Origin of the sequence: Clostridium oryzae (assembly GCF_002029235.1) — a bacterium.
Classification (GTDB): Bacteria; Bacillota; Clostridia; order Clostridiales; family Clostridiaceae; genus Clostridium_AE; species Clostridium_AE oryzae.
Genome location: NZ_MZGV01000015.1, coordinates 1 through 97,914 on the forward strand (window position 1 = coordinate 1; position 97,914 = coordinate 97,914).

The window sequence follows — 97,914 nt, forward strand, 5'->3', positions numbered from 1 at the left end:
TGGAATATAGAACAGCTTACTAGAATTTTGGGAGAAGTCGACGGTATAACCGTTGCCTATGCACTTAAGGCTATTGCTCCTAAACTTAAATTTAACAAGAAAAAAGTACGTTTCTACTAAAAAACAAGCACCATAGTCATTTTCACTGTGGTGCTTGTTTTTTTCCTGCAAACTGTAGTTTTTCTTGGCAAAGTGACTGTAATTTGACTTGGCGAATAACAATAATAGTGTATAATTATCTTGTTTTTTCAATAGTCAGTATCCTCCTTAAAAGTTTGTCCAAACATTACTTTACTAAGGATACTGACTTTTTTAAATGCTAAAATTTTGGATCCGCTACTAAAGTTTTCTATTTATCTTGTCAATATGATTTCATTTCCATTCTCTGAACACTAGTGAGGAATTTATGATTTTTTCCAATTGTGGATAACTTTTAATTAATATCAAGATACACCACTAAATAGGAGAAGAGGTGGTTATTAAATGAAAAAACGATACAACGTGTTTACGAAGAAGTTAACAAGAAACGGTAATATATTTTGAAATTAGAGAATTAAGATAAGAAGGCAACAGAAGCAGTATAATAAAAGCATCTTGTTAATATTAAGAGTTAGGGCATTAAAAATGGTTACATCCGACGGAGGCATTTGGAGTGAGTTTAGCAATTATCCGTGTCTTTTAGGCAAATTTCCGTTAAGATGGCGAATTGTTTGAGGCGCAGCCGAGTTATGAGCCATTAGGAAATTTGCCTAAAAGATGCGGTAAAATTGCTACTGGGTTATCTAAACATGCTCATTATCATTCGCAGATAACCCGTTAAAGGCCATTTAGGCCTTAAACCAAGCGGAACTAGCCGACATAGGGTGCAACCATTTTTTATATTCTAATTAATTCATAATCTTTTTTACCGAGGCCAAGTTTAACTGCATGATCGATGGCTACTGTCCAATCAGTCTCAGGGCTTACATCCATAAAATGATCCTTGTGGCTGTGCCCGTTCTTTTCAAGAAGACTTCCAGAAATAGCTGGCTGTCTATTAACTGCATCTGCACAAGCAACATCAAGTGCTACTGGGTCAAATGATGCAAACATACCTATATCTGAAACGATAGGAATGTCATTTTCAGCATGACAGTCACAAAATGGTGAAACATCAATAACTAAACTTATATGAAAATGAGGGCGTCCATTTAAAACTGCATAAGCATATTCAGCCATTTTCTTATTAAGTATATCGTTGGATTCATCCGAAGCTGGCATAACTGCATCCATTGGACAGACACCTATGCAGCGCCCACAACCTGCACATAAATTATGATTGATTGAAGCCTTTTTATCAGTTATTGTTATTGCGCTTTGACCGCAAACTTTAGCACAGGAACCGCAGCCAACGCAGCTTTGCTGATTTACGCTCGGCTTTCCATTGCTGTGCATCTCCATTTTTCCTGCACGAGAACCGCAGCCCATTCCAATGTTTTTAAGTGCACCTCCGAAACCAACTAGCTCATGTCCTTTAAAGTGACTGAGAGATATTACTATATCCGCATCCATTATTGCACGTCCTATTTTAGCTTCTTTTACATATTCTCCGCCTTGAACTGGCACTAATTGTTCATCTGTGCCTTTAAGCCCGTCAGCTATTATAACATGGCATCCAGTTGAAAAAGGTGAATATCCATTTACATATGCAGTATCAATATGGTCTAAGGCATTCTTCCTTCCACCGACGTATAAAGTGTTACAATCGGTAAGAAAAGGTTTACCACCCAGCGATTTTATAACATCGGCAACAGTTTTTGAATAATTTGGACGTAAATAAGCCAAGTTGCCAAGTTCTCCAAAATGAATTTTGATAGCCGCAAACTTTCTCTCAAAATCGATTTGATCTATTCCGGCAGTCTTGATTAATCTAGTTAGCTTTTGCTGCAAATTTTCACGTGAAGTCACATGCATGTCTGTAAAATAAACTTTTGATTTTTCCATATTCTATAACCTCTTTTTCATTTTTATGTTTAAGTGTAATTAAATACGATTTCAGTATAACTGTTAGAGTATGGTGTAAGTCAAGGAAAATTTTAAAAAACGAAATAAATCTAATCTCAGCTCATAAACCTGCGAAACAGAAGAAACTGATTTATTCAATTAAACTAGAAGGATATTCTATATAAATCGAAAGTAATACTTGACATATATCGAAACTAATAATATTCTATATATTATAGAGCTCTTGAATTTAATCATATGATGCGGTGAGGAGGTAACAGTATGGATAATATTTTTAATAATGTATATGTAGAGACCTCAATGGTTTACGAATTAATTACAGCAATGTTTAGAGTTCAAAATTATGAGCAGCTGATGCCAAAAGAGACAAAGCTAAAAGATAAAGTATCAGAAAAACATGGCAGTTGGATTCATTACGTTAGAAGCAGCATGTCAGAGGAAATGAAAAAGGAACTTGATATATTTTTCAATATTGACAGCTTCTTTGGATTGAGCTTAAATTCGTCCATCTGGAAATACAGGATGCATAAAGATGTTCATGAATTTATAGATTTCTTTTCAAAAGAAGTGACTGCTAAAGAAATGGTTATGAAATTTATGGAAACTGGATATCATGATGAAGAAATTGATACTAAATTTATTGAGAATATTCAAAGCCTGGATGAGGCTATGGAAATTATAAAAAAAGGCAGTCTTCAGGAACAGGAGAAATGGAAGCTGTTTTATTTGTACAGCGATGCTGAAAATACTAAGAAAAGATTTCTAAAATTAATATCAGCATTTTATGAACAGTTTTTTGTAAAAAAAATGGAGGACATCAGAAAATTCCAGCAAGATAGCCTTAGGAATATTAAACAAAGCCTAGAGAACGACGATTTTCAGAAAATTGAAAAGATACTATCAATAAAATATGACTATGTTAAAGATATAAAAGAAATCATACTGGTGCCTTCATATTTCTATAGTACAACTACTAGTATATCTTGTTCAGATGATAATATTCTTCTTGCAATCTTTGGCATGGATTTACTTGATTCTGATTTGCAGCAGGAGGAGAAAGCTGAAATTATCGAAGCACTGAAATGTATTTCTGATGAAAAGCGTATTAAAATAATTCAGCTCTTGAATCAAAATGATTACTATGGTTATGAAATTGCTCAAAAATTAAACCTTGCAAATTCTACTACATCTCATCACCTTAGTCTTCTAATGAAATATAGGATTATAAATTCTATTCGTGAAGATAATAAGATATATTATGAAGTAGACAACAATAGGATTAATGAGATATTAACTAGATTTGAGAAACTATTAACTAAATAGTATAATTTTATACTATTTTTTTGGAAGGATGTTCGATTTATATCGAAATGCATATACGATCATGATGGAGGAAGATAAATGAAAAATGCAAATTTATTTAGTAACCGTAACTTTATTTTACTTTGGATAGGACAAGTGATATCTCAATTAGGGAATAGTTTATATGAACTAGCAATAATGTGGTATATACTTCAAAAAACAGGATCTTCAATGGCTATGGGAGTTAGCGTTGTGTGTTATACTATACCAACAATTCTATTTGGACTTGTTGCAGGAGTATTTGCAGATAGATATGATAAGAAAAAGATTATTATGTTTAGCGACCTGATTAATGGCATCATAATGCTGCTTACGTGCTTCTTTATTGCTAAAGATATGATTTCAATTTATGGATTATATCTTATAATGATTTTGACATCTTCTGTGGCTGCTATGTTTTCGCCTGCTATTAGCTCTATCTGGCCCCTTATAGTTAAAGAAGAGGATCTGACAAAAAGAAATTCGCTATCGCAAATTACGAATAGAGCTTGTACAATTTTAGGTCCAGTGCTATCGGGTATATTACTAGCTGCTTTTCATATTTGGATTTTATTTTTAATTAATGGGATTTCATTTTTGATTGCTGTACTAATGGAAAGTTTTATAACTGTACCAGCTGTTAATAAACGAAAAGCTGTAAATGAAAAATTCTTTTTTCAGATGAAAGAAGGAATTTTGTATATCACCAAAACCAGATCACTGCTTCATTTAGTATTTGTGGGTGGCTTAATTATAAATTTCTTTTTAGCACCTCTTACGATTTATTCTGCAGTTATCAGTAAAAATCTGCAAAGAGGTTCAGTAGGGCTAGGTATGCTTGAATCGTCAGTAGGTATAGGTGCACTTGCAGGAGGATTTATTATTTTTTTAGGTGTTATGAAAAATAAATATAAAATTGCTATAGCTGGATTAGCATTGGAAGGTATTGGACTTATGGGGTATGGCATGTTTAGTAACTCGTTTTATGTTATTTTAGTTTTTGCTAGTGTAATAGGTATAGGAGTTTCAATGGCTAGTGTAGGAATATCAACTCTTTTTCAGACACTTGTTGATAAAGATAAGATGGGTAGAGTGATGAGTGCCTTAGGAATCTTGTGTACAATTTCCGTGCCCATAGGTACAATGTGCTGTTCTGCAGTAATTAATTATTGTCCAGTTGGAATAGTTCTTCTCATTTCAGGAATAATAGTCACTATTTCAGCTATATCGTTAATTCCTATTTTTAAAGATCGCATTACCAATAAGATTGATGAAGAAAAAACTTCAGTTATAAATTATTAATATTATATAGAGATGGAGCCTGGAATATAAATGTTCCGGGCTCTTATTATGTTTTAGAAAAAAAATTTTAACAATAAGTTGACCACATGGTCATTTGGGAATATAATAAAATTATTAAATGACCATGTGGTCAATGGAGTTGATTAGTATGGAGTTATTTTATAGTGAGTCAGGAAATAAATCAGAAAAACCTATAGTTTTTATTCATGGAGCAGGAGTTGCAAGCTGGATGTGGAACAAACAAGTTGAATTTTTTCAAGATCAATTTTACTGTTTGACTGTTGATCTGCCTGGTCATGGAAAAAGCATTTCTGAAGAGTATGTATCAACCAGAGCTTGTTCGGAAAAAATCATTGATATTATTGAAGAAAGAGTTAACGGAAAAAAAGTCATACTGGTTGGTTTTTCACTTGGAGGGCAGATAGTTGTAGATATTCTAAGTATAAGACCGGATTTAGTGGAATCTGCTTTGATAAACAGCTGTGTTATTAAACCTTTAAAGTTCTTAAATTTTATTATTCCATTAATGACAAAGTGGTCAATGCCTCTTGCAAAAAACAGAAAATTTGCAAGGCTCCAAGCTAAATATATGTATATTGGTGATGAGGATTTTGAAAAATATTATGAGGACTCAAAGCACATCACAGCAAAAACATTTTCAACTTTAATGATTGGGTATTTTAATTATAAATTAGTAGATAGTTTTAAACAAATGACGGTGCCTTCATTAGTTCTTGTTGGTTCTAAAGAACCAGGAATGATAAAAAAATCTTTAATTGCTCTTGTGAAATCAAATCCAAACTGTAAAGGATATATCGTGCCTCGTGTAAGCCATGGCATTTCACTTGCGAGACCAGAACTGTTTAATGATATACTGGCAGCATGGATTAATAAACAGCCCTTGCCCCAAGAAATTTATGAATATATAGCAGGCTGCTGGTAAATAAACATAGGCGGTGAAAAAAGTAAATGAACAATAATTTTGAAAAGCTTTCAGAAGAGAAGAAGAAAAAAATAATCGATGCCTGCATTAATGAATTCAGCAAAAATGGCTACATCAATGCGTCTACTAATAATATAGTTTTAAATGCAGGTATTTCAAAAGGAACTCTGTTTAACTACTTTGAGAACAAAAGAAATCTTTATCTATATATATTAGATTACGCAATTGATTTTTATGTTAATTTGATGCTAGAGCGGATGAAGGATAATAATCCTGATATTCTTAATCGAATTTTAGATTGGGCTAAATTAAGGCTTTCTATTGCAGCGGAAGAACCAATAGCTTACCAGTTCTTTGCAAGTGCATTTGTAAATATTCATGATGAAATAAAAGCTGATATTATGGTCAGGTATAACAAACTTTATTCTCAAGGCTATAAGTTAATTGTGGAAAATATCAATTATACACTCTTTAGAGAAGACATCGATAAGCAAAAAGCTGTAGAATTAATAATCGCATCTTTAACTGGTATTGCTGAGAAATATATTTCCTTATATAAATCCATGGAGGATAACGGATACGAGCATATCGCTAAGGCCTTTGGTCAATTAAATGAGTATGTTTCAATTCTTCGAAAAGTATATTATAAGGAAAGTTAGAAATTGTGAATGAGGAATGAAGGAAGAAATTCAGCATAGCTGAATTTTAACCATAATTACTCATTCTTTATTCTTAATTCATTATTAATATATTTTCAGAAATATTTTTAGTATGAGTAAATAGTATGCTAAAAAGAGTTGTGGTGTCAGCAAACTATTTTATTTTCTTGGCTGCAGCACAGAAACCCACTTAATTTTTAAGATCAGTATTGTAATTATAACTGCTGACATATAATTAGAAAATAAATTTCCCCAAAATACTGAATAGAATGTGAGCCATTTTTCTGTTGCCAATATAAATACATATCGCAAAAGCCATATCCTCAAAATGCTTATAACAAGCGGTATCCTTGTACGGCCAAGACCTATGAAGGCCCCTTGCTCTACCATGCATACACCGAAGCCGACAACTGAATAAGTATATATGTGCAGTGAACTATTTGCGATAGCAAGTACATCTTTTTCATGAGTAAAAAGTATTGTTATATGTGAAGATAGAGGAACGACTATTGCTATCAAGATAACCGCAGTTATCGCACTGATAACACAACCGATGCAGCAGGAGCTTTTTGCTTTTTTGCCCTGTCCTGCACCTACATTCATACTGACCATTGTAGTAATAGCCGAGCCGAAAGAGGAAGGTAATATAAAGCATATAGAAGTTATGTTACCTGCAATGCCTTGTCCATTTAATACTATTGGTCCGTATTTCTCTACTTCATTGTTGATAAGGAAAAATCCCAGGTTAAGCATTACGCTAGATAGCATAGATGGGATTCCAAGTCTTAAAAGCCTTTTTATTATGCTTTTATCAAATTTAAAACCATTAATTTGCAGTTTATCATCACTTTTTTTTATGAACAATTCATAATACATCCAGATACAGATCAATATATTTGCTGCTAACGAAGATACGACAGCCCCTGTTATTCCCATTGGTATAAGCAGTATGAAAATTATATTGAACAGTATTTTTAAGATAAGCATTATAACCATTCTTATAAACGTTGCTTCTGGTTTTCCAGCCGCATTTTTCACAGCATTATAAATGGATTCCAAAAACGAAAAAGGCAGTACTAATGCATTTAAAGAAAGATATAAAAATACATCTGATGATATCTGTCTATTAACTTTCCAGGATATTGGAAAAGATACCAAAAACAATATAGGGGCAGCTAAACATCCTAAAGAAAAAGCAAATACAAAAATTTGAGCAGAAACTTTTTTTGCTTCTTTATATCTTCCTCTGCCATTAAGTTGTCCGATTATAGCCATACCAGCTACACTTAAGCCTTGAGCTAATGCTGCCAGCATGTTTATTATCGGTGTACAGTAGGTTATAGAACTAGCAGCCACAGTTCCAAGAATATTGTTAATAAAAAGACCATCCATCACTGGCATAATCGATTGAACCACTCCCATCATGAGGGTTGGTACTGATAACATGAAAATTGTAGACGTAATAGAGCCGTTAAGAATCATGTCACGTCTTTTTTCCGTGTTTTGCTTTAGTAAATTGAGATGCATTTATGTCCACCAGCTTTCAATATTCAATTAAGTATTTTTCCATAAAAATCCGTTGCATACTCACAATAAAGCAGTATACTTTATAAAAGTAAGTAGGTCAAATTCCAAAATTGCCATATTTCATCATTTAGTGAAATTATCATATTTTAAAATTTATTATTGATGTTTTTTTAGAATTGTGATAAATTAAATGTAATGGTTAAAAAAGCTATGAAGAGAAGAGTAAATATAATGTTTATTTCAAGAGAGCTCCGTAAGCTGAAAAGGAGTAATAAATATTATACTGAAGAAGGTCTCCAAGCTTCACACTGAGCCTCAGCTTTGAGGGGTAGGATGTGCCGGGAGCTCCCGTTACAGAGCTAGAGTATAAGTAGTAATTATTTGCCGTACTTAAAAAGGTCATTATGGTGACATAATGATAAACTGGGGTGGTACCACGAAGCATATTCTCTCGTCCCCAAGACATTAGGTCTTGGAGGTGAGGGTTTTTTTATTTTATCCCGGAACATCAATTTAAGATGTAACCAGTTATAAATTAGAATTTGTTTTTTTGTACTGTCATATACTAAATAACAGCGTATTATAATATTGAAATATTTAGTTCTAGACACCAGTCAGAACAATATGATCTAGGAGGTAAATTAATGAAATTAAACGGAGTTTGGCTTCCAATAGTAACGCCATTTGTAAATGATAAGGTAGATTTTGAATCATATAGGAGTCTTATAGATTATTATATACCTACAGGTATATCAGGTTTGATGCCATTAGGAACTACAGGTGAAACACCAACATTAGAAGAAGATGAATATGAAGAATTAATTGAGAAAACTATGGAGTACGTAAATGGTAGAGTACCAGTAATAGTTGGAATGGGCGGAAACAGCACTCATAAGGTTGTTAAGATGCTAAAAATCGCTGAACGAAATAAGGTACAGGGAATTCTATCGGTATCACCTTATTACAATAGACCAGATCAAAGAGGAATATATGAACACTTTTTAAGAATATCAGAAGCTACTGATTTGAATATAGTTCTTTATAATATACCTTATAGAACCGGAAGGAATATAGAAAATTCTACAATAAGAAAACTAGCTGAACTTAAAAATATTATCGGAATAAAAGATGCCTGCGGAGATATAAAGCAAACCACCGATTTATTGATGAATAGACCTGATAATCTATCCATAATGACTGGAGAAGACATATTCCTTTATAATACACTTTTAATGGGTGGTGATGGAGGAGTACTTGCATCAGCTCATATAAACACTGAGAAATTTGTGAAGATGTATGAGTACACTCAGCAAAATGATGCTAGAGCTGCGTTAGATATATGGAAAGACTTGTATAAAATAATACCATTACTATTTGAAGAACCGAATCCTTCTCCTATCAAATATTATCTATATAAAAAGGGACTAATAAAATCTGAAGAAGTGAGATTACCACTTGTAAATATTAGTGAAAATCTTCGAGCTAAAATTGACAGAATATAAAAAATATGATGCATAATATGCTTGATTATCAATTTATACGTAAGTTAACCATTTTTATTGACTTTTATCCTTGTTAAGTGTAAGTTATTCCTATGCTTAATCTTTGCTAGAAGGGAAAATATCCATGTTTGAGAATTTGAGTTTAGGAAAAACTGCTCTGCTTGTTTCTATGGCGGTGGAAGAAGATGAAAAGTTTATTAGAGAAACTGCTGAAGCCAATGGTTATAAAGTAATCAAAGGTAAAGTTGGAGCTATGGATTCCTCTAAAATTTTTGCGGCAATTGAAACCGCAGCAAAAAAAGAGCACATTATTGAATCTATATACAGACAGGAACATGCTTTATATCATTCCGTACTTGAAGCCTATGAAGGTATATGCAGAGGACAGGTCGGATTAGGAAATGTACTTAGGACTGCTGGGCTTGTTTTCAGTGTAGTTAAAGGCTCTAGACTACCCAATGATGGTTCAGATGGCGAATGGTTGGCCGTGGTACTTTATGGGAATATGGGAGCGCCGATAAAGGGATTTGAACATGAAGTCATTGGACTTGGAATAAATCCAGTATAATAGAATAGTTTAAGCCCATAGTTATTAGTTTATTAGGGGGCAAAACTCATTAGTTAGTGAGTTTTGCCCTTTTTTTGTTTGCATAAATGAAAAATATACATAAGTTAGGAGAATACTATAAATGAATAATATTATTATTAATGGCGAAAGCTTAACTTTAGAAGAACTTGCTGCAGTAGCAAGAAAAAGATATACTGTGAAAATCGATGAGCAGGCTAAAGACAAAATATTGCAATCAAGAAAAATTGTTGATAAAATTGTTAAAGAAAATAAAGTTGTTTATGGTATAACTACTGGTTTCGGAAAATTTGCCAATGTTAAAATTTCAGAAGGCGATTGTTCAAAGCTTCAGAGGAATCTTATAATGTCGCATGCATGTGGAGCAGGAGATAATCTGCCAACAGAAGTCGTTAGAGCTATAATGCTACTAAGAGCCAATGCACTTTCAAAAGGATTTTCAGGAATAAGGCTCTCAACGCTGCAAACACTTATAGATATGCTTAATAAAGGAGTTCACCCATTAATACCTGAAAAAGGTTCCTTAGGAGCATCAGGAGATTTAGCTCCGCTCGCACATATGGTGCTTCCAATGATTGGAGAAGGTGAAGCTGAGTATAAAGGGGAAAGAATGTCTGGAGCACAGGCTATGAAGCTGGCAGGTATATCTACGGTACAGCTAGCGGCTAAGGAAGGACTTGCACTCATAAATGGTACTCAGGTAATGACAGCTGTAGGTGCTCTTAACGTATATGACAGCATAAATCTTTCAAGAATTAGTGATATAGCAGCAGCACTGACGCTGGAAGCATTAAGAGGAATAAAGGATGCTTTTGATTTAAGAACTCATATGATAAGGCGTCATGACGGTCAGATAGTAACAGCAAAGAGAATTCTAGAGCTAACCGAGGGCAGTACCTTTATTACAAATCAAGGAGAGCTTAGGGTTCAGGATGCGTATTCATTACGTTGCATACCTCAAGTACATGGTGCTAGCAAAGATGCTATAAACTATGTAAAAGAAAAGGTTGTTATTGAAATGAATTCGGTAACAGATAATCCCATAATATTGGAAAATGGTGATGTTATTTCGGGTGGTAATTTTCATGGACAGCCAATGGCTTTAGGTTTTGATTTTTTAGGCATAGCACTTTCAGAGCTTGGAAACATATCAGAAAGAAGATTGGAAAGACTTGTTAACAGTCAGTTAAACGATCTTCCTGCTTTTTTAACTAAAAATGGTGGATTGAATTCGGGCTTTATGATAACTCAATATGCAGCAGCCGCTTTAGTGTCTGAAAATAAAGTACTTGCGCATCCCGCATCAGTAGATTCCATACCTTCTTCCGCAAATCAGGAAGATCATGTTAGTATGGGAACTATAGCTGCAAGAAAGAGCAGAAGCATTTTGGAAAATGTTAAGCGGGTTATTGCTACAGAGCTTATGGCTGCTTGTCAAGCAATTGATTTCAGAGAAGGATATAAACTTGGAAAAGGTACTCAAGCAGCATACGATACTGTTAGAGCAGCTGTAGATTTTATTGACAAAGATAAAATAATGTATACTGAACTTAAAAAGGTTACAGATTTAATAACCGACGAAAAATTCTAATTATCATAATTCAAAACACCTTTAACTCTAAGGTTTCATTATTGAAATTTAATTTGCGCATGAACAAATTAATAGCTGAGTTTGAAACCTATCATATGAAAGAAAGGTGATAACATGTATAAAGATTATTCAATAAACAAATTTATAGAAGAGTTATCTTCTGATCTGCCTGCACCTGGAGGTGGAGGAGCTGCAGCTTTAGCTGGGGCTATAGGAGCAGCATTAGGAGCAATGGTTTTTAGCCTTACTGTCAATAAAAAAATATATCAATCCTATGATGAAGCAACCAAGAAGATTGTTGATGACAATCTTCAGAAGCTGATTAATGCTAAAAATGAATTTCTTGATATGATTGATAAGGATGCCCAGGCTTTTACGAGTCTTATGGACACATTTAAGCTTCCTAAAACTACAGAAGAGGAGCAAAAACTAAGAAAAGCTAAACTTCAGGAAGGATATGAAGCTTCTATGGAGGCACCTCTTAATGTTGCGAAAAAAGCTTATGAAATATTTGATTATATCCTAAGTACCTGTGAATACGGTAATAAAGGTGTAATATCCGACGCCGGTGTGGCAGCTATTATGCTTCAGGCAGCGATTGAGGCTTCAGTGCTTAATGTCAGAGTTAATCTAGCGTATATAGAAAATGAAAATCACATTTTTGATATTAATACTATATGTGATGATCTTATCAGGGAAGGTTTGGAAAAGAGAACTGAGATTTTAGCTAAAGTGTACGGTGAAATTGAAAAATAATGAAGGTGGAGAACTCCATTGAATTAAAGGTCTAAATGAGGTCTAATGGGCTATCTGTGAATGATTAAGTTCAGATAGCCCTGAAGGCTTCACCGTTATATCAATTCAACTTTGTAAGAGCAGTTCCTTGCTATAGCTGTTTCATATACTTATAAATCTTTATTCGTTACTTTCTGCTTTTTTTCTTCTCCTAAATTTTCTTACTTTCATTAAGTTTGCACAATTATTGTCACACCATATTTTTGTACGGCTCTTTGTTTCATCATGGAAAAACCAGTTACAATCTGGATTCTTACATTTTTTTAATCTGCTTATATCGTGGTAAATCAGTAAGTTGGCAAAAGAAGCTGCTATTTCCGCGATAATGTAATTTAAATCTTTTTTTATAGAAAAAAAACTAAGCTCTATATTAAAATCTCTTGAATTGATATGTTTACAGCTAGTCTCTATCTTTCTGATTCCTGAACTCAATGATATTCAACTAGTTCATCTCGCTTTTCTAGGCCTTCCATATAGGACAAGACTAGATAATGTTAAAGAATATGATGATATATTTAAGACTGAGGATATTGAAGCAATGATAAACAATAAACCCTTTAGCGAGTTATCGGATCATCTTAAGGAAACTCTAGAAAAATTATCATTAGCAGAATATTATTTTGATGGTAAGGTATTAGGACGTAATTTAAGAGCACTGATAAATAGAAAATAAATTTAGAAATGTATGTTTTGTAACTAAAATATTCGAAGTAATATGAAAGTGACTTTGAAGAAAATACTATTTAGCATATAAACAAGAAAAATAATTTGGATGAAGTGAAGTAGAAACCCTTATAATACTTTGTAAATGCATAGAGTTAGCATAGGGGAGGAAGTGGTTGGAGAAGGCATTTTTCAGCCGACGGAAACCACTTCCTCCCACTTTTATTGTTCTCCTGGTATTCCGAAGTTTGGAGTACCATCCTCATTCCACTCTAATTTCTTCACTCTTGTATGTCGATTATGATCATACAGTGGATTTCCTACTATTTCTTTGTAAGGTCTTGCATGATATACTAAAATATCATCTTCGCCATCATCTGAAACTGTAAAACAGTTATGGCCTGGACCATATTCGCCAGTAGCTTCACTAGTCTGGAAGACTGGTGTAGGAGACTTATGCCAAGATTTTGGATCCAATAAATTACTATGGATATCTGCGCTGAGTAGTCCCATGCAGTAATTATAATCTGTAGCGCTAGCTGAATATGAAATAAAAATTTTACCATTCTTTTTGATTACAGCAGGGCCTTCATTTACTTTAAAGCCATTGCATTCCCAATCGTATTCTGGTACTGTCAGTCTAACCTGGTTACCTTTAAGCTTACATGGATTCTCCATTTCAGCGATATATAAATTCGAATTATTATCCATTTTTCTATCTTTTTGAGCCCAAACAAGGTACTGAGTTCCATTGTGCATAAACGTGGTTGCATCTAATGTGAAGGAATCCCAATTGGTCTCAAGTCTTCCTTTTTCTACCCAGGTATCTTCCATTGGATCGGCAGATTCATTTTCTAATACGTAGGTCCTTATATGCCATTTATCATCTGAGACACCAGCAGCAAAGTATATATACCATCTACCGTTGATATAATGTATTTCAGGGGCCCAAATGTGTGCACCCATAACTCCTATTTCATGCTTTCTCCATATAGCTTTTTCTTTTGCATTTCTTAGTCCGTTAATAGTATTAGATTTTCTTAAAATAATTCTATCATATTCCGGGTATGAACCTGTGAAATAGTAGAAACCATCATCATGTTTATATATCCATGGATCAGCTCTTTGCTCTATTAACGGGTTTTTAAATTTAGTATTAGATTTTAGAACGATATTTTCCATTAAGTACTACCTCCGTTTAGTTTAAATAACCTTAAATCAATTTAATTATATCACAAAAATAATGGGTTTTATATTATTAAAATCTAAAAAATTTAATTAAAATATAAAACATAAATGCTATTTAAGCTAAAATATAGTCATTTACTTAGACTTGCTATTTTGTATCAGCCAGTCTTAACATGAATAGCTAAAGCAGTTTAATTATAAGTTAAGCTAAAATTAAACTAAAAGGTGGATATGAACTGAAATATATGTAATTTGAAATTAATGAAGAAACATTATAGAATAAATTTGTATGAGTTTATTGAACCTGTAGGAACAATTTGTGGTATTATTAACATTACTGATAATACACCTTTGATAAATAACTGAATTATTAAAGAGAGGAAAATGTGTTTGGATACTGAAAAGAAAATAGATAAAGCAATGAAACTAATAAATGAGAGCATCCAACTACTTCGCTGTCCAGTTTGTGGAAAGCAGATTTTAGAAGTCGATAATAAAACATTGCATTGCTTCAAAGGACATTGTTTTGATGTTTCGAAGAAGGGCTATATAAATTTACTTAATTCAACAGTTAAGAAAGAGTATAGTAAAGAACTTTTTGAGGCTAGAAATTATATTTGTTCGATAGGTTTTTATAGAAAATTGCAGGAGGAGCTTGTTAGTTTAATACTTCACTACATAGAAAAAACTGATAGTCAGAATATAAAGATAATGGATGTTGGCTGCGGCGAAGGGTCACACTTAAAATATATTATCGACAAATTAAGGTTGACCGATACAAAAAAAGTTACTGGTATCGGTATAGATATTTCTAAAGCTGGAATAAGTGTGGCCTCAAGAGAATATAAAGATATATTGTGGTGTGTGGCTGACCTTGCAAAGGGACCGTTTAATAAAAAAAGTCTGGCCGTAATTTTAAATATATTATCACCCGCTAATTATAAAGAGTTCAAAAGGTTGCTCATAGATGATGGTATAGTAATAAAAGTTGTTCCCGCTGAAAATTATTTAAAGGAATTAAGAGAGAACTTTTATTCTGACACTAAAAAAGCGGAATACTCAAATTATAAGATTGTTGAGCGTTTAAAAGAAAATTTGGAAATATTATATCATGAAAATTTGACATATTCAGTAGAGATGTCAAAACAAGATTTGGAAAAGCTTATTTCTATGACACCGCTTAGCTGGACAGCTGATAATGAGAAAATAATAAAATTCTTACAAAAGGATATAAAAGCAATAACAGTAGATCTACTCATAATAGTTGGAAAAATGAAACGTTAACTATGTATTATGTGTATTTTACTTACATTATTGTATTGAAAAAAAATAATATTATATATATAATAGAAAAGTTACTATGTTTTAATAATTAGTAGGAGGAATAATCTTGAATAGAACTGAAGAACTTGAAAAATCAAATGTTATAAAGCTTCTTATAAAATTTTCTATACCTGGAATAATTGGAATGCTGGTTACAGTTATGTACAGTTTGGTAGATAGAATATTTGTAGGAAAATATGTTGGTGAAATGCAGCTTTCAGGTGTAGGAATAACATTTCCTATTACAAACATCATTATGGCTTTTGGAATGCTTGCCGGTATTGGTGCTGCTGCTGTCATTTCCATCAAGCTTGGGCAACACAAAAAAGATGATGCAGAAAAGGTTATGGGAAATAGCTTTATACTCCTGATAATATTTTCTCTGCTCATAACAATTTTTGGACTCATATTTTTGGAACCTATACTTATAGCTTTTGGAGCAGGTCCAAACACTCTTCCCTATGCAAAAGAGTTTGGTACAATAATACTTTTAGGGGTAATCGTTCAAAATATCGGTTTCGGGCTTAATAATATTATTAGAGCTGAGGGAAATCCGAGAACTGCTATGCTTACAATGTTAATAGGAGCATTGATTAATTTTATAGCAAATCCGACACTGATATTTATATTTAAATTAGGTGTCAGAGGCTCTGCTTTATCTACAGTGATATCTCAGACTGTCACTACAGTTTGGACACTATCATATTTTGTTGGCAGCAAAAGTTTATTAAAACTTAGAAAGAAATATTTTAAACTTGATATGAAAGTAATAAAGGAAATCCTAGCAATAGGAATGTCTCCTTTTGCAATGCAGCTTGCTGCAAGCCTTGTTACAGTTGCATATAATAAAAGTCTTGCGGTGTATGGAGGAGAATTAGCTATTGGAGCGATGACAATAGTAAATATGATATCAATGGTATTTTTAATGCCTATCTTTGGAATTAATCAAGGGGCACAGCCAATCATTGGATATAATTACGGAGCGCAAAATATAGATAGAGTAAAAAAAGCACTTAAATATGCGGCAATTGGAGCTACAGTTATTACAACACTAGGTTGGATTTTTGTGGAACTTTTTCCTACACAGATGTTTGCAATTTTTAACAATGATGTGAAGCTCATTAATATGGGATCAAGAGGACTTAAAATATTCCTGGCGGTATTTCCTATATTGGGCTTTTCAATAGTATTTACAAACTATTTTCAAGCTGTGGCAAAAGCCAAATTATCAATGATATTGAGTCTATTGAGACAGGTAATAGTTTTACTGCCACTAATATTGATTCTCCCGAGGTATTTTAGCTTAGATGGAGTGTGGATGGCTCAACCTATTTCTGATCTTATAAGTACAATAATCACTGTAATTTTTATGGCTGTCGAACTAAAAAAACTTAAGGAAATACAAAATGTTAAAACTTCAAATAATGAAGAAGAGAGAGTTTGTTAGTATTAAAACAGCGATTTACTAGTCGCTGTTTTAATTTTTGTAAAATTTCATAAAAAATATTTGGATAACCTATTTGAAAAAGTTGTTATAAAGTATAAAATATTGCTATAAGGTATTTTAATTTTTTATGTTTAATCAAAGGAGGACTTATCAATGGAAACAAATATATTATTAGAGTCGGGTACAGGCGAATTAGAAATATTGGAATTTTTAATTAATTCAGAAACATATGCTATAAATGTAATAAAAGTAAAAGAAGTTCTGGAGATAAAAGCAGAGAATATTACAAAATTACCACAGACACACCCAGCTATTGCAGGAGTTACGGTAAGCAGAGGCAAAATTCTCACTTTAATAGATTTAAAGTATGTTCTTGACAAAACAAGAAATACTAATGATTTAAAAAAGGTTATAGTGTGTGAATTTAATAAACTTGAAATTGCATTCATAATAGATAGTGTTACAAAAATTCAAAGAATAAAATGGGAAGAAATAGTAAAGCCTGATGATTTAACTGTTAATTCATTAGTAATAGGGAATATCATATTCAAGGATAAAATTGTTTCCATGCTTGATTATGAAAAGATAGTTACAGATATTAGTCCTAATAGTGGTATAAACCAAGATAGAATAGCAAATGTTAATTATAAGGACAGAGCAGATGTAAAGATAGCTGTTGCAGATGATTCACAGCTTATTAGAAAATTATTGTTCGATACCCTTACAAAAGCTGGATTTAAAAACATAAGAACCTTTGATGATGGTAAGCAGGTACTTGATTATTTAAATAATTTAGTAAACGAAAAAGCAGATAAGTTCGATGAAGATATTCAATTACTTATAACTGATATAGAAATGCCTCAAATGGATGGCCATACGCTTACAAGAAGGATAAAGGAAAACCCTATTTTAAATAAACTACCAGTTATAATTTTTTCATCACTTATTACAGGAGACCTTAAGCATAAAGGTGAATCAGTCGGAGCTGACGCACAGCTTAGCAAACCAGAAGTTGAAGATTTAGTTGATGTTATAACTAAATTATTAAATAAAGAAAATATATAATAGATAACGAATTATTATTTTGTATTTAAAAAAGGGAGTGTTGCATAGTGTCACAGGGCAAAATACCAAAGCGTTCAGAAATAGCAGATAAATTTAAATGGAAACTTGAAGATATATATGCTGATAATGAACTTTGGGAAAAAGATTTTTCCAAAGTAAAGGAAGCAGCTAAAACGCTTGAGACATATAAAGGTTCTTTAGGAAGTTCAGGCTCAAAACTGTTAGAAGTACTAGATTTATACTTTGGTATGAGAAGACTTTTTGAAAAGGTATATGTATATGCTCATATGAGAAGTCATGAAGATACTACGAATTCGCTTTATCAAGGATTTGCTGATAGAGCAGATGCTTTATCAACTGAAATATCAAGTGCTAGTTCTTATATTACTCCAGAGATATTAGATGTACCAGAAGAAAAGCTAAACAAGTTTATATCAGAAAATTCAGGGTTAGAGCTATATAGAACATTTTTAAATGAAATATTAAGAAATAAACCTCATGTGCTTTCAGCAGAGCAGGAACAGATACTTGCAATGACAGGTGAGGTATTGCAATCTGCAAGCTCTATTTATAACATGATAAACAACGCAGACATTAAATTTCCTACAATAAAAGATGAAAATAATGAGGAAAAAGAAATAACAAAAGGAAGATATATTCCTTTTATGGAATGTTCAGATAGAAGAGTTAGAAAAGATGCCTTCGAGGGGCTTTACAGCACATATATGGCTCAAAAGAATACTTTTGCTGCTACATTGAGTTCAAATGCAAAAGCAGACATGTTCAGATCTAAAGCTAGAAAATTCAGCTCGGCTAGAGAAGCATATCTTTTCGAGGATAATGTTTCAACCGATGTATATGATAATCTAATTAGTACAATTCATAGTAATATGAATCTTATGTATAGATATGTTAAGCTTAGAAAAAAGATGTTAAAACTAGATGAGCTTCATATGTACGATCTATATACGCCAATAGTTCAGAACGTATCGATGAAAATTCCGTATGATGAAGCAGTTGAGACTGTAAAAAAAGCATTAGCAATTTTAGGACCTCAATATATTAAGGATTTAACAGATGGTTTTAATTCTGGATGGATAGATATATATGAAAATGAAGGTAAAAGGAGTGGAGCTTATTCCTGGGGCTGTTATGATTCACATCCATATGTACTTTTAAATCATACAGATACATTGGATAACATGTTCACAATAGCTCATGAGATGGGGCATTCTATGCATACCTTCTACTCAAATAAAAAACAGCCTTACCAATATGCAGAATATAAAATATTTGTAGCTGAGGTTGCGTCTACATTTAACGAATCTATATTGATGAACTACATGTTAAAGAATACAACAGATAAGACTCAGAAAATGTACCTTTTAAATCATTATATGGAAAGTTTTAGAGGTACAGTATATAGACAGACCATGTTTGCTGAATTTGAAAAGATAGTTCATGAAATGATAGAGAGTGGTAAAGCTGCAACTGCGGAAAGCCTATGTAGGATTTATCATGATCTTAATGTTAAATATTTCGGGAATGACATAGTAGTAGATGACTATATTGATATAGAATGGGCAAGAATTCCCCATTTCTATAGCAGCTTCTATGTATATAAATACGCAACAGGTTTTTCAGCTGCTACATCATTATCAACCCAAGTGTTAAATAACGGGGAACCTGCATTAAAAAAATACTTAAACTTCCTTACAAGAGGTGGATCTGATTATCCGCTTAACCTATTAAAGGATGCAGGAGTTGACATGAGTACTCCAAAACCTATAGAAGATGCTCTTAAGGTGTTTGAAAGTGTACTTGATCAATTTGAAAGCTTAATATAATAAAAATATGGATCATTTGAGTATAGTAACAATTACGGCAAAATCATCAATATAACTATTGAATACAATAAGCAGTAATTGGTTACTATACTATATATAAAGAATTAGAGAAGGGAGAATGCGTATGCGTGGAAGATTTGTAAGAGTAAAATATAATGCGCCTGTAATTTTAACATTTACCTTTCTCGCACTGCTTAGCTACGCTTTAGGTGTTTTAACCAACGGGCTGACGACAAGATTAATTTTCTCAAATTATAGAACTTCTTTTTCTGACCCTTTAGAGTATGTACGTTTATTTTCATATATACTAGGACATGCAAATTGGGAACACTTATCAGGAAATTTTATAATTATACTTATGGTGGGACCAATGCTGGAAGAAAAGTATGGCTCAAAGGTACTTGTAAGATTAATTCTTATAACGGCATTTATATCTGGAGTTATTCACATGTTTCTTTTCAATGACATGCTGTTGGGAGCCAGTGGTATAGTTTATATGTTTATTATATTAAGTTCCTTTGTAAATGCTAGAGAAGGAGAAATTCCTCTTACACTTATAATTGTTTTCTGTATTTTTGTTGGTAAAGAAATTTATGAAGGCGTTGTAAGTCCAGATAATATATCTCAGATGACACACATAATAGGTGGTATCTGTGGAGCGTTTTTTGCATTTAATAAAAAAATTATTGATAGACTATAAAAGAAACTCCATGATTAAAAGAAAAGTTAAATCATGGAGTTTCTTTTACTATATGTACTTCCATTAATAAATCATGAACCCTTTCAAAGAGTAAACCCGCCAAAAACCAAACGGGAATAAAAGTTAGAGTAATTAATCCGTTTATTGAATAATAATTTCCACTATAGTCCCAAGGACATTTACCAATAACAATTCTAAGAAGCAGACCAGTAGAATATTCTATAAAAAATATCAATATTGTATATATTCCCCCTCTCAATATAACTGGTAACTTTCTTATTCTATTATGTACTGGTTCCAGAAGTACTCCGAGTCCGTAGATAAAAAACATCCATACGTAGGTTCTTCCTTCCATTGTAATGTTCTGGCTTATTAAAGAAGCTAAGCCGGTCCAGAATACTTCTAAGCATATACCAAGCAATCCATAAATAATATACCTTATCTTCATATAGTTATTTTTCCTATATATGCAATAAATATACCCTTAGATTATAAATTAGGAATAAATAATTGATTTAAAGGACAAATAGCTTTTTAGAATTATTTTTTATTATATATACTTATATAATTCGCAATACATAAACTTATGAATATACTATATAATAGGTATTAATTTTCTGTGGGGGAGATTATCATTTTAAATAATGATATGAAAAAGAATGTTACGGAAATAGATATAACACCACTGACATATTCAGAGCAAATTATAGCAGTTAAACGTGCTATGAGCAAGATAAAGATTAATACAATATTAAAAATCAGAGCATCTGCACCTAATTTCTATTATGATGTAGTTAGCTGGTGTAAGGTGACACATAATAAACTTGTTAGTATTAACACAATAGATCATGCTGCTGAAGTTGAAATCGAAAAAACATCAAACAATGTTGAACTAAATAAGGAAAACTCTATTAAGCAGAAGACATTGTTAATTTTTAGTGATGACCTGGATAGGGCAGCTGCAGCTTTTATAATTGCTAATGGTGCTATTGCTACGGGTAATAGGGTTACAATGTTTTTCATGTTTTGGGGTATTAATATCATTCGAAAAGGAGAAAAAATACAAAAGAGAAGAACCACGACTGACATTGTTACGGATAGATTTATGCCTAGAGACAGCAGGCATTTGAAGCTTTCTAGAATGAAGGTTTTAGGTATAGGCTCAAGAAATATGAGAAGACTTATGAAAGATAGAAACATAGGTTCACTTGAAAAGCTTATAGTAACTGCAATAAAAGGCGGCGTAAACATGATAGCCTGCGGTATGTCTATGGAACTATTGAACATAAAGAAAGAAGAACTAATTGATGGAGTTACTATAGGCGGAGTTGAGGACTTTATTGAATCTGGGGATATATCTCAGTTTAGCTTATTTATATAAGGCAATAATAGTAAAAGTCTCTAACTTGTGTAGAGACTTTTAAGTTATTATATAAATAAGTGTAATAAAAACTTCTCCTTTTGAAAGAATATAACTAAGTATTACTTTTGAAAGGATGATTGATTGTATGGATAGGGAAAGACTTACATACTATAAAGATAAACTTATCAAAGAGAAAAAGAGAGTCAATGAAGCTATTGAACAGCTAAATGATAATGACATGACTAAATATAATGTTGATATTGCTAGTGAATTATCATTTTACGATAATCACCCTTCTGACATAGCTACAGAAACCTTTCAGGTGGAGATGGGTAGATCACTTGAAGCAAATGAAACATCAATGCTAGACAAGATAAATGACGCTTTAAAAGCTATAGATGAAGGAAGTTACGGCAAATGCAAAAAATGTGGAAAGGATATAGAGGAAGAAAGATTAGAAGCTTTACCTTATGCAGAAAATTGTATTCGGTGTCAACAGACTATCAGTGCGGAAAGAACCTATAATTCTACGCGTAGAGTGCCAGAAGAAAGTGTACTAAGGCCACTTGGATTTGGGTTTACCCACTATAATGAAGGTGAAATAGGGGTTGATGCAGAAGATACCTACCAAATGGTACAAATGTTTGATAGAAATAAGGATATAACCGGATATCATAATGAAGATGATGATTATGTTGAAGAGGTTGAAAGAATAAGTAATCAGGAATACAAGAATCAATTACCTGATTGATTAATAAAAGAAAATGCTGCTTTACATAAACTTGAAAGCAGCAATATGTAAAATGATATTTTAAAATTTGCAGAGTCAGCATAGGAGATGAAGTGATATAAGAAGGCATTTTATAGCCTGCGAAAGTCACTTCACTCCTTTTTTAAAAAATACCATCTCTCCGAACGGTGCGTTCGCATCTGTTCCTACACATTCACATTTTATTTTAAGCAAAAAGAAGATTTTATCTAAAAGAGTTTTTTCTTCACTTAACGATTCATAGTTTGCCTGTCCTTTTGAGATTATTACTGGTGCATTATACATAATATCCTTAAATTCATTTGAAATTTTTGTTAGCGGAGTACCAAGATAGCTGCTTCCGCTTTCAACAACCTGAGCTATTTCATCCATTCCAGTATAATGAGCATCATACATAGTAGAATCATTTAATACAGCCCCAGACTTAACCGAATAGATAACTTTCTTATTTAGCGCCTTGAGTTCCTTTACTAATATCTTATCAAAGACGATTTCACCGGCGTTATCGCCAAGAATCAATACTGAATCGGACTTTTTTATTAGATTATAGAATTTATCGAAATCATCTACAGCAAATCCTTTTTTTAGGCTTTGTTCAAGTGCAGCATCTATATCAAAGTTTCTATTTATACCAAGATCTATAACATTTCCAGCTACAGCTATTTTTAAGGCATCATAAAGACGATTATTAGATTTTGAGATGATTTTTTCTAGCTTTTCGTAAAGTGAAAGTGCCATATCATTTGATTCCTTTTTAACTGATTCATATGGATCACGTATTCCTATTTTTTCATAAGCTTTAAAAATTATTTCTGATGAATTATCGCATGGAGTTCCGTTTCTGTCCAAATTTTTTACGTCATCCATAAGCGAATAAAGAATTTCATGCTGTTTATCTGCATCAATATTTGCCATAGTCATGCAGGATACTGCTTGTTTTAGATAACAATGTACACAATCTATTACTACTTTCATTTATTAACCACCTTATTTAGAAATATATTTATTGACGTTTTTTAAATGCTCTGAATAAGTTTTGCTAAATATATGACCGCTTGGTCCTTTTACATAATATAAATAACTGTTCTTTTCAGGATTTAATGCTGCTTCGATAGAAGCTTTTCCGGGAGAAGCTATAGGGCCTGGAGGCAAACCTTCGTATTTATATGTGTTATATTTTGAATTAACTTTTAAATCTTTATACAAAACTCGTTGAATTTTATATTTTCCAAAAGTTTTAGCATAAATCACAGTAGCGTCTATCTGAAGCGGCATGTCTTTTTTTAATCTGTTATAAATTACACCAGCAATTCTCCTTCTCTCACTGTCGTTAGCAGCCTCTTTTTCTATCAGTGAAGCCACTGTTATAATTTGATTTGTGTTAAATCCCATCTTTTTTGCTTTTGATAGGTTTTCTTGGTTCATTACTCTGGAAAAGTTTTGATACATTAAATTGATTATATCTTTTTCAGAATAAGAAACAGGAATATAATAAGTATCTGGAAATAAATATCCTTCCAAATCATATTTTACGTCATTGTTTATTGCTAATAATCTATTATAATCGAAATCTTTATATTTTGCATTAAGAAACTTATTATTAACTATAAATCTGTTTTGCTCGAGTATTTTTTCTATTGAAAATAAGGATAGTCCTTCAGGAATCGTTATTTTAGCAAAATCTGATTTGCCGGTACGTAACTTATTTAACAGATCTTTCATAGGGGTATGCGCTTTAATTATTAGGTTAGATGCATTAAAAGGCCCCTTTATTTTGTAATATGCAGCGCTTTTAACAAATTTATTAGCTGAAGAAATTATTTCTCTATCTTTTAGCTTCTGGGCTGTATCATTAATAGATGTTTTTTCTTGAAGCATAAAATAAACGGCACCATTATTCAATGTTGCTGTATTCATTTTTCGACTGTACATATATAGTCCTAAAAACGATAACAAAACTAGCATTACTATAAAACCAAGTGTAAAAATAAAAAATTTTCTTTTCATAGTATCAGCTCCTAAGTATAATATAAATATGAATCACATTATAGATTATATTATAAAAAATGATTTTGTGGAATAGTTTTACAAGCATCGTAGGATATCATATAACATAGTGTAACTAATTAATATAAAATGGAGGATGGGAATAAATGATGAAGAAAAGGATTATAGGTTCAGCTCTTATAATAGTTATGTTGTTCAGCTTTATTCAGTTTGACAACGCTTATGTTACAGCAAAAACTCTGAACAGCTCATCACACTACAAGCTTTCGAAAACTGGTACCTATCAGTTAACAACTAACATAGTATTGAGCTCATATTACAATACCAAATTCAAAATGACGTACAATATTGGCAAATTGAGTAAATCTCCTTACCAGAAGGAAATTAGCTTGAAGGTATACGGAAGTGGAGCAAAACTTAAGAAATATTCAGATGGAAGACGACAGTTAGTAATAAGTTCTACCACAAAAAATGGACGAGCTAAGTATAAGATTGTAAGGGTGTATAAAAACAGTGCAATTACATATAATAAGACACTTCTATCAAAAGCATCCAGCAGCTATAAAGGATTTAAGGATTATAAGAAATATACTTCAGCTGAGAGTAAAATTGAAAGCAATAACAGCAAAATAAAAAGTAAAGCTAAAGGTTTATTTAAAGGTATAAAGAGTCCGTATAAAAAAGCTCAGAAGGCTTTTGCTTTTGTAAATAGTTATATGACCTACGGATATACTTATCAGAATAAAGGTGCATTGTCTGCTTTAGTACATAAATCAGGAGTATGTGAAGACTATGCTGAACTATTTATAGCACTTTTAAGAGCAGCAGGAGTTCCTGCTAGGATAGTGACAGGATATAGAATAAATCCACAGTATTTTTCAAATAAAACCGTCAAAAACGCAGAATATTATTCACATGCATGGCCGGAATTCTATCTTCCTAAATATGGATGGATCGTTGTAGAACCTACGTTTACCTATTTGTATAATGGTAAAAAAACAGTAGACTATAATTTCTTCGCAAAACTATCATCACCTAATCATTTTATATCAGGCTATAGCGCTGCAGGTAATGATATGGTATCTTTAATGAGGTATTCTGCTCAATACAGTATGAATCATAGCATTACTACCTCTATTACAAAAAAATAATGGATTATTTTATAATTTGTTAATAAAAGTTAGATAAATTGTTAATTGTGATGTATAATCAGTAATGTAGCAATATGAAAATTAAATAAAGTTATGTCTGCGGTAGAATAAGGAGCCATGACAGCTTCTATACCGATAGGGAAGATGCTATAGATGAATTTTGGAGTAAAAGCGGGGTATTAGGTTCGAATATGAAACCTCCCGCTTTATTTGTGGTTGGTGGGCTTAGAAATATAAAAATAGCTAAAACCTTCAGAAGGAGATATAATAATTAATGGTATTAATACAAAAGATACTACATATGGATTTTGCAGCCGCATGTTACTCAGCTGTGCAAAAAGCTAGGCTATGACAGAACTTTCCTTACTGTAGAGGAATTTCTTAAATTTAAAAACGCATAAATGGAACGGAGATATAAATATGGAGAACGAAGATTTTGAAGCACTTATAAAAGATGAAAAAATACTAAAAGCTATCGATAAATTAGGTTATTCTAGGCCTTCTAAAGTTCAAAGCAAGGTTATGCCGCTTATGCACGCACATAAGGATATTATTGTACAGTCTCAGACGGGAAGCGGTAAAACTGCAGCCTTTGGAATACCTCTATGCGAAACTATAGACGTGGAAATGCGAACACCTCAAGTGCTAATATTAGCGCCTACAAGAGAACTTGCTGTTCAGATAAAGCAAGATATCGAAAATATTGGACTCTATAAGAGCATACATTGTGTTGCTGTATTTGGTAAACAGCCAATAAGCTTTCAAACAAAAGAGCTTAAACAGCGAGTCCATATTGTAGCAGGTACGCCTGGAAGGACATTAGACCATATCAAAAAAGGAAGTTTGTATGTTGAAGATATAAAATATCTTGTCATAGATGAAGCTGATGAAATGCTTAATATGGGTTTCATAGATGAGGTCAGCGATATTATAAGAAGACTGCCTAAAAATAGAATTACAACACTATTTTCAGCTACTATGCCGGAGGAAATAGAAAAGCTTTGTGCTTCTTATATGGTTAAACCTGAAAGAATAAGCATAACACCGGATAAAGTAACTGTAGAAAATATTGAACAAAAATGTGTTGCTACTGATGTCAGCAGCAAATTATTAACGCTAGAGACTGTTTTGTATTTAGAGAACCCTGACAATTGTATTATTTTTTGTAACACAAAGGCTACTGTAGATAAAATTTACGATAGATTTAATTCACTCAAATGGCCTGCAATAAAACTGCATGGTGATATGCTTCAGAATGATAGACTAAAAACAATAAATAATTTTAAAGCTGGTAAAGCTAGATTTTTAATAGCGACAGATATTGCAGCCAGGGGACTTGATATCGAAAGTTTAAGCTGCATCATTAATTATGATATGCCTGTGGAAAAGGAACGCTATGTTCATAGGATTGGAAGAACTGGAAGAGCTGGTAAAAAGGGTACTGCAATTACATTTGTAACATCCTATGATGAAAGGATGCTTTCAGAAATTGAAGAATATATAGATTACAAGTTTGAGCCGACATCAATAGAATTAGAAAATATATCTGAAGAATATAAAGCAAGATTTGCAGCAAAGAATGTTGTTAAAGCGAAAAATACTACAAGTTCTAAAATAGGTAAGGATGTGATGAAAATTCATCTGAACCTAGGAAAAGATAAGAAAATAAGGCCTGGAGATATAGCTGGAGCTATATCAAATATCGATGGTGTAAATGGTGAAGATATAGGTATCATTGAGATATGGGATAGGTTTTCTAATGTTACTATACTTAACGGTAAAGGCAGTATAGTTCTTAATAATTTGAAAAAACTAAAGGGGAAAAATGTAAAAGCAGCTGTAGCTGACAAGTAACATAATTAACAATTAAGAAGGGGATGTGTATGAAAAAAAATAATATAATCGTGAACTTTATTGTTATGCATAAAGTTTCTTATGCTGTTGGATTTGTCTTTCTATTTCTCTCATCCTATGTTACAGCTCAATTCCCAAGAGTGCTTGGAAATGCCATAGATATACTTAAAGTAAATAAATTTGATGTAATGAAAGTCAAATTAAACATATTGTACATGTTAATAATAGCTGCAACTATATTTGTAGCTACATATTTTTGGAGAAACCTAGTTATCGGAAATGGAAGAAAGCTTGAAAATTATATAAGGGAACTTTTATTTCAGCATTTACAGCAGTTGAGTCCAGAATTTTATAATAGAAAAAAGACAGGTGATTTAATAGCTTACGCTATAAATGATATAAATGCAGTGAGAATGACCTTTGGTCCAGCCACTGCAATGACGGTAAACGGTATAGTCATAAGTGTAACTTCTATATACTCAATGTTTACAGTTGTAAATTGGCGCTTGACACTAATTAGTCTAGTACCGATACCTTTTATAGTAATATTTATGGTAAAAGCCGGTATTACCATAAGACAGCGTTTTAGAAAGGTTCAGGAATGCTTTTCTTTAATATCAGACAGAGTGCAGGAGAACATAAACGGAATCAGAGTAATCAAAGCTTATGTTCAGGAAGAGCAGGAAGTAGAAAGATTTGAAAAGCTAAATGAACAGATGAAAGAAGCAAATATAAGGATGGTGCAGATATCTTCGATACTTAGACCTACCATAGAAATATGCTTTTCTGTAAGTTTTGTGTTAAATCTAATACTTGGCGGTAACATGGTTTTAAATTCAACAATAAGTCTTGGAGAGTTTATTGCTTTTAACACATATTTGACAATAATTATGGCTCCAATTATATCTATAGGCCGTATTATTAATATATTTCAACGTGGTATGGCCTCCTATAAAAGGCTTACAGATATTATAGACGAGGAACCTGATGTTACAGATGGAGCAGCCTTAGCAAATAATGAAATCAGCGGAAACATAGAAATAAAAGATTTATCCTTCAGATATCCAGGCGCGGTACGCAATTCATTAAATAATATCAATTTAACTATTCCTAAGGGACATACTGTTGGTATAATTGGTCGAACAGGCAGCGGTAAAAGCAGTATAGCTAACGTACTGCTTAAGCTTTTTAATGTTCGTAACGGCAAAATCTTATTAGATGGGATTGACATCAACGATTATAAGCTGAAAACATTAAGAAAAGGCTTTTCTCTTGTGCCACAGGATAATTTTCTTTTTTCAGCAACTATAAAGGAGAATATAGCTTTCTTTATGGATAGCTATTCGAAGCAGAACATAGAAAATGCAGCAAAGCTCAGCTGCATATATAATAGCATAATGAAGTTTGAACATGGATTTGATACTGTGATAGGCGAAAGAGGAGTAAATTTATCTGGAGGACAAAAACAGCGAATATCTATTGCAAGAGCTATTATAAGGGATCCATCGGTACTTATCTTGGATGATGCATTATCTGCTGTGGATACAATAACCGAGGCAGAGATTTTAGCTAATTTGAAAACATTAAGAGAAAATAGGACAACCATTGTTATTGCTCATAAAATAAGCTCTGTTGCTGAAGCAGATGAAATTATCGTAATGGATAATGGAGCAATAGTGGAAAGAGGTTCTCATGAAGAACTCCTTAAATTTAAGGGGGTGTACTATGATATTTATAAAGAACAAGAAAAAGACAGCAAACGAAACATCTTATAGTAATTCACAAAAAGATCACGGGTTTTTTAGACTTCTCATGCTAACAAAACCACATATTAAGAAAGTAATTATAGCTGCTATATGTGTAATATTGGTTAACATTGCGGAATTAGTAAAACCTTATATTTTAAAATTGGTAATTGATGACTTTCTTATAAAGAGAGTAAAAACTTATGGATTCTATTCGATTAATCTTATGGCATTTTTGTATTTGACAGTTGTGGTTGGAAGCTCTGTATTTTCGGTTATGCAGGCTAATATTATAAATGCTGCTGCACAGGATATAATGAAAGATCTTCGTAAAAAGGTTTTTAAAACAATACAGCTGCTTCCTTTATGGTATCTGGATAAGGTATCCTCTGGAAGGCTAATAACCAGAGCCACAAATGATGTTGAGGCTCTTAGTGAAATGTATACGGATGTAATAATAAATCTATTTAAAGATGTATTTTTTATTATAGGCATTGTTTATGCAATGGTGTCATTGAATATTGAGCTTGCGATGATATCTTTTATTCTTCTTCCAATCATGGCTTTTATTGTCGTAAATCTAAAAAATAAGATTAAAAATAATTTTACGAAAATGAAAGCACTAATAGGAAGAATTAATGGATTTATGTCTGAGAATATCTCTGGTATGAAGATTATTCAGATATTTATAGGAGAAAAAGAAAAATATCAAGAATTTAAAAAGCTTAATGACGAATACTTCGTAACTACAAAATATCAGGTTTGGATAAACAGCTTTTTAAAACCAGCATCTGAGATCTTTAAAAATATATCAATTGCCATACTAGTATGGTATGGTATGAATAAAATTGGTAATCATACTCTTCAGATAGGTGTTTTATATGCATTTACTACATACATACAGCAATTTTTTAATCCTATTTCTGATCTTGCCGATAATTACACAACTATACAATCAGCACTTGTATCTGCTTCAAGAATATTTGAGCTATTAGATACGGAGGAATCATTGGAGAAACTGGATAATGGAGAAATCGTTCCTAGTTTCCAAGGAACTGTTGAATTTAAAAATGTATGGTTTGCCTATAATGATGAAAACTGGGTGCTTAGGGATGTAAGTTTTAAGATTGAAAGAGGAGAAACTGCAGCTTTTGTTGGAGAAACTGGTGCAGGAAAAACAACTATTATTAGTTTAATCAGCGGTTTTTATAATATACAGAAAGGTCAAATATTGATTGATGGTAAAGATATCACTCATATAGCCTTAAAATCGTTAAGAAGAAATGTGGCTGTTGTACTTCAGGATGTATTTCTATTTTCAGGAGATATAGCTGAAAATATTAAACTTAATGATAATATAACTGATGAAGTTGTAAAAGAAGCTGTAAAGCTATCCTGTGCTTCTGATTTTGTTAACAATATGGAAAATGGAATTAATGAGAAAGTTATGGAAAGAGGAAGTACTTTTTCAGCCGGTCAAAGACAGCTTATCTCATTTGCAAGAGCAATAGCTCATGATCCCTCTATTTTAGTACTGGATGAAGCTACAGCAAATATAGATACTTTTACAGAAAAATTAATTCAAGAAGCTATAGAAAATATATCACAAAATAGGACAACTTTAGTTATAGCACATAGACTTTCTACAATACGAAATGCAGATAAAATAATTGTAATGCATGATGGAAAAATTAGTGAAATGGGGAATCATCACAGTTTAATGCAGAAAAAAGGATACTATTACGATCTTATTGTTAACGGAGAATCCTAATAAATAATTACCTTACTTACCAATAATATCAATACATATTAAATAATCCTTCTGGCTACTATATAAATGACTATACGGATATAATAATAAAACATTTATATATAAAGAAGGTTATTAAATATGAAAAGAAGGATATTATTGTTTTTTTTATTTTTTGTGGTACTTGTCTCCGTAGAACAAAATACGGTATTTGCTTTAGTCAATGAGGATGATGACAGTGGATATAAGAGAATCAAGCAGGATCTTTTATGCATGTATATGGGCTATCATGATTACATTGAAGGTTTTGAAAAATCAGGAGATAAAATTTTTATTAAGTTTCGTTCCGGCAACAAAGTTATCTACGATGATAAGATTGAAAAAGGATTCCAACAGATGTTAGTAAATGCAGACGTAGAAGATTCACTGAAGCAGCTTTATCCTCTACAGCCTGTTACAAAATTATCAGAACAAGATTTTGATCCCGGCCGTATGCGGCCGTATGCTTTTTTAAGCGAGATATATGGCAGAAATAGAAGTGAATTAAGCAAGAATATAGTCAATGTAGCAACTAGATATAAAAATTATAGTTTTAATAGAAACAATGGTGCTGCTGATGCACTTAAAAATACTATGAATGAACTTACATCGTTTTCTAACGGAAGTTTTAACAGATTCCTTTTCCCAGGCTGTGGCACATATAACTACAGAGTTATAAGCGGCACAGGCAGGTTAAGCCCTCACGCTTTTGGAATAGCAATCGATATTAACAGTGATAGAAGAGATTATTGGAAATGGTGTACTCGTGAACAAGGAGAAAAGAGGATTCTTGAATATCCTAAAGATATGGTCAATATATTTGAAAAAAATTATTTTATATGGGGAGGAAAATGGGGCCATTTTGATACACTTCATTTTGAATATAGACCCGAAATAATTATTAAAGCGAGATATTTTACGAATACCCACAATAGTGAAAAATGGTATGGCAAATTAGATGTTAAGAATCCTGTAGTTGAAAAGGGAATTTCTTTGATTAACGCAGCGTTTGAATAAATATATCTAAGCATAGGAGGTGTTTACTTGAAATATTATACTGATAAATTCAAATATGTTATAAAAATAGTATTAATCATTGCTATGCTTATTAGCAATATACGATGTATAAAAGTATATAGTATTGAAGAGCAAGCAGAAGATACCAGCGAAATAGCTGAAGCTGTAAAAGATATATTTAAGAATAGAAACGACGCAATAATAACAAAAGATCTGGAATTGATTAAGTCTATATATGATTTAAAAACAAAATATGGTACTTGGGCTTTCGAATACGAAAGAAAAAAGCTTCAATATATAATTAACTGGGAACAGAGACAGGGTGTGAAGTTTATTGAGATTAAACCTAATTTAGTAATAAGAAGAATAAGAAAAAGAAGTGATAATAAATATTCAATAAATCTGTTAAACAGTACTGAATACAAATATATATATGAAGATAGACCAGAAGAAATCAATACCTTTAGGATAGGAACTCATCATACATTACAGCTTATGAATGAGGGCGGTTTTTTAGTAATTACAAAGGAGTGGTATAAAGATCCTTTCGCAGATTCATTAGATGCAGATAATTCTAAAAAAGAAGCAGTAAAACAATACATTTTAAGTCAAGAACGTCGAGATTTTTCTGCTATTCCTGCGAGAAGAATGAATGCGATGGAATATGCATATAAGTATTGTGGTGCAGCTTCAGAGGAGAAGGACGGATATAAATATAATAGGAAGTATAGAAACTATAACTATATGGGCGGAGATTGTGCTAATTTTGCATCACAGATTCTTTTCGAAGGCGGAAAATTCAGAAAAAATTCTGCTTGGAATTATGACAAATCAGGTGCTACTGGTGCTTGGGTAAATGCAGATAGATTTAAGAATTATATGCTCAACAGCGGAAGAGCTTCGTTAATAGCATATGGAAGCTACGACAGAGTATATAAAGCTTCTTATAAACTGCTTCCTGGTGACTTTGTAGCTTATGAAAAAAAAGGAGATGTAACACATATTTCCACGGTCAGTAGTGCTGATTCAAGAGGTTATTCATTAGTAACCTGCCATAATACAGATAGAAAGGATGTACCATGGGATCTAGGATGGAGCAATAGAAAGATACGTTTTTGGCTGGTGCATGTACATTACTAAATGTCAGTAAGTTAAAAGTAAGAGTTTATGCTTATGATATAATATAAATAAAAGACGAACCAGAAAGTGAATTAAATGAAGATAATATTTAGTAGTTAGTGTATGCTTTAAATAGGTAAGAGAAAAGAGTAAAGAGTAGAGAGAAAAGTGAAGGAAGAAATTCTGCTGGGCAGAATTTCTGAGAATTTAAATCTGATTATCGGCGATAACTTTTTAAAAAATAAGACTATACCTAGTATTACAAAAGGATTATCTAAATAATTAAGAGTCTCTATACAATCAAAATTCAGCATGGCTGAATTTTAACCTTCACTTTTCTCTTTTCTCTTTACTCTTAACTCTCATACCTATTTAATGCACTTTCCCTAGACTATTCCGTCTAGAGCATTTGGTTCGTAATTTATTTATAAGAGGTGATAAATAAGTGAAAAAATATACTGCATGGATTGTTTATAACGGAAATTTAAATATAGATAAGTTCACTAGTCAGGTTCAGCATTTTAAAGATGTAGCAGAAAAAGAAGGTATTGAAGCTGAAATGGTAAAGAATAACGAATTATTGACAGCGGTTAAGAATGGAGAAGCAGTAATAGAGGGCAAGTATAAAAATGCGCATCCTGATTTCGTTATTTTCTGGGATAAGGATATAGCTCTTGCAAGGCATCTTGAAAAGACAGGCATGAGATTGTATAACAATTCAAAAGCTATTGAAATATGTGATGATAAAGGGTTAACCTACGAAGTCCTTTCGAACAACCACATAAAAATGCCGGATACAATAATAGCACCGAAAGTATATATAAAGGTTGAAGACTTTTCAACCTATGACTATATTATCAGTTTTCTTGGTTTTCCAATGATTATTAAGGAGTGCTTTGGTTCATTTGGTGCCCAAGTTTATATGATTAATAACCGCACCGAGTTAATAAACAAAATTCAAGAATTAGGGAATAAACCTTATGTTTTTCAGAAATTTATAAATTCAAGCTACGGAAAAGACATACGTCTAAATGTTGTTGGTGGACAAGTAGTTGCAGCTATGCTGCGTACATCAGAAGATGATTTTAGAGCAAATATAAGTGCGGGAGGCAGAATGCAGCATTATGATCCCACAGAAGCTGAAAAAGCTCTAGCAATAAAATGCTGTGAGCTTACAGGCTCTGCTTTTGCTGGAGTTGACTTACTTTTTGGTCCTAATGGAGAACCTATTGTCTGTGAAATTAATTCTAATGCACATATGAAAAATATATATGACTGTACTGGTGTGGATGTAGCAGAGCATATACTTAAGTACATAATTAATGACATGGAGGTTGAGAAATGAATAAGACAGGCTGGTTAATATATACTAAAAGTGAAGCTATAAGAAATGAGGGTTTTATTAAAATAATGCTTTCAGATGCAGAAAAGCTAGACATGGACTTACAGTTGAGATATAGAGAGGACTTTGCTTTTGGAATTAAAGATAATGTTCATTTTGTAGCCTATAAGGGATGTATTGAAAAGATGCGTGATTTTGTTATCATGAGAGATATGGCTCCTATGTTTACAGAGCAAATAGAAAAAATGGGAGTTAAAGTATTCAATAACTCTTTTACTTCCCGTATATGCAATAATAAAGCTCTGCTTCATCAGTATATGGCTAGTTTCCATATTCCAATGATGGATACCTATTTCTTTTCAAAAGGAGATTATATAACTGGCAATATGAAATTTGACTTTCCAGTAGTAGTTAAAGCTGTATCAGGAAGGGGAGGCAAACAGGTTTTTAAGGCCGATGATATGAAGCAGCTAATGGAAATAACTGATTCTATTGAGGATGATATTATTGTCCAGAAAATGGGCGAAGTCCCAGGAAGGGACGTAAGAGTTTTCGTTATTGGAAGACAAATAATAGCTGCTATATTAAGAAGTTCAGATGATGATTTCAGAGCCAATTTTTCATTAGGAGGCAGCGCTAGACTATATGAACTTAATGAAAAGCAAAAAGAATTAATACATAAAATAATAGAAAAATTTGAATTTGGAATGGTTGGCATAGATTTTATCTTTGACATACAGGGTAATTTTATTTTAAATGAAATTGAAGATGTAGTAGGCAGCAGAACTTTATATAAAAATTCAAATATTGATATTGCTAAAATGTATTTGGAGTATATTAAAAATTGTTAGTTAAAGGCAAATGATCAGCGATCATTTGCCTTTAATGGTTCTTGTAGTCAGCAGCACAACAATAATAATGATAAAGGGTTTATTAGTTAAAATTTTTTTTGCATTCATGTTTTTTTTCTTTGTTTTTCATGATTATAGTTTTGATAGTTCTAGGGCAAACTGTGCACCTAATTTAGCATTATTATAAACTAGATGTATATTAGATTCTAAGCTTTCTCCTCCAGTAAGTTCTTTTACCTTAGCAAGAAGAAATGGAGTGGTTTCCTTTCCTTTAATTCCTTTTGTCTTAGCTTCCGATAAAGCTTTTTCTATTGCTAAATTTATAGTCGTAAGATCCATGGAAAATTCCTCTGGAATAGGGTTAGCTATGACAGCACCGCCTTGAAGTCCTAGCTCCCATTTTGCTTTAAGAGCTTCAGCAAGTTCCAAAGGGCTGTTAACTCTATAATCAACCTTAAATCCGCTTTCTCTTGTATAAAAAGCTGGAAGTTCTTCAGTTTTATAGCCAATAACAGGTACTCCTTTAGTTTCAAGATATTCAAGAGTCAATCCCAAATCAAGTATTGATTTAGCACCAGCGCATACAACAGCTACATTTGTTTTAGCAAGTTCTTCTAGATCCGCAGAAATATCAAATGTTTGTTGTGCTTCTCTATGTACACCGCCTATACCGCCAGTTGCGAATACTTTAATTCCTGCCATTGCAGCAATTATCATAGTTGATGCTACAGTAGTAGCTCCATTTGCCTTTCTAGCAACTATAAATGGTATATCTCTTCTGCTTGTTTTTATTACACCCTCAGCTTTTCCAAGGTACTCTATTTCATCAGCAGTAAGGCCAACCTTCAGCTTACCATTTAAAATAGCTATAGTTGCAGGTATGGCACCATTTTCTCTGATTATTTTTTCAACATTCAATGCAGTTTCCACATTTTTAGGGTAAGGCATACCATGGGATATAATTGTTGATTCAAGTGCCACAACAGGTTTGCCGCTTTCTATAGCTTCCTTTACTGCATCATTAATTACAAGATATTTTTCTAACATAAGTTCAGCTCCTTAATTATTTTATTTATATTTTCTACTGACATACTGGGATTTATTGTGTCCTCATGAGAAAGTGCTAATACTGATGCAGCCATTGCCATTACAGCGGTTTTATCAATATCATAGTCATTGCAATAGCAATAAGATAAAGCTGCTACAAAAGCATCCCCAGCACCAGTAGTATTGATTACATTTACTTTGAAATTTGATATGTGTTTTTGCGTTATACCATCATTATAGAACAAACCCTCATCACCTAATGATATAAATACTCTTTTAACACCTTGACCCAAAAAGTATTTTGATGCTTTCCAAGCGTCATTCAAAGATGATATTTTAATTCCAGACAGCATCTCAGCTTCTATTTTATTAGGTTTAATAGTATGAAATTTACCAATTATATCTTTTACTTTTAAAGCCTTAGCAGAAGATACCGTGTCCAAAAAATATTTTGTGTTAGTAAAATTAGTAACTATATATTCTATAACCTGTTTAGGTAGATTTGTATCTATTACACACAATTTAGAATTGTTTATTATGTTTTTTTTCTTTTTTATAAAAGGGATATCCATTTTTTCAAATATATCCATCTGATTTACGGCTGTAATCATGTCGCCTTTTTCATCAAGCATTGATAAATAAGTAGAGGTAGGGAACCCTTCTAAAATCATGCATTGACTTACATCCAAATCTATCAGTTTTGCATCCTCAATTATCTTGCTGCCATAAATGTCGCTGCCGATTACAGATATCAATTTCGTGTCTATACCTAAACGAACGATATTTTCCGCAATATTCCTTCCTACACCGCCTAATGAAATTTTAACTTTTCCAGGATTCGAATCCTTAAAAATCATCTTATTATTAGGGAATCCCTGTATATCAATATTTGAACCTCCTATTACAGTGATGTATGGGGATTCAGTTACAATATAGCCTTTTCCTTTGATATATCCCTTTTTCAGAAGGTTAGTTATATGTACTGCTACGGAAGAACGAGTAATACCGAGTATATCTGCAAGCTGTTGCTGAGAAATTAAAGGGTCATCCTTAATTAATTTTAATATCTCCTTTTCTCTGTTTGTCATAATCACACCTCTTAACATTTGCTTATGTAATAAACTATAGTTTATATTATATCAAATCTTAATATTTTGCAAGATGTTAAATAAAAAATGGTAGGAAGTGATTTCCGTCGGCTGGAAAATACATTCATCAAGCACTTATATCTATATCGACTCTATGTATTTGCAAAACTTACATTCACTTTTTTCTTTGCACTTTTCTAACTTTACGTAAAATAATATTTATACTATAATAATATAAATAGACTAAGCGATGTTGCGTTTAAAAAGGGTGGTGCACAATTATGATAAAAAATGATATATTAACTGAAAAACTTAAAGAGTTATCTCGTGTATTGACAACTATTTTAGATTACACTAATAAAGATGAAATCATAAAAAGCTGGGATACTTTAAATAAAGCTTACCGAAAGCTTATGGGCATAAATTCTAGTATGGCGATAAATCTGTCATACAGCGATCTAATGAAATTTATAGGAGCTTATGAATCTCCTGAAACTGTGAATTTAGTTGTCACAGGAAAATTACTTAAAGTTCATGCATACCTATGCAGCATCCAAGGTGATGAAGTTAGTGCATTAAGTCAGAGTGTTAAAAGTGCAGAAATTCTAATTAATGCGTTACTTTCAGATTTTGAAACAGCTATTGATTTATGTTTGGATGATATAGATGAAATTATTAATGTTATTTCTGAATATGAAATACCTTTAGATTGTAAATATCTAATCTTTAAATATTATGAGGCTATTACAAGATTTGATAAGGCAGAAGATTATCTTTTCGAGATGAGAGAACAAAATAAAGAATCAGACTTTATTAAAGAAGAAGGAGAGAAGTTTTACGAAAAACTTCTTACCCTACCTGAAACTGTCCTAGAAAAAGGAAACCTTCCAATAGACGAAGTGAAAGATTCCTTGGAAAGCTTTAGAAAAATTTAAATAGAAAACTCTATACCATTTTTACAAAGAATAGGAAATTATGATTTTTGCCAATTGTGAATAATTTTCAACTGTGTATGAATAAATTGTATGTATTGTTAAAAGGATGTGACTATATATATACGAAGTAATATGAAGATAGCTCTTAAGAAAATACTAATAAACAAATAAACAAGAAAAATAATTTGGGAGAAGTAATATAGAAAATAATGCTTTGTAAATGCATAGAGTAGGCATAGGGTAGGAAGTGGTTGGAGGAGGCATTTTCCAGCCGACGGAAATCACTTCCTACTCTTTTTTATCTACTCTTTATCTTGTAGTGCATCCCAGCCTTCTTCACCGGTTCTTACTCTTATTACATTAGTAACATCGTAAACAAATATTTTTCCGTCTCCGATTTGTCCTGTCTTTAGGACCTTCTTTGCGGTTTCAACGACGGTTTCTACTGGTATTTCACACACAACAACTTCAACTTTAACTTTAGGAATTAAATTTATTTCAAGTTCGTTGCCACGGTAGAACTCTTTGTAGCCTTTTTGCATACCACAACCCTGCACGTTTGAAACTGTCATTCCAGTTACGCCTATTTTATTCAACGCTTCTTTTAATTCTTGAAATTTACTTGGACGGGCAATAATTTCAATTTTACTTATCTTTTTATCCATGACAATCACACTCCTAAATATATTTATAAAACGTTATTATTTTGATAATATAATACTATAAATATTATAAAATATCAACGAAAAAGGTTTTACAAATATTAATTTATATATTATATTATTAAATATGCAGAATATTATGATACTCATAATATCTATTTTTGCCGACAGGGATAATTTTACCTTACATATACCACTTGTTTTAACCACCATACCACTATAAAGCAAAAAAATAAAAATAGTGGGTATTATGTTAATGGTTAATATCCATTAGAATAGTATTAAAGATATTAATTATAAAATTTGGAGGTTTATATGAGAATAGGTGTTATAGATGGAGGAATTTCTTCTGAAAAAGAAATATCGATATTGAGCGGAAGAGAGATAATAGCGAATATCGACAAAAATAAATATGAAGTTAAAGAAATTTTAATAGAAAAAGAAGAAGATGTTTTTGAAAAAATAAAGGATATAGATTTTGCGTTTATTGCACTTCACGGTAAGTTTGGTGAAGACGGAAAAATACAAGCCGTATTAGAGACAAAGGGTATTCCCTATAATGGCTGCGGTGTTCTTACTAGTGCATTATGCATGGACAAAAATTTAAGCAAAAAGATATTTTTATCTGAAGGTGTGAAGACAGCTGACTGGGTTATGGTAACACCAGAGGATGAACTACCAATGGATAAGTTAAAGAAATTTGGGTATCCCCTTGTTGTAAAACCTAATAACGGTGGATCAAGTATAGGTATTTTCCTTGTAAAGGATGAGAAGGAATTAAAAGCAGCGCTAGAAGAAAGCTTTAAATATGACAAAAATGTTTTGATTGAAGAATATATAAAAGGACAAGAAATAACTTGTTCTATGTTAGATGGAGAAATTCTTCCTACAATATTCATCAATCCCAGTGAAGAATTCTTTGATTACCAGTCAAAATATTATGATAATGGCACTAAAGAGGTAGTAGGCGAGCTTCCTAAGCATTTGGATGATAAGCTGAAGGTAATCGCTAAAAAGTGTTGGAAATTATTTAACCTTGAAGTTTATAGTAGAATAGATTTTCTTATAAAAGATGATGAATTTTATGCTCTAGAAGTAAATACTCTACCAGGTATGACAGCTAACAGTCTTGTACCCAAAAGTGCAAAAGCTGTAGGTATTGATTTCCCAAAACTTCTAGATAAAGTTATTGATTGCTCATTAAGAAAATAGTTTATATCATATTTTGATCAAATGGTTGGGAGAGATTTATGTTTTTTCATATAAATACCGATTCGGAAAAACCAATATATATACAAATATTTGATGCTATAAAAGAGATGATCGAGACTAATATGCTTCCAGCTCATAGCAAGTTGCCTTCCACTCGAGAGATGGGAAGGCTTCTTGGCGTTTCAAGATCCACTGTAATAACTGCCTTTGAATGCCTTGAAAGCAGTGGCTTTATTTATACATTGAATGGAAAGGGAACATTTGTATCACCTAAGAAGATCAAATTAAATAATGAGTGGAATATAGATTGGAAAGAAAAATTCAATCAGTATGCTTATGATACTGAAGATCTTGACTTGATGAAAAATGGAATGCCTTATAAAAAAGGAATGATATCATTTAAATCCATTGCTCCTGACGAAAACCTTTTTGATATAGATGAAATTAAACGTTCCTTTATGGATCTTATGGGGGTGGAAGGTAACAAAATTCTAAATTACGGATATGCAAAAGGGTATCGGCCATTAATTAATTTTATAATGGAATATATGAAAAAGATTGGCGCTGCTTTAGAAAATAAATCTGTAATTATCACTAATGGTTTTACTGAAGGGTTTGATCTAGTTTTAGATTCTCTTACTAGTGCTGGAGATAAGGTATTATGTGAAAATCCTACTCATAATACAGCTATAAAGCAAATGCGCCTTCATGGACTGGATATTCACGGTGTAAATATGGATGAAAACGGTATGGATGTTTCAGCACTGGAAAGTGAATTGCTCAAATGCCAGTTCAAATTAGCGTATCTAATTCCATCTTATCATAATCCCACAGGTATAAGTATAAGCTATGATAGAAGAAAAGAACTGTATGATGTATTTAAACAGCATAATGTTCCAATAGTTGAGGATGGTTTTAGTGAGGAATTGCAGCATCATTCTTCTCATATAGCGCCAATGGTGGCTGTAAGTGGTAAGGAAAACTCTGTAATATATATCGGCAGTTTTTCAAAGATTTTATTTCCAGGTATGAGAATAGGGTGGATATTTGGAGATGAAGTGTTAATAGATATGCTGCAAAGCGTAAAAAGAGCTAAAAACATTCATACATCATTTTTAGATCAAGGTATTCTTTATCATTATATGCAGAGTGGCAGCTATGAAAAATATATTAAGAAAATAAGAAATATATATGGTGATAAATGTCAATATACGATAAAACTTATTAAAAAGTATCTTCCATGGGAATATATTAGTGGGGAAGGCGGTTTATATGTATTTATAAAGCTTAAAAATATTGATTCCCATAAGCTTTTGGAAAATTGCTATAAGCGAGGTGTACTTTTTATGCCGGGGGATGTATTTTATGTGGAGAATCCAGCTAAAAATGCATTGAGATTAAGTTTTTCAAGAAATTCCTATGAGGAGCTTGAAAAGGGGATAAAGATAATAGGAGAAGAATGCATGAAATTTTAAAAATGGTTACACCCTATGTCGGCTAGTTCCACTTGGTTAAAGGCCTAAATAATCTTTAAGGTGTAACCATTTTTAATTATCTTTACTCTTTATACATTCTCTGCAATATAATATATTAAGTTTTCAGTATCTTCCCATCCTAGGCAAGGATCTGTTATCGACTTACCATATATATTATTATCTGAAATATCCTGCCTGCCTTCTACAAGATAGCTTTCTATCATCAATCCCTTTATAAACTTTTTAAGATTTGAGTCCCACTTTCTGCTGTTAATAATCTCTTTAGCTATTCTAGGCTGTTCAGCAAACTTTTTCATTGAATTTGAGTGATTAGTATCTATAATAACAGCTGGATTTTCTAGATCTCTTTTGGCATATGATTGAGCTAATAGCTGCAAATCTTCATAATGGTAGTTAGGAATGTTTCTGCCATAAGAATCTACTGCACCTCTGAGAATTGTATGTGCCAAAGGATTTCCAGAAGTTCTGACCTCATATCCAGCATATACGAAATCGTGTCCCATTTGTGCTGCGACTACTGAGTTGAGCATAACAGAAAGATTACCAGATGTAGGATTTTTCATACCTGCAGGTACATTCATGCCGCTTACTATCATTCTATGTTGCTGATCTTCTACGGATCGAGCCCCAATTGCTACATAACCCAAAAGATCAGACAAATATGTGTAGTTTTCAGGATATAACATTTCATCTGCAGTTACAAGATGAGTTTCGCTAAGAACTTTTAAATGCAGTTTCCTTATAGCTTTTATTCCTTCAGCTACATTCGGTGCTTTGTTAGGATCTGGCTGATGCATCATGCCTTTATAACCTTCACCTGTTGTGCGTGGCTTATTAGTATATACTCTAGGAATTATTAATATTTTATCCTTGACTTTTTCCTGCAGCTTTGCAAGTTTTTCTACATATTCACACACAGGATCTTCATGATCTGCTGAGCAAGGACCTATGACAAGAATGAATCTGTCATCGTTATTTGTAAATACGTTTCTTATTTCTAAATCTCTTTTTTCCTTCACATCTTTGAGATTTTCCGGAACAGGTATTTCCTCTCTTATCTGCTTAGCAGATGGAAGTTTTCTAATGAATTTCATATTCAATTAATATCAAGCCCCCTAAATAATGTGCTTAATAATTGGCTAAAAAAGCAATTATTAAGCTAAAAACAGAATACCATCAACTGAATAATTTTTCAACATAAAAAGACAAAGGTATGTATCATACGCCAATACTAGGTTAAATATATAGTTAAATATATAGTTATATATAAGTTTGATTAATAAAATGTGCTTAGACAGATTACATAAAATATGCTATACTTGTTTCAAGAGTATTAGGGGGTTAAAAGGATGGAATTGAGATCTGGAAGGGAGTCAATATGGTTAATATAAATAACGAAATTTACTATAAATACAAGCATTTTTCAATGCTATTATTGTATGGAATAACCGGTATGCTTTTTGGTCTATGCGAAAAGCACATTAAATATACTAAACTTGTTTATTCAAGTCTGGATTCCTATATACCGTTTGTAAAAGAAGCGGTTGTACCTTACATAACATGGTACATCTATATAGCTGTAGCGATATTGTTTTTAGGCCTATATTCAGTTGTTGACTACTATAAGCTCGTTACTTTTCTTACGTTAGGAATGCTTGTAGGAATTACAGCGTTTATATTGTATCCGACTAGGCAGAATTTGAGACCTGTCATAGCTAGTAATGATATTTTTTCAAGCATGATTAAAACCATATATAGCCTTGATACACCAACTAATGTGACTCCCAGTCTTCATGTCATGTTAAGCATTGGAGTATTCTGCTCATTAGAAAATTGCCAGTTACTCAAGAGCAAAAAGGTAATACGTGTTATATCGCTTATAACAATGCTTTTAATTTGTGCTTCTACGGTTTTAATAAAACAACATTCAATAATAGATGTATTTTGGGGAGTTATAGCAGGTATAGGCTTGTATATTTTAATTTACAAAGCTAAACCTGATATATGGAGCGTTTTAGTGACTAATGGGACCGATGCTAAAGATAAGATTACGATGCATGAAAATGATTTATAATAAAATTTAGAAAGACATATTGTCAAGGGTGATTCTGTTGAAATTAACAAAGAAAAATAAACCGAAAGTAAAAAGACATAGACTTTTTGTTGTATATTTTGCACTTACCTTAATATACATTGCGTTATTTGGTAAAATAACGTATATAATTCTGTTTAATGGTAAGCAATATAAAAGTTTAGCAGACAATCAATGGTTTAAAACGGTATCATTACCGGCTAAAAGGGGAGATATCTTTGATAGCAGCGGAAGGGTACTAGCAGTCAGCAGCGATGTATATAGAGTTGATGCAGATATAAAAACATTAAATGGCAGTCTCAGCAGAAATAAAATCGGTTTAAGCGATTTTAATGATGAATTTTCTAGAATTCTTGACGTAAAAAAAGGAGCTATGTTAAAACTGCTGACTAAAAGGAACTCTAAAAATGAGTTGGTTAGTTTTACAGGAATAAAAAGAAAAGTTGATAAAGATACTATAGACAAGATAAAAGCTTTAGTAAAAGATAATGGTGTGCTTGGCATTATAATTTCTCAAGATTCAGAGAGATATTATCCCAACAATTCATTTTTATCTTCAGTTTTAGGAAGCACTAATCAGCAGGGAAACGGTATAAGCGGAGTTGAACTCACTTATAATAATATTTTATCAGGTAAAGATGGAGTAGAAGTTATTGAATCGGATAGGCATAAAAATAATTTACCCTATACAAGCAATCAAGAAGTACCGGCCATAAATGGAAAAAATATAACACTGACAATAGATAACAGAATACAATATATTGTTGAAACAGTAGCAAAAGAAACTTTAAGAAAAACAGGAGCAAAAAATGTAAACATTATAGTTGCAAACCCTAAAAACGGTGAGATTCTAGCTATGACAAGTAAACCTGATTATAACCTTAATGATCCTTCTGGTAACGGTAAAACTATTTCGCAGCTTCAGAACATTTGGAAGACAAAATCAGTTTCAGATGTGTTTGAACCAGGTTCAATTTTCAAAGCTATAACAGCTGCAGCTGCACTTGAAAGCAATCTTGATACAAGCAAATTAAGATTTGTTTGTAATGGAACAATAAAAGTCGGTGGAGAAGTACTTCATTGTGATGATAATAAAGCCCATGGAATTGAAACATTCTCAGATATTATAAAGAATTCTTGTAATGTAGGATTTGTAGAGTTGTCTAAAAAACTTGGAAAAAATCAGATATTTTCTTTTGCGAAAAACGCAGGCTTTGGTAAAAAGACAGGGATAGATTTACCTGGTGAAAGTTCAGGAATAATAAAAGATCAGGATAGTGCGAGACAAATTGATACTGCAACAATGTCATACGGACAAGGTATTGCTGTTACACAGGTTCAATACATAGCAGCTTTTAATGCTATAGCTAACGGTGGTACATGGATAACTCCTCACGTTATGAAAAACATAGGACATTATAACAATAATGAAAAAAATGTCATAGATAAGTCATATGATAATTATGATCGTAAAACAATAATGAGTCCAGAAAATACTAAAAAGCTGAGAAAGTACCTTCGCAGAGTCGTAAAAGAAGGTACAGCAAAAGCTACAATAATAAAAGGTATACCTGTAGCTGGCAAGACAGGAACAGCACGTAAGGTAGATGCTAAAACAGGAGGCTATAAGAATCATACATATATATCGTCCTTTGCAGGAATGGCACCGTACAACGACCCTAAAATAACGCTGATAGTGTCAGTTGATGAGCCTAATCCCAAAACCTACTATGCAAGTCAGACAGCAGTTCCTGCAGCTAAGAAACTTTTTATTCAGATCTCGAAGTATATAAATTTAAAGTAAATTTTGATATAATTCAACACTTTTATGGATTATTTTACATTTAAATGGTATAATTAATATATCGAAATGTTCGTTATATAACAAAGGGGTGAGATTTTGGATAATTATTTTAATAGCACTGGTGTTAATGCCAGTATGTTGAACAGTTTATTAAATAATTCGTACTCATATGGAAATACTGGAATAGCTTCAAGTCTAAATTCTGCTGGAAGTTCTTCAGTTAATGCTTCAAATGCTCAAAATGCACTTAATACACTTATATTTGAAAATGTATTACAAACTATGCTAAATAGTATGTCTACCAGCAGCAGTAGTGATAGCAGCGGTTACGGTGGTTATAGTAGTCTTCTTTCTTCGTTAGTTTCAAATCAAGGTTATAATAATTATTCTAATCTATTATATTCTAATAGTAATTATGATTTAAATAGATTATTATATAGTACACTTAATGCAAATTCTACTTCTCCTAGTAGTAGTGTAACTTCAGATGAATTAGGAGCGTTGTCTGCAAAATATGAATCTAACGGTAATCCTGGTACTATTGCCAATAACTCTGGCGATAGCGGCGGAAAATCTTATGGTGCTTGGCAATTTTCAGCTAATAAGGGTTCCCTTAATTCTTTTATAAGTTGGCTTAAAAATAATAATGAACCTTATTATAATTTTTTAACCTCTGCAAAGGCTAATGATGGCAATACCTTTGGGTCAAATTTTGATTCTGCTTGGAGATATCTCGCTGATAAGGATAGAGCAGGTTTCCTTGATTTACAACGTAGATATGTTAAAAATACTTATTATGATGCAGCGGTTGATAAGATAAAGGATCAGTATGGTATTGATATTAATTCTAGATCTAAAGCACTTCAGAGTGTGGTTTGGTCTACAGCAGTACAATTTGGAGTAGGTGGAGTCTCTAAGATTTTCTCAAGAATTAATACATCCGGTTCAGATGCGGATTTAATTAATGGCATATATAATGAAAAAGAAAAAGTTAATGAATATTTTAGAAGCAGTTCATCATCCATTAGAAACAGTGTTTATAACAGAGCACTAAATGAGAAAGCAGATGCACTCGCTATGCTTTATTCTGATAACACAGAGAGGGGATAAAACTTTTGTATATTAATGACACATTCATTAGAGTACGATATGCTGAAACTGACCAGATGGGAATAGTTCATCATTCTAATTATTATGTTTGGTTTGAACTTGCTAGAGATGAGTTTGTTGAAAGTTTAGACCTTAGCTATAAACAACTGGAAAGCGATGGTTTGTTTATGCCGTTAGTAGAAACAAATTGTAAATACATATCTCCTGCTTTATACAGTGAAAGATTGAGAATAAGTACTTATATTAAAGAACTTACGCCTGTTAAAATAATCTTTGGATATGATGTATTCAAAGAAGGTGCTAAGAGACCAATAGCTAAAGGAACTACTATACAAGCGTTTGTAGACAGTAACTTCCATATAATCAATCTAAAGAAAAAGTATCCTGAATTATTTGAAAAGTTTAACCCGATGTTAGATGTAAAATGATTTTTAATTATTAATACAAGAATATAAATGAATTAATAAATAAAAAGATGGCTTATTATATGCCATCTTTTTATTTATAATATTCTTTCTTTTATTTCATCAATTATTTTACCAAAGCTCTTTGAAGAAACTTTAGGGAAGGCTAATATTATTCTTCTGAATTTGAAATTAGATCTACTCATAAGCTTATCATAACTTTCTTTTAAGTATTTTATTTTTCCTTCCAAAATAGATGCTTTAGCAGTATCTACAAGCTTATTTTTCATAGTTTCTATATTACACTTTAATTCGGATGATAGCTCATAAAGCTCATTAAATATTTTTCTAAATTGAATAAGATTATTAATCGTAGCCGTTATATCAACTACAAATACAATAAGTAGAACATTATAGGATATCTCTAAAAAACTATGTGGCAAAAGATGTACAAATCTATCTACAGGAGGATAGATAAATTTTATGAAAATAACCGTAATAATAGCCCAGAAAATTGAAAACTTCAAACATACATATCCCATAATATTAAATTTATTATCTGTGTAATCCCACCATCTTGCTTTAAAAAAATGTTCTAGGACAAAGCCTGTAATAAATTCAAGCAAAGATGAAAGTATTAAGCCGCCCCCAAATAATAATATATAATTGTTGCTAAACGGTGATAGCACAATAATAACTATAACTGCAGCAACTCCATATATTGGACATACTGGTCCATATAAGAAACCCCTGTTTACTAAACGTCTATTCACTGAATAGCAGTATATAACTTCCAATACCCATCCAGCAAAAGAATATATTATAAAATAAAGAAACAGGTAATAGTAAGTTGTATTCGAAATATATGGCAATAATTTCACCTCATTTGTAGCTTACTCTTATCTATAAGAACTAATTTTCATTAAATACATATCCTGGTAGATATATATTTGCATATTTTATCATTCCATTTTTTATACAATTCAGGACTATTTTCATGAAGTACATTCAAAAATATGTCTAATGCACCTAAATTATAGAGACCTTTACATAGATGCTGGGGATAATTTCTGCTTTTCGAAAAACATTTTTTAGGGTCTATAACCATCAAAGTGTTATCTGGTGTTACCATTATATCCTTACATCTTATATCATACTTTTTAAACTTAAGTTTTTTAAATTCTTTTAAGAGACCAATCACTTTTACTGCAGTACCTTTATCAAGTCCGTTCTTTTTAATATAATCTTTTAATGTTATTCCATCAACAAAATCTCTAATCATATAGTTACCTGACATACCATAGACTCGTGGAAAATATTTATTATTATTTATCCGTTTTAAAATATAGTATTCGTTTCGACAACTCTTTTCAGAAAAACATATCTTAATCACTTTTTTTTCAGGAAGCATATATACTATACCATTATGTCCTTTGCCAAGACTTTTACAGGTAAGCAGATTAACCTGAAAATCGATTATATATTTTTTGTATAAATCGTCCTTCATTTTAGACCTCTTAATAAATAGTATTATTAATATAGTATGAGAAGGCCTAAATCAAAGTTACACAATTCCTACAAAATAAAAAAGACTGAAAAAAAGTGACAAACACTGCCAGCGATTACGAAAAGGTGCCAGACTGGATGATTATATGGTATTTTATTTAATGAGTAAAGAAGAGCGCCCACAGTGTAAGCTACGCCTCCGATTACCAGCATATAAAAAGATATATGCGGAATATGTAACCATAAGATCTTAATAGATATAATTATCATCCATCCCATTATCACATACACGATTGTAGAAATCTTATCATATTTTCCTACCCATTTACACTTTATTATTATACCTATAACCGCCATAGTCCAAATTACACCGAAAATAGACCATCCTAAAGGACCTCGTAATACAGTTAAAGTAAATGGAGTATAGGTGCCAGCAATCAAAATGTATATTGAAGAGTGGTCGAATATTCTAAATACTCTTTTGGCCTTTCTATTTGTTATGCTATGATATAAAGTCGATTCAGTGTAAAGAATAACTAGAGAAGCACCAAAGATACTATAGCTTACTACATGCCAAGCAGTGCCGTGTTGAACAGCATTTACTATAAGCAATACAAGAGCAGCTATTGCGAGCAGGCTGCCTATCCCATGAGTTATTGCATTAGCTATTTCTTCACCTGTCGTATAAAACTTTTTATCATCCATATTGATATCGCACCTCCTTTATAAATATTACCATACAAATCAAATTTAGTATAGTCAAATAGATCATGGAAGAGAGCTACTATTGAAAAAAAACCGCTTCGATAAAATTTACCAAAGCGGTTTTTTTAAATCCTTAACTATTCAACTTCAAATATCCAGCCTTCTGGAGCCTTAACATCTCCGAACTGAATTCCTATTAATGTATCATATAATTTCTTAGTGATTGGTCCAACCTCTTTTTCACTATAGAACACATGAAGCTTATCTTCATATTCAATACCGCCTATAGGACTGATAACAGCTGCTGTACCACAAGCACCAGCCTCTTTAAACTCGTCAATTTTATCTATATAAACGTCTCTTTGCTCTACAGGCATATGTAAATAATGTTCTGCTAAGTAAAGAAGAGAATATTTAGTGATACTAGGTAAAATAGAAGGAGATACAGGAGTTACAAATTTATCATCCTTTGTAATACCAAAGAAGTTAGCTGAACCCACTTCCTCTATTTTCTTATGAGTAGCTGGATCTAGATATATGCAATCTGCAAAACCTCTCTTAGCAGCTTCTGCATGAGGAAGAAGACTTCCTGCATAGTTTCCACCAACCTTTACTCCGCCAGTTCCTTTAGGAGCTGCTCTATCGTAATCAGATACACAGAAATTAACTGGTGTCATTCCACCTTTAAAGTAAGGACCTACAGGCATGCAGAATATAGAAAATATGTATTCTGTAGCAGGTTTTACACCTATATTATCTCCAACACCTATAACGAAAGGTCTTAAATATAAAGTAGCACCAGTGCCATATGGAGGTACATATTCTTCATTAGCCTTGACCACCTTTTTTGCAGCATCCAAAAACATATCTATAGGAACTGTAGGCATAAGCAATCTATCACAAGTAGCCATCATTCTTTTAGCATTAGCATCTGCTCTAAATAGTTGTATCTTACCTTCCTTTGTTCTATAAGCCTTCAATCCTTCAAAACACTGCTGACCATAATGCAGGGCAGGTGATGCTTCACTAATTGTAAGCATATTGTCTTTAACTAGTTTTCCTTCACTCCATTTTCCATCTTTCCAATAGGAGATATAACGGTAATCGGTTTTTATGTAGTTGAATCCTAATTCCTTCCAGTCGATATTCAACATTTTGAAATTCATCTCACTTTCATAAATTTGTTCGTATACAGATTAAGTTGCAAAATAGTACTCAAACCATATACCGTATATTATGACATTATGCGTGTAATTATCTTCATAGTTTAAAAGTTAATTACACGCATAATTAATATGTGTACGTTACTATTATTATAGCATAAATTCATGGCTTGGATTAATAAATCTATATTTTTTTGTATTTTTATGCTATATATTTCATATAAACAATGTTAATAGCACTGAAAACTCTCTATGCGGCGCAAATCCATTCCAAAGTATACCCATCTTCTTCCGTTCCATCTAAATCCAGAAACCGATCTTCTTCCAACAAAAGTTAAATATGCCCAGAATCCACGGCCTCTTTCTGGCCAAATAAATATGAATCTAAATGTACATGGTCGTATGCTTCCAGGATCTACTGCCTTTACGCTTGCCTGACCGCCTTTTTGTGGTGTAGTTGAAGGTGGTGGTGTAGTTGGCGGTTTAGCAGCAGGAAATCCAGGCATAGGTGGCATGAACTGCCTATATGGACATTCTGGCGGAAGATCACTGGTTTCTAATTCATATACCTCGCTTACATCATTTAGTCCTTCAAAATCATCATCTTCTTCAGATCTATAACCATCATATTCAGGATAATTGTAAAATAGCATAGACACTCTCCTAATTTTTAATTACAATATATGATATGATTATATTTAAATTTTGTGATATATTTTAATAAAAAAGGAGCTAAAATGTTTAGGATAAATGGAAGAATAATTAAAAACAATAAAATAGTTAAAGACTTAGTAGTAGAGGACAATTTAGAAGGAAGTTATCAGGATAAGCTTAAACGTTGTATCGACAAAATATGTAAAGAAATAGATATAGCAAGACCCTATTGGCTTCCCGTGAATGTTCATGAATATAATAAACGCCGTAAAGTAATTTTTGATTATAATAATTTTATTGATGATATTGATTTTGATAAATTTGTGATTGAAGAGCTTAAGGAAGAAGAGTAAAATACGTTTTATAGAAAGGCCGTTGATTTAGATGGAAAATAAGAACAAAAAGATAGTAGTTGGTATGTCTGGAGGTGTAGATTCATCTGTTGCAGCACTTTTACTTAAACAGCAAGGATATGACGTAGTTGGAGTATTTATGAAAAACTGGGATGAAACAGATGAAAATGGTGTTTGTACAGCTGTAGATGATTATGATGATGTTAGAAGAGTCTGCGATAAAATAGATATTCCTTACTATTCTGTAAACTTTGTAAAGGAGTATTGGGATAGAGTATTTTCATATTTCCTTGAAGAATATAAAAAAGGACGTACACCTAATCCTGATGTAATGTGTAATAAAGAGATTAAATTTAAAGCTTTTCTTGACTATTCTATGGAAATAGGTGCAGAATATATGGCCACGGGCCATTACACAAGAGTTGATTTCAAAGATGGAGAATATAGACTTCTTAGAGGAATAGATCAAGGAAAGGATCAAAGTTATTTTCTATGCATGCTAGGGCAAGATGCTTTATCAAAATCTATGTTTCCGGTAGGAAATTTAGAGAAAAAAGAGGTTAGAGAACTTGCAAATAAATATGATTTAAGTACAGCTAACAAAAAAGACAGTACTGGAGTTTGCTTCATAGGCGAAAGAAATTTTAAGAAGTTTTTAAGCAACTATCTTCCGGCAAAAAAGGGTGATATAAAAACACCGGCAGGGGAGACGGTTGGAAGGCATGATGGCCTTATGTATTATACGATAGGTCAAAGAAAAGGACTTGGGATTGGTGGAAAAGGAACCGGCGAACCTTGGTTTGTAGTGGAGAAGGATTTAAAGAACAACGTATTATATGTTGTTCAAGGCGAAAACAATCCTGCCGCTTTTTCCTATGGGCTTGAGGCTTCTGAACTAAATTGGATAAGCAATAAACCAATGCCTAGTGAATTTAAGTGTACAGCTAAGTTTAGATATAGACAACCTGATCAGGGAGTTACAGTACATTTAAAAGACAATGCCTGCTGTACAGTGATTTTTGATAAACCTCAAAGAGGCATAGCTAAGGGTCAAGTAGTTGTATTCTATGATGGCGAGGTATGTCTTGGCGGGGGAATTATTGACGAAGCAATAACAAGATAAAAGAGTAAAGAGAAGAGAGTAGAGTGATGGAAAAAACTCAGCTAAGGCTGAGTTTTTTATAGCATAGGTATTTATACTTGATATTAATCAAGAGTTCTGTTGTTAACCTCACCTATAATTCTCTCGATAAAGCTGTCAACACTAACTGAACCCTCGTCGCCATTCTTTCTGCTTCTAACAGCAACTTCATTGTTAGCAGCTTCTTTCTCTCCGAGTATAAGAAGATAAGGTACTCTTTGCATTCTTCCTTCTCTTATCTTATAGCCAATCTTTTCAGCTCTGTAATCTGCTTCAACTCTTAGGCCGCTGTCCTTAAGTTTTCTAACTACAGCTTCAGTATAGTCATGATATTTTTCTGATATAGGAAGTACCTTTACCTGAACAGGAGCAAGCCAAGTAGGGAAGGCACCTGCATATTTTTCTATAAGCATAGCTAGTGTTCTTTCATAACAACCTAATGAAGTTCTATGAATTATGAATGGTCTTTTCTTCTCACCATCTTTGTCTACATAGGACATACCAAATCTTTCAGCAAGCATAAAGTCGATTTGAACAGTAATAATAGTATCTTCTTTTCCATAAACATTTCTAGACTGAATATCAAGCTTAGGACCATAGAAGGCTGCTTCACCTACAGCTTCAGTGTAGTCAATCTCCAAGTGATCAAGAATATTTTTCATAGTAACTTCAGTTTTAACCCAAGCTTCTGGATTGTCTATATATTTATCTTTATTATTTGGATCCCACTTAGAGAATCTATAAGTAACATCGTCTTGAATACCAAGGGTTTTCATCATAAACTTTATAAGATCAACAACACCTTTAAATTCATCTTCAAGCTGTTCTGGTGTACATACAAGATGTCCTTCAGAAATAGTAAATTGTCTTACTCTTATAAGTCCGTGCATTTCTCCGGAAGCTTCGTTTCTAAATAGAGTAGAAGTTTCACCATATCTTATCGGAAGATCTCTATAGCTTTTCTGTGACGCATTGTAAACAGTAAATTGGAATGGACAAGTCATTGGTCTAAGAGCCATAACCTCATCTTCATTTTCAGGGTCACCAAGCAAGAACATGCCATCTCTGTAATGATCCCAATGGCCTGAAACTTTATAAAGATCACTCTTTGCCATAAAAGGAGTCTTTGTAAGTACATAGCCTCGTCTTTCTTCCTCGTCCTCAACGAATCTTTGAAGAATCTGAACAACTTTAGCACCCTTAGGCATTAATAATGGAAGACCTTGACCTATAAGATCAGAAGTTGTAAAAAGCTCAAGTTCTCTTCCAAGCTTGTTATGGTCTCTCTTTTTTGCTTCTTCAACTTTAGCAAGATACTCATCTAATTCTGATTTCTTTGGGAAAGAAGTTCCATATATTCTGGTAAGCATTTTATTCTTTTCGCTTCCTCTCCAATATGCACCAGCAACTTGTGTGAGCTTGAAAGCTTTGATATATTTTGTGCTCATAAGATGAGGACCTGCACATAAATCTACAAAATCACCCTGTTTGTAGAAGGAGATTACTGAATCCTCAGGAAGATCCTTAATAAGCTCAACTTTATAAGGTTCACCTTTTTCTTCCATTAACGCAATAGCTTCTTTTCTTGGTAAAACAAATCTTTCAATAGAAAGATCTTCCTTAACGATCTTTTTCATCTCTTCTTCAATCTTTGCAAGTTCCTCTACAGAAAATGAATCTTCCTTATCAAAATCGTAATAGAATCCGTTGTCGATGGCAGGTCCAATAGCAAGATGCACATTAGGGTATAATCTTTTTACAGCCTGAGATAGAATATGAGAAGTAGTATGTCTGAAAGCTTTCTGTCCTTCTTCATCCTTAAAAGTAACTACATTAAATTCGCAATCTTCAGATACTATGTCTCTAAGATCTGCAACTTTACCATTTATAAGTCCAGCACAAGCAGCTCTTGCTAGTCCCTCACTAATATCTTTTGCAATATCTAATACGGATAATGGAGATGAATATTCTTTTATTGATCCATCTTTCAATGTTAATTTCATATAATTCATCCTTTCATTGTATATTAATTAAATGATTTGGTTTCACCAAAAGGTGATTACCAAATAAAAAAACTCGTCTCTTTTCATAATAATGAAAAGGGACGAGAGTACATTCCCGTGGTTCCACCCAAATTTACTTATTTACATAATAGCAAATAAACCTTTTGGTCCAAATAATATTTGAACATAAAAATCCTAACGGTATTTTACCGGACTGTATTAGAGTCACTCAGAGGTAGTCTTCAAATGTAACCAGTTAAAGAATATTTACAGCCGCGATACTCTCTCTCTTGTAACCAGAAACAATCTACTCTTCTCTTCATAGTGTTAACAATGTTAGATTATAGAAATATTATAGCATAAAAAGTGTAAATGTAAATAGGAACTATTAGCTTTCGATAAAGTGACCATATATAGCTTGTATAGCTTTCTCGAAATCATCTGTCTCTATACCTACAATAATATTTATTTCAGAAGATCCTTGATTTATCATTCTTATGTTTATTTTCTGTTCTGCTAATGCAGCAAATACTTTAGCCGCAATACCTTTCGCTCTTGACATACCACGTCCAACTGTTGCAATAAGTGCCATGTTTGGATAAACTTCAAGAGAGTCAGGTTTACACTGTCTATTTATTTCGTCAAGTACATCTTCAAGTTTATCATTTATTTTCTTATCTTCAATGACAAGAGAAACGCTGTCTATACCTGAAGGCATACATTCAAATGGGATGCCATTGCTTTCAAGGATAGAAAGGAGTTTTCTGCAAAATCCTAATTCAGCATTCATAAGATTTTTTTCTACTGCAATTACTGTAAAATCCTTTTTCCCAGCTATACCTGTAATAGCAGAAGCTTTAACAACATATTTGTGCTCATCAACAATTAATGTTCCCTTATCTTCAGGTGCGTTTGTATTCTTTATATTTATTGGTATTCCAGCTTCTCTTACTGGAAAAACAGAATCTTCATGGAGTACAGTAGCACCCATATATGATAATTCTCTAAGTTCTCTGTACGTAATTACATCTATAGGCTTCACGTTATTAACTATTCTCGGATCGGCCATCATAAAACCAGATACATCTGTCCAGTTTTCATACATCACAGAGCCTGTACTTCTTGCGATTATAGCTCCAGTTACATCAGAACCGCCTCGTGAAAAAGTTTTTATATTTCCATTTGGAAGAGCTCCATAGAATCCCGGTATCACAGCTTTTTCAACATCGTTTAGCTTGTCCTTAATAGCTTTATCAGTACCTTCAGAATCAAAGCTTCCGTATTTAGTGAAATGAATAAGTTCTTTAGCATCCACAAATTCATAACCTAATAATTTTGATAATATTATTCCATTCAGATATTCACCTCTGCTAGCTGTAAAATCTGCTGAAGTACCTGCCTCAATATTCTTTTTCACTTCAGATAAATGAAAATCTATGTCTAAATCATGCATATAAGGAAATTTAAGTGAAAGACTTGCAACTATCTCCTTATATCGCGCAGATATTATATCAAAAACGTCATTAAAAGGAATCCCTTGCTCTACATGAGCATTACAAAGATAGAGCAGATCCGTTATCTTATAATCCGATGCAAATCTTTTACCAGGAGCTGAAGGTATTATATATCTTCTATTACTATCAGCTTCTACAATATTTTTTACTTTTTCAAACTGACCCGCATCGGCAAGAGAACTTCCTCCAAACTTAGCAGTTACAGCAGCTTCAAACATTATTAATAGCCCCCTTAAAATAATATATATAAATTTATAATTCCTTTTTATATTTTTTTATAGTAAAACAGTTTTATTTGTCGATTTATACTTGTCAAAAGATTGCTGCAGCACTCGATTTTTTGACAAGTATAAGTTAAATTCCTGTAATGTTTACCTATATATAATATCAATTTATGTATAACTATACAAGCATAATAATTACCAATTAGGAATTATAAATTAGGAATGAAGGAAAAAATTCAGTTGTACTGAATTTTTATCGTATATCTATAGTATTATGATAATCTTCATTCCTTATTTTCAATTGTTAATTAAAAACAATGAACCCTCCCCAGTAGGAAAAGGTTCATCCAAATCAGATACTATCAAAAATTACTCTCTAGCTGTAAGATATCCTTCAGCTTTAAGAAGTTCAGCAGTAAGTACAGCTCCGCCAGCTGCTCCTCTTAATGTATTATGAGACAGACATACAAATTTATAGTCATACACAGGATCTTCTCTTAATCTTCCTATGCTAATACCCATTCCATTTTCATAATCTCTATCAAGACCAGTTTGAGGCCTGTTTTCTTCTTCCATATACCTTAAAAATTGCTTTGGAGCACTAGGAAGCTTTAACTCTTGAGGTCTGCCTGAATAATCAGCCCAAGCTTTTAATATTTCTTCCTTTGAAGGTTTTTTAGTGAACTTTACAAAAACTGAAGCTAGGTGACCATCTGCCACAGGAACCCTTATACACTGAGTAGTTATTACTGGAGTAGTGGCAGGTATTATCTTATTATCTTCAATTTTACCCCATACTTTCAAAGGCTCTTTTTCACTTTTTTCTTCTTCGCCGCCAATAAAAGGTATAACATTATCGATTATTTCCGGCCAATCTTTAAAAGTTTTACCTGCTCCTGAAATTGCTTGGTAAGTAGAAACTACAACTGTCTCTATACCAAACTTTTTAAGTGCGTTAAGTGCAGGAACATAGCTTTGAATAGAGCAGTTTGGTTTAACGGCTATAAAGCCTCTCTTAGTTCCTAGACGTTTCTTTTGAGCGTCTATTATTTTAAAGTGATCATTGTTTATTTCTGGGATGACCATAGGTATATCTTCAACCATTCTATTAGCAGAATTATTTGATATAACTGGTATTTCTGCTTTGGCATATTTTTCTTCCAGTGTTTTTATCTCATCTTTTGGCATATTTACTGCGCAAAATACAAAATCTACTTCTTTTTTTATCTCATCTATTTCATATATATCTTTTACAATTATTTTTTTAACTGACTCTGGCATTTCGTTGGTTAACTTCCAATGATCACCAACAGCCTCCTCGTAAGTTTTTCCAGCAGACCTGCTGCTTGCAGCAATGGCTACAACTTTGAAATATGGATGGTTTTCTAGAATAGAAACAAACCTTTGCCCAACGAAGCCTGTTCCACCAAGTACCCCCACCCTTAGTTTCTTATCCATACTTCTACCTCGCTTTCTATTTTTTAATAAACATTATACTATCTATAGTATTCTAAAACAACTTTTATTTGAATTATTTTTGGCAATAAATTATAATTATGAGGTTAAGAATTTACATAATTGTATTTTAAAATGTATATTTATTAATAAAATAGCGAAATTATAACGTTTTATGCACATATATTTATATAATTATTAATTATACAATTATTAATAAGAACTTTTGGCTAAGTATGGTTTAGGGAGTGGAGAATTATATGAGAATTGCAGTATTAATACCCTGCTATAATGAAGAAATAACAATAGGCAAAGTGGTAACAGATTTTAAAAGAGAGTTACCTGAAGCTGATATATATGTATATGATAATAATTCCAGTGACTATACATATAAAATAGCTGCGGAAGCGGGGGCAATTGTAACAAAAGAGTACAGACAAGGCAAGGGTAATGTTGTACGTTCTATGTTCAGAAATATTGACGCTGACTACTATGTTATGGTTGATGGAGATGATACATATCCAGCGGAATTTGTACATAAACTTCTACGTCCAATTATAGACAAAGAAGCCGATATGGTTATAGGTGACAGATTATCTAATGGCAGTTATAAATGTGAAAATAAAAGAGCTTTTCACAATGCAGGTAACAATCTGGTAAGATATATGATTAACAAGTTATTCAAAAGCAACATTTGTGACATAATGACTGGATATAGGGCATTTAATAGAGAGTTTGTAAAATCTATGCCTATACTAAGTGCAGGATTTGAAATTGAAACTGAAATGAGCATACATGCGTTGGATAAGAAATTTCTTATAAAGGAGCTCCCTATAGAATACAGAGACAGACCTGTTGGGAGCTTTTCGAAATTAAACACATTTAATGATGGAATAAAAGTATTAAAAACTATCTTTCACTTATTTAAGGATTATAAGCCTCTTATTTTTTTCCTTACATTCTCGTTCATTTTATTTATAATGGGATTACTCACAGGATTACCTGTTATTATTGAATTTGTTAAAACAAGATACATAAGCAAAGTACCTTCTGCAATACTGGCGGTAGGCTTCATAGTACTTTCAATGCTTTCACTGGTAGGCGGACTCATATTAGACACAGTAGTAAATCAAAATAGAAGGATCTATGAATTATATTTAAATATGTTAAGTGATAGAGCAAAGTAGAAACTCTATAGTCAATATATTATAAAAAGAAGTAGGTTAAAGGGATGAGTGAGACCGTAGGAGGCATTTTTCAGCCAACGGAGGTCACTCATCCCTTTATTTAGTCTCTAGGAATTTTACATAAAATTTGTGTTACAAGTGCTTAATGAACGGATCAATCTCCGTAGTGCCACAACATTTCATTTTTTATTAATTGTTGCAATTATCTTTTTCGTTAATCCATATTTATCACATAGGTTCAGCAGTGCATATGCAGAAAACATAAGCACGTAAGGCATGGCTGGATAAAAGTATCTTCCCATTGTAAAAAAAGGTAGATAGACAGCAATAAAATACAGTATGACAGCTGCGGGCATATATGCTAATTTGTTTTTGTTTTTGTCTTTGAAAAATTTCCATAGACCAACTGCTGCAAGTATCAACATAATAGCATGATATAAAGCTGCTTCTACAAATGACACACCCAATATTTGAGCCCAATAGAACGGATAATTCAAATGCCACCAGGTTTTACCCAGGGTGTACCATAATATAAATTGTAAAGGATGCTTAGGAAAAAGATTTTTCATTCTATACTTAGAAATTTCAATTTCAACTTTGTTTTGCTGCAGTTCAGAATTATGTTTATAGCTGTAAACAAATTGTTTGTAATTTAAACCATCTGTTTCTCTTGAGCTCTGATCATAGTTTATGTAAGTTCCCTGAAGCATAGGATTGCCTGTAGCCATGGTAAATGGAATAAATCTGTGAAAAATCTTGTAATTTCTTATCCACCACGGACTTAAAACAGCAGAAAAAACTAAAATCGTGACCAAAGTGTATTTCACACCATCTGTAAACTTTATCTTTTTTATGAACCACATAATCAAAATGACAATAGGGTACATAGCAATCGTCGGTCTGAAAAGTGCAGCAAGCCCCCAAAATAATCCTCCCAATATGTAATGCTTTAATTTCCCGCTTTCCAAAGCTTCCATCGAAAAGAGAATTAATAGCATAACAAAAAATTTAAAGAAAGATTCAGTGAGAATAAGGTTTGGAATCCAAATTTCTGCAATACAGAACGTGTCTAATATTACCGCAGTAATAGCAACTTTACTGTTAAAAAATTTTCTGCCGATTAAAAACATAAAGAATAAAGAGCAGCTTTGAAGTACTGCTTGAATCACTCTAAGCGCAGTAATCCCGCCAAATTCATTAAATATTTTCATCAAAAAAGCTAATGTATAAGGTAATCCAGGCATCATAAACACTGTTGGACTCGGAGGCTTATGGTATGTATAGATTCCGGTTTGACAAAGAATCCATGCACTTCTGATAAATTTGACATCATCATTATTAGGTTTATAAAAGTTACCCATAAGTGTAGAGTTTCCATAATAAAAAATAGAGATAAGCGTTAAAATAAACATTGAGAAGCAACAAACTATGAGCAAAATTTTGATTACCTTGCTTTCTTCTTTTATAGAAAACATTGCATCACCGCCATTTTTAAATTATAAAGTCTATTGTATTCTATCATAAGAGTTATAGCAATTCAATTATGTAAAATATTTGTAATTTTTCTACTAGTTTTATATAATCAAATAAGCATAACAATATTAAGGAGGTAGCAAATGTTAAATTTCATTGGAACGGGCAGCGCTTTTAATACAAAACTAGGAAATAACAGTGCATATATAAAAAATAGCAACAGCATACTGCTAATAGATTGCGGAGGAACTGTTTTTCAAAATGTTCAACAGCTTGATTTACTGAACGGAATAAAAAATATATATATAATTATTACACATACACATCCGGACCATGTAGGAAGTCTTGGTGATATAATTTTTTATACATATTACATGTTAAAAAGTAAAGTAAAGTTATATTTTCCCGAAGCGGCTCATATAAAAAGCTTTTTTAGTAACATAGGAGTTAAAGACGAGATGTACCAATTATATAGTTCAGCAAATGCAATTATTGAGGATAGTTCATTAGGAAAAATCACTTTGCAATTCATGAGTACTGCACATACTGAAACAATGCCATCATATGGTTTTATAATGAATATATCAGGGAAAACTATATATTACAGCGGTGATTCAAACAGTGTTGACAGCAGTGTAGTAAAAAAATTCATTGATGGTCAAATTGACTATATATATCAGGATACTTGCGCGTTAGATTATCAAGGGAACGGACATTTATATATAGGAAAGCTTTGCAAGCTCATACCTATTCAATATAGAAATAGGGTTTACTGCATGCACTTAGATACAGATATGACAGAATCCGACATAATAGAAAATGGCTTTAAAGTCGCTGCAAAAATATAAAAAATAATTTACAGAAAATACTGTTTTGAAACTTAGACGCTTCAGTATTATCTAAAGTTTGAAGAGCAAATATAATATAAAGATTAAGAGTTTGGGACATAAAGACTAAAAAAGATTACATTTTACGCAGAATGTAATCTTTTTTATTTATGTATAAATTAAAATTAATTTAAATTTAATTAGCATTCTAATTAAACCTTTCAAAATACGATACTATTAAATATATTATTTAAATAAACTATAAATATTAAGTAAAATAAATACATATTACATATTGTATTACAATTTTTGTAATGATGATATGAATTACTTTATTGCTGATGAGATAAGAGAAGCAAGTATAAAACGAGTGCTATTGCTGTATTTTAAGGCAGCAAATAGCAGAGACTATCTCACTAGAGATTTATTAAGCTTTGCAGTATCAGAAGTTCAGAGATTTTATCCTGAATACAGATGTGAAGGAACACAAGATGAGTTATATAGATGATGGGCTTACGATGTTTTATGACATAAAAAGATGGATAAATGATTATGAAAAATCAGAGAGAATTATAGATAAAAACGGGAAATGGGCGCTTATAAAAAGAAAAGATATTATCAGAGCCTATCTGCTATATGTAATTAATTTAGCAAAGCAGCGCTTTAAATATAACTTTAGGTATATCCATATATCTTCACCAGTAAAACAAAAATATAAGTTTTATATGCTCTTTAAGGATATTCTGCCCGACATATACATCTTAAACTATTTAACAGCAGCAATTATAAATATTACTGCCGTTAAATTTATCGTTAGATTATAATATTCCATTTAACATCTTTGATATAATTATCCTCATATCTGTATATAAATTAAGCTCCCCATCACAAAGACACCAATTATATATGACTCCTCTAGCTGCTATAAAGAGTATCCTAGTTATCTCTGCTGAACTTAACTCTTCTGATATTTCGCCTTGTTTTTGAAAGGTTTCAATAATTTCTTGAAGTATTTGCTGCATAGCACGACCATGCGTAATAAACATTTTATTATCTGAAGTATATAATTTTTTAACCATATCAATGCCATTTTCAATATTAAACTTGGCATATTCATCAAAGAATTCAATTATCTGTCCCTGACAATCATTTGATTTAAGTTTTCCTTTTACCTCATTTAAGAAATAATCGTCACCTTGTTTATATATTTCCTTAAACAAATCAAACTTTGATTTGAAATAGTAGTAATATGTGCCTACTGAAACTCCAGCGGCCTTTGATATCTGTTCTACTGAGATTTTATCAAAACCATACTTCGTCATAAGCTTTACGCCGCACTTATAAATCTTTTTTTTAGTAGTTTCTGCCTGCTTTGCTCTATTAGTCATTTTATTCATTATTCTTCTCCCGTTACAACAATAATTGGAAATGATATATAGAAAGTGGTTAGAGGAGGCATTTTCAGCCAACCAGAAATCACTTCCTACCATTTTTTATATATTAGCAGCTACTTCGTAGGCATCCCATATTGCATACATTATGTTAGAAACTTTCCTTGCATCACCGATAACGTGAATATCATCTATATCATATTTTAGTTCTTCATAAAGGGTCTTCTCTGCATTGTAGCCTACTGCTAAAACTATACTGTCTGCTTTTATTTCTTTAGTTTCACCAATACTTTCAATTATAACACCTTTATCAGTTGTATTCAAAACCTTTGATGAAGTTAGTACATTTACTCCGTTAAATGGTACTAATCTTTCAAGCATCTCTGAATTTGCATGACAGAGTGGACTGTTCAATGCTAATAATTTATTCTGAAGTTCTACAATGGTTACATTCTTGTTATTTTCCGCCAACCATATAGCAAGTTCACAGCCAACTAATCCTCCTCCGACAACTACTATATCTTTTCCTGGATCAGCTTTTTTCATGAGGATTTCTTCTGCAGTATAAACTTTTCTGTTGTCACCCAAATCAAATATCTTGGGTGAGGAGCCAGTTGCTATAATAACAGCATCTGCACCGCTGTTTCTAACAATATCAGCAGTAACCTCAACGTTAAACCTTACTTCTACATTCAAATCATCAAGTGTGGCTTCATACCATTTTATAAGCAGGTGATCATCCTCTTTAAATTCAGGAGCACCCCCAGGTATAAGATTTCCTCCAAGTCTTGAACTTTTTTCGTATATAGTTGGCTTATGTCCGCGAAGAGCTAGAACTCGTGCAGCTTCACAGCCTGCAACACCACCTCCGACTATGAGAACATTTTTTATTTTAAGAGGAGGTATTAACGCAGCTTCTTTTTCCCTGCATGCTGCAGGATTCACAGCACAATTAAGAGCCGAGAATTCTTGAATACGTCCCATACATCCTTCCTGACATGAAAGACATGGTCTAATAAAAGCAGTTTTCCCACTGCGAAGTTTATTAACATAATTCTCATCAGCAAGCAGTGGACGTCCCAAGCTTATCATATCACATGCACCATCTTCAATAGCACTTAACGCTAACTCAGGGTTATCCATACGTCCAGCACAAATCACAGGAACACCAACTGCCTCTTTAACGATTTTTGCGTAGGGTATATATAGTCCTTTTTTTTGATACATAGGCGGGTGACTCCACCACCAAGAGTCGTAGGACCCAACATCTACATCAAGAGCATCATATCCATAGTTTACAAGAAGTTTTGCCGCTTCTATACCTTCTGGTATATCTCGTCCTTTTTCCTCAAATTCTTCGCCAGGTAAAGCTCCTTCACGCCAATCCTTTATGAAGCTTTTAGGGCTATACCTAAGTGTTACTGGAAAATCTTTACCACAGGTTCTCTTTATTTCTTCAACTACTTCTCTTGCGAATCTTAACCTGTTTTCCAAGCATCCACCATATTCATCAGTACGGTGATTGAAAAAGGCTATAGCAAATTGATCAAGAAGATATCCCTCATGGACAGCATGTATCTGCACTCCGTCAAAGCCTGCACGTTTTGCATTAAGAGCACCTTGTCCAAATTTTTTTACTATTTTTTTGATTTCATCAATAGTTAGTTCTCTACAAGTTTTGTCTAACCATCTGTGTTGAATAGGAGATGGTGCTACAGGAGGAAATTCGCCTAAATTTGTAGGTATTGTAACCCTACCAAAACCTGCACTAAGCTGCAGGAAGACTTTAGAATCATATGCATGTATTCTTTCTGTCATTTCACGTCCTGTGCGAATAAATTGAACAGAATTATATGTAGAGGAGGGAACATTACCCATACCGTGTTGTTCAACTTCTTCATCTACAAAAGTAACACCTGTAATAATCAAACCAGTGCCGCCTCGTGCACGAGCTGTATAATATTCTATGCCTCTCTGATTAAATCCGCCGTTAGAATCTGCTAGTCCAAGAGGTCCCATAGGAGCCATTGCAAATCTGTTTTTAATTTCCACAGATCCTATTTTTACTGGTTCAAAAAGCTTTTTATACTTTTCCACAAAAATCTCTCCTTTCATAGAATGGATTCAATGAACCCATTAAGTAAATTGTATAAAATAATGTATCTATAGTCAATAGATACATTATTCTATACATATGCTGCTTGTAAATCATTCGTTGCCTAAGTGCAGTTGATAAAAATAGCAATAAACTATATACCTGAAAAAATTGATTTAGGAATATGAATGAACATGACATATAGTTGGCATGTTTGTTTTTATATAATTCATATATAATCTACTTCAAATATTTTGTTATGGGAGATGAAAATATGGAAAAAATTATGATGGCAATGTGTGGGACTTACTGTGGAGTTTGTGAATGGAAGGAAAAAACAAATTGCAAAGGATGTCAGGCTTCAAAAGGAGATATGTTTTGGGGAAAATGTCAGGTAGCTAAATGCTGCATCGAAAAAGGATATGAACACTGCGGATTTTGTGATGAACTTCCTTGCGACAAGCTCAAGCAGGCATTTGAGGATCCAGAACATGGTGATAACGGTGAAAGATTGGCTAATTTGAAAAACTGGGCAAGTGGTAAATTTAAATATCTAAAAATAGGAGACTTAAATAAGAATTTATAATGAATTTTACATACTCAAGCGCCTCTCTAACTTATATTTCATTTTATAGAGGAGAATGGAAGATAAATAACGAATTAAATAAATATGTAGTTATTTAAGAGAATAGAGGGGGAAAATATCTTGTTATACAACGTTATTAAATACGGTTCAGTAGGCATTTGTATTTTAGCAATAATTTATGCAGTTATTATTTCCATAAAAGGCAAAAATAAAAAACATCAGGAATAATACGCAAGTAATAATTTATCTGGACAGAAAAAGAGAACAAGCTTAAGCTTTTAATAGTAAAAGCCAGGCATGTTCTCTTCTTGGTTATGAAAACTTAGAATAATATCTTTTGTTCATTGTCGTAAAACCTAAAATAATCAAAAGGCGTATAATCTCGATCAGCTAAAATGCCTTACACGATTACACGCCAGTTTTTCTTACAGCTTAATAAACCTGCTTAAAATGGACATAGTGAGTTTTGGATTAGCTAATAAATATTTTCCCCATATTGATACCAGAGGACCAATTTCACCCATGGAGGAATTTTTAGTTACGTTCGCTGCATTAGTGTTACCACCGCCAAACATAGATCTGCCTATATTCATTACACTTTGAACCATTCCTCCTAATCCATTAACTCCAATAGGATTATTATTTGGAATATATCCGCGATTACTATTTGTTTTGTTTGTGTGCTGCATAGCTTTATATTGAGCTTCAAGTATCTTATTGCTAAAGATAAGACCGGCAGCAATAAGTGAAGGTAATGTATTAGCTGCACTTCCAATGTAGTTGCCATTTAAATCCCGAATTGCTCGTCCATTAAAATATGCCCAAGGCATACCGTTCATCCAGTAAAATTTATCATCGTAAAAATATAATACTGGAGAAGAGTTTATATCGTAAGCCACATTGTTCTCCATATAGCCAATCAATTCATTCCTTTTATTGTATATCCTGTTGTCTCTAAAATATCCAACATATTCATCATGTCTGTCATATATTCTTCCCATATATATATCACCTTTCATCTTTTTATTTTGAAGTTAACGTATGATATATTATATGACTGTTTACATTAATTGTAGCAACTTTTAAAAATTAGAGACATGATATTTAGCATCTTTCTGTTTATTTCAGCATATTTTAATAGAAAAATTATATATATAAATCCAGCTATTACATTAATATTTTCTATGGCTTCCTTCCATTTGTTTATAAATTTAATCTGAAAGACCTTTTAACATATTGGCTATATCATAAAATTGCTGTTCTCTGGCTGTTCTATCTTGAGTCATCTGAACTACTTCAAGATGATCAACATTTTTTGCCAAGCCAAGATAGTTCCAAGTTCCTTTTTGCGGTATGCCATTATATTCTACCATTTTATCTGCTGAGCCTACTTTAGGACATATAGCTGATTTTACACTTACAATACCATCATTTTCCCACCAAGAGCTATCTATTGGAACTTCGCCTGGATTATTATTAATATACGATCCTAGATAAAGACTGCTTTTTAGCAGCACAGCATTCATATTCTGGTTAGGTAACTGACGATTTGTTATTTGAGATTTATGGGTATCCGAACAAGCTAATGAAAAATAATATACATCATCTTGAGCCTTTACCCAGCTGTTCAGTTCTTCAGCTCCTTCAGGTGATAGATCCCAATCACTCAAATCTTTGGTTTTTCCCCAAATGTTACTTTTCATTACTCTGTTAAAATAATTTCTATAAGATTCATTGGATTCCTTCTTTAATCCCCATTGATCTAATTGAAAATCCAGTCCTGATTTTTCTGCATCAATAAGATTGTTATTTATAGTCCATGCTGCAAAAAATTGGTGAACCAAAGGTTCTAAGGAATACTGCCTATGGCTTTCCTGACTCCCATCATGCGGAGTGGCTATGGTTGTAACACTGCTAACCCATGAGTTTCCACCTGTAAAAAGTGGGCTTATGTTATCTGAAGATGTAGCTTCCTGTTCTTCCTTATTTCCATTTTCTAATAATTGCACTAATGTTCTTATGGTTTGTCCACCCATACTGTGTCCTAATAAGTGTACTTTTTGCAGAACATTGTTATTAGATACTGTTCCCCAGGCAGGATATACACCTGGATAAGTTCGCCCATATCTATTGTGTCCGTATTTTTTCGAATGAGCTTCTCCATAGTCTACAGTACCACCTTTTATGTATGCATACAATTCGCAAGCTCTATCCCAATTACTAGATACCGGCCCAATTGATGGAGTATAAACAGTGTACCGTTTGTCCACCAATTTTTGTTGTAAACTTTCAGCTCCTCCCCAATAGTTTAATCCGGCTAACTCATTATTTCCCCAACCAAAAAGTCCATGGACCATAACTATGGGATAATTATTGCCCTTGATAGTTTGTACAGACAATTTTTTATTGTTTTTTGCAATATTAGAAATAGCAAAAGTTTGATTAGGGATAAAGAAACAAAAAAGTAATATAATTATAGACACAGCAATTTTAAGTTTATTAATTTTTTTCATACTAGCGCCTCCTTTACCATATTATACCATAATGGTATGCATATGTATTACACAATACTACAAGTTTGTGTAATATAGAGAGCATTTTATAAACTTTAATCAAAAAAATAATATTTTTTTATCAATATAATAATTAATAATTTTTCTCACAGTTTAGAGATTTTGTATTTGTATAGAAAAATCCATACTGATATTCTATAATAAATATTATATAATTTTATTTATTACAATTTTGACTCTTTAAAAAGTTCTTAAACAATAGTATTATTTACGTAAATGGAATGGTGATATAAATGGAAAATGTTAACTGCAATAAATCAATGAGTGAGGATGAAAAATGGGAGCTTATAAAAACTAAAGTATGGTCTATAGAGAATATTGAAAATCCTACGGAGGAAATGTGCATATATTGTGTTAAAAATGCTTGGAATACGCTTAAACTCATTAAAAATCCTTCGAAAAAAACTATTTCAGAAGCAGTAAGAGCTAATGGCTGGGCATTACAATTTGTTCAAAATCCTACAGAAGAACAAAAAATACTTGCTGTAACAAGCACATATGATGCCATTAAATATATACAGAGGCCATCTGTAGATGTACAGTTAGCTGCCGTAAAAAACAATTACCGTGCAATTAAATATATAGATGCTCCTGCATTAAAAGTTAAGATAGCCGCAGTAGCACAAAATCCTTCAGCGATAACAAGTTTTAACTACACTGATAAGGAGTTTTATATATTACTTCGATACTCATTAGCTATATTAAAATATGTAAGTGATTATGATAATGATATAGTTATAGGCATTATAAAATATGAAATTAGTAAAGGAAGCGTTTCACCTAATTTTATTTATGAATTTATAAAGCTAGAGGTATTAAAGATAGATAAAATAAATTTTGTATATAAATTTGGCAGCGATAATGCAAAGAAATATTACGTTGACTATAATTTAGACATGTGAGGAGAATTTTATGAACTTTGTAGATACACTTATGACAGTTAAACTAACGTTGGATAGCGGAGCAGTGCCGCTGATAGTTGGTGAGACAGGCATAGGAAAAACTGCTTTGATAAAAAAATTATGCAGTGATTTAAATTACAATTTTATAACTATAGAAGGCAGTCTATTAAAAGAAGGAGAAATCGGTGGGCTTCCAGTTGTAGAAGACTATTCTGAAACAATTAACGGAAAAACAGTAATTAGAAAGAGAACTGTTTATGCAGTTCATCATAAGCTTAAGAAGATAGAGGATTTCTTATCGGAGGATAAAAGCAAGAAGGTACTTTTATTTATTGATGAAATTAACAGATGTGAACATGCTGTTCAGCAGGAGCTTATGAACATTATATTAAATAGAGAGATAAATGGTTATATACTTCCTGATAGCACAGTTATTGTTGCTGCTATGAATCCTTCAAATAAATATGATAATTATTTAGAGAACCAATATCAGATTACCGAAATGGACCCTGCTCAGGAAAATAGGTTTGTCTGGATCAATATGGAAAGTAACGCTGAAAATTGGATTCAGTGGGGAACTGAACAGAATGAAAGACATATACAGAATATACACAGTGATATTTTGCAGTTTATATCAATGTTTCCACAATATCTGAATAGGACTGATTCAAATGAAAGCACAAGAGCTACTCCAAGAAGCTGGGAAAGGGTATCAAAGGCCTATACAGCTTATGAAAATAATAAAGCTGCATATACTGAAAATATTTTATTTAATGTTATTAAAGGCAATATAGGGAGTGAAATAGCACAGGAGTTTGTAAATTTCACCCATGAAAGGCCAGAATTTATATTTGATGCCAGAGACATATTAGTTCAAAATAATATATCCGATAGATTATTAAACGCTTTAAGACATGAAACTCATGAGAAATTGTTTCTATTCACAATAAACTGTTTAAATCTTATTGAGAAGGAAGAAGAAAACGATGAGTTAATAAATAGGTTTGCCAAACTTTTGCAATATTATCCTTCGGATTTGAAACTAGCGATAATGAAGAAAATTAAAACATATAATCAGAAGCACATATATGATAAATTTATAAATAACAAGGATTTTGTAGATGCTTTTTTTAAGATATATATTTAAGCAGGCAGTTAATTAGATTTATACAAGGAGTTATTATGGTGGCAAATTCAGAACAACTAGACACAATAAAGAAAGAAGTGTATGCGTTTATTGTATTGTCAGAACCAGATGAAGAAGTATTTTCAAAAAATAGTTATATACGTGAAAAATTCGATAATTTTCTTGAGCATTGTATACTTAGAATGTTAAATAGTGAAAATGTATTTTTCGCTAATTTCATTATTGCGTTAAGGCGCCAAGTTGATTTTAATATTAATGAGCCTATAGCTACAGTACCCGAAAATAACCATTTTACAATGTATATAAACCCGAAACTTCTTCTTGAATGCAGTATTTCAGAAATAGAAGCACTAATTAAACATGAAGTTTACCATATAATAAGCATGCACCATCAGCGAAGCGTAAACCTAAAAAAAATCTATAGTACCATTGCTGTAAATTTAGCAATGGATATTTCAATCAACCAATTTATAAGTAATCTTCCTGTATGGAGTTATACTATAGAAAGCGTGAACAAATCTTTTAATCTTGATTTGGAAGAAGATAAGCCGCTAGAATATTATGCTGAGAAAATTGATAAAACGTTAAAAGAAAAGTTTAAGATATCTGAGAACTCAGATATTTCCATCGATATAGGCTTCATTCAAAATTTGCACAGAACATGGACCTCAGCAGGGATGGAATTAGACTCAAAGGCTGTTGAAAACAGTATTAAAACTTTAGTTAAAGCAAACAAAGATCTTGCTGCTCCTGAAAGTGTTAAACTACTTATTAACACTATTGAGAACAGAAGCGTGATAAATTGGCTAGAATATCTAAAAAAATACTTAGGTGGAAATATAAGCTATAAGAAAAAAACAGTTACAAGGAGAAATAGAAGACAACTTGAACGACTTGATTTGAGAGGTACACTTAGCAGTAATAAAGCTGATGTTATAGTAGCGATGGATACAAGCGGGAGTATGACTGAACTAGAGATAAAAAATATACTTTCCGAGATACTTAACATGATAAGTACGTTTCATTTTACATTAAGAGTAATTGAATGTGATAGCTCCATAAGAAACGTGTATTATATAAGAAGTAAAAGCGATATTAAAACTATGCCTAAAAATAGTGGAAGTACAAAGTTTTTACCTGTTTTTAAATATATACATGATAATAAAATCAAAGACAGCATATTAATATATTTCACTGACGGATTTGGTGAAGACTATATACCACCATCATTATACCCTAAAAAGCTGATATGGGTTCTTACATCAGCTGATAGTAAGTTAAGCGTTAAGAATAATAAAGCAGCTGTGTTAAAATTAAAAACCTACAAAAAGGAAGATGAAGATATCCTTCCCTTAGAATATTTAAATAATGAAATGAAGGATGTCCGATCAGAATGGGCTAAGTAGGCTTATTATATATTATGAGGTGTATGATTAATGAAAGAAGAATATATTGATGTTTTTGACGAGAATTTTAATCTAATAGGTTGTCAACCACGTGAAGAAATCCATAAAAATGGCTATTGGCATCAAACCTTCCATTGTTGGGTGATTCATAAAACTGATAAGATGGACTATCTAGTATTTCAGTTAAGGCAGGATAATAAGGATAACTTTCCTAATTGCTACGATGTAACTTCTGCAGGTCATCTACAAGCTGGTGAAAATCCAGAGGATGGTGTTAGAGAAATAAAAGAAGAGCTTGGATTAGAAATAGATATATCAGATTTAAAAAAAATAGGTGTCGTTAAATGTGAAAATATAAATGGCGGATATATAGACAGAGAGTTCCAGCATGTGTACCTATATGTATCAAGGAAGCCTATCGCAGAGTATAAACTCGAATATTCGGAGGTTAAAGGGCTTATTGAAATTCCTCTTCCTGAAGCCAAAAAATTTCTTTATGGCACTTTATCTTCTGTAAATTGTCATGGCTACGAATTAGATACGGAACTAAATAAAAACTTTAAGACCTACGAATTAACAAAAGATCGATTTGTAGGCTATCCTAAAGACTATATCGATAAAATTTTCAAAGAAAATAAATAAACTATAGAGCATATTACATTATGATTGCCGTTTCATGCTAGGAGATTGAGTCATTAACAGTTTGACGGCTGCGAATTAAAAGTGTTTTTGTATTACATAAATAGAAATGGAGGTATCTTTTATGGATAACAATATTAAATGGCTGAATGAAAAGAAAGTTGAAAGGCTTTTAACTAATCTTCAACAGAATAATATGGAAGGTTATTTTGTTCAAAATCAAGAAGAATTATTAAGTAAGATAAATGAACTTATAAAAGCAAATTCTACAGTCAGTGTTGGCGGGTCTGCAACTTTATCAGAGACCGGAGTTTTAGATTTATTGAGAAATGGGAATTATAATTTTCTTGATAGGTATGAAGAAGGTCTAAAACCTGATGAAATTCAAAAAATATTTAGGGATACTTTTTACGCTGATTTCTATCTCACAAGCAGCAATGCTATTTTGGAGAGCGGTGAATTATATAATGTGGACGGAAATGGAAATAGAGTTGCTGCTATGCTTTTCGGACCTAAAAACGTCATTGTGGTAGCTGGAATAAACAAAATAGTTAAGAACCTTGATGAAGCTATACAGAGAAATAAAAACATCTCAGCTCCAGCTAATTGCAAAAGATTAAATCGAAAAACGCCATGTACAGTAACTGGTACATGTATGGAGTGTTCAAGCCCTGAAAGAATTTGTAATGAATATACACTGATAAAAAGACAAAATCAAAAGGGCAGGATTAAAGTAATTATTGTAAATAAAATTTTGGGTTATTGATCCTACCAAAATATAATATAAATTTAGAATACGAAAACTGCAGTAAAACAATTTTAATGTTTTGCTGCAGTTTTTATACTTTTAATACTCTTGATTTTGTATAAATTCTGTTATTAAACAAACAATAATGTTGTACTACATATTAATTAGGCAGGTGATTTTATGAATAGCAATTCAGAAGCTGATAAAAAAACATATAAAGATTTAGCCAAAAGCAAAGAGCCTAAAAGGCCCGTACTAATAAACTGCGTTAAAGCTTTCATAGTGGGCGGAGGAATATGCGCTTTTGGTCAGATTTTACAAAATATGTTTATTAAGTATTTTGGTTTTAATGAAAAGAATGCTGGAAGCCCGACAGGCGCTATAGTCATAATCATTTCTGTATTATTAACAGGCATTGGATTGTTTGATCATATAGCCCAATGGGCCGGTGCAGGAACTGCAATACCATTGACAGGCTTTGCTAATTCAATGGCTTCAGCCGCAATAGAACACAAGACAGAAGGCTATGTACTGGGCACGGGCGGAAATATGTTTAAAATAGCCGGAAGTGTTATAACCTATGGAGTGTTTTCTGCTTTTGTAGTAGCGATTATAAGATTAATATTTTTTAAATAGGATGGTGATTGTATATGCTTCAGGGAAGACAGACCTGGATATTTAACAATAACCCTGTAATATTATCTTCAGCTGCAGTAGGTGGTCCTTTTGAAGGTCAGGGTAATATAAAAAATGATTTTGATAAAATATATGATGATATATGGCTTGGACAGGAAAGCTTTGAAAAAGCCGAAAGAAAAATGGTTGAAGATGCATGTGACCTTGCTATCAAAAAAGCAAATTTGAAGAAGGATGATATTAATTTTTTTATCTGCGGTGATTTACTTAATCAAATTATATCCAGCAGTTTTAGTGCTAGAACGCTAAGTGTACCGTTTCTTGGAGTTTTTGGTGCTTGTTCAAGCTCTATGGAATCTCTTGCCATAGCTTCTATGCTTATAGAAAGCAACCATGCAAAATACGTACTTGCAGGAGCTTCGAGTCACAATGCCGGTGCAGAAAAACAGTACAGATACCCAACAGAATATGGCGGGCAAAAGCCTCCTACAGCTCAATGGACGGTTACTGGTGCTGGAATAGGTTTAGTGTCTTATATGGGGGAAGGTCCTAAGGTTACCTCTGCAACAATAGGCAAAGTAATCGACATGGGACTTACTGATCCATTTAATATGGGGGCAGCTATGGCTCCTGCTGCAGTAGATACAATAGAAACTCATTTTAAAGAAACCGAAAGGCCACTGGATTATTATGATTTGATACTAACTGGTGATCTCGGTAATGTTGGATATAATATTGCTTTGGATTTATTTAAAAAAGACAATTTCAACATACCTATAGAAAGATATAATGACTGTGGTTTGATTATATACAAACAAGACCAAAATGTCTTTTCAGGCGGCAGCGGGTGCGGTTGTTCTGCTACTGTTACGTACGGACATCTTATTAATAGACTGAAAAGAGGAGAAATTAAAAAGATACTTGTTACGGCTACTGGTGCACTGATGTCTCCAATGTCATATCAGCAGAAAGAAACGATTCCCTGCATAGCACATGCAGTATCTATAGAAATGTAGAAAGGAGAAGATTTATATGACAAAAATATTTTGGGCATTTTTAATTGGCGGAGGTATTTGTGTAATAGGGCAGTTATTAATGGATGTGGCAAGATTAACCCCTGCCCATACGACTTGTACACTAGTTGTTTGCGGAGCAATATTAGGAGGTCTCGGACTATATGACCCTTTTGTAGAATTTGCAGGAGCTGGTGCTACAATACCAATAAGCAGTTTTGGTAACTCTTTAGTGAAAGGTGCACTAATGGAAGCAAAAAGTACTGGTTTTATTGGGGTACTTACAGGTATATTTGAAATTACAAGTTCAGGTATATCAGCAGCAATAATCTTTTCATTTATTGCAGCACTTATTTTCAAACCAAAAGGTTAAAAAATAGTATAAAAATATAGTGATTTATCATATTTTATAATTGTGAATCAATTATGTAAGGAAATAATATGACACTTAACAGAGCGCTTATCCCTGTTTACATGAATAATGATATGCTGAACAATCTCTTTTCTGTGGTTGTTCAAGAATATATCGAGACTAAAAGTTTCAGTAATAAAGATACTATAACAGTTCATTTTAAAACGCCTATAAGTGAGTTTTCCTGTGATTTATTTGGAAAATACGTTCAAGGCGATGTCGATGTACAAATACAAAATGAATTTGTTAAGCAGAAAACTGAGGAAAATGTTTCAACATCAATTGTAATTCTAAAAAAATTGAAGGACATACTGATGTCTCAGAAACTATTAAAAAGTATAGGCACAATAGACTTATTCGACAATTTAGAAGAAAATGATTATGCCGAATTTAATTGTATAATGAAAAAAAATCCTGTTATAGAAAATGTTGAGCACGCAATAAGCATGCTTGAAATGGATGATTGTATAGGTTGTTCTGCTCTTAATGAGAACAGTGCTGCAGCAAAGGATAAATATAAATTTAATTCAAGGCAGATGCTTAATTATCTAAAAACTTTAATTGAGAACTTTAGAAATGGTCATTGTTTGCGTTACTTGGGCACTAGCATTGAAAACTTAGATAGACACTGCATTCTATCGCTAAGACATTCCTGTTTACTAGATAATGAAGACTACCTATTAAATGGTAACATAAGAGTATTCGGTAAAATTGTAAAGAAATATCCAGATAGAACTGCAGATAATGCCGACACTACAATGTATAGTCCATTTCTAAACGGCAGTATATTAGATTATATAGACCTTTCTGAAGTAAACAATCTGGCCTTTCCTTATCTAAGAGAAAAACCAACAATATCGAATATTGAGCTTAACAACAGCAGTGTTTATCCACTTTTCGACATAGTTCCAATTGTTATATATATATAATATATATATAATATTAAGAATCTATAAATTTTAATAAAGAATTTATGAATATAAAACTTTTGTGATAAAATATATGTACAGGCTTCTGATAATATTCTATTAATTCTAAAATATTATTTAGAAGAAAATAAAATTACATTTAAACTTAACTTATTTAATTTCAGAAAGGGATATATATGAATATTGCGTTTTTTTTAACTCCAAAAATTGAGGTTATATGCGAAAATTTTAATTCAACAATGCGACAAGCTATGGAGAGGATGGAATATCATAGTTATACCGCAATTCCGCTGCTTGATAATAAAGGCAAATATATTGGAACTCTTACAGAAGGAGATTTATTGTGGAAACTTAAGAATACACCAGATTTGACTTTTAATAATTGTGATAAAATTAAAATATCAGATATTCCACGACGTACAGTAAATAAACCTGTATTTATAAACTCAGATATGGAAAACCTGATATCACTAGCTGTTAATCAAAATTTTGTCCCTGTAGTAGATGATAATGGTATCTTTATCGGCATTATCAAGCGAAGCGACATAATAAATTATTGCTATCATAATTTTATCCAAGAAAAAGATAGACAAACTTCTTAAAATAATTAAATTTATATAGTTGTATCCATAAAGCCTTCTTTTGAATAGTATATAGTACAGTTAATTTTAACTATACTTAAGCTAAAAAGGAGGTTTTTATTATGAGTCATAGACACAACAAATGCTGTTGTGATCCTTGCTGCGACCCTTGCTGTGATCCCTGCTGTGATCCTTGCTGCTGCAGACCAACTTGCAACCCATGTTGTAATTTGGGCGGTTTCTTAGGAAACTTTGGCGGAGGTAGTTGCGGTAGCAGTGGAATAGGCATAATAATAATACTGTTTTTCTTGATATGCTTCTGTAAAGATAGATTTTAAAAAAAGTGCCTAACAAGGCACTTTTTATAATATTTTATTTTTCTGCAGGAATGGCTTGAAAGCGTATGGTATCTCAACTGATCTCAACTGGGAATCAACTTGATTTAATGCTATAAATTCTATGTACATGTAACCGGTGTTGAAAAATCGTTGAAACATATTTTGCTTAATATCTACATTTATTATTTCATTAAACTTCTCTTCTGTTATTGTTCTTTCCAACGGAAAGGAATAAGTTTTTGTTACTATTTTGCCAGACGAATAGTCTATAACAATAACATGTCCAGCTTCATATAAAAGTAAAAATAGTCTGACTATGGTAGAAACAGCCAAAATAATAAGAATAATATATATTAGTATTATTATTCCGATTGAAAGCATTCCTCCAATATCCTTAAGATCAAATTTTTTAAAATATGAAATCAGTGAACCTACATTTTTTTTCGAATAAATGCCATTTTTAAAAGCAGTACTTATTATATAAATAATAAAGAGCGCAAGCAAAGTTAATATGTACTTTGTAAAATCAGCGGTTATTCCTTTGAATGCCCCTTTAATTACTACTTTATTCTTTTCCATTAAATTTATCTCTCCTTTACAACTCTAAATATGAAAAAATAATAGTATCTTATTATAACATATAATATTATATTATCATTTATAAAGGCTTATAGCAATAAAACTGTTAACGATGAAGGTAAAATGTATTTATTTATTGAAAAAACACAAATAAGTATTATAATATTTTTATATAAGTTTCGATATGTCAATATTTGTATGCCTAAAGATTTCGTAGGCTATCTAAGTATACTGTTATTGGTCTTATTTTAGAATTATATTTTATAGAAATAAATTTGCTAATGGAAGGTGATATATTTGACAACCGAAAATGCAGCAGCAGAATTGAAATATGTTCTCGAAAACAGTTCGCTAATGATTCATTATCAGCCGATAGTATCGATATTAAAAAAATCAGTTATTGGTGTAGAAGGACTTAGTAGGGGAATAAATAAAGATAATAATATTATACCTCCTTTGGAATTGTTTAAAACAGCTAAAAAAACTCAAGATAAAATAGCTCTGGATAGACTTTGTAGAGAAAAAGCAGCTGAAGGGTTCATGCCTCTTTTTCAAAAAAATAAAGACTTGCTTTTATTTCTTAATATAGACGGTTCCTCTATAACTGAAGAAGTTGTTGGTTCTGGCTTTATTCTTAATTTAATTTCAAAATATAATCTCAAACCAGAAAACACGGTGCTTGAAATTGTAGAATCAAAAGTTACTGATGTTGCTTCTCTGACTAGATTTATTCAAAACTATCGTAATTACGGTTTTCTTATATCGTTAGATGATGTAGGTGCTGGTCATTCAAACCTAGATAGAATAGCAATCGCTAAACCAGATATTGTTAAAATTGATATGAGTATATTGAGGAACATACACATAGATTATTATAAACAGGAGGTTTTTAAATCTCTTGTTAGCCTTTCAAAGACACTGGGTGCTTTAGTAGTTGCAGAAGGAATAGAATTGGAAGAAGAAGCAATAAAGGCTGTTGAACTAGGTGCTGACATGCTTCAAGGTTACTATTTTGCTGAACCTCAAACGATAGAGCCTAGTATGCTTAAAAATTTCAATGTACCTGTTCGTAAACTAGCCAATCACTATTCTAAGTACCTTGCTGAAAAAATAAGCCTTCATAAAGTAAGATACAAAGAATATACTGATTTTATTAAAAACGCTCTAGATGAAATTTCAAAATATGAAGAAAAAAGATTTGATTTTCAACTTTTAGAAATTATAAACAATAATACTATATTTGAATGTATGTATATATTGAATCCTATGGGAATTCAGGTTAGCGACACAGTAACGCCGTTCACTAATTTTTCCAAGCATAAGGGGCTCATGTTTCAGCCCGCTAAAAAAGGTGAAGACCATTCATTAAAAAAGTATTATTACTTTCTGAGAAATATGAAATTAAGTAAGTATATTACAGAGCCATATATATCAATGGCAAGCGGTAATCTTTGTATTACCATGTCATGTGTCTTTAAAAATGTTGAAGGCAAAAAATATATCTTATGCGTAGATATGAATCCAGAGTACCTTGATATTTAAGCCTTCTTGAAAAATAATGATTATAAATTCATAAGGTGAGAAGTAATCTTAGAATGCAATCTTTAACTGACTAGGATTTCCTTCCACCTTTTTTGTGTGTATCTTATAAAAATTTGATTATATTCTATATAAATGATACTATTTTGTAAATAATGCAATAAAGTTAACTGCTAATATATAAGTTGGACTTAATTAAATCGAAGGGTATGGTAGGGAATGAATAACAAAATAATCATAATAGAAGACGAAGCTGCAATACGCGGTTTCCTAAAAATAAATTTTTCAAGAAACAACTTTCTTGTTTTTGAAGCAGGTTCTGGTGAAGAAGGAATACAACTTGCTAGAGTTGAAAGTCCTGATGTGGCGCTTATAGATGTTATGCTTCCAGGAATAGACGGCTATGAGGTATGCAGTATACTAAGAAATGAGTTTCCTAATATGGGCATAATAATGCTTACAGCAAAAGGACAGGATATAGATAAAATAACAGGTCTTGAAAAAGGTTCTGATGACTATGTAGTTAAACCATTCAACCCAACAGAACTTATATTAAGAGTCAAAGCTTTATTAAGAAGATTGGAAAGCAGCGATAAAAGCAATAATAATATTATTGAAAGTATTCCTTTTAAAATTGATATTTATTCAAAACGAGTTTTTAAGAATGACGTTGAATTAGAACTTACGCCAACAGAATATTCATTGATGAAAGTTTTTATTCAAAATAAAGGGCGAGCATTCACAAGGGACGAGCTGTTAAATGAAGTTTGGGGATATAATTATATAGGGGATACTAAAATAGTTGACGTAAATATACGGCGATTAAGAAGTAAAATAGAAGATAACTCTTCAGTGCCTAAATATATAGAAACAGTCTGGGGCACTGGATATAGATGGAATAATAAATAGGTGGCGTATGAAAAGTATAAAAGTAAGACTTACTATTAATTTTATGTTCATTATCATATTTAGCGTGTTCATATTAGAGCTTTTTCTGGTTAGCATTGTAAGATACTATTATTACAATAATATAAGAGCTATTATGTCAAACCAGATTAAAATATCATCAGAATTTTATAACAGGTATTTTTCCGATAACTCGATAGAAGATATTGTATTAAACAATATAGATGTTTTTTGGGAACAAACAAATGCACAAGTGCAGATAATAGATTTAAAGGGTAATGTGCTAATGGACTCAATAGGCATGATGCATAAAAACAAAATAAGCACTACAGATTTTACCAATGCGGTTAGTGGAAAACAAGGCTCATGGATAGGTGAAGAAGAAAATGCATCTGGAAAAACGATGGCTGTATCTTATCCACTAAGATCAAAAAATAAGATAATTGGTGTGATCCGATTTATTTCTTCTCTTTCAGAAGTTGATTCTCAAATTTCAAAAGTATCTGCTACATTTATGCTTATAGGCGCTGCCGTAATCATAATTGTGGGAATAACTAGTTTTTTTATAGCTAATTCAATCGTTGAACCAATAAAGGAACTAAATGTTGCAGCTAGACAATTTGCATTGGGAGATTTCAAAGCTAAGACACCTAAGAGAAATGATGATGAAATAGGTGAACTCTCTGATACATTAAACTATATGGCTGGAGAAATAGAAAAAAAAGAACAGCTAAAAAATGATTTTATATCCTCGATTTCGCATGAGCTCAGAACACCGCTAACTATAATAAAAGGTTGGGCCGTGACATTAAATAGCGATGAAGAACTGGAAGATGGAATATTAAAAGATGGACTTTCACTTATAGAAAAGGAAAGTGATCGACTAACAGGAATGGTTGAAGAACTGTTGGATTTCTCAAAATTTGTTTCTGGGAGAATAACACTGCATAAAGAAAAAACCGATATTCAAAATGTTTTAGAACAAATTCATATGTATTTTCAACTCAGGGCTGAAAGAGAAAACAAGAAATTTGTAGTTAATTGCAGTAATATTAGTGAAGTGGATATTGATAGAAACAGAATTAAGCAAGTAATGATAAATGTAATAGACAATGCCTTTAAATTTACTGAGGCTGAAGATTCAATAACAGTAAGTTGTGATTCTGACAATAATTATGTATACATAACAATTGAAGATGATGGCTGCGGAATAAGTGAAGATGATTTACCAAAAGTAAAAGAGAAGTTTTACAAGGGTAAAAATATAAAATCAAGCAACGGTATAGGATTGTCTATTTCAGATGAAATAGTTAAATTACATGGCGGCACTTTAAATATAGATAGTAAACTAGGTTCTGGAACAGCAGTAATGCTGAGCCTTCCACTAAGTTAAGAGGTGAATTATGATTAAAAAATTTATGATTGTACCAGTAATTCTTATGTTATGCGTTTTTTTAGCTGGCTGCAGTAAATTCAATGATCTAGAGTCAAATAAGGTTGTTTCACCTAAAAACAATGCTATTCCTATAAAAGGAGCATGGAAGATATCTAATTTAATAAAATATGATAAGTCTTCTCTGCCTGTATTCGGAAACGAGGATATATTTTTATTCAAAGATAACTATGCTATTATCAAAGATAAAAAGTTCACCAATATTAGCTATAAAATAAAAACTGTGGATTTAGAAAAATATATTTTTTTAAATTACAGAATAACTAACATAAATCTTCCCGTTCACTACGATACTGCTAGCATAGTTTCCGTCTGTAACAATGACAGAGTAATTTATGAGTTTATTATCATAGATGCTAATAAAATAGCAGTAATTAATGAAAAAGTACTGTATTATCTATCTAGAGCTAAAAATGTAAATGAGAAGCAATTAAATACCAATTCGAAAAAACAAATTAATAGCAAAAAACTGTATAATGATAAAAATACAAAATTAAAATCTGGTGTTTTATTTGGATTAAGAACTGCCGAGGGGAGATATAAAACCATTTGGATTGAAGCTATTCAAAATAAAGTTAAACAAGTTACAGAATGTAATGATATCCTTCTTCCAAGGTTTAATGGCTTTTGGTTAGTAGGCGCCAGCAATATAAATAGCTATAGTAATCCTCACAAATATATATTTACAAACCCAATAGATCCAATAGGCACATCTAGAAGCGCAAATATGAATATGTATAATCATTTAATAGTTCAGAAAGATACCATCATTACTTTTATTGGAAATGACTATTTAGTGCTTGATGAAGGTAAATATCCTAAGGTATTAGCTATCGATAACCTTAGCGGACCACCAACAAAAATATCAGACTTACTTGGAGATATGGGAAAAAAGATAATGTTAAGTTCTTATAAAAAATCTTTATCAAAATCTTCAAATATTAATTCGAGCCTTCGCAAAACACTTCTTAACAACAAACCAGATGAAAGAAGTTTTATGCTTAAAAGAAAAAATGCTCATTGGAATCTAACCGGAAGAATTCATTATACAGATAAAGGTTACAGTTCACAATTTTTTGATTATGAAATTACAGCTGCGCCTCCTGAAAAAATGGTTAAATATGATGATCTAAAAATAAGCTGGAATGAAATAAAAGAAAAAGTACCAAAAGCTGCAGATGCTTATATTTCTCCTAACGATGATATAGCTGTAATAGTAACTGTAGACGACATGCAGCTATTTAAAATAGAAAATGGTAGATTAACTGGGTCGTGTACCTATAAAATACCTCTAAGTCCTAAAGACTCCATTATCATGTCTGAGTGGGCAAAACAGGACTATGTAGATATGTGGGCTCAATACACTAGTAGGTTTAAAAGGTTAAATTAAATCATTCGTTTTAGGATAATTATATTCACTGTGGTTAAACTATAAACACAAGATGACGTTAATCAGTATTTTTATTATTGCATTTTACAACTTAATATAGCTTTTGCTCTATCAACATTTTGTAATAATGCATTAACCTTAATTGGAAAAATATACTTTTTGAATATTTGATAGAGAATCTGATTAATTTCATCTTTTAACTGGGAAGATAGCTAATTTTTATTTACTATCTTCCTTTTATTATTTGTATTGAAAAAAAACATAGTTATAGTAATATTGACATCTGTTGCTATAAAATATAAAATATATCACGACAATAAAAGGAGGGGTATTATGATATCAGAAAATGGAAACATATCGATCCATACCGAAAACATATTTCCTATAATTAAGAAATGGTTATATTCTGACAAAGATATATTTATCAGAGAAGTCATTAGCAATGGATGTGATGCTATAAACAAATTAAAAAGGTTATCATCCATTGGCGAAGCATCTGTTGACGAGAACGAACAGTTTAAAATTACAGTAGCATTCAGCAAAACGAATAAAGAACTTAGATTCAGTGACAATGGAATAGGTATGACTGCAGAAGAAATTAAAAAGTATATTACCCAAGTTGCATTTTCCGGCGCTGAGGAATTCATTAACAAGTATAAAGACAAAATTGATGAAGGAAACCAAATTATTGGGCACTTCGGTTTAGGTTTCTACTCAGTATTTATGGTATCAGATAAAGTAGAAATAGACACTCTTTCTTATCAAAACGGCAGCGAAGCAGCTAATTGGGTATGTAGTGGTGGTACTGATTATACCATATCTTCTTCAGGCAGAACTGAGAGAGGAACTACAATAACATTACATATTTCAAGTGATAGTGAAGAATATCTTGATGAGTTTAAACTAAGAGAAATTATAAAAAAATACTGTCAGTTTATGCCTGTAGAGATATTCCTAGTTAATGAAGATAAGGAAGCAGAGAAAACAGAAAATGATAAAGACAAAGAACAAGTGAAACCTGAACCACTAAATGATATTAATCCTTTATGGCTCAAAAAGCCTTCAGAGTGTAAAGATGAAGATTATAAAGATTTTTACAGAAAAGTGTTCTTTGATTTTAATGAACCATTGTTTTGGATACATTTAAATGTTGATTATCCATTTAATCTAAAAGGAATTTTATACTTTCCAAAGTTAAAAAATGAAATGGATATGGTAGAAGGACAAGTAAAACTATATAATAATCAAGTATTTGTAGCTGATAACATAAAGGAAGTAATTCCAGACTTTTTACTGCTGCTCAAAGGTGTTATTGATTGTCCAGATTTGCCGCTGAATGTTTCGAGAAGTTTCCTTCAAAAGGACAGTACAGTAATGAAGATTTCTCGTCACATCGTAAACAAGGTTGCTGATAAACTTTTAGAGTTATTTAAAGAAGACAGAAAGAAATTCGAAGGTTTTTGGAAGGACATTCATATATTTATTAAGTATGGCTGCTTAAGAGACGAGAAGTTCTATGATAAAGTTAAAGATATAATTATATACAAAACTATAGATGGAGAATATACTACACTAAAAGAGTTTACAGAAAAAATAGCTACTAGCGAAGAGAATAAGAACAAAAAGGTATATTATGTCAGTGATGAACTTCAACAGTCCCAATATATAAATATGTTTAAAACTAATAATTTGAATGCTTTAGTATTAAATTCTACTATAGATAACCATTTTATTAGCTTTATTGAAATGAAGGAGTCCAACATAAGCTTTGCTAGAATAGATTCAGATGTAACTTCTGAATTAAAAGCAGAAGGGGAGAGTATATCTGAGGAGGATACGAAGGCATTAGAAGAAATATTTAAAAATAATATAAAAGACAAGAAAGTACAGTTTAAGTTTGATGCTTTGAAAACTGAAAATGTACCTGGAATTATACTTATTTCTGAACAATCCAGAAGGATGTGGGAAATGAGTAAAATGTACGGCGGTTTGGAAAATATGGGTTTCAACGATGAAAAAACATTGCTTATAAATAAAAATAATAATTTGATAAAATCAATATTGGCTAATAAAAATAATGATAGTAAAAAGGAAGCTCTTGCTATTGCTTGTCAACACATATATGACCTTGCAATGCTAAGTCAGAATCAACTCAGCCCAGAGGCTATGACTGAATTCATAGCAAGAAGCAATGCTCTTATTGAGAAAACCATAGATTAAGAAAATAAAGTAGGAATTCAGCACAGCTGAATTCCTATCTTAATTTTACTCTTAAGTTATGATGTCTAACAGCTCAGAAAAACCTATATTGATGTCTTTGAACTTAATCATTACTTTTTTTAGTTTCTTATTAAATTTATCCATGTAACTAGGTGTATATGGATAATATTTCTTTATATTGTTGATATACTCTCTTGAATAAAATTTTCTGTTTCTATTAATGGAAAAGTATATTAAAATTTTACTATAATGCAGCAAGGCTTTCGCTATTTCATGCTTAAATGTAGATTTACTATAAACTAAGATATATTCTACTACTGCATCAGTAAAGTTCAGAAGTTTATTAGTTGCTGCCTCCATATTAGCAGTATTAACAGCTTCAGTAAAAACAGTGTTATGACAGTTATCTTTATCAGCTACAACATCTTGAAAATCATCCATAAGCTGCAGTAAAACACCAGTTATGTAACACAATAAAAATAGTTCAGCAGAGATTGCACCATTTATTATAAATCCGTCGGTTAATACTGACATCCCGCCTTTTTCGCAGGTAATAGCAATAAGTTCAGCAGCTTTTGAAGTTTTTTTTCTCTTATCTAAACTTATACTGTTAAATTGATACTTGTTTATCGCTTGAAGACATTTGTATAGAAAATCATTTTCTGAAATCGAATACTGCCTCTCGATAAAATCAATTAACTTAAAAACCTTAGTTTCTAGTTCATCTATAGAAATAGGCATTTTTCCAGACAGCTTATAAGCGATTCTGTTGGCAAAGCTAAGCTTGTCTGACATGCTAATATCATCATTATCTAACATATTATCAGTATATGGATACAAAAGACTATATCCCAAAATAGCATCTGAAACATATACATTTTCTTCAAATATACTTTGCAGCAAGTTTATTGTCCAAACATTTCTAAGTGCTTGTACTATTTCTGTTCCTGATATAGCCTTATCAAAGGATAAACATTGCTGAATAAATGTTTTAGTAGAACATATAAAATCGCTGGGATACTGCTTAGATAATTTCTCACTGAAAAATCCAGTGTCTGAAGAAAATTCAATCGCAGCTATATTGATTTGTTTTTTTATTATATCTTGATCGGCTTTTCCAATCATATCACAAACATGTAAAATACTTTTTAACAGTTTATCTGTTGATTTGTTGTTATTTTTCTGTACTTTATATCCGATAACATAATTTTTATTAAAATTGTAAGTAGTTTCACTTTTTTCCCACAAATACCCGCAAAAGTAGGAAAGTGTTTTACATATTATATGGAAGCTATCCTGTTCACAAGCCAGCTTATTTTTGAAATCATAATAAATATTATAAAATTCTGAAATAGATATAAAACACATAAAACAGTTTCCTTCCATGTAATTGCAACTATATTACTTATACTTTTATGAACATTAACATTTCACGATGTAAATTATCGATACTATATAATATTATTGCAAATATGATATTATTGCAATAAGAACAAATAAAAAGGCAGAAATTCCGCCGAATTTCTACCTTTACATACAAATCTATAATCTATTTAAGCTTACTCTCGTAAGATTCGACCATCCTTTTAGTCATCTGTCCACCAACGGATCCATTTTCTCTTGAAGTTTTGTTTCCATTGTCTCCATCTGATAAATTAACCCCAACTTCTCTAGCAGCTTCCATCTTGAAATTTTCAAGTCCCTGTCTTGCTTCAGGTACTAAAACTCTATTTCTTCTGCTCATATTTCTCACCTCCTTTGTTTACTTGTAGTATTAGCCTAATTCACATTATTATGTTAGTAAATTGCCTCTATTAAAGTTAGAATTTTCTTGTAATGTAATTGAAAATTATTTTCCGTTGATATATAATATTAGTGAGATGATAATATTTATTTTATGCATTAAATGCTAATACTAAATATTATACGAGGAGGAATGTAATATGAGAAATACAAGTGTAAAGATATCCATAATTGGAGCAGGTTTTGTAGGCTCAACTACAGCATTTGCATTGATGATGGGCGGACTTGCATCTGATATTGTTATCGTAGATATAAACAAAGAGAAGGCTGAAGGAGAAGCTATGGATCTAGCTCATGGAGAATTCTTTGTTAAACCAGTAAATATAGTGTCTGGTGATTATAAAGACACAAAAGATTCAGATATAGTTATCATAACAGCAGGAGTTGCTCAAAAGCCAGGTGAAACTAGGCTTGAAATGATAGACAAAAACTTAAAAATATTTAAGGGTATAATCCCAGAAGTTGTAAAATATAATCCTAATGCTATACTACTGGTTGTATCTAACCCAGTTGATATTCTTTCATATATAACATATAGACTATCAGGTTTTCCAAAAGAAAGAGTTATTGGCTCAGGAACTGTTCTTGATACTTCACGATTACGATATAAATTAAGTGAACACTTTAAAATAGACACTAGAAATATTCACACCTATATAATGGGCGAACATGGTGACTCAGAGATAGCAACCTGGAGTACAACTAAAATTGCTGGCATGGACATAGAGGATTATTGCAATAATTCTTGCCAAAAATGTGAAGAATCACTTAAGAAAGATACTCTTGATGGTGTCAAAAATGCAGCCTATGAAGTAATTAGTAAGAAAGGAGCAACTTATTATGCAGTTGCACTGGCTATAAAAAGAATAGTGGAAAGCATATTAAGAAATGAGAACTCTATTTTAACAGTTTCAACTTTACTTCAAGGTGAATATGGCATCTCTGATATGTATCTCGGAGTACCAAGCATAGTTGGAGTCGATGGTGTAGAAAAAGTAATAGAAATACCATTAAGTGATTCTGAAAGAAATAAACTTTTCGAATCAGCTGCAACATTGAAAAAGACTTTAAATGAAGCTATCGATACAAAGTTATAGAAGTTTTGTGTCAGCTATTGACATATTTATACGCTAATTGTATAATAATTGAAATATACTCCAATGAGCGGCTAAACCCGTCCCTTCTATAAGAGACGGGTTTAATTTTATTCTATAGGAGTGACGTTATGGATTATCAAAGATATATTGCAGAAAAGATAAAAGAATTCGTTGATATGAATTTATCCGATATTGAGCGTCTTATTGAAATTCCCCCAAATGCAGATATGGGTGACTATGCATTTCCATGCTTCAAACTTTCTAAGGCAATTAAAAAAGCACCCAATATGATAGCTGCTGATTTGAAAACAAAAATTAAAACTAATGGCTTTGAAAAAATTGAAACTATAGGACCTTATTTAAATTTCTTTATTGACAAGTATATATTTGTAAAAACTGTTCTTAACGAAATATTAGCCGAAGGAGATTCCTACGGCAGCTCCAAAATCGGTGCAGGTAAAAATATAGTAGTACAATATTCTTCGCCTAATATAGCAAGGCCGTTTCATGTTGGGCATTTGTTTGCTACTACTATAGGAAATTCTCTATATAAAATGCTTTCATTCGAAGGTTATAATTGTGTCAGAATAAACCATTTAGAGGACAGTGGAACACAATTTGGAAAGCTTATCGCAGCTTATAAAATGGGCTGGGCTGATGAAAGTAAACTTGAAAAAGAACCAATCAATGAACTATTAAGGATATATGTTAAGTTTCATGAAGAAGCAGAAAAACATCCTGAATATGAAGATGCTGCAAGAAAATATTTTAAGTTATTAGAGAATGGAGAAGAAGAGGAAATAAAGCTCTGGACAAGATTTAAAGATTCAAGTTTAAAAGAATTTAATAAAATATATACAAGATTAAAGGTTGAGTTTGATTCTTATGCTGGTGAAAGCTTTTATAGCGACAAATTGGATGCTGTAGTAAACGAGATAGCTGAAAAAAGTTTGCTAACAGAAAGTAACGGAGCTAAAGCTGTTATGCTAAAGGAGTATAATATGGCACCATGCATTATTAAAAAGACAGATGGTGCAACTACTTATGCAACAAGAGATCTTGCGGCAGCTGTATATAGAAAGAAAACTTATGATTTCTATAAAAATATCTACGTAATAGGAAGTACTCAGGTACTTCATTTTAAGCAGATTTTTACTACGTTGAAGCTCATGGGGAAGGATTGGGCAGAAGATTGCATTCATGTAGATTTTGGTCCGGTCAAATTTACGGATAAAAAGTTGTCTACACGAAAGGGAGATGTAATTTTCCTAGATGATTTATTAAATGAAGCTGTACAAAAAACGTTAGAAGTTATAAATGATAAGAGTCCTGATCTGGAAAATAAAGAAACTGTAGCAGAAAAAATAGGTATTGGAGCAGTAATATTTAATTATCTAAAAAACAATAGGGAAGATGATATAGTTTTTGATTTGAAGGAAGTGCTTAGTTTCGATGGAGAAACTGGCCCATACGTTCAATATACCTATGCAAGAGGGAAAAGCGTTTTAAGAAAAGCTGGAAATATTCCACAAAATGTAGATTTTACAAGACTTACGGAAGTAGAAGAGTTTGAATTAGTAAAGCAGCTTGCTGCATTTAAAGAATATATTTTAAACAGCATAGAAAAGTATGAACCATCAATAGTTACAAGATATATAATTGATTTAGCAAAGGCTTTTAATAAATTCTACAATCTTCACAGTGTACTCAATGCTGATGATATTGATCTTAAAAATGCAATAATTAGACTGGTTGAAGGTGCCTGTCAGGTAATAAAGAACGGTCTAAATTTGCTTGGAGTTGACATTGTTGAAAAAATGTAAAAAAGAAAGAAGTTGACAATAAAAACGACTAATGCTATACTTAATAAAATTAAATAAATCTTCAGGGCAGGGTGAGATTCCCGACCGGTGGTATAGCCCACGAACCGTAAGGTGTGATTTCGGTGAAATTCCGAGGCCGACAGTATATAAGTCTGGATAAAAGGAAGATTATTATGTTTGTATGTTTGTATATTTGTTTTTTTTGATATGCATATTTGTTTTCGTAATAATAAGCTCTGAAATGTTATCATTTCAGGGCTTATATTTTTCATTGACATATGCATTGAAACATTTTACATACTCTAATATAGTGTCGCCCTGAATAAATTTTTAGGGCGCTTTTTTACGCCCAAAAGGAGCTGATATGAGTGAATGATGAGTACTATATGAAAATAGCACTTAGTGAAGCAAAAAGGGGATGTGGGTTTGTAAATCCAAATCCTATGGTAGGTGCCGTCATCGTAAAAAACGATGAGATTATTGGAACTGGCTATCATGAAAAATATGGGAAGTTACATGCTGAAAGAAATGCTATTGCCTCATGCCAAAAATCAATAGAGGGTGCAACAATGTATGTTACTCTTGAACCCTGCTGTCATTATGGAAAAACACCTCCTTGCACAGAAGCAATTATTGAAAGCCAAATTAGTACTGTAATAATTGGTTCAAAAGATTCAAATCCATTAGTCGCCGGAAGGGGAATCAATGTGCTAAAAAAGCATGGAATTGTAGTAAAAACCGGAGTTCTAGAAAATGAATGTTTAAAATTAAATGAAGTGTTTTTTCATTATATAAAAACTAGGACTCCATTTGTTGTAATGAAATATGCGATGACGCTGGATGGTAAAATTGCAACTCGTACAGGAAAATCTAAGTGGATTACAGGTGAAGCAGCCAGAAAACATGTACATACCTCTAGGCATAAATATTCCTCTATTATGGTTGGCATTGGAACAGTATTAGCTGATGATCCAATGCTTAACTGCAGAATGCCAAATGGCAGAAACCCAAAACGCATTGTATGTGATACCAATTTGCAAATACCACTGTCATCAAAAATCGTAGAAACTGCAAATGAAATTCCGACATATATAGCTACTGCTGCAGAAAACACTGAAAAGGTGACACAGCTTCAGAAAAAAGGCTGTTATATTATAAACACACCAAAAAAAGATGAATATTTAGATTTAAATATATTGATGACACAGCTTGGCAGTGAAAATATAGACAGCATACTACTGGAAGGTGGTTCTACGCTGAATTACAATGCATTAAACAGTGGTATAGTAAATAAAATTCAAGCGTATATTGCTCCTAAAATATTTGGAGGTTCTCAAGCGATACCATCTGTCGGCGGCGTTGGTATTGATAACCCTAAAGATGCATTTAAATTTGTAAACAGAAAAATCACAGTTTTAGGCGAAGATATTTTATTAGAATTTGATATGAAAGAAGGTGAATAAATGTTTACTGGCATTGTAGAGGAAATAGGAAAGGTAGTGACTTTAGAGAAGGGAAAAATCTCCACAAAATTATCGGTAAAAGCTGATTTTATATTCCAAGATTTAAAAATAGGTGATAGTGTGGCTGTAAATGGAGCCTGCCTCACTGTAAGCAGTTACAAAAGTAAAATCTTCACTGCAGATGTAATGAACGAAACATTAAGTAGAAGTTCTTTAGGCTTATTGAGGACTGGAATGAATGTAAATCTTGAAAGGGCAATGCCGGCAAACGGACGCTTCGGAGGACATATTGTATCTGGACATATAGATGATACTGGAATTCTTCAGAGTTTTAAACAAGATGATAATGCCGTTTGGATTACAGTAACTGCCAATCAAAATATAATAAAATACATTGTAGAAAAAGGTTCTATTACAATGGAAGGAATCAGTTTAACGATAGCTAAAGTAAATTCAAATAATTTTCTAGTGTCTGTAATGCCGCATACATACAACAATACAACATTATTTGAAAAAAGGATTGGTGATGCCGTTAATCTTGAAGTAGATGTTTTAGGCAAATATGTTCATAAGTTTTTAAACTTGGATAATCAAAATGAACAAAGTTCAGGTAAAATAACGATTGATTTTTTAAAAAGAAATGGATTTAATATCTGAAAGGAGAATATGATTATGTTTAAATTCAATACAATTGAAGAGGCTCTAGAGGATCTCAGGCAAGGTAAAATTATAGTAACAACAGACGATGAAGATAGAGAAAACGAAGGAGACTTAATCTGTGCGGCTGAGTTTGCTACTACAGAAAATGTTAATTTCATGGCAACCTATGGTAAAGGTCTTATCTGTATGCCAATGAATAGCAAGCTCGCATCTAAACTAGCCCTTTCACCAATGGTTTCAAATAATACTGACAATCACCAGACAGCATTTACTGTATCTATTGATCATAAGGATACGACTACAGGAATTTCGGCTGTAGAGCGTTCTATAACTGCCTTAAAATGTGTGAATGGGGACTCTAAACCTGAAGATTTTCGCAGACCTGGTCATATGTTTCCATTAATCGCTAGAGAAAATGGTGTTTTTGAGCGTAATGGACATACAGAAGCTACCGTTGATCTGATGAGGCTTTCGGGGCTAAAAGAATGTGGTCTTTGCTGCGAAATAATGGGGAATGATGGTAAAATGCTACGGGAAACTCAGCTGCTTAATTTTGTCAAGGAACATAGGCTGAAAATTATCACGATTAAATCACTGCAGGAATATAGAATGCAGAAAGAAAAACTAGTTATGCAGGCAGTAAAAACAAAAATGCCAACAAAATATGGTGAGTTTGCTGCTTATGGATATATAAATAAAATTAATGGAGAACATCATATAGCATTGGTTAAAGGTGATATCTCAGATGGTAAACCTGTTTTATGCCGAGTCCATTCTGAATGTTTAACGGGAGATGCCTTTGGTTCATTACGCTGCGATTGTGGGCAACAGTTTGCTGCTGCAATGACTCAAATTCAGAAAAGCGGAAGAGGAATTCTTTTATATATGTCGCAGGAAGGACGAGGCATTGGACTGATTAACAAGTTAAAAGCTTACGCACTTCAAGATAACGGCTTAGATACTGTTGAAGCGAATATAGCTTTAGGTTTTAAAGAGGATTTAAGAGAGTACAATATTGCTGCACAAATTTTGACAGACTTAGGGGTAAAAGAGTTAGCGTTAATGACAAATAATCCTGATAAAATAGAGCAGCTGTCTTCCTATGGATTGAAGGTCATAAAAAGAGTGCCCATTGAAATACCAGCATCTAAATATGATTCGTTTTATCTTAAAACCAAGAAACAGAAAATGAGACATATTTTAAATTATTAATAATGAAGGAGAAGAAATAAATGAAAATATTTGAAGGCAAATTAGTATCAAATAATATTAAGATAGGTATTGTTGCAGCAAGATTTAATGAATTTATAGTTTCAAAATTGATAGATGGTGCTTTAGATGGCCTTAGAAGGCATGATGTACATGATGATAGTATTGAACTTGCATGGGTACCTGGAGCTTTCGAAATACCACTTATTGCATCAAAAATGGCTAATTCAGGAAAATATGATGCTGTAATCTGTTTGGGAGCAGTTATAAGAGGTGCAACCTCACACTATGATTATGTATGTACAGAAGTGTCTAAAGGTATCGCCCAGGTTTCACTAAATTCTCCTGTACCAGTAATGTTTGGAGTCCTTACTACAGAAAATATAGAGCAGGCTATTGAAAGAGCAGGTTCAAAAGCAGGTAATAAGGGTTATGAATGTGCACTTGGAGCAATAGAAATGGTAAATTTAATACGAGAAATAAATTAGTTTAAGTTAAGTATAACATAATAAATAAAATCCACGAGTGACATATTACATTCGTGGATTTTATTTATATCGTTTATTTTAACATTTCTATTCCAGTTTTTATTCTTCTAATGCTTTCTTCTTTGCCAATTATATCGGCTATTTCAAAAGCACCGCCTGGTGTGAAAGCTTTTCCGGAAAGAGCAGTTCTCAGCGGCCAAAGCATTTGACCATTTTTAACTCCTAATTCACTTATTAGTGCCATAACAGCATCGTGTACACTGTCGAAGTTCCAGTTATCGATTGCTTCAAGCACTGGCAATGCTTTCTCAAGAGCTTCGAGTGAATTTTCAGCATTTGTTTTCATCTTTTTATGAGTGTAGATATCAATGCTGTATTCAGGAAGTGTATCAAAAAAATCTACCATGTCAGGTATCTCACTTAACACCTCTGTACGTGTATGAACAAGCTCAGATATCTTCTTTAGGTCTAAATCTTTTTTAATTACTTGTTTATAATAAGGTACTGCTAATTCATGGAATTCTTCAATTGGAAGCATTCTAATATATTCCCCATTCATCCATTTAAGCTTAACATCATCAAATATAGCAGGGGATGTATTTATTTTTTTATAATCGAAAGCTCTGATAAGTTCCTGCAGTGAAAAAATTTCTTGTGTCGTACCAGGATTCCAGCCTAATAATGCTATATAATTGAGTACAGCATCCTTAAGATATCCCTTATCAAGTAAATCTTCAAAGGAAGCATCTCCGTTTCTCTTTGAAAGCTTATGATGAGCATCTTTCATTATAGGAGGGCAGTGTACATATATAGGTACCTCCCATCCAAAAGCTTCGTAGAGTCTGTTATATTTTGGAGCAGAAGATAAATATTCACTTCCTCTTACAACATGAGTAATTCCCATCAAATGATCATCTACAACGTTAGCAAAGTTATATGTTGGAAGTCCATCTGACTTAATTAGTATCATATCTTCAAGCTCTGAATTTTCAACTTCAATAACTCCATAAATTACGTCATCAAATCTTGTTTTCCCTGTTGTTGGGTTGTTCTGTCTTATTACATAAGGAAGGCCTTTTTTCAAGTTTTCCTCTATTTCTTCTTTGGATAGATTAGCACAATGCTTATCATATTTATAAGGTCTCTTAAGAGCTTCTGCATTAGCTCTTATCATGTCTAATCTTTCTTTGCTGCAGAAACAGTAGTATGCTTCGCCTTTTTCTACGAGCATTTGAGCATATTTAAGATAGATATCTTTTCTCTCACTTTGCACATAAGGTCCAACATCTCCGCCTATATCCGGACCTTCATCATGTTTTAAGCCAGTCATTTTCATTGTGTTATATATTACATCAACAGCACCTTCTACATATCGTTCCTGGTCTGTATCTTCAATTCTAAGAATAAAATCTCCGTCTTCATGTTTTGCAATAAGATATGCATAAAGCGCTGTTCTAAGGTTACCAATATGCATATATCCCGTAGGACTAGGTGCAAATCTTGTTCTTACTCTTGTACTTGACATATTGCTCACTCCCATTTATCTATATATGTATAACATTATTTATATTATCTCAATAGCATATAAAAGTCAATATTCCTAGAATTGGCTCTATATATGTTACTAATAGACATGTTCAGGCTGCCAGCGTCTGACATTCTGACCATCACTTAATATGACAACAGTTCCCGTTACATCCGTACGATATGTTTTAATTTCAGCTTCACGAAGCCTTGTTAGCGTATCTGGAGCTGGATGACCATAATCATTATTTTTTCCGCAGGATATAACTGCAATTTTAGGACTGACTTTATTAATAAATTCCTGAGTAGATGAGTATCTGCTGCCATGATGAGCAACTTTTAAAACGTCAGCTTTTATATCTGAACCTTTCTGCAGCAGTTCATCTTCAACAGGGCTTTCAGCATCACCTGTAAATAAAAAGCTCGTGTTTTTGTATTGAAGCTTGCATACTACTGAATAATTATTTACTTCATCATAGTTTTCATGAAGCGGTGCTAAAATTTTGAGCTCATAGTCACTTCCTTTTAGTAGTACTTGTTCCATTCCCGTAACAATAGCTACATGTATTTTCATTTTTTTGCTTCTCAGTGCTGCTACCATGTCATTGAACTCCTCTGTGTAACTTATTTTTCTGGGAGCATACATAATTTTAACAGGAAATTTTCTTATAACATTGGCCATCCCGCCAATATGATCCTCATGTGGATGAGTAGCTATAATAAGATCTAAGCCTTTCACACCAGCTGAATTTAAATAATTTACAACACTGTTTGCAGCATCGTTAGGTCCGGCATCTATTAATATATTTTTATTTTCAATTTGTATTAGTGAACAATCTCCCTGACCGACATTTATATAATGGACTACCAATTTGGAGTTATAATTTACTGTAGCCACTTGTTTTGCTTCGCATCCGTCCCCAAATAGCATAGTAAAGGTCAATAATAATATTATTAACAATTTATAGCTGTTACTCATCCAATTCCTCCTTAACAAGTTATATAAATTAAATTTATTTTATCGAGTTAATAATATGACAATAGTACCAAAAATAATGTATAATATATTTGTATATAATTATTTTTGGCGGTGATAATTGCATGAAAACGTATTACTTAATATTTAAAATTTTCTATTTTATGCTTGTAAAAAGGCTAAAGAAAGTATTCTCTAAAAAAGCACGTGAAGAAGATCCATATATTGTAGTAAGTAATTGGGCAAAATATTGTTTTAAAATAACTGGCGTTAATCTTGAAGTACATGGTAAAGAAAATCTACCTCAGGAGAATTGCCTTTTTGTATCAAACCATCAGAGTTATTTTGATATTCCAATTTTTCTTGCATCCATGGATAGACGGGTGGCGCTTGTTTCTAAAAAAGAAGTAGAAAAACTGCCATTCATCGCTTATTGGATGAAGCTGATACACTGTGTTTTCTTAGATAGGGATAATCCTAGAGAAGCCATTTCTTCAATAAATACAGGTGCAGAAAATATTAAAAAGTATACATCGATGGTTATTTTTCCCGAGGGCACTAGAAGCAAAAGTGATAATATAGGTGAATTTAAGAAGGGGAGTCTCAAACTCGGAATCAAAGCTAATGCACCTATTGTGCCTGTGACAATATTTAGAAGTTACAAAGGCTTCGAGGAAAACAAAAAATTTACAAAGTGTACAATAAAACTTATAATACATAAGCCAATTTATTTAGATAATTTAGATAAAGTTCAAAAGAATAATCTAAGTAATAGTATTAGAACAACAATAATAGAAAGCTACAATAAGCTATTAGCAGAAGCTTCAGCTGCAGAATAATAAAAGGGAAGTATAAAAAATAGTCTCCTAATGGTTTTATACCATTAAGAGACTATCTTTGTTATAGACTTAATACAAACATATCTTCTTCAATCATTTACACAATATATTATAGGAGCAGAAACTACTTTTCATCAATAACAACTCTATCTCTTGCAAAAAACGAAATAGAATACAATCCTGCAATTCCTACAAGAGCAAATATTACTCTTGTTGCTGCTGTCATATTTCCAAATAAAGCTGAAACCAGATCATATTGGAAAAAGCCTATCAATCCCCAGTTAACAGCGCCTATTACTACAAGTAATAATGCTATTGAATCCAAAATTTTCATAGTATACATCTCCTTTTTATATACTTGCAATTTTATTTTGCCTAAAAATAAAAAAAATATGACTATTAATCATTGTATATTATGAAAATATTGTTGAAATTGATATACATCTACACTAAAATTGTATATTTCTATCAATAGGCTGCGATAATGAAATAAACGTATCAGTTCTCTGAATTCCATTAATTATATGTACCTTATTCATAAGCAGATCTTGAAGATGGGCTATGCTCTTACATATAACTTTTGCAAATATAGAATAGTCGCCAGTAGTGTAGTGGAGTTCAACAATTTCTTTAATTTTTTTCATTTCTTCAAGAACATAAGAAATGGAGGATGATTTATCCAAATAAATTCCTAAAAAGCAGCATATATCATAACCAAGTTTTGAAGTATCAATAAGCAGCTTAGTTCCTTTAATTATACCCATATCTTCCATCTTTTTCATTCTTACATGAATTGTACCTCCGCTTACATGGCACATTCTTGCTATTTCCAAATACGGAGTTCTAGAATCCTTTATTAGAATTTCTAGAATCTGATAGTCTAATTCATCTAATTGTGGATTATTATAAATACTCATATGCTCACCTCATTTTTATTAAATCCATATTTTATTATACCAAATAAAATATAAAATTGATAATTTTTATCGAAAAAAATAATAATA

Annotated in this window: 93 protein-coding genes, 1 riboswitch and 1 other annotated feature; of the genes, 62 read left to right on the forward strand and 31 right to left on the reverse strand. The window is 32.2% G+C overall.

Annotated elements, in window-relative coordinates; genetic code table 11:
• Positions 1-6 precede the first annotated feature (6 nt).
• Complete coding sequence (locus CLORY_RS24315) at positions 7-120, forward strand: hypothetical protein (protein WP_479723561.1); 114 nt, start codon at positions 7-9, stop codon at positions 118-120.
• Positions 121-876: 756 nt separating this feature from the next.
• On the opposite strand, the gene CLORY_RS08740 is transcribed toward CLORY_RS24315, so the two are convergent.
• Positions 877-1,983, reverse strand: coding sequence for a DUF362 domain-containing protein (locus CLORY_RS08740; RefSeq protein WP_079423347.1), 1,107 nt, complete (start codon positions 1,981-1,983; stop codon positions 877-879).
• A gap of 282 nt (positions 1,984-2,265) precedes the next feature.
• On the opposite strand from CLORY_RS08740, the gene CLORY_RS08745 reads away from it, so the two are divergent.
• From CLORY_RS08745 to CLORY_RS08760, 4 genes are all read left to right on the forward strand, one after another.
• A complete protein-coding gene (locus tag CLORY_RS08745) occupies positions 2,266-3,327 on the forward strand; it encodes an ArsR/SmtB family transcription factor (RefSeq protein ID WP_079423348.1) in 1,062 nt (353 codons plus the stop codon).
• 78 nt (positions 3,328-3,405) lie between these two features.
• A complete protein-coding gene (locus CLORY_RS08750) occupies positions 3,406-4,647 on the forward strand; it encodes an MFS transporter (protein ID WP_079423350.1) in 1,242 nt (413 codons plus the stop codon).
• Positions 4,648-4,795: 148 nt separating this feature from the next.
• Positions 4,796-5,590, forward strand: a complete 795-nt coding sequence (locus tag CLORY_RS08755) for an alpha/beta fold hydrolase (RefSeq protein ID WP_079423352.1) — start codon at positions 4,796-4,798, stop codon at positions 5,588-5,590.
• A gap of 26 nt (positions 5,591-5,616) precedes the next feature.
• A complete protein-coding gene (locus CLORY_RS08760; RefSeq protein ID WP_079423354.1) occupies positions 5,617-6,249 on the forward strand; it encodes a TetR/AcrR family transcriptional regulator in 633 nt (210 codons plus the stop codon).
• A 159-nt stretch (positions 6,250-6,408) separates the two neighbouring features.
• On the opposite strand, the gene CLORY_RS08765 is transcribed toward CLORY_RS08760, so the two are convergent.
• Positions 6,409-7,776, reverse strand: a complete 1,368-nt coding sequence (locus CLORY_RS08765) for an MATE family efflux transporter (protein ID WP_079423356.1) — start codon at positions 7,774-7,776, stop codon at positions 6,409-6,411.
• Positions 7,777-7,977: 201 nt separating this feature from the next.
• Positions 7,978-8,238: a binding site (T-box leader), on the forward strand.
• A 182-nt stretch (positions 8,239-8,420) separates the two neighbouring features.
• Here CLORY_RS08765 and dapA point away from each other — a divergent pair.
• The 4 genes from dapA to CLORY_RS08785 all read left to right on the forward strand — a co-directional run bounded on the left by dapA (position 8,421) and on the right by CLORY_RS08785 (position 12,211).
• Positions 8,421-9,278: a 4-hydroxy-tetrahydrodipicolinate synthase gene (dapA, locus tag CLORY_RS08770; protein WP_079423358.1), complete on the forward strand. Its 858-nt coding sequence runs from the start codon at positions 8,421-8,423 to the stop codon at positions 9,276-9,278.
• A gap of 124 nt (positions 9,279-9,402) precedes the next feature.
• Complete coding sequence (locus CLORY_RS08775; RefSeq protein WP_079423360.1) at positions 9,403-9,846, forward strand: HutP family protein; 444 nt, start codon at positions 9,403-9,405, stop codon at positions 9,844-9,846.
• Positions 9,847-9,967: 121 nt separating this feature from the next.
• Positions 9,968-11,455 carry a histidine ammonia-lyase gene (gene hutH, locus CLORY_RS08780; RefSeq protein WP_079423362.1) on the forward strand — a complete coding sequence of 496 codons (1,488 nt, stop codon included), beginning with the start codon at positions 9,968-9,970 and terminating at the stop codon, positions 11,453-11,455.
• Between the two features lie 114 nt (positions 11,456-11,569).
• On the forward strand, positions 11,570-12,211 hold the full coding sequence (locus tag CLORY_RS08785; protein ID WP_079423364.1) for a cyclodeaminase/cyclohydrolase family protein: 642 nt from the start codon (positions 11,570-11,572) through the stop codon (positions 12,209-12,211).
• A gap of 159 nt (positions 12,212-12,370) precedes the next feature.
• Here the strand turns inward: CLORY_RS08785 and CLORY_RS08790 are convergent, their stop codons facing one another.
• Positions 12,371-12,682, reverse strand: coding sequence for a CGNR zinc finger domain-containing protein (locus tag CLORY_RS08790; protein WP_207652184.1), 312 nt, complete (start codon positions 12,680-12,682; stop codon positions 12,371-12,373).
• A 106-nt stretch (positions 12,683-12,788) separates the two neighbouring features.
• Between CLORY_RS08790 and CLORY_RS23965 the strand changes: the two genes are divergently transcribed.
• Positions 12,789-12,923: a hypothetical protein gene (locus CLORY_RS23965; protein ID WP_278335310.1), complete on the forward strand. Its 135-nt coding sequence runs from the start codon at positions 12,789-12,791 to the stop codon at positions 12,921-12,923.
• Between the two features lie 212 nt (positions 12,924-13,135).
• Here the strand turns inward: CLORY_RS23965 and CLORY_RS08795 are convergent, their stop codons facing one another.
• Positions 13,136-14,095, reverse strand: coding sequence for a glycoside hydrolase family 43 protein (locus CLORY_RS08795; protein WP_079423368.1), 960 nt, complete (start codon positions 14,093-14,095; stop codon positions 13,136-13,138).
• A gap of 396 nt (positions 14,096-14,491) precedes the next feature.
• Between CLORY_RS08795 and CLORY_RS08800 the strand changes: the two genes are divergently transcribed.
• The 5 genes from CLORY_RS08800 to CLORY_RS08820 all read left to right on the forward strand — a co-directional run bounded on the left by CLORY_RS08800 (position 14,492) and on the right by CLORY_RS08820 (position 20,483).
• Entirely contained in the window at positions 14,492-15,385 is an 894-nt protein-coding gene (locus tag CLORY_RS08800) for a putative RNA methyltransferase (protein ID WP_079423370.1), read from the forward strand.
• Positions 15,386-15,491: 106 nt separating this feature from the next.
• Positions 15,492-16,871 (forward strand): MATE family efflux transporter, encoded by a 1,380-nt coding sequence (locus CLORY_RS08805; RefSeq protein ID WP_079423372.1) that lies wholly within the window; start codon positions 15,492-15,494, stop codon positions 16,869-16,871.
• Between the two features lie 153 nt (positions 16,872-17,024).
• Entirely contained in the window at positions 17,025-17,936 is a 912-nt protein-coding gene (locus CLORY_RS08810) for a chemotaxis protein (protein ID WP_079423374.1), read from the forward strand.
• Positions 17,937-17,983: 47 nt separating this feature from the next.
• Positions 17,984-19,783 (forward strand): oligoendopeptidase F, encoded by a 1,800-nt coding sequence (gene pepF / locus CLORY_RS08815; RefSeq protein ID WP_079423376.1) that lies wholly within the window; start codon positions 17,984-17,986, stop codon positions 19,781-19,783.
• A gap of 124 nt (positions 19,784-19,907) precedes the next feature.
• Positions 19,908-20,483: a rhomboid family intramembrane serine protease gene (locus CLORY_RS08820; protein WP_341456639.1), complete on the forward strand. Its 576-nt coding sequence runs from the start codon at positions 19,908-19,910 to the stop codon at positions 20,481-20,483.
• Positions 20,484-20,514: 31 nt separating this feature from the next.
• Here CLORY_RS08820 and CLORY_RS08825 read toward each other — a convergent pair whose 3' ends face one another.
• Positions 20,515-20,931, reverse strand: a complete 417-nt coding sequence (locus CLORY_RS08825; protein WP_079423380.1) for a putative ABC transporter permease — start codon at positions 20,929-20,931, stop codon at positions 20,515-20,517.
• Between the two features lie 171 nt (positions 20,932-21,102).
• Here CLORY_RS08825 and CLORY_RS08830 point away from each other — a divergent pair, with 171 nt between their 5' ends.
• Both CLORY_RS08830 and CLORY_RS08835 read left to right on the forward strand, forming a co-directional pair.
• Complete coding sequence (locus CLORY_RS08830; RefSeq protein ID WP_139376006.1) at positions 21,103-21,864, forward strand: DsrE/DsrF/DrsH-like family protein; 762 nt, start codon at positions 21,103-21,105, stop codon at positions 21,862-21,864.
• A 127-nt stretch (positions 21,865-21,991) separates the two neighbouring features.
• Entirely contained in the window at positions 21,992-22,597 is a 606-nt protein-coding gene (locus CLORY_RS08835; protein WP_079423384.1) for a TraR/DksA C4-type zinc finger protein, read from the forward strand.
• A 126-nt stretch (positions 22,598-22,723) separates the two neighbouring features.
• On the opposite strand, the gene CLORY_RS08840 is transcribed toward CLORY_RS08835, so the two are convergent.
• Both CLORY_RS08840 and mltG read right to left on the reverse strand, forming a co-directional pair.
• Positions 22,724-23,590, reverse strand: a complete 867-nt coding sequence (locus CLORY_RS08840; protein ID WP_079423386.1) for a damage-control phosphatase ARMT1 family protein — start codon at positions 23,588-23,590, stop codon at positions 22,724-22,726.
• A 12-nt stretch (positions 23,591-23,602) separates the two neighbouring features.
• Positions 23,603-24,622, reverse strand: a complete 1,020-nt coding sequence (gene mltG, locus CLORY_RS08845; protein WP_079423388.1) for an endolytic transglycosylase MltG — start codon at positions 24,620-24,622, stop codon at positions 23,603-23,605.
• A gap of 146 nt (positions 24,623-24,768) precedes the next feature.
• Between mltG and CLORY_RS08850 the strand changes: the two genes are divergently transcribed.
• From CLORY_RS08850 to CLORY_RS08885, 8 genes are all read left to right on the forward strand, one after another.
• A complete protein-coding gene (locus tag CLORY_RS08850) occupies positions 24,769-25,773 on the forward strand; it encodes a transglutaminase-like domain-containing protein (protein ID WP_079423390.1) in 1,005 nt (334 codons plus the stop codon).
• A gap of 420 nt (positions 25,774-26,193) precedes the next feature.
• Positions 26,194-27,627, forward strand: a complete 1,434-nt coding sequence (locus tag CLORY_RS08855; protein ID WP_079423392.1) for a DEAD/DEAH box helicase — start codon at positions 26,194-26,196, stop codon at positions 27,625-27,627.
• A 29-nt stretch (positions 27,628-27,656) separates the two neighbouring features.
• On the forward strand, positions 27,657-29,402 hold the full coding sequence (locus CLORY_RS08860; protein WP_079423394.1) for an ABC transporter ATP-binding protein: 1,746 nt from the start codon (positions 27,657-27,659) through the stop codon (positions 29,400-29,402).
• Entirely contained in the window at positions 29,353-31,143 is a 1,791-nt protein-coding gene (locus tag CLORY_RS08865) for an ABC transporter ATP-binding protein (RefSeq protein WP_079423396.1), read from the forward strand. The genes CLORY_RS08860 and CLORY_RS08865 overlap by 50 nt, the downstream gene beginning before the upstream one ends.
• 120 nt (positions 31,144-31,263) lie before the next feature.
• Complete coding sequence (locus CLORY_RS08870) at positions 31,264-32,178, forward strand: M15 family metallopeptidase (RefSeq protein ID WP_079423398.1); 915 nt, start codon at positions 31,264-31,266, stop codon at positions 32,176-32,178.
• 84 nt (positions 32,179-32,262) lie between these two features.
• Entirely contained in the window at positions 32,263-33,318 is a 1,056-nt protein-coding gene (locus CLORY_RS08875) for an amidase domain-containing protein (protein WP_079423529.1), read from the forward strand.
• A 424-nt stretch (positions 33,319-33,742) separates the two neighbouring features.
• Positions 33,743-34,642, forward strand: coding sequence for an ATP-grasp domain-containing protein (locus CLORY_RS08880; protein WP_079423400.1), 900 nt, complete (start codon positions 33,743-33,745; stop codon positions 34,640-34,642).
• Positions 34,639-35,490, forward strand: a complete 852-nt coding sequence (locus CLORY_RS08885) for an ATP-grasp domain-containing protein (RefSeq protein ID WP_079423402.1) — start codon at positions 34,639-34,641, stop codon at positions 35,488-35,490. Before CLORY_RS08880 ends, CLORY_RS08885 begins: the two co-directional genes overlap by 4 nt.
• 132 nt (positions 35,491-35,622) lie before the next feature.
• Here the strand turns inward: CLORY_RS08885 and CLORY_RS08890 are convergent, their stop codons facing one another.
• Positions 35,623-36,537 (reverse strand): pseudouridine-5'-phosphate glycosidase, encoded by a 915-nt coding sequence (locus CLORY_RS08890; protein WP_079423404.1) that lies wholly within the window; start codon positions 36,535-36,537, stop codon positions 35,623-35,625.
• Positions 36,531-37,625 carry a PfkB family carbohydrate kinase gene (locus CLORY_RS08895; RefSeq protein ID WP_079423406.1) on the reverse strand — a complete coding sequence of 365 codons (1,095 nt, stop codon included), beginning with the start codon at positions 37,623-37,625 and terminating at the stop codon, positions 36,531-36,533. Before CLORY_RS08895 ends, CLORY_RS08890 begins: the two co-directional genes overlap by 7 nt.
• A 281-nt stretch (positions 37,626-37,906) precedes the next feature.
• Here CLORY_RS08895 and CLORY_RS08900 point away from each other — a divergent pair, with 281 nt between their 5' ends.
• Positions 37,907-38,560: a DUF6483 family protein gene (locus CLORY_RS08900; protein WP_079423408.1), complete on the forward strand. Its 654-nt coding sequence runs from the start codon at positions 37,907-37,909 to the stop codon at positions 38,558-38,560.
• A 302-nt stretch (positions 38,561-38,862) separates the two neighbouring features.
• On the opposite strand, the gene CLORY_RS08905 is transcribed toward CLORY_RS08900, so the two are convergent.
• Positions 38,863-39,225 carry a P-II family nitrogen regulator gene (locus tag CLORY_RS08905; protein ID WP_079423410.1) on the reverse strand — a complete coding sequence of 121 codons (363 nt, stop codon included), beginning with the start codon at positions 39,223-39,225 and terminating at the stop codon, positions 38,863-38,865.
• Between the two features lie 312 nt (positions 39,226-39,537).
• Between CLORY_RS08905 and CLORY_RS08910 the strand changes: the two genes are divergently transcribed.
• Both CLORY_RS08910 and pdxR read left to right on the forward strand, forming a co-directional pair.
• Positions 39,538-40,434: a D-alanine--D-alanine ligase gene (locus CLORY_RS08910; protein ID WP_079423412.1), complete on the forward strand. Its 897-nt coding sequence runs from the start codon at positions 39,538-39,540 to the stop codon at positions 40,432-40,434.
• Between the two features lie 38 nt (positions 40,435-40,472).
• Positions 40,473-41,909, forward strand: a complete 1,437-nt coding sequence (pdxR, locus tag CLORY_RS08915; protein WP_079423414.1) for a MocR-like pyridoxine biosynthesis transcription factor PdxR — start codon at positions 40,473-40,475, stop codon at positions 41,907-41,909.
• An 89-nt stretch (positions 41,910-41,998) separates the two neighbouring features.
• On the opposite strand, the gene CLORY_RS08920 is transcribed toward pdxR, so the two are convergent.
• Positions 41,999-43,030: a 3-deoxy-7-phosphoheptulonate synthase gene (locus CLORY_RS08920; protein WP_079423416.1), complete on the reverse strand. Its 1,032-nt coding sequence runs from the start codon at positions 43,028-43,030 to the stop codon at positions 41,999-42,001.
• 278 nt (positions 43,031-43,308) lie between these two features.
• Between CLORY_RS08920 and CLORY_RS08925 the strand changes: the two genes are divergently transcribed.
• The 4 genes from CLORY_RS08925 to CLORY_RS08940 all read left to right on the forward strand — a co-directional run bounded on the left by CLORY_RS08925 (position 43,309) and on the right by CLORY_RS08940 (position 47,364).
• Positions 43,309-44,004, forward strand: coding sequence for a phosphatase PAP2 family protein (locus CLORY_RS08925; protein ID WP_079423418.1), 696 nt, complete (start codon positions 43,309-43,311; stop codon positions 44,002-44,004).
• A 37-nt stretch (positions 44,005-44,041) separates the two neighbouring features.
• Positions 44,042-45,826 (forward strand): peptidoglycan D,D-transpeptidase FtsI family protein, encoded by a 1,785-nt coding sequence (locus CLORY_RS08930; protein WP_139376007.1) that lies wholly within the window; start codon positions 44,042-44,044, stop codon positions 45,824-45,826.
• Between the two features lie 96 nt (positions 45,827-45,922).
• The gene (locus CLORY_RS08935) at positions 45,923-46,936 is read left to right on the forward strand and encodes a VgrG-related protein (protein WP_079423422.1); all 1,014 of its coding nucleotides are present in this window, start codon (positions 45,923-45,925) and stop codon (positions 46,934-46,936) included.
• 5 nt (positions 46,937-46,941) lie between these two features.
• Complete coding sequence (locus CLORY_RS08940) at positions 46,942-47,364, forward strand: acyl-CoA thioesterase (RefSeq protein ID WP_079423424.1); 423 nt, start codon at positions 46,942-46,944, stop codon at positions 47,362-47,364.
• Positions 47,365-47,438: 74 nt separating this feature from the next.
• Here the strand turns inward: CLORY_RS08940 and CLORY_RS08945 are convergent, their stop codons facing one another.
• The 5 genes from CLORY_RS08945 to CLORY_RS23030 all read right to left on the reverse strand — a co-directional run bounded on the left by CLORY_RS08945 (position 47,439) and on the right by CLORY_RS23030 (position 51,367).
• Positions 47,439-48,221, reverse strand: coding sequence for a putative ABC transporter permease (locus CLORY_RS08945; protein ID WP_079423426.1), 783 nt, complete (start codon positions 48,219-48,221; stop codon positions 47,439-47,441).
• A 41-nt stretch (positions 48,222-48,262) separates the two neighbouring features.
• Complete coding sequence (locus CLORY_RS08950; RefSeq protein WP_079423428.1) at positions 48,263-48,847, reverse strand: protein kinase; 585 nt, start codon at positions 48,845-48,847, stop codon at positions 48,263-48,265.
• 68 nt (positions 48,848-48,915) lie between these two features.
• On the reverse strand, positions 48,916-49,551 hold the full coding sequence (gene trhA / locus CLORY_RS08955) for a PAQR family membrane homeostasis protein TrhA (RefSeq protein WP_079423430.1): 636 nt from the start codon (positions 49,549-49,551) through the stop codon (positions 48,916-48,918).
• 137 nt (positions 49,552-49,688) lie between these two features.
• On the reverse strand, positions 49,689-50,717 hold the full coding sequence (locus CLORY_RS08960) for a branched-chain amino acid aminotransferase (RefSeq protein ID WP_079423433.1): 1,029 nt from the start codon (positions 50,715-50,717) through the stop codon (positions 49,689-49,691).
• Between the two features lie 227 nt (positions 50,718-50,944).
• Positions 50,945-51,367, reverse strand: a complete 423-nt coding sequence (locus CLORY_RS23030; protein ID WP_242954378.1) for a hypothetical protein — start codon at positions 51,365-51,367, stop codon at positions 50,945-50,947.
• A gap of 84 nt (positions 51,368-51,451) precedes the next feature.
• Between CLORY_RS23030 and CLORY_RS08970 the strand changes: the two genes are divergently transcribed.
• Positions 51,452-51,721, forward strand: coding sequence for a hypothetical protein (locus CLORY_RS08970; RefSeq protein WP_079423435.1), 270 nt, complete (start codon positions 51,452-51,454; stop codon positions 51,719-51,721).
• A gap of 31 nt (positions 51,722-51,752) precedes the next feature.
• Positions 51,753-52,844 (forward strand): tRNA 2-thiouridine(34) synthase MnmA, encoded by a 1,092-nt coding sequence (mnmA, locus tag CLORY_RS08975; RefSeq protein ID WP_079423438.1) that lies wholly within the window; start codon positions 51,753-51,755, stop codon positions 52,842-52,844.
• An 83-nt stretch (positions 52,845-52,927) separates the two neighbouring features.
• On the opposite strand, the gene thrS is transcribed toward mnmA, so the two are convergent.
• The 3 genes from thrS to asd form a co-directional block, all read right to left on the reverse strand.
• A complete protein-coding gene (thrS, locus tag CLORY_RS08980; RefSeq protein ID WP_079423440.1) occupies positions 52,928-54,865 on the reverse strand; it encodes a threonine--tRNA ligase in 1,938 nt (645 codons plus the stop codon).
• Between the two features lie 388 nt (positions 54,866-55,253).
• A complete protein-coding gene (locus CLORY_RS08985; RefSeq protein ID WP_079423442.1) occupies positions 55,254-56,597 on the reverse strand; it encodes an aspartate kinase in 1,344 nt (447 codons plus the stop codon).
• A gap of 375 nt (positions 56,598-56,972) precedes the next feature.
• Positions 56,973-58,061 (reverse strand): aspartate-semialdehyde dehydrogenase, encoded by a 1,089-nt coding sequence (gene asd, locus CLORY_RS08990; protein WP_079423444.1) that lies wholly within the window; start codon positions 58,059-58,061, stop codon positions 56,973-56,975.
• Positions 58,062-58,318: 257 nt separating this feature from the next.
• Between asd and CLORY_RS08995 the strand changes: the two genes are divergently transcribed.
• Positions 58,319-59,245, forward strand: coding sequence for a glycosyltransferase family 2 protein (locus CLORY_RS08995; RefSeq protein ID WP_079423446.1), 927 nt, complete (start codon positions 58,319-58,321; stop codon positions 59,243-59,245).
• Positions 59,246-59,424: 179 nt separating this feature from the next.
• On the opposite strand, the gene CLORY_RS09000 is transcribed toward CLORY_RS08995, so the two are convergent.
• Positions 59,425-60,720: a glycosyltransferase family 39 protein gene (locus CLORY_RS09000; RefSeq protein ID WP_079423448.1), complete on the reverse strand. Its 1,296-nt coding sequence runs from the start codon at positions 60,718-60,720 to the stop codon at positions 59,425-59,427.
• Positions 60,721-60,861: 141 nt separating this feature from the next.
• On the opposite strand from CLORY_RS09000, the gene CLORY_RS09005 reads away from it, so the two are divergent.
• The 3 genes from CLORY_RS09005 to CLORY_RS09015 all read left to right on the forward strand — a co-directional run bounded on the left by CLORY_RS09005 (position 60,862) and on the right by CLORY_RS09015 (position 62,369).
• Positions 60,862-61,566, forward strand: coding sequence for an MBL fold metallo-hydrolase (locus tag CLORY_RS09005; RefSeq protein ID WP_079423450.1), 705 nt, complete (start codon positions 60,862-60,864; stop codon positions 61,564-61,566).
• A gap of 301 nt (positions 61,567-61,867) precedes the next feature.
• The gene (locus CLORY_RS09010; protein WP_079423452.1) at positions 61,868-62,053 is read left to right on the forward strand and encodes a hypothetical protein; all 186 of its coding nucleotides are present in this window, start codon (positions 61,868-61,870) and stop codon (positions 62,051-62,053) included.
• On the forward strand, positions 62,037-62,369 hold the full coding sequence (locus CLORY_RS09015) for a hypothetical protein (RefSeq protein ID WP_079423454.1): 333 nt from the start codon (positions 62,037-62,039) through the stop codon (positions 62,367-62,369). Before CLORY_RS09010 ends, CLORY_RS09015 begins: the two co-directional genes overlap by 17 nt.
• Here the strand turns inward: CLORY_RS09015 and CLORY_RS09020 are convergent.
• Together CLORY_RS09020 and CLORY_RS09025 are read right to left on the reverse strand one after the other, a co-directional pair.
• Positions 62,364-62,942, reverse strand: coding sequence for a TetR/AcrR family transcriptional regulator (locus CLORY_RS09020; protein ID WP_079423456.1), 579 nt, complete (start codon positions 62,940-62,942; stop codon positions 62,364-62,366). The two genes, CLORY_RS09015 and CLORY_RS09020, sit on opposite strands and share 6 nt — an antisense overlap.
• Before the next feature lie 96 nt (positions 62,943-63,038).
• The gene (locus tag CLORY_RS09025) at positions 63,039-65,033 is read right to left on the reverse strand and encodes an oxidoreductase (protein WP_207652186.1); all 1,995 of its coding nucleotides are present in this window, start codon (positions 65,031-65,033) and stop codon (positions 63,039-63,041) included.
• Positions 65,034-65,305: 272 nt separating this feature from the next.
• Here CLORY_RS09025 and CLORY_RS09030 point away from each other — a divergent pair, with 272 nt between their 5' ends.
• Positions 65,306-65,617: a DUF3795 domain-containing protein gene (locus CLORY_RS09030; RefSeq protein WP_079423460.1), complete on the forward strand. Its 312-nt coding sequence runs from the start codon at positions 65,306-65,308 to the stop codon at positions 65,615-65,617.
• Between the two features lie 425 nt (positions 65,618-66,042).
• Here CLORY_RS09030 and CLORY_RS09035 read toward each other — a convergent pair whose 3' ends face one another.
• Both CLORY_RS09035 and CLORY_RS09040 read right to left on the reverse strand, forming a co-directional pair.
• Complete coding sequence (locus CLORY_RS09035) at positions 66,043-66,636, reverse strand: 5-fold beta-flower protein (RefSeq protein ID WP_341456640.1); 594 nt, start codon at positions 66,634-66,636, stop codon at positions 66,043-66,045.
• A gap of 192 nt (positions 66,637-66,828) precedes the next feature.
• Positions 66,829-68,130, reverse strand: a complete 1,302-nt coding sequence (locus tag CLORY_RS09040; protein WP_079423464.1) for an esterase/lipase family protein — start codon at positions 68,128-68,130, stop codon at positions 66,829-66,831.
• A gap of 293 nt (positions 68,131-68,423) precedes the next feature.
• Between CLORY_RS09040 and CLORY_RS09045 the strand changes: the two genes are divergently transcribed.
• From CLORY_RS09045 to CLORY_RS23260, 11 genes are all read left to right on the forward strand, one after another.
• On the forward strand, positions 68,424-69,092 hold the full coding sequence (locus tag CLORY_RS09045; RefSeq protein WP_079423466.1) for a hypothetical protein: 669 nt from the start codon (positions 68,424-68,426) through the stop codon (positions 69,090-69,092).
• Positions 69,093-69,102: 10 nt separating this feature from the next.
• Positions 69,103-70,239: an ATP-binding protein gene (locus CLORY_RS09050; protein ID WP_079423468.1), complete on the forward strand. Its 1,137-nt coding sequence runs from the start codon at positions 69,103-69,105 to the stop codon at positions 70,237-70,239.
• Between the two features lie 35 nt (positions 70,240-70,274).
• Entirely contained in the window at positions 70,275-71,645 is a 1,371-nt protein-coding gene (locus CLORY_RS09055; protein ID WP_079423470.1) for a vWA domain-containing protein, read from the forward strand.
• A 30-nt stretch (positions 71,646-71,675) separates the two neighbouring features.
• Entirely contained in the window at positions 71,676-72,287 is a 612-nt protein-coding gene (locus CLORY_RS09060; protein WP_079423473.1) for an NUDIX hydrolase, read from the forward strand.
• A gap of 121 nt (positions 72,288-72,408) precedes the next feature.
• Positions 72,409-73,050 (forward strand): lactate utilization protein, encoded by a 642-nt coding sequence (locus CLORY_RS09065; RefSeq protein ID WP_079423475.1) that lies wholly within the window; start codon positions 72,409-72,411, stop codon positions 73,048-73,050.
• Positions 73,051-73,212: 162 nt separating this feature from the next.
• On the forward strand, positions 73,213-73,668 hold the full coding sequence (gene spoVAC, locus CLORY_RS09070; RefSeq protein WP_079423477.1) for a stage V sporulation protein AC: 456 nt from the start codon (positions 73,213-73,215) through the stop codon (positions 73,666-73,668).
• A 14-nt stretch (positions 73,669-73,682) separates the two neighbouring features.
• Positions 73,683-74,684, forward strand: coding sequence for a stage V sporulation protein AD (spoVAD, locus tag CLORY_RS09075; protein WP_079423479.1), 1,002 nt, complete (start codon positions 73,683-73,685; stop codon positions 74,682-74,684).
• A gap of 16 nt (positions 74,685-74,700) precedes the next feature.
• On the forward strand, positions 74,701-75,054 hold the full coding sequence (gene spoVAE / locus CLORY_RS09080; protein ID WP_079423481.1) for a stage V sporulation protein AE: 354 nt from the start codon (positions 74,701-74,703) through the stop codon (positions 75,052-75,054).
• Between the two features lie 68 nt (positions 75,055-75,122).
• Complete coding sequence (locus tag CLORY_RS09085) at positions 75,123-76,022, forward strand: DUF6414 family protein (RefSeq protein WP_079423483.1); 900 nt, start codon at positions 75,123-75,125, stop codon at positions 76,020-76,022.
• A 176-nt stretch (positions 76,023-76,198) separates the two neighbouring features.
• The gene (locus CLORY_RS09090) at positions 76,199-76,624 is read left to right on the forward strand and encodes a CBS domain-containing protein (RefSeq protein ID WP_079423486.1); all 426 of its coding nucleotides are present in this window, start codon (positions 76,199-76,201) and stop codon (positions 76,622-76,624) included.
• Between the two features lie 101 nt (positions 76,625-76,725).
• Complete coding sequence (locus tag CLORY_RS23260; RefSeq protein ID WP_079423487.1) at positions 76,726-76,941, forward strand: hypothetical protein; 216 nt, start codon at positions 76,726-76,728, stop codon at positions 76,939-76,941.
• 24 nt (positions 76,942-76,965) lie between these two features.
• Here the strand turns inward: CLORY_RS23260 and CLORY_RS09100 are convergent, their stop codons facing one another.
• Entirely contained in the window at positions 76,966-77,520 is a 555-nt protein-coding gene (locus CLORY_RS09100) for a PH domain-containing protein (RefSeq protein ID WP_079423489.1), read from the reverse strand.
• Between the two features lie 297 nt (positions 77,521-77,817).
• On the opposite strand from CLORY_RS09100, the gene CLORY_RS09105 reads away from it, so the two are divergent.
• The 5 genes from CLORY_RS09105 (at position 77,818) to htpG (ending at position 85,028) form a co-directional block, all read left to right on the forward strand.
• Positions 77,818-79,062: an EAL domain-containing protein gene (locus CLORY_RS09105; RefSeq protein WP_079423491.1), complete on the forward strand. Its 1,245-nt coding sequence runs from the start codon at positions 77,818-77,820 to the stop codon at positions 79,060-79,062.
• A 216-nt stretch (positions 79,063-79,278) separates the two neighbouring features.
• On the forward strand, positions 79,279-79,968 hold the full coding sequence (locus CLORY_RS09110) for a response regulator transcription factor (RefSeq protein ID WP_079423493.1): 690 nt from the start codon (positions 79,279-79,281) through the stop codon (positions 79,966-79,968).
• Between the two features lie 7 nt (positions 79,969-79,975).
• Positions 79,976-81,358, forward strand: coding sequence for a sensor histidine kinase (locus CLORY_RS09115; RefSeq protein ID WP_079423496.1), 1,383 nt, complete (start codon positions 79,976-79,978; stop codon positions 81,356-81,358).
• A 10-nt stretch (positions 81,359-81,368) separates the two neighbouring features.
• Positions 81,369-82,808 (forward strand): hypothetical protein, encoded by a 1,440-nt coding sequence (locus CLORY_RS09120; protein WP_079423498.1) that lies wholly within the window; start codon positions 81,369-81,371, stop codon positions 82,806-82,808.
• 333 nt (positions 82,809-83,141) lie between these two features.
• Entirely contained in the window at positions 83,142-85,028 is a 1,887-nt protein-coding gene (htpG, locus tag CLORY_RS09125) for a molecular chaperone HtpG (RefSeq protein ID WP_079423500.1), read from the forward strand.
• Positions 85,029-85,079: 51 nt separating this feature from the next.
• Here the strand turns inward: htpG and CLORY_RS09130 are convergent, their stop codons facing one another.
• Positions 85,080-86,396 (reverse strand): hypothetical protein, encoded by a 1,317-nt coding sequence (locus tag CLORY_RS09130; RefSeq protein WP_079423501.1) that lies wholly within the window; start codon positions 86,394-86,396, stop codon positions 85,080-85,082.
• Positions 86,397-86,577: 181 nt separating this feature from the next.
• Positions 86,578-86,772: an alpha/beta-type small acid-soluble spore protein gene (locus CLORY_RS09135; RefSeq protein ID WP_079423503.1), complete on the reverse strand. Its 195-nt coding sequence runs from the start codon at positions 86,770-86,772 to the stop codon at positions 86,578-86,580.
• A 199-nt stretch (positions 86,773-86,971) separates the two neighbouring features.
• On the opposite strand from CLORY_RS09135, the gene CLORY_RS09140 reads away from it, so the two are divergent.
• From CLORY_RS09140 to ribH, 6 genes are all read left to right on the forward strand, one after another.
• A complete protein-coding gene (locus tag CLORY_RS09140) occupies positions 86,972-87,928 on the forward strand; it encodes an L-lactate dehydrogenase (protein WP_079423505.1) in 957 nt (318 codons plus the stop codon).
• A gap of 128 nt (positions 87,929-88,056) precedes the next feature.
• A complete protein-coding gene (argS, locus tag CLORY_RS09145) occupies positions 88,057-89,751 on the forward strand; it encodes an arginine--tRNA ligase (protein WP_079423507.1) in 1,695 nt (564 codons plus the stop codon).
• A gap of 53 nt (positions 89,752-89,804) precedes the next feature.
• Positions 89,805-89,924: riboswitch (FMN riboswitch) on the forward strand.
• Positions 89,925-90,119: 195 nt separating this feature from the next.
• Positions 90,120-91,214 (forward strand): bifunctional diaminohydroxyphosphoribosylaminopyrimidine deaminase/5-amino-6-(5-phosphoribosylamino)uracil reductase RibD, encoded by a 1,095-nt coding sequence (gene ribD / locus CLORY_RS09150; protein WP_079423509.1) that lies wholly within the window; start codon positions 90,120-90,122, stop codon positions 91,212-91,214.
• Complete coding sequence (locus CLORY_RS09155; RefSeq protein ID WP_079423511.1) at positions 91,215-91,871, forward strand: riboflavin synthase; 657 nt, start codon at positions 91,215-91,217, stop codon at positions 91,869-91,871.
• Positions 91,872-91,886: 15 nt separating this feature from the next.
• On the forward strand, positions 91,887-93,086 hold the full coding sequence (locus tag CLORY_RS09160; RefSeq protein ID WP_079423513.1) for a bifunctional 3,4-dihydroxy-2-butanone-4-phosphate synthase/GTP cyclohydrolase II: 1,200 nt from the start codon (positions 91,887-91,889) through the stop codon (positions 93,084-93,086).
• Positions 93,087-93,106: 20 nt separating this feature from the next.
• On the forward strand, positions 93,107-93,571 hold the full coding sequence (gene ribH / locus CLORY_RS09165) for a 6,7-dimethyl-8-ribityllumazine synthase (protein ID WP_079423515.1): 465 nt from the start codon (positions 93,107-93,109) through the stop codon (positions 93,569-93,571).
• Between the two features lie 73 nt (positions 93,572-93,644).
• Here the strand turns inward: ribH and gltX are convergent, their stop codons facing one another.
• Entirely contained in the window at positions 93,645-95,096 is a 1,452-nt protein-coding gene (gltX, locus tag CLORY_RS09170; RefSeq protein ID WP_079423517.1) for a glutamate--tRNA ligase, read from the reverse strand.
• Positions 95,097-95,195: 99 nt separating this feature from the next.
• On the reverse strand, positions 95,196-96,074 hold the full coding sequence (locus CLORY_RS09175; RefSeq protein WP_079423519.1) for a ComEC/Rec2 family competence protein: 879 nt from the start codon (positions 96,072-96,074) through the stop codon (positions 95,196-95,198).
• A 122-nt stretch (positions 96,075-96,196) separates the two neighbouring features.
• Between CLORY_RS09175 and CLORY_RS09180 the strand changes: the two genes are divergently transcribed.
• A complete protein-coding gene (locus CLORY_RS09180; RefSeq protein ID WP_079423521.1) occupies positions 96,197-96,910 on the forward strand; it encodes a lysophospholipid acyltransferase family protein in 714 nt (237 codons plus the stop codon).
• A 124-nt stretch (positions 96,911-97,034) separates the two neighbouring features.
• On the opposite strand, the gene CLORY_RS09185 is transcribed toward CLORY_RS09180, so the two are convergent.
• Together CLORY_RS09185 and CLORY_RS09190 are read right to left on the reverse strand one after the other, a co-directional pair.
• Positions 97,035-97,244, reverse strand: coding sequence for a DUF378 domain-containing protein (locus CLORY_RS09185; RefSeq protein ID WP_079423524.1), 210 nt, complete (start codon positions 97,242-97,244; stop codon positions 97,035-97,037).
• Between the two features lie 115 nt (positions 97,245-97,359).
• Positions 97,360-97,827: an Lrp/AsnC ligand binding domain-containing protein gene (locus CLORY_RS09190; RefSeq protein WP_079423526.1), complete on the reverse strand. Its 468-nt coding sequence runs from the start codon at positions 97,825-97,827 to the stop codon at positions 97,360-97,362.
• Positions 97,828-97,914: the final 87 nt, after the last annotated feature.

Excerpts from the sequence above, each read along its gene's own strand:
- CLORY_RS08855 (WP_079423392.1), top strand. The coding sequence starts at position 26,194 with ATGGAGAACGAAGATTTTGAAGCACTTATAAAAGATGAAAAAATACTA.
- CLORY_RS09175 (WP_079423519.1), bottom strand. The coding sequence starts at position 96,074 with ATGAGTAACAGCTATAAATTGTTAATAATATTATTATTGACCTTTACT.
- CLORY_RS09130 (WP_079423501.1), bottom strand. The coding sequence starts at position 86,396 with ATGTGTTTTATATCTATTTCAGAATTTTATAATATTTATTATGATTTC.
- CLORY_RS23965 (WP_278335310.1), top strand. The coding sequence starts at position 12,789 with ATGATAAACAATAAACCCTTTAGCGAGTTATCGGATCATCTTAAGGAA.
- CLORY_RS09000 (WP_079423448.1), bottom strand. The coding sequence starts at position 60,720 with ATGTTTTCTATAAAAGAAGAAAGCAAGGTAATCAAAATTTTGCTCATA.
- CLORY_RS08995 (WP_079423446.1), top strand. The coding sequence starts at position 58,319 with ATGAGAATTGCAGTATTAATACCCTGCTATAATGAAGAAATAACAATA.
- CLORY_RS09155 (WP_079423511.1), top strand. The coding sequence starts at position 91,215 with ATGTTTACTGGCATTGTAGAGGAAATAGGAAAGGTAGTGACTTTAGAG.
- trhA (WP_079423430.1), bottom strand. The coding sequence starts at position 49,551 with ATGGATGATAAAAAGTTTTATACGACAGGTGAAGAAATAGCTAATGCA.
- spoVAE (WP_079423481.1), top strand. The coding sequence starts at position 74,701 with ATGACAAAAATATTTTGGGCATTTTTAATTGGCGGAGGTATTTGTGTA.
- spoVAD (WP_079423479.1), top strand. The coding sequence starts at position 73,683 with ATGCTTCAGGGAAGACAGACCTGGATATTTAACAATAACCCTGTAATA.
- CLORY_RS09190 (WP_079423526.1), bottom strand. The coding sequence starts at position 97,827 with ATGAGTATTTATAATAATCCACAATTAGATGAATTAGACTATCAGATT.
- CLORY_RS08810 (WP_079423374.1), top strand. The coding sequence starts at position 17,025 with ATGGAAACAAATATATTATTAGAGTCGGGTACAGGCGAATTAGAAATA.
- CLORY_RS08910 (WP_079423412.1), top strand. The coding sequence starts at position 39,538 with ATGAGAATAGGTGTTATAGATGGAGGAATTTCTTCTGAAAAAGAAATA.
- htpG (WP_079423500.1), top strand. The coding sequence starts at position 83,142 with ATGATATCAGAAAATGGAAACATATCGATCCATACCGAAAACATATTT.
- CLORY_RS08950 (WP_079423428.1), bottom strand. The coding sequence starts at position 48,847 with ATGAAGGACGATTTATACAAAAAATATATAATCGATTTTCAGGTTAAT.
- CLORY_RS08960 (WP_079423433.1), bottom strand. The coding sequence starts at position 50,717 with ATGAATTTCAAAATGTTGAATATCGACTGGAAGGAATTAGGATTCAAC.
- CLORY_RS08885 (WP_079423402.1), top strand. The coding sequence starts at position 34,639 with ATGAATAAGACAGGCTGGTTAATATATACTAAAAGTGAAGCTATAAGA.
- CLORY_RS09120 (WP_079423498.1), top strand. The coding sequence starts at position 81,369 with ATGATTAAAAAATTTATGATTGTACCAGTAATTCTTATGTTATGCGTT.
- CLORY_RS08925 (WP_079423418.1), top strand. The coding sequence starts at position 43,309 with ATGGTTAATATAAATAACGAAATTTACTATAAATACAAGCATTTTTCA.
- CLORY_RS08865 (WP_079423396.1), top strand. The coding sequence starts at position 29,353 with ATGATATTTATAAAGAACAAGAAAAAGACAGCAAACGAAACATCTTAT.
- CLORY_RS08905 (WP_079423410.1), bottom strand. The coding sequence starts at position 39,225 with ATGGATAAAAAGATAAGTAAAATTGAAATTATTGCCCGTCCAAGTAAA.
- CLORY_RS08895 (WP_079423406.1), bottom strand. The coding sequence starts at position 37,625 with ATGACAAACAGAGAAAAGGAGATATTAAAATTAATTAAGGATGACCCT.
- CLORY_RS08875 (WP_079423529.1), top strand. The coding sequence starts at position 32,263 with ATGCTTATTAGCAATATACGATGTATAAAAGTATATAGTATTGAAGAG.
- CLORY_RS09180 (WP_079423521.1), top strand. The coding sequence starts at position 96,197 with ATGAAAACGTATTACTTAATATTTAAAATTTTCTATTTTATGCTTGTA.
- CLORY_RS09015 (WP_079423454.1), top strand. The coding sequence starts at position 62,037 with ATGAGTTATATAGATGATGGGCTTACGATGTTTTATGACATAAAAAGA.
- CLORY_RS08825 (WP_079423380.1), bottom strand. The coding sequence starts at position 20,931 with ATGAAGATAAGGTATATTATTTATGGATTGCTTGGTATATGCTTAGAA.
- thrS (WP_079423440.1), bottom strand. The coding sequence starts at position 54,865 with ATGAAATTAACATTGAAAGATGGATCAATAAAAGAATATTCATCTCCA.
- dapA (WP_079423358.1), top strand. The coding sequence starts at position 8,421 with ATGAAATTAAACGGAGTTTGGCTTCCAATAGTAACGCCATTTGTAAAT.
- CLORY_RS08840 (WP_079423386.1), bottom strand. The coding sequence starts at position 23,590 with ATGAAAGTAGTAATAGATTGTGTACATTGTTATCTAAAACAAGCAGTA.
- CLORY_RS09040 (WP_079423464.1), bottom strand. The coding sequence starts at position 68,130 with ATGAAAAAAATTAATAAACTTAAAATTGCTGTGTCTATAATTATATTA.
- CLORY_RS08740 (WP_079423347.1), bottom strand. The coding sequence starts at position 1,983 with ATGGAAAAATCAAAAGTTTATTTTACAGACATGCATGTGACTTCACGT.
- CLORY_RS09060 (WP_079423473.1), top strand. The coding sequence starts at position 71,676 with ATGAAAGAAGAATATATTGATGTTTTTGACGAGAATTTTAATCTAATA.
- argS (WP_079423507.1), top strand. The coding sequence starts at position 88,057 with ATGGATTATCAAAGATATATTGCAGAAAAGATAAAAGAATTCGTTGAT.
- CLORY_RS08835 (WP_079423384.1), top strand. The coding sequence starts at position 21,992 with ATGGATAGGGAAAGACTTACATACTATAAAGATAAACTTATCAAAGAG.
- CLORY_RS09090 (WP_079423486.1), top strand. The coding sequence starts at position 76,199 with ATGAATATTGCGTTTTTTTTAACTCCAAAAATTGAGGTTATATGCGAA.
- CLORY_RS09140 (WP_079423505.1), top strand. The coding sequence starts at position 86,972 with ATGAGAAATACAAGTGTAAAGATATCCATAATTGGAGCAGGTTTTGTA.
- CLORY_RS23030 (WP_242954378.1), bottom strand. The coding sequence starts at position 51,367 with ATGCTATTTTACAATTATCCTGAATATGATGGTTATAGATCTGAAGAA.
- pdxR (WP_079423414.1), top strand. The coding sequence starts at position 40,473 with ATGTTTTTTCATATAAATACCGATTCGGAAAAACCAATATATATACAA.
- CLORY_RS08890 (WP_079423404.1), bottom strand. The coding sequence starts at position 36,537 with ATGTTAGAAAAATATCTTGTAATTAATGATGCAGTAAAGGAAGCTATA.
- CLORY_RS09010 (WP_079423452.1), top strand. The coding sequence starts at position 61,868 with ATGAATTACTTTATTGCTGATGAGATAAGAGAAGCAAGTATAAAACGA.
- CLORY_RS09050 (WP_079423468.1), top strand. The coding sequence starts at position 69,103 with ATGAACTTTGTAGATACACTTATGACAGTTAAACTAACGTTGGATAGC.
- CLORY_RS08860 (WP_079423394.1), top strand. The coding sequence starts at position 27,657 with ATGAAAAAAAATAATATAATCGTGAACTTTATTGTTATGCATAAAGTT.
- CLORY_RS08970 (WP_079423435.1), top strand. The coding sequence starts at position 51,452 with ATGTTTAGGATAAATGGAAGAATAATTAAAAACAATAAAATAGTTAAA.
- CLORY_RS08820 (WP_341456639.1), top strand. The coding sequence starts at position 19,908 with ATGCGTGGAAGATTTGTAAGAGTAAAATATAATGCGCCTGTAATTTTA.
- CLORY_RS09055 (WP_079423470.1), top strand. The coding sequence starts at position 70,275 with ATGGTGGCAAATTCAGAACAACTAGACACAATAAAGAAAGAAGTGTAT.
- CLORY_RS08870 (WP_079423398.1), top strand. The coding sequence starts at position 31,264 with ATGAAAAGAAGGATATTATTGTTTTTTTTATTTTTTGTGGTACTTGTC.
- CLORY_RS09030 (WP_079423460.1), top strand. The coding sequence starts at position 65,306 with ATGGAAAAAATTATGATGGCAATGTGTGGGACTTACTGTGGAGTTTGT.
- CLORY_RS08760 (WP_079423354.1), top strand. The coding sequence starts at position 5,617 with ATGAACAATAATTTTGAAAAGCTTTCAGAAGAGAAGAAGAAAAAAATA.
- CLORY_RS08785 (WP_079423364.1), top strand. The coding sequence starts at position 11,570 with ATGTATAAAGATTATTCAATAAACAAATTTATAGAAGAGTTATCTTCT.
- CLORY_RS09035 (WP_341456640.1), bottom strand. The coding sequence starts at position 66,636 with ATGAAAGGTGATATATATATGGGAAGAATATATGACAGACATGATGAA.
- CLORY_RS09115 (WP_079423496.1), top strand. The coding sequence starts at position 79,976 with ATGAAAAGTATAAAAGTAAGACTTACTATTAATTTTATGTTCATTATC.
- CLORY_RS08775 (WP_079423360.1), top strand. The coding sequence starts at position 9,403 with ATGTTTGAGAATTTGAGTTTAGGAAAAACTGCTCTGCTTGTTTCTATG.
- CLORY_RS08755 (WP_079423352.1), top strand. The coding sequence starts at position 4,796 with ATGGAGTTATTTTATAGTGAGTCAGGAAATAAATCAGAAAAACCTATA.
- CLORY_RS09135 (WP_079423503.1), bottom strand. The coding sequence starts at position 86,772 with ATGAGCAGAAGAAATAGAGTTTTAGTACCTGAAGCAAGACAGGGACTT.
- CLORY_RS09085 (WP_079423483.1), top strand. The coding sequence starts at position 75,123 with ATGACACTTAACAGAGCGCTTATCCCTGTTTACATGAATAATGATATG.
- CLORY_RS08795 (WP_079423368.1), bottom strand. The coding sequence starts at position 14,095 with ATGGAAAATATCGTTCTAAAATCTAATACTAAATTTAAAAACCCGTTA.
- ribH (WP_079423515.1), top strand. The coding sequence starts at position 93,107 with ATGAAAATATTTGAAGGCAAATTAGTATCAAATAATATTAAGATAGGT.
- CLORY_RS09045 (WP_079423466.1), top strand. The coding sequence starts at position 68,424 with ATGGAAAATGTTAACTGCAATAAATCAATGAGTGAGGATGAAAAATGG.
- CLORY_RS23260 (WP_079423487.1), top strand. The coding sequence starts at position 76,726 with ATGAGTCATAGACACAACAAATGCTGTTGTGATCCTTGCTGCGACCCT.
- CLORY_RS08745 (WP_079423348.1), top strand. The coding sequence starts at position 2,266 with ATGGATAATATTTTTAATAATGTATATGTAGAGACCTCAATGGTTTAC.
- CLORY_RS08765 (WP_079423356.1), bottom strand. The coding sequence starts at position 7,776 with ATGCATCTCAATTTACTAAAGCAAAACACGGAAAAAAGACGTGACATG.
- asd (WP_079423444.1), bottom strand. The coding sequence starts at position 58,061 with ATGGATAAGAAACTAAGGGTGGGGGTACTTGGTGGAACAGGCTTCGTT.
- CLORY_RS09110 (WP_079423493.1), top strand. The coding sequence starts at position 79,279 with ATGAATAACAAAATAATCATAATAGAAGACGAAGCTGCAATACGCGGT.
- CLORY_RS09160 (WP_079423513.1), top strand. The coding sequence starts at position 91,887 with ATGTTTAAATTCAATACAATTGAAGAGGCTCTAGAGGATCTCAGGCAA.
- CLORY_RS09100 (WP_079423489.1), bottom strand. The coding sequence starts at position 77,520 with ATGGAAAAGAATAAAGTAGTAATTAAAGGGGCATTCAAAGGAATAACC.
- CLORY_RS08900 (WP_079423408.1), top strand. The coding sequence starts at position 37,907 with ATGATAAAAAATGATATATTAACTGAAAAACTTAAAGAGTTATCTCGT.
- CLORY_RS09005 (WP_079423450.1), top strand. The coding sequence starts at position 60,862 with ATGTTAAATTTCATTGGAACGGGCAGCGCTTTTAATACAAAACTAGGA.
- hutH (WP_079423362.1), top strand. The coding sequence starts at position 9,968 with ATGAATAATATTATTATTAATGGCGAAAGCTTAACTTTAGAAGAACTT.
- spoVAC (WP_079423477.1), top strand. The coding sequence starts at position 73,213 with ATGAATAGCAATTCAGAAGCTGATAAAAAAACATATAAAGATTTAGCC.
- CLORY_RS08750 (WP_079423350.1), top strand. The coding sequence starts at position 3,406 with ATGAAAAATGCAAATTTATTTAGTAACCGTAACTTTATTTTACTTTGG.
- CLORY_RS08850 (WP_079423390.1), top strand. The coding sequence starts at position 24,769 with ATGATGAAGAAAAGGATTATAGGTTCAGCTCTTATAATAGTTATGTTG.
- gltX (WP_079423517.1), bottom strand. The coding sequence starts at position 95,096 with ATGTCAAGTACAAGAGTAAGAACAAGATTTGCACCTAGTCCTACGGGA.
- mltG (WP_079423388.1), bottom strand. The coding sequence starts at position 24,622 with ATGAAAAGAAAATTTTTTATTTTTACACTTGGTTTTATAGTAATGCTA.
- CLORY_RS09065 (WP_079423475.1), top strand. The coding sequence starts at position 72,409 with ATGGATAACAATATTAAATGGCTGAATGAAAAGAAAGTTGAAAGGCTT.
- CLORY_RS09020 (WP_079423456.1), bottom strand. The coding sequence starts at position 62,942 with ATGAATAAAATGACTAATAGAGCAAAGCAGGCAGAAACTACTAAAAAA.
- mnmA (WP_079423438.1), top strand. The coding sequence starts at position 51,753 with ATGGAAAATAAGAACAAAAAGATAGTAGTTGGTATGTCTGGAGGTGTA.
- CLORY_RS09185 (WP_079423524.1), bottom strand. The coding sequence starts at position 97,244 with ATGAAAATTTTGGATTCAATAGCATTATTACTTGTAGTAATAGGCGCT.
- CLORY_RS08985 (WP_079423442.1), bottom strand. The coding sequence starts at position 56,597 with ATGTTTGAAGCTGCTGTAACTGCTAAGTTTGGAGGAAGTTCTCTTGCC.